Source organism: Candidatus Avelusimicrobium aviculae (genome assembly GCF_949292495.1).
Taxonomy (GTDB): Bacteria; Elusimicrobiota; Elusimicrobia; order Elusimicrobiales; family Elusimicrobiaceae; genus Avelusimicrobium; species Avelusimicrobium aviculae.
On the sequence record NZ_CASEZB010000016.1, the window covers coordinates 1 to 105,559 of the forward strand.

Here is a 105,559-nt window from a genome sequence, read left to right on the forward strand (position 1 = left end):
AGAAAAATGCCCAGATGGAACTTATCGCAGACGGACTTGCAATACGGCTACTTGCAAGTGGGGAGCTTGGGATAAAGAATGTTCCGCCCAGGACTGTTCCAATGCCGCCTACAAAGCCAGCCATAAAGCGGAATGTTGTCCTGGTACTCCTGATACGGATGAGATTTGTTGGAAAAAAACTTATGCATGGGGGCCGAGAACAAGTGTTCCTGTAAATACTACAGTGACTTATAATGCGTATGATGTTCTAACTGCTGGCGCCGAAAGATGTACTTCCAATAAGGCCTTGACATATAAGTCTGTTTATCCAGATATTGTTAACTCTTCTGCTTCTTCTATGGTGCGTTGTCCTGGTAATGATAGTAGTAGTGTAAAAGGTCGAAGTTGTTCTGTAATGTATCTTGGTACCGGAGAACCACAGGATACATACTGTTTCTATAGTTTGGGTTCAGGGTATGAGTATGCCAGTGGTGTTGGTTTCAGGGGGTGTAAACTCATTGAGGAACGCAATGGGGATATTTGTGAATGTACGATTAACGCCTGGCCGGGACATAAATGTGTTCTTGATAAGGTGGAAAAAAACGGCTGGTAATTTCTCACGAGACCTCCTTGCTTTACTATGCAAAGAGGAAACGGCCTCCCCAAAAGGGGGGCCGTTCTCGTTTCAGGGGTGTTTATAGGGCAATAATACTGCGCAGGGGGAGCTGGCCGGAGTGTTTATTTTATTATTTTAAAACCCGGGCTTAAAAAAGCCCGGGTTTAATTGGTTGTTCTTATTTTTTAATCTTCTATATATAAAAGCAAATATCCGTTGGTAAAGTGTACGCCTATTTGCGTTTGAACGGAAAGGTTGCTTAAGGTGCGCCCGGTGCGGCCCAGTTCCAACCGGGCGTTTGCCAGCGGGTATTTAAGCCCTTTTAGGGTGACGTTTTGGCAAGGGGAAACGGGTATCAGGCTTACCCTGGTGCCGGGGCGGACGGTTTTTTGGGCGGGTTTAATAAGGGGGAAAATTTGCCAGCTGTCTGCCGCAAAGCAAATATCCATTTTGTCTAAGTAAGGATATGCGGAAAGGAAATTGCCTATGGAAAAATCCCACCTTCCGCCTGTTCCGCCCACAATGGTGACAGCGGTAAAGTGATTGTCTTGCAGGTAGTCTAAGGCTTTTTCCAAATCCGTGTTATCTTGGCGGGGAATATGCAGCAGTTTTTCTTTAGGCCAGCAGCTTGCGGGTTCCAGGGAATCAAAATCCCCTATAATTTTATCCGGCGTTACGCCCGCCTGCGCGGCTTTTTGCGCGCCGCCGTCCGCCGCCAAAATAAAATCTGCTTTTGCGGCTAATCTTTGTAATAATTCCGGGGACGGGCACTGCCCGTTACCTATAAGTAATGCGCTTAATTGTTTTTTCATTTTTTTGTTGCAAGCATATGATAAATAAAATTATCAGCCCAATGGCCAACCCAATGTAGAACGGGTCCAGCGTTTGGGCCGCGCCGCTTAGGCCCGCTTGCCAGTTATCCGTATTTCCGGCCAGCCAGCGTGGCAGAAAACGCCAAAGGGTCATACCGGCCGCGCTGGACAAAGAAGCCAAAACAAATTGGTTGTCCGATATTTTCCCGGGGAAAATATAGCCCATTAAAATAGGCGCCAGCAAACAGGCGGAAAAATAAGAGCCCAACGTCAGCCAAATCTCTTTAAAACTGCCATGGAATATCCCCGCCATAAAGACAGCCAGCCCGCCCACCACAAACAGCGCAACGCGGTTGGAGAACACCACGTTTTTAAACCGGGTTCTGAGTAAGTCAAAACTCAGCGTGTTGGACGCGATAAATAAGAAAGAATTTAATGTGGACAAAATAATCGCCAAAATCCCCGCCACAAAAAAGCCTTTTAACCCATTGGGCAATAATTGTATGGCGTAAAAAAAGTAGGCTTCTCCCGGCTGGGCTTGCGGCAAAACCGCCCTCGCGTATAAAGAACCCGCCGTAGTGCACAAATCAAAACAAAACCAAATACAGGTGGAAATGATGATTCCTTTTTTTACTACGGAGGGGGACTGGGCGGCAAAACAGCGTTGGTAAAAGCTGGGGTCAATTAAGGCGGAAAGGGCAATAAAGCCCCAAATAAGGGTGTTCATGATTCCATTCCCGCCCGTAATAGAAAAATGGCTTGCCGGCAAATTAGCCTTTAAAAATTCCATTCCGCCAAACGTATGTATGGAAAATAACACCACTAGCAGTACGGAAATGCACATTACAAAAAACTGTACTAGGTCTGAAAACACCACGCTTTTAAACCCGCCCCAAACAGAGTACAAACACGCAAACAGCGTTCCGTAAATCATTCCGCTCAATATGCTTATGCCAAACACCATATTTAAAAACATGCCCAAGCTAAGCGCGTACGCAATAGGGGTGATATAAAAAAACGTAAATACCGCCGCCACTTTGCTTGCCCGTGGGCCAAACATACTTCCCGCCAAATCAGGCAGGGTGAGGGAGTTGTATTTCGCGATTTTTCCCGCAATAAAAAATGCAAAAATCAGATAAGCTATGTACCAAAAAGCCCCTTGGGTTACAAAATTGTAAATGCCGTAATTAAACGTAATTTCGTTTACGCCAAAAATGCCGCCATACCACGTGGCAACCAAAGTGGCTACAAACAGGGGGAGCGTAAGCCGCCGGCCCATTAGCAAATAGTCCAGCGCTTTGTTTCCGCCTTTTTTTAACCGCAAATTCCCGTAGATGGCCACCCCGGCGGTAAGGGCCAAAATGGCAAAAAATACGGCCCAGTCCAAAGCGGAAAGATAGGTGAGGGTGGTCAGTTCGGGTAACATAAGGCTTTGCCTGACTAATAAAAAATGGGGTCCTTTCGGACCCCATTATTTTACCAAATATAATATGCCGGAATAAGCACCAGCATGGAAAGCACAATCAGTATGATTTCCAACTTACAGAACCACTTGACCCATTGGGGGTAAGAAATTCCGGCCAGGGCCAAGGCGCCCATGGTAACCGGAGCGGTGGGGATAATGGGGTTTCCCCAGCCTTCCCCAAACTGGTAGGCCAAAATAACCACTTGGCGCGATACGCCCACCAAATCCCCCAGTGGGATCATAATAGGCATAGTCAGCACCGCTTGGCCGGAGCCGGAAGCAATAAAGAAATTCAGCGCGGTTTGTATCAGGAACATCGCCTGCGGCGCCAGTACAGAAGGCAAAGAACCTATGCCTTTGGTCATGGCGTGCAGGAACGTATCCAAGATGTATCCGTTCGTGGCTACAATTACAATAGAGCGCGCCAACGCCATTAAAATACATACGCTTACCATGGACTGCGCGCCAGCGATAATGGCATCGGTCGCTTGGTTAATGTTTAATTTGCCAAAATAAGCCGAGGCAATGGTAACGCCCAGGAAAACGGCGGCAATTTCCGTCATATACCACTGGTATTTAATGATGCCGAAGAACAACACCCCCATACCCAGCGCAAAAGAGGCCAACACCAATTTGTGCGCGCGGGTTAGGCGGAAGGAGTCGTCCACCACCACGTCATTAATTACTTGTAATTCGGCGCGTTTTTCCAAATCCATTTTGTAGGTTAAGCTTTTGGTGGGGTTTTTGCGTACCCGTTCCCCGTAAATGGTAAAGAACGCCGCCACAACGGAAGTGAATAAAAACCATACCCCTAAGCGCAGCTCCCAGCCGGAATACATAGGCAGTTCGGCAATGGTTTGGGCGATACCCACCGTAAACGGGTTTACAAACGCGGAGGAAAACCCCGTAAACGCCCCGATAAACGGGATGGACATCCCCACCACGGTATCATATCCCAAAGAAATAGCTAGGGGGATAAAGATGGGGATAAAGATAAGCGTTTCCTCTTCCATCCCAAACAAAGCCCCGCACAGCGAGAACATAAACATACAGGAAGGAATAAAAAATTTCCTGTATTGGGGGTGGGTGGAAAAGAAATAACTGATTTTTTTAATGACCGTATTGATGGCGCCGGTACGGTCTATCACGGTAAACAAGGCGCCTACCACCAAAATAAAGGCAATGATTTCCGCGCATTGGGTAAACCCTTCCACCGGGGCTTTTAATACGCTTATACCTTGCGGGGCGGGGGCCACTTTATGGTAGGAACCGGCCTCCACGTATGTTTTACCGTCTACTTCCACGCGGGTGTATTGGCCGGTGGGTACAATCCAAGTTAATGCCGCCACAAGCAGCATAATGGCAAATACCAGGAAGTATGTGTTGCACAGCAGTTTTTTCATTTTTTTCTTTGTTTTCCTCTTTTTAGTACGGGTTAAGGTACTTCTTTTTCTATAAAAAATATCCCGCCGGCTCAAACAAGGGTTTCCCCAAAAAATTGCGGCGGGATATCAAAATTATTGCCACTTCATTAAATACGGCGGCACTAAGAATATAAAAGACAACACGTACATTAACAGCAAAAGCGGCAACATCCATTTTAGCCATTTGCCATACGCGATGCGCGCAAAACCGATGGCGGCAATGGTTACCGGGTCCGTAGGTATTACCATGTTCAGCCAGCTTCCGCCCAGTTGGAAAGCTAGTACCATCGTTTGGCGGGTAATGCCGATTAAGTCCGCCAGCGGCGCCAAAATGGGCATGGTCAGCACGGCTTTGCCGGATCCGGAGGGGATAAAAAAGTCTATCACCGTTTGCAGCATCATGGCGGCCCAGGAGGCGCACACCGGGTGCAAATGTTTAATGCCGGAAGACATCCAGTTTAGCATGGTGTCTAAGATATGTCCGTTATTGGCAATAATTACGATGGCTTGCGCGAAGCAAAGCAGTACGGCAATTTCCGCCATGCCGCGTACCCCGTCAAAGAACGCATCATTAAACTGGCTCATTTTCATGCGGCCCAAAATACCGCATAAGAAACCCACTCCCAGGAACAGGGCGGCAATTTCGGTAATATACCAGCCGGAAGCTTCCAAATGGAGCATTTGCATTAAATCAATGCCCCACATGCCTTTAATAAAAGAGCATATCTGCGGTTTTAATACGCCGATAATTAACCCCACCATGCCCAGCCCAAAAGCCAACAACACCCATTTTTGGCGGCGGGTAATGTGGGTTTCTTCTTTGTTTAGTTTCAGCTCTTTGCGTTTTTCTATGTCAAACTCATAAGTTAGGCTGGCCTGCGGGTTTTTGCGTATTTTGCGCGCGTAGAAAGAAAGCCAGGTAATTACCACGCAGGTGCAGATGGCCCAAATAATTAAGCGGTATCCCAAACCGGAATACAGCGGCACTTGGGCGATGCCCTGCGCGATGCCTACGGTAAACGGGTTGGTGAAAGCAGCGGCAAAACCTACTCCCGCGCCGATAAACGGAATGGCGGTCCCCAAGGCGGAGTCATACCCTAAAGAAAGCGCCAGCGGGATAAAAATAGGAATAAAAATTAAGGCTTCTTCGCACATGCCAAAGGTGGCGCCGCATAAAGAGAAAGTGATAATCCCAAGCGGGATGAAAAGAAAGCGCAAATTCGGCCGGCGCTGGAAAAACGCGCTGGCCGCCTGAATACCCGCCGCAATGGCGCCTGTTTTTTCTACTACCGAAAGCACCCCGCCTATAAACAGCAAAAACACGATGACTTCCGCCGTGTTGGAAAAACCTTGCACGGGGGCTTTTAATACGTCAAATAAACCTTGGGGGTTTGCGGGGACGGAATGGTATGTCCCGGCCACCACTATTTGGCGCCCGTCCACTTCCATTTTGTCATAGGCCCCGCTGGGAACTATCCACGTCATAACGGCTACCACGCCGACAATTGCCAAAATAATGGCAAAGGTATTCAGTTTGATTTTGGACAGAATTCTAGACATTTCTTTTCTGTGTTAACCTCAATTTTTATATATAAAATAACAATTAAATATTTTACAAAATAACCCTGTATAAACGCTTAAAAATTTTGCCTTTTTAAGGGCTTTTCTGCCGGGGTTGCGTTTATTTTATATACTTAAATATATGTTGTATATTGTGCCTACCCCCATTGGGAACCTGCAAGATATTACTTTGCGCGCTTTGGACGTGCTAAAAAATTGCGACGCCGTACTGTGTGAAGATACCCGCCGTACGCAGGTTTTGCTTTCCCATTTTTCTATTTCCAAACCGCTTTTTAGATACAATGAAAATGACGATTTTTCCATCCGCCGCTGCGTGGAGCATTTGCAGGCCGGGAAAAATTGCGCCTTAGTGTCTGACTGCGGCACCCCCTGTATTTCCGATCCGGGCTGGAAACTGGTTAAAGAAGCGTTGGCTGTGGGAGTAAAAGTAACTTCTCTTCCGGGCCCCAGCGCGGTGGCATGCGCGCTGGCGGGGGCCGGCATAACGGGCGGGGCCTTTACTTTTTTGGGCTTTTTGCCGCGCAAGCCGGGGCGTGCCGCCAAATTGATTTCCACCGCCTATGGCGTAGGCAACCCGGTGGTGATTTATGAGTCCCCTTACCGCGTGGTGAAAATGCTGGGCCTTATTGCCAAGACGCTGGGTCCGCAGACGCCCGTTATTTTGGCGCGGGAATTGAGCAAAGTGTATGAGGAATGGCTGAGGGGAACCTCCGCCGAGTTGGAAGAGAATTTAGCCAAAAAAAATAAAGTGCAGGGGGAATTTGTAATGATTATAGACCGCCCCCATAAGGAACAGCCCGATGACAACGCAGATTTTTAACGTACGGGAAATGACCAGCGATTTAATAACCCGGGCCGCCCGGGAGATTACCGCCGGGGCGGTGGCGGTGTTCCCAACGGACACCGTATACGGCATAGGCACCAATGCGTTTAATGAGAAATCCATTTCCCGTCTGTATGAAATTAAAAACCGCCCGCCCGTAAGCGCGTTGCAAATATTAACGGGTACGGTGCGGCAGGCCCAAGAAGTGGTACAATGGGAGGAACCTGCTAAAAAATTGGCCCAAGCTTTTTGGCCCGGGGCGTTAACCATTATTTTACCGCCCAGCCCCAAAGGGGAAGCGTTGCTGCGCGGGTTTGCGGCGTTGGGGCTGCGGGTTCCGGGCAATGAGTTTTTGGTGAGTTTGCTTTCCTGTATGGGGGCGCCTATGGCTTCCACCAGCGCTAATTTGCACGGCCAGCCCACGCTTACGCGGGAAGAGGATTTATTAAACACGTTTGACGGGAAAACAGATTTTATTTTTTTGGGGGGGACGCTGTCCCCCGTAGCTTCCAGCGTTATTACGTTGGCTGAAAAGAAACCCCGCCTGCTGCGCGAAGCGGCGGTGTCCCGGAGCGCTTTGGAAGAAGTACTTGGGGAAAAGATAGATTAGGGAGTATTATGAATACATTTGAAATGTTTGTTTCCTATTCTTTGTTGGTGGCCTCTACGCTGTCTTTATTTACGTATTGGATTACCAAAAAGTTTATTTTAAAGAAAATGAACCGCACCATTATGAAGGCGGAACATAACTATCAGCAGCAAATAGCCAGTATGCAGCAGCAGCTTTCCGGCAAAGTGGGCATATTGGAAGGCATGGTGGAAAAATTGCGTCTTTCCAACCAGGAACTAAGCCGCTTAAATGAAATACGCAGCAAATTTATGTCTATCGTGGCGCATGATTTGCGCCAGCCGCTCTCTTCCATTCAGGGGTTTACCTCGGTGCTGATGATGGATAACCCGCAAGGCGGGGGAAATAACGACCAAATTGCCCTGAACAATATTATTAAAGCCACGGACAATATGAACCTGCTGATGGCGGACCTGATGGATATTTCCATGATTGAGTCCGGCAAGTTTAAAATGGATTTTAAAAATTTTATTTTTAACGCGTTAATTGCCGATGTGGTTGCCTTGCAAACGGTCAATGCGCAGAAGAAAGGCATCTTTTTGGTAACCTATGATTATCCTACTGACATTTGTGTCTACGCGGACCGGTTCCGCATTTCCCAGGCCATTAACAACTTGTTGGGCAATTCCATAAAATTTGCCCCGCAGGGGGGGCGCGTGGAAGTGCGCTATTTTGTGTTGGGGGATAAACTGCGCTTTTGCGTCTCAGACAACGGGCCTGGTATTTCCCACGGGGAAAAGAGCAAAATCTTTCAAAAATTCCATCAAGCCGATAATGACCGCAACGTAAAAAAACAAGGCTGGGGGCTGGGGCTGTCCATCGCCCAGGAAATTATTAATGCCCATAACGGCATTATCGGGGTGGAAAGCGCCGGCTTGGGGCAGGGAGCCTTTTTTTGGTTTGAAGTACCGCTGTCTCCGGGCGGAAAAGTAGGGGGCAAGACTCCCTGTGAGGAAGCGCAAGCCAACGCTTAGTTGTTTTTACTGTTAAAATAAAACCGCCGTGTTTGCACACGGCGGTTTTTTAACAGCCTATACCCCGGATTCTGTCAGCCCTTGCGGGCCGGGATAGCCATTACTCTAAGCGGCCTACTTGGTCACGAACGCGGGCAGCGTGTGGACCGGCTTGGCCTTGCTCCGTGCGGGGTTTACCGTGCCGTTTGCGTTGCCGCAAACGCGGTGGGCTCTTACCCCACCTTTTCACCCTTACCCTTGCGGGCGGTTTGTTTTCTGTTGCACTTTCCGTCCAACGGGGTGATATGGCCCCGTCGTCCCGTCCTTTCGGGCGGCGCACTGCCTTGTGGAGTCCGGAAGTTCCTCCCCCTAAGCCTAAAACGGCCGGGAGCGGCTATCTGGGCTGTTGTAAATAGTTTCGGCTTTTTTTATAAAAAAGCAAGCGCTGTTTCTTAAGGTGAAAAGCGCGCAAGGGGCCGTTAAAAACCGTCAAACAAATCTAATTGTTGAGGCCCTTTTTTGGGTTTGGACGCTTTTTTCTGCCCCGTTTTTCCGGTTTTAGGCTGTGCCGTTTTGATTGCGGCGGACTGCCGGGCTGGCGCAGTCGGGGCGGAATTGATTTTGGTTTTTGGTGTATTTGTTGGCGCGGGCGGGCAGCCCACATCGCACTTAGCGTCCATGGCTTTGTTGGCCAAAGCGTCCGCTTCTTTATTTTGTTCGCGCGGGACATGTTGAATATGCACCGCTTTGAAATTTTCGGTAATTTGGCGGATTTGGTCAATCAGCTCTTTTAAATTTTGGTTCTTGATTTTATATTCTCCTAAGTATTGCTTCACTAAAAGTAAAGAGTCCGAGCGGATATCCAATTCCGTGGCGCCCAGCAGCAGGCAGGCTTGCGCCGCGCGTTTAAGGGCGGTAAATTCGGCATGATTATTGGTGCAATGCGCCAAAAAATGCCCTTCCTGGGCCAGTAATTTTCCTTCCGGATTTTTGATAACGTAGGCCGAAGCCCCCGGACCGGGGTTTCCGCGGCTTCCGCCGTCTATGTTTATCTTTACTTTCATATAGTTATTTTAGCAAATATCCCGTTTGTTCCGCGCGCCGCTGTGTAAAAAACAAGCCGGAGGGCTGGATATTTCGTATAATAAAAAAGTTATTTTATAAATGAAAGAGAGAAAAATAAATGTTTAAATTCAAAAAGAGAAAACTGCTTAAACTGCGGCTTAAATGGGGACTTTTGCCCGCGGTGATCGCCGCTATCATAGCGGGGATTGTGTGCGGGTTGTTCTTCCCGGATTGGCTGACCCGCTTTTTTATAACCATTAACGGTATTTTTGGCAACTTCTTAGGTTTTATTATTCCTTTGTTAATTATTGGTTTAGTGGCGCCCGGCATTGCCGAACTGGGCCGCAGCGCCGGCAAACTGTTGTTTATTACCACGGCGCTTGCGTATGGGTTTACGCTGTTTTCCGGTTTTTTCAGCTATGCGGTGGCGGACCTTACTTACCCCAGCTTAATTACGGCCGCGGACAGAATGACCTCTTTTGGGGAGGCGGTGGCGTTAAAAGCTTATTTTTCTATCCCCATGCCTCCTATGATGGACGTGATGGCCGCTTTGGTATTGGCTTTTACGCTGGGGCTGGGCATGGCTTCTATTCCCGGCACGCGTTTAAAAGGCGCTTTACAGGATTTTAGGGACATTATAGACCGGGTGATCGTATCCGTTATCATACCCGTACTGCCTTTGTATATTTTTGGCATTTTCTTAAACATGACGGTAGGCGGCCAAGTGGCCACGGTGCTGGGCGTGTTTGCCAAGATTATTGTGCTTATTTTTGGCATTACGGTGGTTATGTTGTTTTTGCAATTTTTATTGGCGGGTATTATCGCCGGGAAAAACCCTTTCTTTATGCTTAAAACCATGATGGTTTCTTATATGACGGCTTTGGGCACGCAGTCTTCCGCCGCCACGATACCGGTCAATTTAAAACAAGTGGAAAAGCTGGGGGTTAAAAAGGAAATCGCCGGTTTTGTGGTGCCGCTGTGCGCCACGATTCACTTGTCTGGCAGCACCATGAAAATCGTCGCTTGTTCCATGGCTATTTTCTTAATGACGGGCCAGCCTCTCCACTTTGCCCAATATGCGGGATTTATTTTTATGCTGGGCATTACCATGGTGGCCGCGCCCGGCGTGCCCGGCGGGGCCATTATGGCGGCGTTGGGTATTTTGCAGAGCATGCTGGGTTTTGGCGAGGCCGAACTGGGCCTGATGATTGCCTTGTATATTGCCATGGACTCTTTTGGCACGGCTTGCAATGTAACGGGGGACGGGGCCATAGCGGTGATTGTGGATAAACTCTATTCCCGCCGCCCGGTGCAGCCGGTTGCCTTGCCGGCGCAGGAGGAACCCTCCCAGCCCAGCAACCCGCAAGGGATACGCATAGGCTAATGTTTTTAAATAAACGGTAAAACCCCGGCTGTTGCGCAGCCGGGGTTTTATTTTTGGGGGTGGTGTTTATACTAAACCTTGGTCTATCATGGCGTCCGCCACTTTTTTAAAGCCAAAAATATTGGCCCCGGCCATGTAATCGCCGGGCATGCCGTATTGGGCGGCGGCTTCCAAACAGTTGGAGTGGATGCTGTTCATAATGCGGCGGAGGTATTGGTCCACCTCTTCGCGCGTCCAGTACACGCGCATGCTGTTTTGGGTCATCTCCAGCCCGGATACGGCCACCCCGCCCGCATTAGCCGCTTTTCCGGGAGAGTACAGCATTTTATTCTCTTTGATAATGTCTATTGCCTCTGGTGTGCAAGGCATGTTGGAACCTTCACACACGCCTTTGCAGCCGTTTAAAGCCAGGGTTTTGGCATCTTCGGCCTGCAGTTCGTTTTCGCAGGCCGTGGGGAAGGCCAAATCACAGGGGATGTCCCATGTCTTTTTGCCGGGGCGGAAATGCGCCGCTTTAAATTTTTGCCCGTATTCTTTTAAACTGCCGCGGCGCACAAATACCAAATCTTTTAAGAAAGCCAGTTTTTCTTCGTTTACGCCATCCGGGTCGTACACACTGCCGTCATAATCCATAAAGCCCACCACTTTGGCGCCCAGCTGGGTGAGTTTTTCCATGGCGTAAATGCCCACATTGCCCGTGCCGGAAATAATGCAGGTTTTTTTCTCTAAACTGTCGCCTTTGTTTTGCAGCATGTTCTGGGCAAAATAGGCCACGCCGTAACCGGTGGCCTCCGGGCGAAGCAAGCTGCCGCCCCAGTTGGGTTTTTTGCCGGTGAAAGCGCCGGTAAAGTCATTGGTTAATTTTTTATATTGGCCAAACATATAGCCTATTTCCCGGGCGCCGCAGCCCAGGTCCCCGGCGGGGATATCGGTATGGTAGCCGATGTGGTGGTACAGCTCGTTAATAAAAGAATGGCAAAAGCGCATTACTTCGCTGTCTGACTTGCCGCGGGTGTCAAAATCACTGCCGCCTTTGCCTCCTCCTAAGGGAAGCGTTGTTAAACTGTTTTTAAAAACCTGTTCAAAGCCTAAAAATTTTAGTACGTCTTGGTTTACCGTGCTGTGAAAGCGCATCCCGCCTTTATACGGACCCAGCGCACTGTTATACTGCACGCGAAAACCGCGGTTTACGTGGATTTCACCTTTGTCATCTTGCCAAGGCACGCGGAAAATAATAATGCGTTCCGGCTCGGTGATTCGTTCCAAAATGCGTTCTTTAATATATAGGGGGTGCTGCTGTAAAACGGGGGTAAGGCTGGAAACCACTTCTTTAACGGCTTGGTGAAAAACTTTTTGTGCCGGGTCTTTTTTAGCAACGTATTCCAAAAACTCGGCGGCATAGGTTTTGCTGTCCATAGTTCCCTCCTGTTTGGTGATACTTTTATTATAACACCATTTTACTTTTGTGCAAGCGGTTGCCGAGGGGGTGTTTTTTATGATATAACAAAAGTTAGAAAGGCTAAATATTGGGGGCGTTATGGCGCGTAAACTTTCGTCTAATATGGAAGATTATTTAGAGGCTATTTCTCTGGCGGCTGATGAAAACGGCCGCGCCCGCATTACCGATATACGCGATATGCTGGGCGTAAAAACCCCCAGCGTAACCGGAGCGGTAAACGCGCTTGCCAAAGAAGGGTATTTGACGCATGAGCCGTATCAGGGCGTGGAACTTACCGCCAAAGGCCGCCGCGCCGCTGAGGACGTAAAAAAACGCCACGCCATTTTAAGCCGGTTTTTAACGCAAGTTATCGGCGTAAGCCCCAAAACGGCCGATATTGACGCCTGCAAAATGGAACATACCGTAAGCCGTGAAACCTTGGAAAAACTGCACGATTATCTGCATAAACAAACCGGGAAGAAATAACATTTCCGGCACGTGTTTTCCTCTCTCAATATTTCGTATAATGAAAATATATCCTTAATCAACGGGAGTGTACTCTCATGGCAAAAAACAATAAAAATAAATATTCCCATACCGTGCTGCTGCCGCAGACTGAATTCCCTATGCGCGCGGGCCTGGCGCAGAAAGAACCTAAAATCTTAGAGTTTTGGCAAGAAATGAATCTTTATGAAGCCATGCTTAAAAAGAATGAAGCCGGCGAACATTTTATTCTGCACGACGGGCCGCCCTACGCCAACGGGAAAATCCACATCGGTCATGCAATGGACAAAACCATTAAGGATATTATTTTAAAAAGCCGCGCGATGACCGGGCACTATACGCCCTATGTCCCGGGGTGGGACTGCCATGGCCTGCCCATTGAACAAGCCTTATTAAAAGAGCTTAAACAAGACAAGAAACATATTACGGACGTGCCCTCTTTCCGTAAAAAGGCGCGTGAATTTGCTTCCAAATTTATTGATATCCAACGCCAAGATTTTAAACGCCTAGGCGTACAGGGGGATTGGGGCAACCCATACCTTACCATGGCCCCGCGCTATGAAGGCATTACCATCGGCGTGTTTTTGGATTTGATTGAAAAAGGGTATATCTATAAAGGCCAAAAAACCATTACCTGGTGTTCCCATTGCGAAACGGCCCTGGCGGACGCGGAAACCGAATATAAAGACGTGGAATCCACCTCTATTTATTTACGTTTTAAATTAGCCCATCCTACCGCTGAAGTTTTTGGCGATTTGGACTTTTCCAAACCCGTTTCTTTAGGTATTTGGACCACCACCCCGTGGACGATTCCCTCCAACATGGCGGCCGCCGTGTCCAATACGGAAGATTACGCCATTTTAAAAGACGCCCACACCGGGGAGTATTATGTGGTGGCTGAAAAGCTGGCCGAAGAATTTATTAAAAACACCGGGCTGGAAGCCGCTCAAGTAGGCAAAGTGCCCGGGGAAAAATTAGTGGGCCTTAAATATATTCACCCGCTTAACGGTAAAGAAAACCCCGTTATTTGGACGGACTTTGTAACCATGGACGCCGGGGTGGGTATTGTGCATATTGCCCCCGGCCACGGGGAGGACGACTTCCGCGCCGGAAAACAATGGGGGCTGGACGTATTCTGCCCGGTGGACGAAAAGGGCTGCTATACCAAAGAAGCGGGCGTGTTTGAGGGCATGCACGTTTTTGACGCCAACCCCTTAATGGTTAAAAAATTGGAAGAGCTGGGTTCTTTAATTAAAGAACAGAAAATCACCCACAGCTATCCGCACTGCTGGCGCTGCCACAACCCCATTATTTTCCGCGCTACGGAACAATGGTTTATGAGCATTGACAAAGACGGCCTGCGTGAAAAATTGCAAGCCGGCTTAAAGGACGTAAAATTTTACCCCGCCGGCGGGGAAGAACGCATGCGCGCCATGATTGGGCTTCGGCCGGATTGGTGTTTGTCCCGCCAGCGTTTCTGGGGTACTCCGGTAACCATTTTGTATTGTAAGAAATGCGGCAAAGCGCAAATCAACCATGAGCTGTTCTCTTTTATCAAAGAGCGCGCCATGAAAGAAGGGTCCGATTTTTGGTTTATTGACCCCGTGGAAAAGTTGGTCCCGCAGGGCTATAGCTGTGAATGCGGTTCTCACGAGTTTCGCAAAGAAACGGATATTTTGGACGTTTGGCTGGACTCCGGCGTTTCCTGGGCGGCCGTGTTAAAAGACCGCGGGTTGGATTTCCCGGCGGATGTGTATTCCGAAGGGTCTGACCAGCACCGCGGCTGGTTCCAAAGTTCTTATATTCCTTCTTTTACGCTGGAGGGAGTGCCTCCGTTTAAAACCATTGTCACGCACGGCATGGTGCTGGACCAGCAAGGCCGCCCCATGCACAAATCCTTGGGCAACAGCGTAGCGCCGGAAGACGTAATCAGCAAATTCGGCGCGGATATTTTACGCCTGTGGGTGGCTTTTGCGGACTATCAGGAAGACGTGCGCATTTCTGATGAAATTTTAGGCGGCCCGGTGGATACTTACCGCAAATTGCGCAACACAATCCGCTATGCGCTGGGCAATTTGTTTGATTATGAACCCGCCAAACACGCGGTGGCCGCGGCCGATTTGACGGAAATGGACCAATACATGCTGGGCCGGCTGGACGCGTTAATCCAAGAAGTGCATAAAGGGTATGACACCTTTAACTTTCGCCATGCCATGCGCAGCATAGCCAATTTCTGTATTTTGGATTTGTCTTCTTTTATGTTGGACGCTTCCAAAGACCGTTTATATACGCTGGGGGCTTCTTCACACTCCCGCCGCAGCGCGCAAACCACGCTGGCGGAAATTGTAAAAGCCTTGTTGCAGTTAATGGCGCCGGTGCTTTCTTTTACGGCGGAAGAAGCGTGGCAGGTGCTGCGCTCTATCCCGGCCGGGAAGGACTTGCCGGAAAGTATTTTCCTTTCCAATATGCCGCGTAATGCCTCTATGGTGCCGGATGTGAAACTGGAAGAAAAATGGAACAAAATCCGTGATATACGTGATTTGGTGCAAAAAGAACTGGAAGACGCCCGCCAAAAAGGCGTGATAGGGGCTTCGTTAGAAGCGAAGGTTATTTTTAAAACCGATAACCCGGACATGAAAGCGTTCTTGGAAGAAACCCAAAACCTGTGGCCGGAGATTGCCATTGTGTCCGCGGTGGAAGTAAAAGACGGCGCCGGTGAACTGAATATAGAAGCCGTACACGCCCCGGGAGAAAAATGCCCCCGTTGCTGGCAGTGGAAAGAAGATGTTGGCGCAAACCCCAAACACGCGGATTTGTGCGCCCGCTGCGCGGCTGTATTGGAAAAAGAAGGCTTAACCGTAGAGCAAGAGGAGACGGCTGGTGTCTAACGCTTGGGCCCGCTTAAAAACTTGGTTGGCGCGCAACAAAGCGGTATGGATGTGCGGCGCGCTGATTGTGGCGGCGGACCGGGCCAGTAAAAACTGGGCGTTAAGTTATTTGCAGGATAAAGATGTCAATTTTTTTGAGTATTTCCGCCTGCATTATGTGGAAAACACCGGCATGGCTTTTGGCTTAATGCAAAACGGCAATTTGCTTTTGATATGGATTATGCTGGCCGTTTTGGCTTATTTGGCGTACAGCTGGAAAGAAATTGCCTCCGCCGGGGCTTTAGCCAAATGGGGGGCATTGTTTATATTTGCCGGTGCGGTGGGCAATCTTTATGATAGAATAAAGTTAGGTTTTGTGGTAGATTTTTTGGATTTTCGGGTGTGGCCGGTATTTAATATAGCAGACTCTTTTATCACGGTTGGCGGGGTGTTTTTAGCGGTGTCTTTACTCTTTTTGCATCCCGGGGAGGAAAAATGAAAAAGTGTTTACTTCTTGCCATTTCATTACTCATGCTGGCAGCTTGTTCTTCTAAGGAGCAGCGTCTCTTTCAGCAGGCTCAGCTGGCTACGGATAAGGGGGACTTTCCCAAAGCTATCCGCTTATATACAACTCTTCTCAAACAAGATCCTGATAATATTGCCGCCCACACCAACCGGGGTATTTTATTGGAACGCCTTCCCGCCAAAACCAGCAAAGAACGCCGCAAAAACCAAGAAATGGCCCAGCAAGATTATGAGGCCGCCATTAAAGGGGCTCCCAATGTGCCCGAAGCATACAATAATTTAGGGGCGCTATTGTTAGATATGGGGCGTTATGCGGACGCGGTTTATTATTTGCAGCGCGCCACCAATATCCGGCCCAACTATTTTTTGGCTTGGATGAATTTAGGCGTTGCTTATTACCAACAGGGTAAAGTGGCGGAATCTTTAGGCAGCTTTGCCCGCGCTTATAATATCCGGCAGGACTATCCCAACCTGTTTTTAAACCGGGGATTGGCTTATTTCTCTATGGGAGATTATGAAGCCGCTTTAGATGATTATACGGAGCTGCTTCGTTTAAAAGGGCCTGACGCGCGCGCTTTGTTGGAACGCGGACGCGCTTTCATGAAACTTAAATATTATGCCAACGCCATGGAAGATTTCCAACAGGCGGTGGGGTTACAGCCTTCTTATGCCTTGGCTTACTATTATATGGCCGAGCTTCTATTCTTGCAAGGGGAAACGGATCAAGCGTTAGGCATGCTTTCCAGGACCAAAGAATTAGCCAGCCGCTATGTTCCCGCTTATGAGCTGATGGGGGATATGCTGGCGCTGGAAGACCCGCCCTCCGCCGTGGCCAACTATTTAGTGGCCCGCAAGCTGGACCCGGCCAATGCCGCCAAATACAATTATAAAATGAAAATGATGAGTACCGAAGCCGGACGTAAAAACGTGGTGGCGCGGCGCTTTTTAGCTGAATAAAAGGAAAAAATGTCTGCTACCGTAACTAATTTTGCCGTGCGTACCGCCGCGTTTGATTTTGCGGCGCGTGCGTATACATACCGTTTGGTTTTGGCTTTTGTTTTTACTTGTTTTATTTTGTTTTCCGTTGTGTTTGACCATTCCCGCACCGGTATATTTATCTTATCTCTTAGCGTATATTTGTTTTGTACGGACCTTTTCCACCGCGCCGCATTAAAAGATTTGGCTTGCGGGCGTTTGTCTTTTGCCCTTATGGTCAGTTTATCTGTAACGGCGGCGTTTGTATATTCCATATTAAAAACATTTGTTTCGGCTCCGCTTTTTGGTTTGCCCGGTGATTTGTATTTGGAAGGGGCTCTTTTGGCTGTTTTGGCTTTATGGGTGATGCGCCGGGAAGTCCAGCGGAGGGAACAAACCAAAGTATTTATTAAGAAATTGGATGATTTTCTTCCCAAAGCCGCGCGCCTGTGCCGAGGCCGCCGCACGTTTAAAGTTTTTGCGCATGAACTAGCCCCCGGGGATATTATTTTGGTTAAGCCGGGGGAGCGCATCCCTTGCGACGGGGTGGTGGCCAAAGGAGCAAGCGCCGTAGATGAAAGCATCATTACGGGGAATATGCTTCCTACCGCCAAAAAGAAAGGAAGCGTTATTTTTGCCGGAACGCTAAACAAGGCCGATGAAATTTATATAGAAGTAACCGGGCTGTTGGCTACTTCGGTGGTGATGGATATTATCAACGCCATTAAAAACAGTGAGATTAACCGCGCCCCCGGTGTTTGCTTTTTGGACCGCGCCGCCAAATTTTACCTTCCTTTGGGCATTCTCTATGCCGGAGGGGTTTTTTTATGGCTGCTGCATGCAAGCGGGTATCAAAACGTATTTTATTATTCTGGCGCGTTTTGGCTTTCTTTAGCGCTGGTCTGCACTCCGGCGTTTGTGTTTGCCGCCTGGCTGGGCCATTCCTTTGCCTATGCGGGGGCCGCGGCGCATAAAATTATTTTGCAAAATGTAGACGCGTTAGACCATTTGGCCGAGTCCGACACGTTGTTCTTTGATAAAACCGGCACCCTTACGCATGGGGAATTGCGGGTGGAAGGCGTTTTTGCGGAAACAGCCTCCCAGCTCAAACAAATGTTGGAAAGCGTATCTTCCGCCGAGCAAATGGTAGACGGGCCTTTTGCCAAAGCGGTCAATCTATATGCTAAGGAACACAATATTAAGCTGCGTAAAGTAATTTCTTTTGACGTCTTGCCAGGGTTGGGGGTAGTGGCCAACTGCGGGCGGGATAAAATTGTATGCGGCCGGGAAACTTGGCTTAGGGAAATGGGGATAGAAACACAGGTGGAGATGTTCTCCGGAGATAAACCGCTTATTTGCGTGGCTAAAAACGGTAAATTTTTGGGGCATTTAACCCTGTCCGATACGCTTCGCCCCGGCGCGGCGGACGCGGTGCGCTTTTTACAGCAGAAAGACAAAGAACTCGTGCTTATATCAGGTGATAATGAATTATCAGTTTCGTCTATTGCCAAACAAGTGGGTATTGAAAAGATGAGCTATAACGTGCTTCCCAAAACCAAGGCGGAAATCATTAATAATATGCGTGCCGCCGGGCATAAGGTGGTAATGGTGGGGGACGGTTTTAACGATATTATCGCGCTGTTGCGTTCAGACGCCAGCATTGTGTTCTTTTCCGGGCGCAATTTATACAATAACTGGGTGGATATTATTATTAAGCGTAATGACTTGTACTCATTGCCTGATTTATTTAAAATAAATAAAAAGTTGAAGCGGGTTATACACGGCAACTTTTTCCTTTCTTTTTTGTTCGGGGCGGGATTGGCCTTTTACGTATTGTTTGGCGTGAGAGGCAGCTTGCCTTGGTATACCGTGCCCGGCGGGTTAGCGCTGGGGCTGGGTATCGTTTTCTTAAATTCAGCGAGGTTACTTAGAATAAGATGACACAGGATATTGATTTTGGTTATACTTCCGACCACGCCCGCAAAAACGCGGATGCCGTTCTGCCGGATATACAATGCTGGCCCAACCAATATAAACGGGACTACGACATTAAAATAGAACTGCCGGAGTTTACTTCCGTTTGCCCTAAAACGGGCCTGCCGGATTTTGGCGTGATTACGATTGAGTATGTTCCGGATGAATTGTGTTTGGAGCTAAAGTCCCTTAAATATTATTTGCTTGAATACCGCGATATGGGCATTTTTATGGAAAATATCGCCAATAAAATTTTGGACGACGTGGTAAAAGCTTGCCGTCCTAAAAAAGCGACGGTAACGGGTACGTTTACCCCGCGCGGCGGGCTGCGCTCCGTCATTGTCGCCAAGTATGAGAAAAAATAAATGGCTAAAAAACCTCTTTTAGCGCTGCTTACATTAGCGCTTACCTTGGCGGCAGGCGCCGGGGCGGTATATGTGTTGTTCCCGTCAGACAGCGGGGAGGCTCCTTTGCTGGAAGAAGCCGCGGAGCAACTGCCCCCGCAGAAGCCAGCCGAACAGGAGGCTCCTCTCAGCGCCAGTATTTCTACCGCTAATTTAGAAAAAGCTTCTTTGGCGGAAGGGGTGGAAGAAGCAGACCCTGAGGAAACAGAATTGCAAAGCGCCGCTGATTTGCCGTCTCAGCTTTCTAAGATTAAGGTAGAGGGAATGGTGGGCATTGCTCCCCGGCAGGAAGAAAACAAGGAAGCTTTAAATCAAGAGGAAAAACAGCCTCTGCCCATTGCCTTGAAAGATATTCAGGACTTATCAAAAGCTGTTGTTAACTTACAGCCGGAGGACAGTCAAGAGGGGGGAAATGACTCCTCTTCCGAATCATTGACTGACACCCCTACCGGCATAACCATGCTGGAGGCCCCGGTAAAAGTGCGCCTAATAAAAAACACGGCGGAGTATAAAGCATTTAAAACCATCGCCCGCGGAAAATACCCCGAAGTGGATTTTAATAAACAGATGTTGGTGGTGTTAGAGTCTGACAGTAATTTGCCGGATAAAGTTTTTGAAATTCAAACCATAGAAGAAAAAGACGGTAAAATATTGGTTTCTTACCGTGTGAATATTTTTGGGTTGGAAGACAAGCTAAACACGCACAGCGTTAAATCTATTGATAAAACGGCTCTTCCGATAGAATTAAAACAAGTTTTATAATAATATTGTCTTTTTTGTATAAAACACCCCGGGTAAGAAATTTACCCGGGGCGTTTTTAGCAAAAAGCGGGGCTATTTAAGCAAGTTTTCAGAAGGTTTAAAACGTACTTTTTGTTTGGCTGGCACTTGCACTTTTTCCCCGGTTTTAGGGTTACGGCGCGTAACGGGGCGGGCCGTTTTTAAGTGAAAAGAGCCAAAATTACTGATAACCACTTTGCCGTCTCTTTTTAGGCCGTGTTTGATGATTTCAAACACTTTGTCTACAGAGGTTTTCGCTTGTTTTTTGTCTAATACATGACGGGTAAGGTGGCGGATAACATCATCTTTATTCATAATTCTATTTTTCCTTATTTACTTATTTGTTTCCACGGTTTATAAAACCCATGGCGTGCAACAGCACGTGCGGTTTTTCCCCTTTGCATACAATTTGCCAAATGGCGTCTATAATAGGGGTTTCTAAATGGTTTTTGCGGGCGATGTCATACACGCTTTGCACGGTATTTACGCCCTCGGCAATAGTGCCTACTTCTTTCTTGGCTTCTTCTAAGGATAAGCCCGATCCTAACTTCTCTCCCAGTCTGCGGTTGCGGGAAATGGCGGACATGCCGGTAAGGATAGCGTCCCCAAACCCGGCCAGGCTGTATACGGTGTTGGCGGCGCCCCCTTGGCTGACGGTAATATCGTTCATTTCAGCCAGGGCTTGGGTAATAAGGGCCGCTTTTGCGTTTGCTCCGTCCCCAATGCCGTCAATCACCCCGCAGCCAATAGCCAGCACGTTTTTAATCCCGCCGCCGTATTCCACGCCGCGGCGGTCTTGCGCCGGGACCACAATAATCGGGTCTGCGTTGAATACCTCGGCGATTTGGGCGGTAAGCTGGGGGTCTTTTCCGGCCAGCATGATTTTGGTGGGAACCCCTTGGGCTACTTCCAACGCAAAGCTGGGCCCGCTGAAGGCTAAGGCTTTGCCTTGTATTTGGGGGAGTTCTTCTTCCACAATTTCGCAGATGGTTTTAAATGTTTTGTCTTCTATGCCTTTGGAGGCGCTTACCACCGGCACCGCTTTTCCCGCCAAAAGCGGTTTTAGCTGTTCCCGGCAGAAAGAGCGGATAGCCTTGGAGGAAATAACAAAAACAATTAAATCGGTGTCTTTTACGGCTTGGGCCACATCCCCGGTAAGGCGGATGTTGTCATGCAGTTTAAAATTCGGAATGTTGGGATGCGTACCGCTGGTTTTAAGTACGTTTAAAAGCGGTTCGGAATATTCCCACAGAGAAACATGATAGCCTTTTTTTGCTAAATGCTGGGCGATGACGCTGCCCCAAATGCCAGCCCCAAAAACGGTAATATTATTTATTTTCATTGTCTTGTCTCTTTTTGGCACCGTCTTCAAATTTTAATTCTTTATGGGCCAGCAGGCGTTTGATGTTGGGTACGTGTTTATAAATAACCAGCAGGGCAATGGCCGTTACCATGATGTTGACGGACATGGGGTGTTTTCCGATTAGAAAGCTGGCTATGGGCAGTACGACGCACGCAAAAATGGAACCTATGGAAATACGCCCCCATAAGGCCACGCAAATGACAAATACGCCAAAAGCGATGGCGGTGGGGATAGGCAGCAACGCGGCAAATACGCCGGCGGAAGTGGCTACGCCCTTGCCGCCGCGGAATTTAAGGTAAATGGTCCACATATGCCCCAAAATGGCAATAGTGCCGCAGGCAATGGCAACCCAGTATTTATGCGGGCTGTCCGCGCACAAGTATAAAGCGGCGGAAACCGGTATGAATCCTTTTAACGCGTCCACCAAAAACGTACTTACGCCGGCCCATTTCCCTACGGTGCGGTATACATTGGCCGCCCCGGGGTTGCCGGAACCGTGCTCCCGGATATCAATACCCATTACTTTTTTTGCAATCAGGTAGCCGGTAGGCACCGCTCCCAAAAAATAACTGACTAAAATCAAAACGATAACGGTAGTTGTCATATATTCCATTATATTAAATTTTGATACAGGGTTTTTGTGTGGCTTTTTCTGTGTTTTTTATATAAACTACTATATATGAAATATTTTACTTATTTTTTAGCCGTTTTGGGGTGTCTTCCTGTTTTTGCCTACGGGGAAGAGACGGAAAAGACCCCTCAGATTAACGCAGACGCTTTTTTGGCCCAGAAAGGCTTTACCGTATGGGCCGATGAACGCACGCCGGACGGGCAGGTGGAGGCCGCGCATTGCCAGGCGGTGCGTTTAACGCGGGATTGGTACATTACCGCCGCCCACTGTGTGTATGATTTTTGCGGCGCAAACCGTTCCTGCGTGGTGCAGTTTGATTTGGCCCAATCGCCGGACCCATTGCTTGCCCAGGCCCGGGTGCATAGTAATTCTTCTCTTCGCAATGTGTTTATTTTTCCCGGGTATAATCCCGCTCAAAACCGAAACAGCAGTTTTGATGTGGCGCTGATTCGCTTTGCCCCAGGGAAAGACGGCTACCTATTTATGGATTTGGATAAAGAAAAAGAACTTTCCCGCGCGGAGTTTGAGAAGAAACTTCCCTTTTATCCGGAAACCCAAGCCCAGTGGAACGCCCCCGCCCCGCGTTTATTAACGTTTGACGCGGCCGTTTCCGCACGCATTACGCCGCCCATAGCCGTTCCCCGGGCGGAAAAAGGGCATATTTCTTGGGTATATAATACGGGAGGGCAGGCCTTTTTTGTGAGCGAACTGCAGCACTGTGTTTCCACCGCGTTTGGCGTGCAGAAAGGAAACAGCGGCGGCGGCGTGTTTACGGCGGAGGGGGATTTGATTGGAATTGTGTCTATGAGTTTCCAAAACAAAAACGGGGCGATGCCCTTTAAAGACGCGGACGGCAAACCCCTGCCCACCATCCAAAACGCGGATTCTTATTTTGTATTTACCGGTTTTAGCAGCGGGGTGCTTGCTTTTATACGCAGCCACGTGCCCCAAGTCCGCTTTACCGGGGCGGTGCCGCGGGCTGCCCAGCTGACCAACCAAAAGTTTAACCGCATTATTTCCGCCTTGGACGCGGCCATGCAGGCAAGCTAAGCCAAGCGGTGTTTTAAACTTTCAAAATTACCCTCTGTGGCCATAAAGGTTAGTATCAGGCCGCGGGGGGTTTCTTTTCGGTTAATCACGAGGGCTTTTTCGTAAAACACGCCCAGGTGTTGCAGCTGCTCCGTCCGCAGGGTGAGGGTGCGCACTTTCCATTTATAAGAGGCGGCTTGCTCCACCCGCCTGAGCAGGGCGGTCAGGTTGGCTTCTTCCAGCGCGCTTACAAAAACGGCTTGCGGGTGTTGGGCGCGCAACAGTTCCAAACGCCCGGGGGATAGGAGGTCTGTTTTATTAAAAACGGGGATAAGGGGGATGTTTTCGGCCTTTAAATCCGTAATAATTTGCAGTACGGTGGCTTCTTGCTCCCGGCGGTTGGGGGAGGACGCGTCCTGCACGTGCAGAATGACGTCCGCAAAAGCGGTTTCTTCCAGCGTGGCCCTAAACGAAGTAACCAAACTGTGCGGCAGTTTTTGTATAAACCCCACCGTATCCGTAAACAGCATTTCCCCGCCGCTTGGCATATGCACGCGGCGGGTGGTGGGGTCTAGTGTGGCAAAAAGTTTGTCATCGGCATATACGCTTTGGTTTTGGGTAAGCGCGTTTAACAAGGTGCTTTTGCCCGCGTTGGTATAACCCACCAGCGCAATTTGCGGCAAGGGAACCTGGGATCTTCTTTGCCGGCGCAGGCTGCGGCCGGCTTTTACTGCTTCTATTTCTTTTTCCAGGCGGCTGATACGCAGGCGCAGGCGGCGGCGGTCATATTCCAATTTGCGTTCCCCGGGGCCGCGCATACCAATGCCGCCTTTTTGCTGCATCATAGCGGCCCCCCGGCCGGACAGGCGGGGCAAGAGGTATTTTAATTGGGCCAGTTCCACTTGCAGTTTCCCTTCCTGGGTGCGGGCGCGCTGGGCAAAAATGTCTAAGATAAGGCGGGTGCGGTCCAGCACTTTGGCGGGGAGAATTTCTTCCAAATTATTCTGTTGGGCGGGAGAGATCTCATCGTCAAAAATGACGCCGTCCGCCTTTAGCGTCGTTGTCTGGAGGGCGATTTCTTGCAGTTTTCCTTTTCCTATCAGCGTGGCGGCGTTAAACGCTTCCACCCGTACGCGGTACATATATACTACTTCCGCCCCGGCGGTGTGGGCCAGGCGGCGCAGTTCTTGCAGGGTTTTTTCGTTTTGCCGCTGGGTTTTCAGGCAGGCGCTTACCAAAATGACGCGTTCCATAATTCTATTTTATAAAAGTTTTAATGCCGGCTAAATGAAAGGATTTGGGCGCACAGCGCAGGCAAAGAAAAATCTTTAGGGTCTTGTAAATGTAGTTTTAACGCCTGGGTATAACGGTTGAACCAAGTGCGCTGGCGTTTGGCGTACTGGCGGGTGAGCTGGGCAATTTGTTCTATGGCCTGCCGGCGGGTTAACTGCCCCCGTAAAAAAGCCGCGGCCTGCGGATAGCCCAAACTTTTCAGGGCGGGTGCGTCCGCCGCAACGCCTTGGTTTAAAAGGGTTTGGGTTTCGGCGCACATGGGGTCAAAAATGGCTTCCGTGCGGGCTTGTATGCGGGCGTCTAGGGCCGGTTTATCCCAATTTAAATAGACAAATGCGCTTTTTTCCGGGTCCGGCAGGGTGTGAAAAAGGCCGCTTTTTAATTGGCTGGCGGGCCGGCCCGTAAGCAGGCATAATTCCAAGGCGCGCATGGTGCGCTGTACGTTTCCTGTGGGAATAGATTTGGCGGAAACGGGGTCTTTTTGGGCCAAGGCCGCGTGCAGGCCTTCTTTGCCTTTGTCTTTCAGCAGGGCGGTTAATTGGGCCCGGGTTTGCGGGGTGGAGGGGGGAAGTGTATCCATGCCCACAAAATAAGCGTGCAGGTACATTCCCGTCCCTCCGGCAAAAATAAGCGGGCGTCCCGGATGTTGAACGGCAATTTCCCGCGCGCTCTCTGCAAAGGCGCCCGCGTTAAAAACGTCTGTTACGGGCAAAAAATCCACTAAATAATATGGTAAGCCTTCCACAAAGTACACACCGTTTTGCCACACGCCTTGCGGTTTGGCTGTCCCGGCGGTTAAATGGGTGTATACCTGGCGGGAATCGGCGGAAATAATAATTCCGTTTGTCTGCCGGGCCAGTTCCAGCGCCAGTTCTGTTTTGCCGGAGGCGGTAGGGCCGCAAATAACAATGGGTTTCATAACTTATATTTTAGTAAATTTGCCCCAGGCAAACCCGGAGATAATAAAAACCGGGGCCTTTTTAGACCCCGGTTTTGGCATTTATTATTTGCGTAAGAGTTAGTTTTCAAACAAGCTTTCGTCTTTTTGTATTTTATTGCAAATGCGCCAGCATTTGCAGGTGGAAACGCATACATCCGGCAGTTTTAACAAGATGCGGGTGTCGCAGTCATTAAAATCATCCGCCATTTCGCTGATGGCTTTGGCGTCTTTTTCTTTAATGTTGGTAAATTCTATACCGATGGTGTATACATTTTCCCGCTGTTTTACCCAAGCCATCTTGGCGCCGATTTCCATTTTTTCCGTTCCCGGCAGCTGCAGACTGATGGAAAATTTATCCGCCAGCGGCGCGCCCAAGAAACTAATCATGCGCATGCCGGAGGCGGACAAGTCCGCCAAAATGGCTACTAGGCTGGTTTCTTTTCCGTCTTGGGTTTTATAAAAAAGGTTGACGGGTTCAATTAAATTGCTGATGACGGGCATGCGGGGGTGCCGTCTTTTTTCAGGGATATTTTTTTTAGTCATACTTACTCCTTGGCAAATAATAAAGTGCCGTCTGCACGGGCTATCTCAACGTCAACTATACTGCCTATTGTATAATTTTTGGAGGTTTTTACCCAAAAATTATTGGAAGAGCGCCCTTTATTTTCTTCTTCCATCAGCACTTGCTGGCGCGTGCCTATTTGCGCCGTATAGGCGCGGGCGCTTAAATCTCTCACTTTATTTAACAAAATATCCAGCCGTTGTTCCAGTGTCTCTTCCGCCAAAAGGGTCATTTGGGCGGCGGGGGTGCCGGCGCGGGGGGAATATTTAAAACAATAGGCGGCAAAAAATTGGGCTTGGTCCACCAAAGAAAGAGTTTGTTGGAAATCCTCTTCGGTTTCAGTCGGGAAGCCGACGATAATATCCGTGGAAACCGTCATCTGGCAGTCCGCCAAGGCGGCCAGTTTTTCAAGCAGTATTTCCCGCGTGTAGCCGCGTTTCATTTCCCGTAATACTTTGCTGGAGCCGCTTTGTATCGGCAAGTGAATATGCTTGGCGATTTTGGGGTTATGGCGTACGGCGGCCAAAAAATCCGGCGTGATATAGGCCGGGTGGGGGCTCATAAAACGCACCCGCTCCACGCCGGGCACTTCGCTCACGCGGTTTAGCAAATCGGCAAAAGAGGAGGCTCCGTCTTTATAAGCGTTTACGGTTTGTCCCAAAAGCATAATTTCTTTAGCCCCTTGGGCGGCCTTTTGGCGCACTTCCTGCAAAATATGCGGGGAGGACAGGCATTTTACCGGCCCGCGTACATAGGGAACAATGCAATAAGAGCACCTAAAATCACATCCCCGCATAATGGTTACGTATCCGGTAAGCCCTTCTTGCGCGGGAGAAAGGGTTTCCTGCGCGGGGGGAAACAGGCTGCTTTTGTCTAATAGAGTGGGAAAGGCATCTATACTTTTGGCTCCCGCCACTATATCTAAGAAAGGAAATTCTTTTTTCAGCTTTTCCCCCAGCCGCTGGGCCGCGCAGCCGGCAAAGATAATCACGCGGCCGGGCTTTTGCTGTTTCCATTTGGCCAGGCGCCCTAAGAAAGAAACGGCGCGGTGTTCCGCGTGCTCGCGCACGGTGCAGGTGTTTACTAAAATAACATCGGCCTCCTCCGGCGTTTGGGCAAGCTGGGCCCCCCGCGCGTGCAGGTGGGAGAACATTTCTTGGGAGTCTGCCAAATTCATTTGGCAACCGAAGGTTTGCAGGAATACTTTCATACGTATATAAAAAATAAAAGGCGGCCCTAAAGACCGCCTTTTGGCTTGCAAGAATTTAGAACTTATCGCTCAGGTTTTTAATGGCCTGCAAGATAGGCTGCGTAAGGTGTATTTTGATTACGCGGCGGCCTTTTTCTTCCAGCGCTTGGAAGTCACCCAAAGCCTGCGCGGCGCACAGTTGGCCAAAAGTATAGTGCTGGCCGGGGATTTGGATGTCATTTTCCGCGTCGGCGGATAAGATGATAAACACGCCGTTGTTGCCGTCCCCTTTGTGCAGCTGGCCGGTGGAGTGCAAGTAGCGCGGGCCGTAACCAAACAACACGGCGCGTTTGGTGCGGGTGAGGATTTTATCGCGCAGGGCCAACAGCGCTTTGGCTGCTTCTTCGGACGGATACACATAGGCCAGCAGGGCAATATAGTCGTTGCTTTCCAAGAGGGAGTAGACGTCCTGGGCCAAGGTATCAAATTTTACTTCTTTTTCAATATCTTTAGCCACCATGAAAGGTTTGTTAAGTTCTTCGTCTGAAATTTCTTTCTTTTCCAGTTTGCCCAAAATTTGCTTGGTCAGTGTTTTGGCGGCTTGCACGTTGGGTTGGTCAAACGGGTCAATAGCCATAATGGCGCCGGCGGCGGCGGTGGCGATTTCCCACAGCAGAAACTGGGCTCCCAGTTCATACTCTTCTTCCATAGAGATGGTCATTACCGGGTAGCTGCGTTCTTCCAAATCATCCATAATGGCGCTGACGCGTTTATCGTCTTCAGACCCATTGGAAATGTGTACAAATACGCGGTCTTCGCGGTAGTCAAAGTTTTTAAACAGTCCTTCGCCTACCACCGGAACAATGCCTTTGCCTTCTTTACCGGTGGATTCCGCCACCAGCTGTTCGGCCCATAAGCCAAAAGAGGCCAGTTCTTTGGGGGTGATAATGGTCAGCTTGTCTTTGCTGTGGTTGGCAAAGCTGGCGCCCATTAAAGCCCCTAATTTAACGGCGGCGTTGGTCTTAAAATCAGCCTCCGGGCCAAAGCCTTGGGCTTCTTTTTGGGCGATTTTAAGCAGTTTTACAATATCAACGCCCATTAACGCGGCCGGCACCATGCCAAACATGGACAGCGCGGAAAAACGCCCGCCGATATCGGCCGGGTTTAAGAAAATTTTGCGAAATTTATTCTTTTTAGCCAAAGTTTCCAAGCCGGTGCCCGGGTCTGTAATGGCGCAGAAGTTCTGCCCCGGGTCTTTTACGCCGGCTTTTTTCACTTCTTCATGGAAATAAGCGTATTGGGAAGAGGGCTCTACCGTGCCGCCGGATTTGCTGGCAAAAATGAACAGGGTTTGGGCCGGGTCAATATGGGTTCTGGCGGCGTGCACCCAGTCCGCATTGGTGGTATCTAACACGATCAGTTCCGGGTAACCGGCTTGTTTGCCAAATACGGTGCGGATTACTTCCGGCGCGAGCGAAGAACCGCCCATTCCCATTACCACCACATATTTAAAATTTTGTTTTACATCGGCCGCAAAAGCTAAAATGTCATCCACGCGTTCCAGCGTCCAGTCATACACTTTTTGCCAACCCAAGAATTTTACGATAAATTCCTTGTGTTCTTTGTCCTGCTTCCAAAGGGTGGGATCTTTAGCCCAAAATTTGGTGTTAAATTCCAACCCTTCCAGTTTAATCAGGCCTTCGCGAATGATGCCTTCGGCCAGGGGAGTTTCGTGTGTGTTCATAATACTTGTATTCCTTTTTTAAAGACCTTGCGGCCTTATTTAAAATTTTGCTTTTCCGCTTGGAGTACTTTCTCCAGGCGCTCTTCGTGGCGGGTTCCCGCCAAAAAAGAAGCATTTAAAAATTGTTCCAACACGTTCTGCGCCGTGCTGGGGCCTATTACCCGCGCCCCCAGGCACAGAACGTTTAAATTGTCGTGCTGTACGCCTTGCGCTGCGGAGTAGGCGTCATGGCAGACGCTGGCGCGTATGCCTTTTATTTTGTTTGCGCTTACGCACATGCCTATTCCGCTTCCGCAGATAAGCACGGCCCGGTCCGCCTTGTTTTGGACCACCAAACCGGCGGCTTTAAAAGCGTAGTCCGGGTAATCTACCCGTTGGGCGCTGTTGGTGCCGCAGTCCAGCACTTCGTGCCCCATTTCTTTTATTTTTTCCACTACCGTTTCTTTTAACGGGAAACCGGCATGGTCACATCCTACGGCTATTTTCATAATACTCCGTTAAAAAGCTTGGTCTACCAGGTCGCACACGCTGTGGCCCAGAAAGATATGGCATTCCTGCACGCGCGGCGTATTGGGCCATTTGACAACCAAAGGCAGGTCTACAATGTCTTTAATGGTGCCCCCGTCTTTACCCAGCAGGGCGGCGGTAAAGCAGCCTTTTTGCTTGGCTAAAGCCAACGCCAAATACACATTGCGGCTGTTGCCGGAGGTGGAAATGCCGATTACCACGTCCCCCGGTTTGGCAAAGCCGTCTATTTGGCGGGAAAATACCACATCATAAGAGTAATCATTCCCCACGGCGGTCAGGGTAGAAGTATTGGTATTTAAGGCCAGAGCCGGCATGGAAGGGCGTTCTTTTTTAAAGCGGCCCACAAATTCCGCGGCGATGTGCTGCGCGTCTCCCGCGCTGCCGCCGTTGCCCATTAAAATCACTTTCCCGCCGTTTTTAAAACATTTAATGATTTGGTCGGCCAGGTCTTGCGTTTGTTGGGCTAAATTTTCCTTTACGTAAGTAAGGGCTTGTATCAGTTCGTCGGCTTCTTTTTGAATAAACATAAAAACCTCTTTAAAGTATTAAATTTTCTCTAAGCTTTCGCTTTTTATCCAGCCTTGTATGCCTTGGGATTTTACGATTACTTCTTCCCAATGATTGCGGCTGTCTTTTAGTATAACCAAATGGCCGTGGGTTAAATTGGCGCTGGCCGGGAAGTTTGTCCCCGGGCCGCTGCGCAGCTCTGCCGTGGGGCTGGCTACTACCGCCAAAACCTGCATTTCCTGCCCCCGCCGCAGATACAGCCACCCGCCGCAGATGATAAGCGCCGCCAGCAGGGCCCAAACCGTTTTTCCAAAACGGCGGTTTATTATCCATATGCACAGCAGTAAGGAAAAGGCCCCCAAGCACAGCATTGCCAGGCCTTTTAATTCGTTATAGGATAATAAAAAGAACAATTTGTGCAATACTTCCGGCATTCCACCCGGAACTAAATGTTCCCCGGCGCTTTCCATCGCCAAGTTTAAATTGTGGCGGATGTCCCCGTCCCGCGGGGCTAAGCGGAACGCCCTGTAATAATTGGCTACGGCCAAACCCATACTGCCCATTTTAAAATAGCAGTTACCTATATTGTAGTAAACATAGGGGTTGTTTGGGGCGTTTTTTAATTCATCTTCATACAAATTCAGCGCGGCGGAAAACTTGCCCTGGCTGTAATATTGTTCCGCCTGGGAGGCCTCTTCTTGGGCAAAAGATCCTGCGGCAAGCGCCGCCAACAAACCTAGAACAGCAAAAAGTTTTTTCATAAGCGGCCCTCCGAATCTAAATGTTTTAGCAGGTTAAGCGCTTGGGCGGCTAATGCGCGGGTGTCCGCCGCGGCTAAGTTTTCCGGAGCGAAGCGGGCGGCGTCCAGCCGTTGCCATAAAGCGGCAAACGCTTTTAATGTGTCCGGGTGGACACCTTTTTGTTTTAATATTTCTAATACTTCGCGCAGTTTATTGCTGCCCATGTTAATGTGAAAACGTTTTAATAGAAATTCTTCCACCGCGGCGGCTACTTGTTCTTCCACACACGCTTTTTTTAATTGGTTGCGTGCGGTTAAAATGGGGGCTTTGCTCTTAAGGGAATCTTTCCCCAGCCATATCGCAAGCCGGCATATAACAGGTAAGAAAATGAATATCCACGCCAGCCAGGTTAATGCCCCTACGGACACCAACCAGCCCACTTCTCCCGGATATGGGTCTGTTTTTATATAGCGGATGTCTTTACCCAGCTGTCTAAACCCGCCGGAAGTATTGCCTCCCGTAAAGCTGACGGCGTTATCCGCCTTGGTAGAGGGGGTAACCTCCACGGATATGGGTTTGGTGGTCAACGTCACATAGCGTTTGGTTTTCGGGTTAAAATAGGACCAAGCCAACGCCGGTATGGTGTACGAACCGGATGCCGTAGGCACCAGCACCGTTTTAAACGTTTTGGTGCTTTGCGTCCCCCGGCCCAGGGGTAGGGTGACGGAGTCTGACGCCACGTCATACACCCGAAACCCGTTTATTTGCGGTATTTTTAAATCAGAGGTGGGTTTTAAATTACCCGGTCCTTTGACCGTAACGGTTAAATTAATGCTTTCCCCGGCTTCCACCTGGGTTCTGTCCGCCTGGGCTTGGAGGGTGAAATCCGTTCCCACCGCGCCATAAAAGCTGGCGGGGCGCCCGGCGGTGGGGGTGGCTTGTATGTTTAAGGTAATGGGGTTGCTTTTTACGAGTTGTTGGGGCTCCGCCGCCAAACCGCCAAAAAGACGGTCAAAGGCGGAAAAGACGTCATTGCTGCCGGGTTGGAATTGCACCATAGCCGGCCCGATAACCGCCTTGCCCGCCTGTACGCCGGACAGCGCGTAGCGGTTTTCTATATAGCGAAACATTTTTCCTTGTAGGATTTGGCTCCCTTCCGTGTTTTGTTTAAGGGGTTCCATGAAAATATTGTTTACCGTGGGGGGAGTGTAAGGCGGCTGCCCCGCGAAAGGACGGGAATAATAAAAGCGCACAATGAGTTCCACCTGTTGGTTTACGTAAGGGGACGTATTGTTGACGGCGGCCGTCATAAAGAAACTCTTATCCCCATTTTGCTCCGCCAGGGTGTCCGTGGAAGCGAGCGCTTGCGGAATGGTGTTTTGCGTACGGGAAGAGACGGCGGAGTCATAATTGCCGCCCGTGCCGGAAGAAGACGCTTGCTGGACGGCCCCTCCTTTGCTGCGGCCGGCAGGCACGCGCCGGTAAATGTTTACTTGTATGGGTTGGGTGGTGTATACTTGGCCGTTATAGGTAAAGCGTATGGCTCCAATAGTAGCTTGCGTGGGAAAACGCGGCAGCATAACATAGCGGAAAACGGTGGAAGTCTGCCCGTTGATGTTCATGGAAGACACTTCTCTGGAATATACGTTAAAAGCCGGCAGGCTGGGCAGCTGGGGCATGACGACATTGCCCGACGCACCGGTAATTTGTACGGTCAGCGTCAGTTCGTCATCTAGGGACAGGTTTGTTTTGTCTACGCTGGCCGTCATGGTTACTTGGGCATGGGCAGCCAGCGCCGCCGCCGCAAAAGCCAGTGTAAGTAAAAAGTTACGTATACGCATACAATTACCAATCCTTTTCTATGCCGGAATCTTCCAACCCGCCCGGGGTGGCGTAAGAGGGGCGGTATTCATTTTCTTTGGCCATTTGGGCCACCCGCTGGGCTTCTTCTTTACTCATTTGGGAAGAATTTGCCTGATTTTGCTGTTTTTGTTGTTGCTGTTGTTGATCTTGTTGATTGTCCTGCCCGCCCTGATTGTTTTGGTTTTGGTTGTTGTCCCCTTTATCGTTTTGGTTATTGTTAGAGGAGTCTTGCTGGTTTTTTTCTTTCTGTTCCAGCACAATTTGTAAATTATGTATGGCTTCTTTATCCTGCGGGTTTTGTAAAATGGCTTTGCGGTACGCCGCGATGGCGGCGTCCAAATCTTGCGCGCGGTAAAACGCGTTGCCTAAATTAAATTGGGCGTCTTGTTTGCGTTCCCCCGGTTTTTGGGAGGCGTTTTCCCACGCTTCTTGGGCTTCTTTGTATTCTTGTAAACGGTAGTGGGCCGCGCCGATATTAAAAAGCGCTTCTTGGTTATAGGGGTCCTGGGACAGCGCTTTTTGATAAGAAGTCAATGCCTGCCCGAATTTTTGTTCTTTGTAAAGGCGGCTTCCTTTAGACAAATCCCCCTTTACCCCGGCCATGGCGGCGGGGCATAAACAAAAAATAAAGAAAACAGATAGCGCTTTTTTCATCTTCTTTTATTGTACCTTTTTTGACCCGGCATCTGCGGCGGCTTTGCCGGCCGGCCAAAGCAACCATAAACAAAACAGCAAAATAGCTATACCCAGCGGGATTTGATAGCGGTCTTTATAACGCGCATGGGCGCCTGACGAAGAATAGCTTCGGTCCAAATCCTTCAGGTTCGCTTCCACTTTGGAAGCCACCTGGGCGGGTGTAGTATAGTGGATATAGGCTCCGTTGGTTGCCTGAGCCAACTCCAAAAGGGATTTTTCATCTAATTTGCTGACGACGGTATTTCCGTTTTTGTCTTTTTTATATTCTAATACTTTGCCCGATCCGTCCACCCGCTGCGGTATCAGCTCCCCTTCTTGGGTACCAATCCCTACCGCAATAACGCGGAGGCCGTTTTCTATTGCGATTTTAATGGCTTTTTTAAGCTGGTCCGGTTCATGGTCTTCCCCGTCCGTAAGCAGGATAAGGGCTTTTTGCCCCGGGTATTTAGACAGCATGTGGGCTGCCAAGTCTACCGGCGCGGCTAAAGCGGTTCCGGGCACCGGCAGCATATCCGGCTTTAAATTGGAAAGAAAATATTTAAGAGCTGCCTCATCGGTGGTAATAGGGCACTGGATATAAGCCTTGGTGGTAAAAGCGATAATGCCTATGCGTTCATCTTTCAAGTTGGAAATGAGCATGGACAGCATGTTTTTAGCGTTAGCTAATCGGTCTGGCTGTAAGTCCCGCGCTTTCATGGAGGAGGACACATCCACCGCTATCACGGTTTGCGCGAATTTCCCTTCCGCCTGCATTACTTCCGTCCCCCACTGAGGCCGCGCCAAAGCGGTAAAAAGAAAAAACAAACCGGTAAAAAAGAAAATGGCGTTTAATTTATGGTTTAGGCGCAGCCCGCCCGTCAGCTTGGCATAAGCCTGGGGGCCAAAAAAAGCGTTGATGGCGCGGTTTTTTAATTTATTTCCGGCCAGCCATATGGCGCCCGCCGCTAAAGCGGCAAGTAAAAAGTATATAAAAAATATAGGTTTTCCAAATAATTCCATATTAGGGTACCCTTATTAAAAATAATTTTTCCAACACCAGCCCCGCAGCCAACAAGATAAGGCCGGCTAAAACAAACGGCAGATAAAAATCACTCTGGTTGGTGCGGATGTTATAGGTAAAAGTGGTTTTTTCCAATTCATTTATTTTATCGTAAATATTGGCCAGTTCCATTTCGTTTTTGGCGCGGTAAAACTGCCCGTTGGCCGTTTTGGCCATTTCCATCAGTAGGCCTTCGTTAATTTCTTCTTCCTGGCTGGAATATACGCCGCTGCCCGGCGGGCTGGCGGTGGCAATAGTATAGAGCTTTATGCCGTAGGAAGCGGCCGCCTGGGCGGCCAGGCGGGGGTCTATCGTTCCGGCGTTGGAGTCTCCGTCCGTCAGTAAAATGATAATTTTGCTTTTTGCCTGGCTGTCTTTTAAATGGGATATGGCTACCCCCACCGCGTCCCCAATGGCTGTATAGGTGGGGTCAATAATGCCCAAATAAAGCGCGTTTAACAGCTCCCGCACGGCGTCATGGTCCAGCGTAAGGGGGGCTTGCAGCATAGCATAACGGGAGAATACCACCAAGCCCAGGCGGTCATTAACGCGCTTTTGGATAAAGCTATCCGCCGTGCGCTGGGCGGCGGCAAAACGGTTGGGGTAAAAGTCCTGCCGCTGCATAGAGGCGGAAACGTCCATCACCAGCATAATATCCACCCCTTGTGTTGGGGGAATGGTGGTGTGGCGCAACAGCACCGGGCGCGCCAAGGCCAGCACAAACAAGACGAGCGCCCCCGTATATAAGGTAACGGGAAGCCACTGGGTAAGCAGGGCGCGCAGAGAAGCTTGTTGTATGGTTTGCTGAGTGCGGGAATAAAGCACATGCGGGGTGAAAGATTTTTTCCAAATACTTTTGGCGGCCAGCACGCCTGCCGGCAAAATAAGCAATACCAGCGCCCAGGGATTTGCAAAAGCGGCTTTTGTCCCCAGCAGGCGCTGGATGATTAACGCCGCCAGCAACAGCGTGGTGAGGGTGCCAAATGTCCATATCAAAGCGGAAAAAACCTTTTCCGGCAGGTTAATGAATAAAGAAGATAACAGCACCAGTATTAATAAAACGCAGGATATTAAAAAAAGTGTCATCATTTGGCGGCCTCCTGCCGGGTAGAGGGGGTTTTTACTAATTCCTGGCTTTTGGGGGTAGTGGAATCAATAAGCAAACGCAGAATGTCTATATCCCGGTTGCGGTATTCTTCCGGCGGGACGGCGCGTGCAAATTTTACCAAATCGCTGGAGCTTAAAAATACGCGCAATTTGGGTAACAGCGGCGCCATCAGTTCCTGCCCGCTGTTTTTAATGCGGCGCAGCATTTCGGCTGAAGTGTCTGCCGTGGTGTCTATATTAAAACGGCGCAGCAGGTATTCACGCAGAATATCCGTAAGCGTTAGATAAAATATTTTGTATTCGTGGCGTTCCCAGAGGCCGCTTTGTATAAGGGCTTCCAATTTGGAAAGAGCCACCTCTTCGCAAGGGCGGTTGTCTTGGGGGGCTCCCAAGGCGCGGGCGGCGGCTTGTTTGCGTTGCCAATAATACCAGGCCGCATAGACGGCACCGGCTGCTACTAATAAGATAAGCAACCACTTGAACCAGGCAAAGGGGAAATGCGGGTCCCGTATTTCCCGGAAGTTATTGTCTTTGAACGTTTCTGCTTTGGAAACGTTTATTTTGGTTTCTTCTGTGGAAATGGAGTTGACTGTTTCTCCGTCTGCGTTTTTAAGTAAAAATGTAAGCGGGGTTAATTTGGCTTCCTTTAACTCAAAGGGGTAAGCCGTAATGGTATAGGTAAACGTGCCGGGGGAGTCGGGCATGCCTTGTATAGAGGAAAACTCAAAATCTTTAGGCAGGTTTTCTTCATCCAGTTCTACTTTATAGCCGGGCGCGTGCGAAAAAGAATAAGAAAGAGTAATGGGCTTAGCAAATACGGCCGAAGAAGGCACTTGCTCCTGCGTAAAAGCAATAGGCGGCTTATTGCCGGTGGCGGTTTGCCGCGCCCGGGGTTGAGCGGGAGCCTGCCCGCGGGGAGCGGGCGCCTGCTGGGCGTAAAGCGGCAAGGAGCATGCACAAATAAAAAAGATTAAAAAACGTTTCATATTACCTCTTTAATTTTTTGGCGCGGCGTTTGAAAAACGCGATAACCGGGTCCGCCGCCGGTTGGGCCGTATCTACGGATATGGCCTCTATCTTAAGCGGGTTAAAAAGTTGTTTTAAGGCGTAATCTCTTTGTTGCGCGTCTTGTTGTAAATGCGCAGCGGCCGCGTGGGAGAGGGTCAGCATGCCCTCGGCCCCGGTTTCCGGGTCCTGCACGGCTAAACAGGCGGACAGGGCGGGAAGGGTTTTTTCTCTTCGGTCTGAAATCACTACGGGAATTAAGTCAAACTTTTTGGCGGCCAGGCGGAACGGTTTTTCAAACTGTTCAATGGGGGCCATAAAATCTGACAGCAAAACCAATATGCCTTGGCGGCGGATTACTTTGGTAAGCGTTTTTAAGGCCAGGGCGATATCCGTCCCTTTAGAGGAAGGCTCAAACGCCAGTAATTCCCTGATTAAGCGCAAAATGTGTTTTTTGCCTTTTTTGGGGGGAACAAACAATTCTATTTTGTCAGAAAACAGCAACAGGCCCACCTTGTCATTATTGGTCATGGCGCTGAACGCAAACAAAGCGGCCAATTCCGCGGCGGTTTCTTGTTTTAATTTATCCCAAGAGCCAAAACGCTGGGAGGCGGAAACGTCACAGGCGATGATAAGCGTCAGCTCACGCGTTTCATTGTATTTTTTTACAAAAGGCACGCCGGTTCGGGCGGTTACGTTCCAGTCTATGGAGCGTATATCATCCCCGGGGATATATTCGCGCACTTCGGCAAATTCTATCCCTTGGCCCTTAAATACGCTTAAATATTCGCCGGAAAAAGTTTCTGAGACCAATTTCCCGGTTTGTATTTCAATTTGGCGTACTTTTTTTAAAATTTCCGCGGTATCCATACGGCTTACCCCCGGCGCGCGGTTACGGTACGTCCACGGCGTCAAAGATTTGTTTGACGATTTGGTCAGAGGTTACGTTCTCGGCCTCGGCTTCGTAGGTTAACAATACGCGGTGGCGCAGTACGTCCAGGCCGATGGCTTTGATGTCTTCCGGCGTTACATAGCCGCGTCCGTTTAAGAAAGCGTATGCCTTGGCGGCTTGCGTTAAGAAGATGGTGGCACGCGGGCTGGCTCCGTAAGCAATAAAAGAGGCCAGCTTTTCCAGGCCGGCGGCCTTCGGGTCGCGCGTGGCAAAGACCAGGCTGACGATATAATTTTTAATTTTTTCATCCACGTAAATGCCGTCCGTCACCTGGCGGGCTTTTAAAATCATTTCCGGGGTGACCTGGGTGTTTATTTGCGGCTGTTGGTGGGTGGACATCCTTTCCAAAATTTGTTTTTCCTCTTCCCGGGTGGGGTAAGTAACCAGCACTTTAAGCATAAAGCGGTCCACCTGCGCTTCCGGCAGGGGGTAAGTGCCTTCCTGTTCCACCGGGTTTTGGGTGGCTAACACCATAAAGGGGGAAGGGAGGGCGTAGGTCTTTTCCCCAATGGTTACTTGGCGTTCCTGCATGGCTTCCAACAGGGCGCTTTGCACTTTGGCGGGGGAACGGTTAATTTCGTCCGCCAGTACAAAGTTGGAAAATACCGGCCCGCGTTTGGGGTAGAATACGCCTTCTTTCGGGTTGAAAATGAGAGTACCGGTAATGTCGGCGGGTAACAAATCCGGCGTGAACTGAATGCGCTGAAATTGGGCGTGTATGGCTTGGGACAGGGTTTTTACGGCCAATGTTTTTGCCAAGCCGGGCACGCCTTCTATCAAGATATGACCGTCGGCCAGCAAGGCCACCAGCATTTTTTCCAGCAGGTCTTCCTGTCCTACGATGACTTTGCTTACTTCCCGTTTTAAATCCTGCAGGAAAAGGCTTTCCGCCTGTACTTGTTTGTTTAAAGTGTTTATATCCATACAACCCCCTTTTACGCGGTGTATGCCAAAAGGCATTTCCTACCTATATTATAAATAAAGCCGGAAAAGAAAATAAAGCCTTTTTTGGGTTATTTGGCGCAAGCGGCGGTGCGTTTTTGTTTTGCGGTTAATTTTTTTAGCCGCTTGTCCGCGGCGCGTTCTGTTAACCACTTTTTAAACGTCCAGAAACCGGCAAGCAGGAAAATCACCTCAAACAGCGGCAGACAGTGTATTACCCAAGGGCCTTTTTGCAAAATGGAGGATTTAGAAACAACGAACCCCCCATACATGCAGAGCGGAATAATTCCCAACAAAGCATAAAGAAGGGTACTAAGAAGCAAGTCTGTTCTCCAGTCAGGCATGTACTCCAGCATCAGGCCATATTTACGGTAATTATTTAATTGTTTTTCTAAAAATGCGGCATAAAGCGTGTCTTTAGCGGAGGGGTTTTCTTCAGTCTGCGTGTGTATTGCGCAGGAGCGGCATTTTTTAGCGGCGGATATCAGGCGGCGCAGCCCCGCAAAGCCGGTATAATGGGCAATGGTGTACGTTTCATTTTGCGTTTGAAAAATTAAGGTAGCCTTTCTTATAAAAGGAATTGTTATATTTTTGAGCGAGAGCAGTTTTGGCTGTACATTTAGGGTGAAAAGGGTGTCTTTGTAGGAACAGGCGACGTTCCCCGCGTTATTAGGGGTTTTTAAAAGGAGGTCATGCTCGTAAAACGACAGCTGGCTAAAGGGCCGCGCGGAGAGGTGTTTTTGGCGTTTTCGGATAAAGTCTAATACGCTAAACCCTATTATGCCGGCCAATACCCAAGGGAGACTGTAATAAAAGAAAGCCCCCGCCGGCAGATGCAGCATGCTTTTTTTAAATTCCGCCCATACCTGCGCCCAGGAAAGGGGGCGCGTGTCCCCGATGAAGGCTATCCACAGTATCAGTAGCATGTATACCCAAGCAAACAACAGGACCTTAACCCCTAAAATAAAATAAGAATAGGGAAATTTGACAGTAACTATAAACGGATAGTTGAGGGCGGGGAATTTAGCCATTATTTTTGTTTTGCTTTTTCCAGTTTTTTGGCGGTGTAAGCTTCTGTAATGTATTTTTTAAAACAGGCAAAGCAGACCAAAAGTATAACCGCAAATATTGCAGTCATTACCAAAACCAAGAACGGATAAGGGGAATAGTTTATGATTAGCAAAAACATGTTCCCCAGCAAAAACCCCAAACAAGCGGTTATAATGCCCAGCCATAAAAACCCGTTGCGGGTTTTGGGAAATACGGTAAGCATAAGGCCGTAACAGAGGTAGTTTGTAAGTTGTTCTTCTAAAAAGCGGATATAGTCTTTCTCGTCTTGGGTGGAGGGGGAGCCCCCATCGGCTGGGCGGGCTTTGGCGAGGCAAGAGCGGAATTTCTTTCCTTCGTTTAGCATTTGGCGTATAAAAGGCAGGCCCTCATAATGTTGGGCGCAAAAATCCCCGTCCGGGGAGGAAAAAGACAGCTTTACCCCGTTTATATTGCGTATAGGCTGGTGGTATTTATTATAGGTAATGGTGATAAGGGCGGTAAGGGAGAAGTCCGTCTGTTCGTAGGGCAAAAAAACCGAGGGGCGGGAAAGGTTTTGCCCCAGTACAACACCTTTTTCTTCAAACGAGAGACTGGTTATGCGGGGTTGGGTGGCATATGCACGGCGTTTTTTGAAAAAATTCCAAACAAACGTTGCCGCCATAAACAGCAAGGCCCAAGGGAAAATATTTAATAAGATAAAGTAAAACAAACTGTCTTCGCGCGTATCTTGCAAAACGCTTTGCCAAATTCCTTTTAAAACGGAGTCACTGCCGGATGTTAACCACAGCACGCCCGCAATCAAAATACATATGTAGAAGACCAGGGCAGTGTATGCCTTTGGCCAGGAGAGGGGTTCTATTTTTATTTTCATAGCTTATAGTCTAGCAAAAATAATATATACTTAAAAAAATAAATATTGGCAGCTTGTTGAAGGGGTTTTTTAACATGGCAAAGTGCTGTTTGTTTCTATCTTTTATTTTCTTAAGCGTGCACCCTTTCGCGCAAACGTTCAGGGCGGATAGGGAATTGGTTTTAAAGTGCAATTCCTGCCGCGCGGAGTTGTATGAAAAAATGCCAAATCCGCCCTATTTGGCGGTTTACCAAAAAGAAAACAAGACGCTGGTGGTGTTGGCCGCTAAACATGGCGCGGTTTCTATTCCAGCCGTACAGTATGCGTTTGATGTTTATACCCCGCAAATCGTATTAGCGGAACGGGAACCAGGGGAGGAATTTGGCCCGTGTTCTTCTTATGAAGACGGCTATACTGCGGCGCTGGCTGGCAAACACAAAGTGCCGCTTGTGCGGGCGGACGTTACTTTGGAGCAACAATGGCAGTTTGCCCAAACGCAAGGTTTCTCCTACGAAGATTGGCAAATGCTGTGGATTATACGGGAAGCCTATTACCGGGCCCGGGAAACCGAGGAACCTTTTACCGCCCGGCAAGCGGTTCATTCCTATGCCAAGAGGGACCACCACCCCGCTTGGGGTACGCTGTTTACGCCGCGGCGCCTGGAAAAGTATTTCAGCGGACATTATAAGCAGGAGTTTAACCGGACTGATTTTATTAAATTATTTCAGGATTTAATGAACGTATATCCAGAACAATGGGTTACCCAAACCCCGTTTTACCGTTTAGAAAAAGCCACCTCGCATGCCCGCAGCCTGTTTATGCTGGAGAATATCGCCGCTGCGCTTAACCGATATGATGTGGTGTTTATAGAAATGGGCGCAGGGCACTACTTGGATTTAGTTCCGGCTTTGCAAGAAATGTTAGGTACTCCCGAAATAACGGCCAGCGCTCAGCTTCCACCTCAGCAATTATGGAAAGACTGCCGGATAGACGCATTGGAAGAAATTATATTGGTAAAATAGCAACCCAATGGCTCCAAGCAATTAAAGGTGGGGATTGGTTGAGGTGAAAAAGCTGTAAATTTAAAAATTATTCCGGCAGGAATCTAACCGCAAGAGTAATAAAAAAGGCACTTTATTAGAAGTGCCTTTTTAAACGCGCTAAAGATAGAAGAACCCGTGATCTTAATAATATTGCAAAGAAGGGGCAAATCCGCTCACTATCTCCTATAAGCAACTGGGGCAGCTGCTCACGGGGCCTTATGGGTGGGCTGTTCCTAAGGCGGGCGGCGCTTATCGGTAATTGTGTATAAATAATTGTACAATAAAGTATCTTATGAATTTGCCTCAAGAATTTACTGATTATACTTCCCGATTATTTGGCGCCGCGCGTTGGAAGCGTTTTGTTCAGTCGTTTTTGCAGGAAACGCCCGTAAGCGTGCGGATAAACCCGTGGAAGTCGGCGGAAAACCCCTTCCCAAACGCCGATCCGGTGCCATGGTGCCGGCAGGGTTTTTGGCTTAAAGAGAGGCGGCGTTTTACGGTTGACCCGCTCTTTCACGCGGGGGTGTATTATGTGCAGGAGGCCGCTTCGTTATTTTTGGATTATGTCTTGCGGCAGGTGGTTACTGCTCCCGTCAGCGCGCTGGATTTGTGCGCCGCGCCGGGGGGAAAATCCACCCTTATGCGCGCCGCCTTGCCGCAGGGCTCTGTGCTGGTTAGCAACGAGATTGACCGCCGCCGCGCCAATATCCTATTGGAAAACATCTTAAAACAAGGGCACCCGGATGTATTGGTTACGCATAATGCGCCAAAAGATTTTGCCAAAACAAACCTACTATTTGACGTTATTTTGACGGATGCGCCGTGTTCGGGCGAGGGTCTTTTCCGGCGGGAACCTGATGCCGTCAACGAGTGGAGCCCGCAAAATGTGCATTTCTGCGCGCAGCGCCAGCGGCAAATTTTGAGTGATATCTGGCCGTGCTTAAAGGACGGCGGCTTATTGATTTACAGCACCTGCACCTTTAATACGCACGAAAACGAGGAAACCGTCCGTTGGATTGCCGAAGAACTGGGGGCGGATATTTTGTCTGTGCCCGTTTTTTCTGATTGGCAAATTACGGGCAGTTTGCTGGCGCATTGGCAGCAGCCTGTATATCGTTTTATTCCGGGCACTACCCGGAGCGAGGGGCTTTTTATGGCCATTCTTCGCAAACGAGAGGGGGAGAATACGTTTTCCACGTTGCCGTCCTCTTTGCGGGCACAAGTGAAAAAATACCCCTTATTGCATGTGCTTTCTGACGGAATTCCTCAGCCAGAAGCTAAGGGGCGGGAACAAATTCCCTCAGCGGCGCAGGCGCTTTCGCTGGCCGCGCAGGAGGCGGAATTTCCACGGGCGGAGCTCTCCTTAGAAGAGGCTTTGCGCTATTTACACAGAGAAACACTTAAGTTGCCCGGCAACACGCCGCGCGGCTTTGTGCTAGTGACGTATCACGGGCATCCGCTTGGCTTTGTAAAAAACTTGGGAAACCGGGCCAACAATCTCTATCCCAAACCTTGGGCTATCCGCAATTTGTAGAAAGCATAATAAATTGGGCAAACGGGGCCGTAAATTTTGAAAAGAAGGAACAAATCGGACGGGCTGAATAATAAACGGAAGATCCTTGCCTGTTAGAGAAACGCCCATACAAGGCTTTTTCCGCCCCACTAAATACTCTAAAACCAAAATAAAACAGACAGGTTTTACGGCGATGAATGAAGCGCAAAGCCCACAAGAAGGCATTTCATTAGAAAGGTCTTTTAACTGATTGGACTGGAAGTGTGGAATGGGTATTTCTATTAGAAGGTGGGTGCTCTTTTCTTGTTTATCAGGAAAAATACAATGAACCCCTGCTCTGATAGAGGGGAAGGGTTTGAGTTGTTTGAATTTGATAGAATAGAGGCTACCAAAGTATATGAATAGCAAAAATTTGAAAAGGAATTTATAAAAGAAAAATGAAAAAGAACCCCGCAAATTTTGTGAAAGATTCATCTATTCTGCTGGCGGCCGGAATAGGCGTTGGAAGCGTGTTGGGGCTGTACTTGTTTCTGGTGATTTCTAAGCTTATTATGGTTTTTGGGCTGTCTGGCTCTTATTTTGATGGATTGACATCTGTTGAAATCATGCGGGCGTTTGGGGTATCTTTTACTTACGATGCATATGTCATTGCCTGCTTTTTGCTTCCGTTGATTGTATTGCTCTTCATCCCAATTAAGGGGAAATGGTTCTTGAAAACGGTAGCCACTTTTATTGTGTTTGTTTTGTGCGCTTTATTCTTTTTTACCGTTGGAGACATTTTGTTTTTTAGCCTTTTCTTTACTCATCTGCGCACGGAACCCATTACGGCGTTGGCGCATATCCCTTTTATTCTTTCTATGTCTTTTTTGACTTATTGGTATATTACTATCCCTTTGATTGGGATAATTGGCTGTTTGATGTATTTCCTATATAAGCTCATTGATAAATATTACCAGCCCCCCTTATATCAGTGGAGAGCGTGCAGTATAAGACTGGGAATTATTCTTTTGATAGGTTTTAGCATTATTTTTGGAATTAAAGGGAAGCTGTCTTTTCATGGCAGAAGCTTAAGTTTTATGCCAGCCCAGCAGCTATTAAATCCTAAAATGACGGACATTGCCTTAAATGGGGTTTTTTCTGCTTGGAGTAGTTTGCGCCATTATCAAAAGCGGGAGTTGTTTTTCCCGGAAGAAGAAGCGGTTTCTTTTGTGAAACAGCGCGTTCTTTTGCCGCAGGACACCCCTTTAGACAGCCAGTATCCGCTGTGGCGTACGGGGCCCAAGCAGCAGCGTAAATTAAATGCGGTAATTATTTTGTTGGAAAGTTGGGATAAAAAATATTTAAATGCCCGGCCGGATATTACTCCCTTTTTTCACCGTATTAAAGAAAAATCCTTATATTATGACCACTTTTATTCTTCCGGCTCACGGAGTTTATTGGGGGTCACTTCGGCTTTTTTTACCATTCCTTATGTGGCGGGCCTTCCTTATTTAAATACAGGTTTGGAAAGTTATAACTTTTCACGCTGGGCGGAAACGCTGCGGCAAGCCGGCTGGCATACTTTATTTTTGCAGAGTGATTATCGTTTGTCAGAAAAAGCCGCCAATTGGACAAAGTACTTGGGTTTTGAAAAATTTTATGGGAAGGAAGATATCCCCGTATTAGCGGATTATCCCTCTTTTAATAAAGGATTTGATAAAGACGCCGCCGCTTTCTTTTTCCAGCAGCTTCATCAAATTGCAAAGCCCTTTTTTGCCGTATTTTATACTTCTTCTACCCACTCCCCGTATACGGCGGTTTTGTCGCGGCAGCATATGCCTTTCCCAAACCCTCAAAACCAATATGAACAATATTATAACCGGTTAAATTATGCAGACGCGGCCTTGGAAGAATTTTTTGAAAAAGCCCAAAAAGAAGATTGGTTTTCCGATACGGTTTTCTTTATTTTCCCAGATCACCGCGCTATTTTCAGCGCAACCCCTTTGGCAGAAACAGAAACGCCTTATGATTCTTTTCTATTAGTGTATGCTCCCGGGTTGCTCCCGCCCGGAAATCAAGACAGCGTGGTGGCTACGCCGGAAGATGTATTGCCCTCCGTATTTGATTTGATAGGGGCGCCTATCTCGTTTGCTTCGGCTGGGAGCAGTCTTTTTGACAGCAACCGGACGGACGAAAAATTTGTTTATGCTGAGAACGGAGATATTTATGTTTTTAGCCCCCTGGGGGGTACTTCTTTTACTTTACAGGAATTGAAAAATAATCCTCTTGCTGATTGGCCTGCCCAGGCAAAAAATGCCGTTTTGTTTAATGAGGGTTTATATCACATTATTAAGCAGAACCGTATCTCCCCTAAACAGTAATCGTATAACTACATAGGGCTGGGTAGAGAAATTTTTATCATAGGGGTGTACCTGGGATTTGGCGGTAAAAAAGCTCCCTTTTACAAAAAAGGCACTTTTAATGAAGTGCCTTTTTGTTTTTCTGCCAGAAGAAATAGTACTTTAAAGCTATTTCAATCCTTTTTTCATGAATAGCTGGGTATTGGATTTCTTGTAATGGGAAATTTGGTACAGCAAGTAATCCGTACCTGGTACCGCCATAGGGCCGCTTAATTTGGCTCCGCATTTTTCTGCAGGCAGGGAGATAAAAATTTCATCTTTCCCTGTGGAAATATGGTGGGCGCGGATGACTTCGCACCAGACGGGTTTTGCGGGGTCTTGCGGATCATTCGTTTCATAATAAAACACATCGCCCTGGCAGAACACATATTCCGGCGGGCCGAAATATTCGGGTGTGATTTCTTTGGCTAACTTCAGTTTTTTAGTCTTTTTAAGTTTATCATCATGCCATACTGCATCATAAGGGGCTACGTAATCGCAGCCGTCGCAGTCAGCGGGTTTACGGCTGCCTGTCAAGGTAATATATTGGGTTTTTTCTTTATTGCAATAAAAGGTTAACGGGGGGGGTCTTTTTGGGTTGATATTGATAAGGTGCCAATTTGTTTTCTGCAAACTGGTCGGGATATCCGTTCCATACGCCCTGCACCAAAGCAAGAGCCGGCTTGTCAGGGGAAAATTTAATTAAATTTCCGCCATTTTCTATATACAAATCACCTTCGGGCGTGTTATAGAAAGCAATTCCTTCCGAGGCATATGTAAAATCTTCCGCAACGAGCAAGCTTCCGTCCGGCTGCGCTAGCCCCTGTGAGTAAACGGCCATTTGGCTCATCACAAAAGCGTTTTCTCCAGGGCGTTTCTCTTCTTTAGTATCTGTAATGTCCGTATCCTGTGCATATAAGACGCAGGATATGAGGAGTAAAATGGGTAAATATAAAAGTTTGTTTATTTTTTTGTTGGTAATAGGAGAATATAACTAATTTTTTTGGCCTATTTGCTCTAATTAAGTGTTCCTGCGAGCCAAAGCCACCACAGGGTTGCCACGATAAATTCCAATGCCAGATAAATGCCCCACTTGCTTAGCAAAGGTTTTTCTTTATGCAATAACCACCAACAAAATCCACACCCAAGCGAGAGCGGCAAATAAGTCCACAAGTACAAAGAAACATCATCTGTTTTCCCGTCCGGAAAAATCCACATGGCAAGGCATCCAATTAGTGGCATTATCCCTGCGAACATCGTCGTCCAACAACCCAGAGCCCGCCAAGTCTGCTTTTTCCCATGACAAAGCCATAGTGCATACCCAACATAAGCAATAGCGCTCAAATCGTACAGTACAACAGCCGTCCACCAACGCCAAGTTTCATCAGGCGTATGATATTGGGTAATCATATCAGACGTACCGTTGGCGGCCAAGTACAATGTGCCTAGAGCCACCAGATAAAACAAGGCGAAGCGGATGATTTTGCACATAATAAAGGCTCCGTTAGAGCCTTTATTATACCATTTACTTTTTATATTTTACGATAAGAGGAGCGGCTTTCTGGTTTTTTCCCCGATATTTTTCTATAAAATTACAAAACTCCACATCCTTGTCTGGCAGGTCAATACATCCCTTGCTGCCAGGGGTTGTTCCGCCATGAATAAAAAAACCGCTTCTTCCGCTTTCTTCCTTTTGTTTTGGGGTTTGGTTTATATTTGTCCGATAATTTCCCCATGCAAATTCTCCTCCGGGGTATGCACCAAACTTTTTCCCAAAGAGCCAACCCGACCCCACCACTCCTATTATCTTGTCTAGTGGGGTAGGTCTGTCAATTTTTTGCGGACTGATAATATATTCCCCTTCGGGAACAGGCCCTTGGTCTTTTTCTTGTTGGCGTTGAGGTGAGTAGTCAAAAAAACCGTTTTGTGGTTTGCCGGAAACAGCGGGTAATCTTTGCGTTATTTTGACTCCGTTTTTGTCTTGGGCGATTGTGGTTAAATAGTTGCCGTCAAAGGTGATGGATTTGATTTCTTGTTTTGTTTCCCTTTCCGATAAATCATAGGGAACAACCCGTTTTGGTTTGCCGTTTATGATGAGGAATACATCATCTTGAGGATTGTGAGTTTTATCCATATTTTCTCCCTGTATTTTTAGTATAGTGCAAAGGGGGGGAAGATTTGATAATACAAAAGCGCAGGGCTATGTTTAGGGGGTGTATTGTGGTGTTGTTATTGCGAGTGGAAATAGTAGCGGAAAATATAATATAAATTAATTATACAAAAAAATGAAGACTGTGTCAAGTTTAACAGAAAGCAGAAGTAAGAAGCTATAGATGGTACAATCGCGATTCTGCATTTTCAACAAGCAGAGAAAAAGGGGAAATTTTTGAGGTCTTTGATTTACAAAAAAGTGCTCTGTGTGCAGATAGGAACTAGTATTCACAAAACACTGAGGATCATTTTGGAGGATGGAACAAAAAAGACACCTTGTAACAGGTGTCTTTTTAAATGGACGGATACGGCGTGCGGACTGCCAAAGGCGGTAAGAGGGGGAAAGTCAAATCCCTGTTTATCAGGCAAAATACAGGGAAAAACCGTAAAATTTGCCCTTTGTATGTGGGCGGGAAAGTGAGTGCCCCGCTTATTTTATACGGAGGATTTGCCTTTGCATATACATTCCCTATCCCCTGGAACAGGGAAAAACAGGGATTAAAATACTTTTATTAAATTTTGTTTGTGCGTATATCCCTGTAAATTATTTTGCAAAACGGGATACCAGTTGCCTTGTTTTTCCCCGGGCCAGACCCAAACATAGGTATCGTTTTTCATTTCTCCGACCACTTCTCCGTTGGGTTCCTTGCGCACGTTGGCGGGTCCGTCTACACGGTAGAGAACGGGTTCGCTTCTGGGGCGGTATGGGCGGGCAATACTCCCTTTTGCTATAAAATCCACGGATATATCCCATTCAGGCGTATATTTTTGGCGGTTGACGGCAAAATATGGGCCGCCGTAAAAGGCCTCGCCGTCAAAGCAGCCCACGCTTTTAAGCGGGCTTTCCACTAGCAGGTTAAAATTTTCTATGGAGCCTTGCCAGTTGTTGGCGGTAGTGAGAATGTATTCCACATAATCTTGGGCGTCTAAGTGCTGCCAGGAATAGGTGCGTTCTTTTTTCGGTATAAATACGAAATCCTGATATTTTTGGCTATCTTCATCTATACACTTAGAAAAAGGCGTACCTACATTTGTAGTCATTGCCGTGGGAACATACGTATGCCGGACAGAAACGGTTTTTCCTGCCGGGAATGTTTGCTGCCAAGAGTAAGAAAGTTGTTTCTGCCACGCGTCTGTCATTTCCCAGGCTTGCACTTCTCCTCTGACTGGGTCTAGAATCCAACCGTATTTTAAGATGTTTTTATCAATAAAAGGCTGTCGTTCTTTCGGCTGCAACATTTCAACCCGGCGGGCTAATTCCGCTTCAGAGATGATTTCTTCCTCTGTATAAAAGAGGACGGGGACAAGGGCTGTAATGTCTGTTTCACCGCTTAGAATAGTCCAATTTTTTTCATATTTTACAGGCTTGTCATTGACCCATAATTTAAACTCATAATCATGGGCAAGGTCGCCTTGCGGGAAAGTCTCTACGGCTGGCATTTGGGGCAGGGGGAAGAAAACTTGGGTAGTAATATCTTTGTCCGTGGTGTTTTCAAACAGATAATTTACTTCTATCTGCCCGGGGCGAATATAGAGTGCCTCGGTTTTCATTTTAATGCCGTCTTGTTTTTCAAACACTACTCCTCCCGTGGGCAACACAGTGCCAGAAGTGTCGTTGGCACGGGCGGACATGCAGAAAAGGCAAATGAGCAGAATGAACAATAATTTCTTCATTTTTTAGTATTTTTTTGAATAAAAGTTTGGTATTCTTTGACGGCTTTTTCCGTTTGTGTCGGCGTTAGTTTGGGGCGCACCACAAGCTGGCTTTTGCGGGGGGAGCCTTCGGAATCCTGCAAATAAAAAATCCAATTTGTACCCGGTATTCCAATGGGGTTATAGGGATAGAGGGCGGATTTCTCTTTTGTCTCGTACGGGGTGGCGGCATAAGCCCCGCGGGTGTGGTTTTGTAAATCACAAAAGAAGATGCCGCGCCGGGCTTTATTTCTTCCCGGCCAGGGGAAATCGTCAAAGCCGTCATAATAGAGTATATTTTCGTCGCAATAAGCAAATTGGCCGGGTGGAAAATCTATCACCGGGACGGGGCATTCTTCGCGGGCAAACGTATGTTGTTTCCCGTCCTTATGCCAGATGATTTTGTAAAATACGTCATTTTCTTCTCCGGGGGCGCCCTTTTTGATTTGCTCTATAAATTCTACCGAGGAATTTTCCCCGCACGGAAGCGAAAAATTCTTTCCGTCTAAATGCGGGACGGCAAATTCTGCTAAAAATTGTTTCTCAAATTCTTTGTAATTATCTTGCCACAATTGAAAACTTTCCAAGATAGGCAGGGGGGCTGCCGGGATAAGATGAAAATAAAGAGTCCCGGACCAATTAAAATATAAATTATTTTCTCTTATAAAGTAATCCGTCCATTCATTGTTATAGGTAAATTCTCCTAATACATAGGCCCCGTTCTCATCTGGTTTAGGCATATTAAACATTCGGAAGCGGGAATAAACGACAGCTTCTGTGTCTTTGGGGGTATCCTCCTGATTGGTGGGCAGGGGATCGGCCTGCCCACTTACCCAACATATACTAAGCAAAAATAACGCAAATAAATGTTTCATCTTTTTATTATACATTTATTCTTTTTCCTTTTCTTTTTTAGGGCCCGTGTATTCATAGTAATCCATATGGGGTTCCCGCGGCGTGCTAAACTGTTCACTTAAAGAGCCTCCTTCGGTTATTTGTTTAGTGTCTGTATTATATCCATCTACCGAAGGTACTTCTCCTCCCCATTTGCCGGAGCGCTTCATCCCTGCTTTGGGGTTTAGCAGTACGATATGCCCATGTTCGGCATTATTGGGATTGTGATAAGTGGCCACCACCGTGCCGCCGGCTTCGGCGCGGCGTTGGGCTTCTTGGTGGTCTAATTTACCGGTAGAATGGCCCAGCGCATCTACTTTTTTAGGCAGTTTTTCCCAGCCGGAACCTTTTTTATCCATATCTTCAATCATTTGGTTTGCGTTTTTGTCGGGTTCCATATAGATACCTTGCTGAAGAAGTCTGTTGCGGGCATAGATGTTGCAGTAAGGTTTTTGCTCTGGGTTCTTTTGAGGGTCTTGTTTGTCGTCTAATTCTTTTTGGCTTTTATTTAAAATGGTATCCCATTGGGCGGGAGAAATATCTTGTTTGGATAGCTTACCGTCTTGAATATCCTGGTCTATTTCCTGCCAGCTTTTTTGGTCGTCTTGCCATTTTTTCAAATAGGAAGCATACTCATCGGGATTTTCACGTTTATACCGGCTGATTTCTTTACCAACGGCAATAGGCGTTTTGGGGTAGTTTTCCTTAGCGGTCTGTTCGTCGGCAATATCCCAGAACCGCTTTGCGGGGGACCGGGTGCCGGGCAGTTGGGAATGCCTGCCTGCTTGTAAATCTTGTTCAGAAGGCTTTTCTCCTACTTGGAGTTTTTGGGGGGAAGAACTGCCCCCCAGTTCTTGTTGAATCTTTTCCCGTTCTTTAGAATAATCTTTTTTGCCGTACATACGGGTGGAAAAACTGTCTTGAAGGGCTTGCTGGCGTTCTAAATATTCTATTTCTTGAAGACGTCTTTCCGATATATTTTGGCGCAGCGGATGAAGGGTTTTGTTTTGATTTGGCATATAATTAGTCCTGAGGTGAGATAATACGTCAAAACGGAAGGCGCAGATACAGAGGTAACAGAAAGCCCCTTGGGCAGAAGAAGGGACGGCGCCAAACGGCCCGCCTGAAAGCGGGCTATGCTGTAAAGAAAAACTAAAAAGGATTGTACGGCAGGAAATATCTATAAATATATTATAGTATAAAATAGTTATAAAAGTCAAGTTTTTATAAAGGTAAGGGATGAAGTAGGCAATAGAAAAAATGAGTTGGTATGATATAGACAAATATAAAATAATAATAGGATTCTGAATAATTTTTTTGAATAGTTGAGAAGGCGATGAGGGCTATTCCCCCGTTAGAGAAAAAGCCCGGAAAAGGTCCTTTTTGTTGTATCTCTAAAAGCTCTCTGGGACGGGAATGTATAAAAATGGTGGGGAATTTCCGACGGGAGCCGGGCCATAAGGGTAACAAAAAAGACACTTCGTAAGAAGTGCCTTTCTAAATGGTCGGGGCGGCGGGATTCGAACCCACGACCTCACGGTCCCGAACCGTGCGCGCTACCATCTGCGCTACGCCCCGTATAATAATTTTAAATGGTCGGGAAGGCGGGACTCGAACCCGCGATCTCTCGCACCCCAAGCGAGCGCTCTACCTCTGAGCCACTCCCCGAAATAAAGGTGGTTTCTTTCAACCACCTTTATATTTTATCATTCTTTTATTAAATCTTCCAGCGTTTCTTTAATTTCCGTCAGAAACTTAATATCTGTATGAGGCTGCGGGGCTTTATTTGATATATTTGGCAACTGATATTTGCCTAATTGCTTTTTTGCCCCTTCTAAGGTAAGTTTATGTTTGTAGATTAAGTCTTTTATTTTTAGGATAGTGTAAACGTCTTCTTTGGTATATCGGCGGTGGCCGCTTTCTTTGCGTATGGGTTTAATAAGGCCAAATTCCGCTTCCCAGTAGCGCACGGAGTATTCCGGCACACCAGTAATGCGTTTTACATCTCCTATAGAAAAATAATCTTTTTGTTCCAGTTCTTCCAGTCCCATATTCTTATTATATCAATTTGTGCTTTTGTTTGACTTTCATTGGTCACGCTCTTTAGAATAAAAATATTGGGGATTAGTTAATATAAATACTTGTTTGTTGGAGAAGATAATAAAGTTTGTAAGGCCTCCGCTCCGTTAGAAAATAAAATATGTTTGGCTTTTGGTGGGGGTATGAAACATAAAGCGGTTTTATATACGTGTTATTTCTTTTAGTGATACAAAATAGACGGAAGGCCGACAAGGCCTTTGGATATATTTATAAAATGATCTTTGCCGGAATTTTAACAAAATAAAAAGCCGCAGCAGATATCAAATTCCGTTGCGGCTAATATTTGTTTATTGATACTTATTTGGCTTTGTGTTTTACGGGTTCGCCGTAGTAAGCTTTTAAGTACAGTTCTTTAATTTCGCTGATTAACGGATAGCGGGCGTTTCCGCCGGTGCACTGGTCGTCAAAGGCCAGTTCGGAAAGTTTATCCAAGTTATCCAAGAATTCCTTTTCCGGTATGCCGTATTCTTTGATAGAGCGGGGGATATTGAGTTTGTGTTTCAAATCTTCCACCATATCAATCAGTTTTTGCACTTTGGCGTCTTTGTCATCACCCAAGTTGTTGTGGGGGAGCAAAAAGTCCACAATCTTGCCGTAGCGTCCCTTTACAAACGGGTATTTATACTGCGGGAACAAGCCCTGTTTGGTGGGTTTATCCGTGGCGTTGAACTCAATTACGTAAGAGAGCAGCAGCGCGTTGGCCAACCCGTGCGGAACGTGGTACATGGCCCCCAGTTTGTGCGCCATGGAGTGGGAAAGCCCCAAGAAGGCGTTGGCAAACGCCATACCGGCAATGGTGGCGGCGTAGTGCATTTTCTCACGCGCGTTGATGTCTTTGGCGCCTAAGGTGTAGGATTTTTCCAAATATTTAAACACTAAGCGCATGGCTTCTAAGGCTTGGCCGTCCGTAAAGTTGGTGGCGTATACGGAGGTGTAGGCTTCAATGGCGTGGGTGAGTACGTCCAAGCCGGAGAAAGCCGTCAAGCTTTTAGGCATACCCAGCACAAATTCCGGGTCAATAATGGCCATATCCGGGGTTAAGGCATAATCCGTAATGGCGTATTTGGTGCCGGTTTTTTCATCGGTGATGATGGTGAACGGGGTCACTTCAGAACCGGTACCGGAGGTGGTGGGGATAGCCACCATAGTAGCTTTCTTGCCAAGCGGCGGGGCCGCGTAAATGCGTTTGCGGATATCCATAAAGCGCATGGCGATGTCTTCAAAGCTGGTGTCCGGGTTTTCATACATTAACCACACCATTTTGCCTTCGTCAATGGCGCTGCCGCCGCCTAGGGCGATGATTAAATCCGGCTGCCAGGAATTGGCAATAGCCAACGCTTCTTCCACGTTGGTGATGTTCGGGTCCGGCAATACGTTGGAAAACACGCGGAATTTGATGTTCTGGCTTTCCAAAACGTCCGCCACGGCGCGCACATGGCCCAGCTGTTCCATGGTTTTATCGGTAATGATGTAGGCGCGCTGTTTGTCTTTTAATTCCGCCATAGCTTGGGAGAGTGCGCCGCGTTTAAAATAAATTTTGGAAGGTACTTTATACCAGTACATATTTTCGCGGCGTTCCGCCACGGATTTTACGTTCATAAGGTGTTTTACTCCAATGTTTTCGCTGACAGAGTTCCCACCCCAAGAGCCGCAGCCCAAGGTAAGGGAGGGGGCCAATTTAAAGTTATACACGTCCCCAATAGCGCCCTGGGAAGAAGGAATGTTAATAAGCGTGCGGGCGGTGGGCATATCTTTAAACATATCAATATGCTCTTCATTGGCTTCATCCGTATACAAGACGGAGGTGTGTCCGGCGCCTCCGTACAGGATTAAATCCCGTGCCAAGTCTACGGCGTGTTTAAAATCTTTGGCGCGGTAAAAGCCCAGCACGGGGGAAAGTTTTTCCCGGGCGAAGACTTCTTCGTCATTTACGGCGGCGGCTTCCGCAATTAAAATTTTGGTTCCGGCGGGTACTTTAATCCCGGCCATTTGGGCGATTTTTTCCGCGCTTTGGCCCACAATGGCGGAGTTTAATTTCCCGTTGACCACAATGGTTTCAGCCAATTTTTTGCGGTCTTTACCGGTTACAAAATGGCATCCGCGGGCGATAAATTCCTGTTTTACTTCATCGTATACGGCATCTTCCACCACTACGGATTGTTCACTGGCGCAAATCATGCCGTTGTCAAAGGTTTTGCTCATGATAATGGAGCTGACGGCCATTTTAATATTGGCGGTGGCATCAATAACGGCCGGGGTGTTGCCCGCCCCTACGCCGATAGCCGGCTTACCGGAAGAGTAGGCCGCTTTTACCATGCCCGGGCCGCCGGTAGCCAAAATTAAATTGATGTGCGGGTGGTGCATTAGCGCGTTAGAAAGCGCCATGGTGGGGTTTTCTATCCAGCCGATAATGCCTTCCGGCGCGCCGGCCGCTACGGCCGCTTCCAACACCAGGCGGGCGGCTTCAATGGTGCATTTTTTGGCCCGCGGATGGGGGGAAAATACAATCCCGTTGCGGGTTTTAAGCGCCAATAAGCTTTTAAAAATGGCGGTGGAAGTGGGGTTGGTGGTAGGGATTACGCCCGCTATTACGCCGATAGGTTCGGCCACTTGGCGGTAGCCAAAAGCGTCATCGTCAGACAGTACCCCGCAGGTTTTGGTGTCTTTATATTGGTTGTAAATGTATTCAGAGGCAAATTGGTTTTTAATCACTTTATCTTCCATTACCCCCATGCCGGTTTCTTCCACGGCCATTTTAGATAACGGAATGCGGTGCTGCGCGGCGGCGATGGCCGCGGCCCGGAAAATTTTATCTACTTGTTCTTGCGTGTAAGTTGCGTAAATGCGCTGGGCCGCTTTCACTTTGTCTACGATTTTGTCCAGCATGGACAATTCTTCGGCTGTGGCTTGGGCCGGCGCGGTTTGTTTCTTTTCCGCCATAATTTGGTTTCTCCTTGTGAAAATATCCTGTTTTATACTTTACTGGATATTTTTATATCTATATTTTATATATTGCTATAAATATTGTCAATATTGTATATACAATATATTTTTAAGAACTTGACAAATTAAGCCTTAAAAAATATATTATAGATATTGTAATATCCACAAAAAATGTTTTTTCTCAGAGGAAATATGGGCTTTTTTCATCATAAAAAAGAAATCAGCGTACAAACTATCCGCCGTTTGCCCCAGTATTTGCGTATTTTTTATAATTTGCACGGGTACGGGAGGGAGTTGGTGTCTTCCACCGCGTTGGCGCAGGAAACACAGCTTTTGCCTATTGTAATTAAGAAAGATTTGCAGGCTGTGGGGGCCCCCAGCAAATTGCGCGCCGGTTTTAAAGTGGCCGGAACCATAGCCGCCATAGAAAAGTTTTTAGGCTGGGACAATTTAAACAAAGCCTTTATGGTGGGGGTGGGGCATTTGGGGTCCGCCCTGCTTGGCTTTCAGGGATTTAAAAACCACGGGCTGGAAATTGTGGCCGCCTTTGACACCCACCCGGAAAAAGTTTCCGCCGAGGTAAACGGCGTACACGTTTATCATACGGCCCAGCTGGCTACGGTGATAGAAAAATTAAACTTAAAAATAGCCATACTTACCGTGCCCGCTTCCGCCGCGCAGGGCATAACGGATACCTTGGTTAACGCGGGCATAAAAGCAATTTGGAACTTTGCCCCCGTAAACCTAACCGTTCCGCCGGATGTGGTGGTGCAGAAAGAAGATATTTCCTCCGGCTTGGCGGAACTTTGCGCCAAGCTGAAACGTTAAATAGTATCCGTATTTAAATAAAACCCCCGGCTTTACTAGGCCGGGGTTTTTTGTAGATGTCATAAACTTTTTGATAGGTGTATTAATGATGGGGCGCCGGGTCAAACAGGCGGCCGGTTAGTATGGTTTTAAACAGGTTAAACTGCTTGTCAAAAAGCACCACGTCAGCCGTTTGGCCGGGGGCTAAGGAGCCTCTGCCCGCCAAGCCCAGCAAACGCGCCGGCACGGCCCCAGCGCAGGCAACCGCCTGCGGCAGGCTAAAGCCAAAACGGGTTAAGTTTTCCACTCCTTTTAGCATGGTTAAGGCAGAACCCGCTATCACTTTATCCGTTTTGCGCCGCCATACGCCGCCTTCCAGCACCACTTCTTCCCCGTTGGCGGTAAAGGGCCCTTGGGGTCGGCCGGTGGGTTTTAACGCGTCGGTTACCAAAGCGATGTTTTGGGGCGGTTTCACGCGGCCCAAAAAGCCCACTATGTCCGGGTGTACGTGTACGCCGTCCGCAATGATTTCGCAGGATATTTCCGGGTGCATAAGCACCGCTCCCGCCGCGCCCGGGGCCCTATGGGTAAACGGACTCATGGCGTTAAACAAGTGGGTGGTGTGGGTAACGCCTTGGCGCGCGCCTTGTAAAAATTCCTCATACGTGGCGTTGGTATGCCCCGCCTGCATAAGAATATGGTGTTCTTTGCAAAAAGAGATAATGGGTTCCAGCCCGGGCAGTTCCGGCGCTAAGGTGATATTGGCAATATGCCCCTGGGCCGCTTCGTACAATTTAGGCAACAAGTCCGGGCGCGGGGGGAGAATATCCTGGGGTTTCATAACGCCCGGTTTGGCGGGGGAGATAAAAGGCCCCTCCAGGTGAAAGCCGATGAGTTTTGCCCCTTTTTCTTTTCCAAACGCGCCTGCCGTGGCGGATAATATACGCAGCATTTGCTCGGGCGTACCGCAATACAGCGTGGGGCAAAAAGCGCCCACGCCGCAGGTCCCTAACGCCAAAGACATTTCAAGCAAATCTTCTTCCCGGGCGGTTTCCGGCCCGAAACCGGCGTATCCGTGTATGTGTGTGTCTATAAAAGCGGGGGCGGCGTAAGCGCCGCAGGCGTCCAGTATTTGGGCGTCCGCCGGGAGTTCTTCCACCTGGCTGTTAGGCAGCAGGGCGGATATATACCCGTTTTCCACCACCAAAGTATGCTGGGGTTTTATTTCACTGTCCGTCACGGCGGACACATTGAGTATAAAAAGTTTGTTCATTTTACAGTTCCAGGCAGTAGATGGCGGCCTCGGGGTTTTTGGTTTGCAGATCATCAAAATATTTTTTCAGGTCTTTGGGCAGTAAAGAAGCCGCTTGCGCGTCCATCAGCAACATGGCGTTGGGGTGCAGTTTTAAAGCTGTAAGCGGGCAGGAAACGGTCGGTTCGCTTTGGGTAAAGGTGCTTACAGCCTGCGCTTTTTGTTTGCCTACGGCTAAAATCAGTATTTCCTGCGCGTCCAACAGGGTTCCCAGCCCAATGGTAAGCGCATGGGTGGGCACTTTGTCTAAACGGTGTCCAAAAAAGCGGGCGTTGGCTTCCCGGGTGTCTTGGGTTAATTCCACTTTGCGGGTGCGGGAGGTAAAGGGGGAGCCCGGTTCGTTAAAGGCCAAATGTCCGTTTCTGCCCACGCCCCCTACAAAAAGCTGGATACCGCCCGCTTGGCGGATAGCCGCTTCATAGGCGGCGCATTCGGCTTGCGGGTCTGTGGCCATGCCGTCTAAAATATGGCGGTTTTGCGGGGCGATGTTGACGCCGGAAAATAAATGCCTTTGCATATAGCTGTGGTAGCTTTGCGGGTGGGCCGGAAGCAGGTTGGCGTATTCATCCATATTAAACGTAACGAAAGGGGAAAAATCCAGCGCGCCCGTTTGGTAAAACAAACGCAAATTGGCGTACATATCCGTTACGGTGCCTCCGGTGGGAAGCCCTAGGGTAAACGGCTCTTGCGGGTGTGCGGATAAAAAACTTTCGGCCGTTTGTTTTATGTAAGCGGCGGCCCATAAACCCAAGTTGATGTTTGCAAGAGCCAGTTTCATAGTTAACCTCTTTTGACGTATTGTCTTATTTCATCGGCCAGCAAGTCCGCCTCCGGGCCGATGACGACCTGCACGCTTCCCCCGGCGGCTTTTACTACGCCGCGCGCGCCTAATTGTTTTAAAGCGGATTCATTTGCTTGGGAAGGGTCCGCCAGTTCCAGGCGCAGGCGGGTGGCGCAGGCGTCTATGGTTTTTAAATTGTCTTTCCCGCCTAAGGCGGCCACGTATTTCGCCGCCCGGCTGTTTTGCGGCAAAGGGGCGTTGTTTGGGGTTTCCGGTTGGGCGTTTGAGGGAGCGTCAGCGGCGGGGGGAGTATCTTCCCGTCCGGGGGTTTTTAAATCCCATTTGCGTATGGCCCACACAAAAAGCAGATAATATACCACGCCGTAAGCCAGGCCTACCGGCAGCAAATACCAGCCGTTGGTGCCCAGCCCGTATCCTAAAATATAATCAAACAGGCCGGCGGAAAACGTAAAACCCAGTTTTACGTTTAACATGTTCATGATTACTAAAGAGGCTCCCGTCAGCACCGCGTGCAAAACGTATAACGGGAAAGCCAAAAACATGAAAGAAAATTCTATCGGTTCCGTAATGCCGGTTAAAAAAGAAGTCAGCGCCATGGACAGCAGCAACCCGGCAATGGCTTTTTTGCGTGCGGTGTCCGCCGTGCGTATCATAGCCAGGCACGCGGCGGGCAGGCCAAACATCATAATGGGAAAGAACCCCGCCATAAACGCCCCGGCGGCAGGGTCTCCCGCAAAGAAGCGGGTCAAATCCCCCTGCACCACGCTTTGCACTCCGTTTTGCAGAGCGGTAAATTCCCCAAATTGAAACCATACCAAATTGTTAATAATGTGATGCAGACCCAGCGGGATAAGCAAGCGGTTGGCCGTGCCGTAAAAGAACAGGCCGATATTGCCGGACTGTATCGTCCAATCCCCAAAGGCGGAAATGGCTTTACCGATAGGCGGCCAAATAAAATAAGCCGCGCAGGCGATTAACAAACAAGCCCCCCCGGTAATGATAGGCACAAAACGTTTCCCTCCAAAAAAAGCCAAATAAGAAGGAAGCTGTACATTTCTGTATTTGTTATACAGCAGGCCGGCGGTAACGCCGGCAATAATACCGCCCAGCACGCCCATGTCGCAGGAAGGATCCAGCACTTTTAAGGCGGAGGTTTGTATCACATAGCCCACATAAGCGGCCAAGGCGGCGGCGCCGTGGTTTTCATGCGCAAAGCCGATGGCTACGCCCAACGCGAAAATAACGGGTAAATTGCTGAAGACGGCGTTCCCGGCGGCGGCCAGGAAAGCGATATCCAGCAAATCCGGCTGTCCCAAGCGAAGCAAAAGCCCCGCCACCGGCAGTACGGCGATAGGAAGCATAAGGGCTTTGCCCAATTGTACCAGGCCGCGCCCGGCGGGAGCTAAAAAGCGTTTGATGGCGGTCATAGTTGTTTTCTCTCCTAAATGTGAAAAGTTTTATGTACAAATGCACGCACTTGTTTTGCGTTTTTTAAAGACAGGGCCTGCTGGGCCGCTTGCGCGCAGAATTCTTCGTCCAGCGCGCGCACGATGGATTTTATTTTTCCCACCGCCTGGGCCGATACGGCCAGTTCGGTTACGCCTAGCCCCACAAGCAGGGGAACGGCTTGGCTGTCTCCCGCCATGGCGCCGCAAACGGCTACGGGCTTGTGGTGCTTTTTGCCCGCGCGGCCCGTGGCGGCGATTAAATGCAGTATGGCCGGGTTTAAATGGTCCGCCCGGGCGGCTAAAGAGGGGTGTCCCCGGTCTATCGCCAAGGTATATTGGGTTAAGTCGTTCGTGCCGATGGAAAAGAAATCCACTTCTTCGGCAAATTGTTCGGCCAGTAAAGCGGCGGAGGGAACTTCCACCATAATCCCTATTTCTAATGGGGCCTCTATGCCCAGGTTTTGTTGTTCTTCTTTAATTAAACGGCGCATAAGGGCGGCTTCTTCTATAAAAGAAATCATGGGCAGCATAATGCGCACCACACCCGCCGGTTTTACCCGCAGCATGGCGCGTATTTGCGCGCGGAAAAGGGACTCGTTAAGCTCATAGGTGCGTACCCCGCGCAGCCCCAGTACGGGGTTTTGCTCTTTGGGCAGGCGGACAAATTCCACCGGTTTGTCCCCACCAATATCCAGCGTGCGCAGGGTGACGGGGCGCCCGTGCATGGCGTTGACAATTTGCTGGTAACAGGCCAGTTGGGTTTCTTCCGATGGGGGAGTTGTTGTGCCTTGTAAAAATAAAAATTCCGTGCGTACCAGCCCCAGGGTATCCGCGCCGTTTTGGTAAGCGTAAAGGGCTTCTTTTTCATTGCTGACGTTGCCGCCCACCAAAATACGCAGTCCGTTTTTAGTGAGGGCAGGGCCTTGGCCGGAGGCTTTCAGTTCGGCCTCTTTGCGCGCGCTTTCCGTAAATTTAGCATTTAGACGTTCTTCATCTTGGGCGGAAGGATTTATAAACAAAAGGCCTTCAGCCGCGTCAAGATAGGTTTTACTGCCGGAGGGAACGTTTAAAACGGCGTCCCCGGCGGCCACCAACGTGGGTATGCCCATATTGCGCAGCATAATGGCGCTGTGCGCCGTGGGAGAGCCTTGCGCCAGCACCACGCCGCGAACATGGGCGTCAAAAAAACTTAAATCAGACGGGAGCAAATCCTCCGCAAACACAATGCACCCGTCCGGAAAAGCGGGGGGGGTTTCTTCTTTGCCGCTTATTTTTAACAAAACGCGTTTGCGCAGGTCTTTTAAATCGGCGATGCGTTCCATTAAAAAGCGGTTTTGGGTTTTTTTCAGCAAATCAATGCTGGCGCGTATGGCTTCGTTAAAAGCGAAAGAGGCGGTTTTCCCCTGGGAGATGACTTCTTTGGAACGGGCCAGCAAAAAAGGGTCTTTTAATAAAAACAAGTGGGCGGATAAAATCTCTTTGGCGGCGTTGCTGGGGGACCTAGCTGCCTCCTCTTGTAATTCTTTTTCCAGCGCGGCTAAAGTGGTTTGAAAAATTTCTTCTTGCTGCGGGATATTGTTTGCCGTTTCTTCAAAGGGTATTTCCCCGGCGGTAAACTTCCAAGCCGTTCCGTGCGCCAGCCCCGCGCAGGCACACAGCGCTTTTAAGGTAACAGGAACGGAAAAATCCACCGAGGCGGGTTGGCTGGCGGCTTGGTTTATTTTGGTTTCATTTTCCCCCAAGCCTTCTTTTAAAGCGGTGGTTAGTTTTTCCAGCGCGTGGCGGGCGCGGCTTTCATCGGGAGTATGGGCCTGCAGTAGGATGGTTTCTCCCGGCTCTAAAGCCAGGCCCATGATTTCCATAATGCTTTTGGCGTTGGCTTTTTCATTTCCTTTTACAAGGTAAAGGGAAAAATCAAACTGGGCGGCCAGTTTGGCAAGCACGGCCGCCGGGCGCGCGTGCAGGCCGTTGGGGTTTACGATGCAAATTTTTTCACTAAGAAAAACCGGCGCGTCGTCTTGTGCGTTTTGCGGCGAGTGCTGCGGCTGCGTCTCGCCGGCGGAGGCTATTTTTTGTCCTTTTTGCGCCCGCCCGGAAGCTAATACCGCTACCGGAGCATCCTGCGGCGCGGTAACGGCGCAGATAATCCAAGCGCAAGGGGCCGATTTTTTTAGAAAATCCAAATCAAAGGTTAACAACGGTTGGCCTGGGCTTACTTCTTGCCCTTGTTTTACCAAAAGGGTAAAACCTTTTCCTTTTAAAGAAACCGTTTCCACCCCGATATGGACTAATAACTCAAAACCATTTTGGGTAATGACCAAAGCGTGTTTGTTGGGGTTAATGTTGGTGATAATACCGCCGCAGGGGGCAAAAACTTCCCCTTTAGCGGGGTCTATGGCGAAACCGTTGCCCAGCATATGCTGGCTGAATACGGGGTCCGGCACTTGTTCCAGCGGAAAGATGGAACCGTCCGCCGGGGAGAAAAGTTCCAAAACGGATGACATGAAAACTCCTTAAACAGTTTCCTCTATTATAGTATATTCTGAAGCTATTTCAAGAGAGGCGTCCATAAAAAACCCCGCTGTAAAAGCGGGGTTTTGAAGAAACATAATTTTTAATCTACCCGTAACAGTTCCGAGCGGCTGTTTGCCCCAAACTGCGGCGCATACATAGACTGTATTTTAGCCGCCGGTACGCGGTATTCCCCGGCCGATGTGGGGCGCAGGGTGTAGGTAAACTCCACCGTACCCGCAGGCAGCCAATTAATGTAGAAATTGGTGGCCGCGTCTTTATACTCTTGATACATAATAAGCGGGTTGGCCGTCCAGCCGGAAAGCAGGGCATCGTTTTCAAACCCGGTGGGTTTGGGGTCAGACAAGAGGACGTACTCAAAAGCGCTGTCCGTGGTTACGGTCAGGTGTACTTCCACCTCGTCTGCGGGTTTAACGGGGGTTAAATCTTCCAGACGGCGCAGTTTGGCTACGCCGTCCTGCGTGTATTTTAAGAAATATTCCCTCGTTACATTTATGACCCCTTTGGGAGACTGTTTTGCTTTTGCCGTAGTGTATACCACGGATAAAGAGGCAAAATCCTCCGCTCCTCCTTGTTTGGCAATGTCTGCCTTGTAGAAAGAGGGGTCTATATCCCCGCGGCGCACGTAACGCGGGTCTTCCGTCCAGTCAAACGGTTTAAAGGATAGGTTTTCCTCTACGGAACCCCATTTTACGCTGTAGTTGGTTTCTTGATTCATTAAGCCTTTTTTGGATAGATAGTTCAGCAGCGTAAATACCGCTTGGGATGCCGCGCGCGGGGACCCCCACTCATTAGCCTGGCGGTTAAACAACAGCCAGCGCACCATGGGGGCGATTTGTTCTGCCTCCGGGCGGATATCCAATAAGGTTTGCAGGGTAACGGTTTGGGTGGATAAAGTATCGTTATACCAAATCCAGCTTTGGGCTTCCGGCGCGAAATAGGCTCCGGTGAGTTCGTTTTCCTGCAGTTGGTCCAACACCATATTTAAGTATTTTTGGGCTTTGGTGTCGTCCTGCAAACGGTGGAAAATATTGGCCGCGTAAATTTGCCCCAAGGGCGTCATAAAGCGGGAGTATTCTTCCGCGTATTGCGCCCAGCCGCGTATGTCTTTTTGGGCGGCTTGCACTTCTTGCCATTGCGCCGGGAAAGCGCTTAACACGTAAGCCGCGTACAGGGTGTGGGCCACGTCCGCCCCCGATGGGGTTTTTACCTCTCCCAAGCGGCGTGATACGGAGGTCTGGGCAAAAGCGTACGCTTTTTTAGCCATATCCTGCGGAATGTCCGCCCCATAAGCCAAGGCTTGGGCAAACATATCCAGCGCAAACAACGTTAAGTATTCGTCATCCCGGCCGCCGGGCAGCCAAGAGAAAGCCCCGTTTGCGTTTTGGTATTTTTTCAGCGCGGTTAAAGTTTTGGTTTGCTGGCGGCGCAGGGTTTCCGGCTCAAACAGGCTGACGAGATCCCCTTCCTGCGCTTGGCGCCCTTGGGAAATGGTAAGCCACGGGGTCTGGCTGAGTAACTCCAGGCGCAGCGGGTCTTGCGCGTCCCACACCGGGGTGACGGTGCCTCTCGCCGGCAGGCGGGAAACGGCTTGTTTCATTTCCGGGTACTGTTCATAGAAGCGGTTAACAACCGCCAGCGGAACGTATTGGTTAAGCAGGCTGACAAGGTCTTCATGTTTATTTACCAGTAAGTTCGGCACGCTGTTAAACACGGACAGCGCCAAGCTGGGGTTGATTTGCAAAACGGCGGTTTGAGGCTGGGCGTCCTGTACGGATTTCATTTCCGTAAGCTGCAGGGTGTTGTTGCCTTCTTTTAAAACCGCGTTGGCGGTGGCAAGCAGGCGTTCACGCCCGGGCAGTACGGCAATGGATTTAGATTCCGCGTCCGATTCTTTCACGTAGCGGGCGGTGGCGGTAATATCGGTAATTTCCGTGCCCTCCGGCACGGTAATATCCCACGATACAAAAGCCGTTTCTCCCGCGCCTACGCTTACTTCTTTTTGCGCTTTTTTAATGCCAAAGGCTTTGGCCGCGTCTACCCCGTTTTGCCGCAGGGCCAGTTCCACTTGGGCGCTGATTTTTTTGCCGGATAAGTTGGTTACCGCCGCTTGCAGGGTGGTTTTGTCCCCTTCGCGCAAAAAGCGCGGCAGCTGCAGGCGGACCATAAAATCTTTGCGGGTAACGGTTTGGGCGGTAAAGGAACCCAAATCAACCGATCGGGTAAGCACAAAACCCAAAATGTTCCATTCACTAAGCGCCTGCGGCATAGTAAAAGATATTTGCGCTTTGCCGTTTTTCACCGGTACGGTGGGGCTAAAGAAAGCGGTTTCCCTAAAGTCCGTACGTACGGCGGAGGAGGGCGTTTCCTCTTCGGCGGAGGGAACTGCGGTTGCGGTATCCCGGGCCATGGCGCTTTCTTCCGCCGTGGCGACGGCTGCGTCCGCCTGGGCAAAAGCCAGCGCGGGCGCGGCCTTGGGCATTATCCCTCCGGCTACGGCGCGGGACGTATTCATCACGGCGGATTTATACATCCGAAACACCGGGTTTAAATTCAACTGCGGCAGCGGCAGCGGATAATTATCCGCAAAAGGCTGTTTAAAGCGGGCATCCGGACCGGAAGCCGCCGTAACCGGCGCTTTAAACAAGCTGTTGGTAAAATTACCCATAGGGCGCTGCTCTGGAAATAAATTGTTTAGCGTGAGGCGCGTTTCCGGCTTGGCGTAATAATCCAAGGCTTTGTCATACACGGTAATGCTGGCTTGCCCTTCTACCGGCGTTCCGGTAACGTCTTTAGCGCTTAACGTCCAGTTTACGCGTTCCCCGGGCAGTACGGACGGAGCCCCCTGCCAAGTGAGGCTTAATTTTTTGTTGTCGTAGGGTACATCGGCAAACGCGCTGTTTTGGAATGCTTTATAGTCAGACGCGCCAAACCAGTGCACGCCAAACCCGCCCCGGTACTCGTTTTCCACAGGAACGGTTAAGATGTTTACCCCTTTGCTGGCGAGCTGTGTGTTTACTAAGAAATCTTTGCCGGCGTAAATTTCCACTTGTTTGGGGCCGTTGAGCTGCCCCGCGCCAATTAAAAATTTGGCATAAGCGCCGGGGTGGTATTCTTCATGCTGGGCAATGGCTACGCTGGGAAGAGCCAGGGAGGATTCTTCCTCCGCCACCAGGAAAATCAACTTTAAGTCCGCCGCTTTGGGGCTGGAAAGCGTTAAGCGGTAAATGCCTTCCGGCAGGGGGGGCATTTCCAGCGTGGCTTGGGTTTCTTGGCGCAGGTCCAGCTCCTGCGTGAAAGCTTGTTCTTCTTCTTTGTTATTGGTAAATACGCGGTCTAACAAGCTGCCGTCGTCCGGCGCGATGGGGGAGTTTAAATCCTCTTCATTTAATTTATTTTCAAGCCGGGCGGCTTTCACGGTCACTTTGCCGGAAACGGGGTTGCCGTTGATGTCCGTTAGTTTGATTTGGGCCAAAGAAGCCGGGGTCTTGGCGTCATAGAAACCTTGGGTAAACTGCACGTCAAAGAAGTGGGGTCTGTCAGACGCTTTGTATGTTTCTTGGGCTTCTATTACGCGTCCGCTTTCGTCATACACTTGTGCTTTGACGGTGTAGCGGGAAGGCTGGGCCGCGTCTTTTCCGGGCTGGGGGGTAAAGGTGATTTTAAAGGCTCCTTTTTCATCCGTTTGGGTAGAACCGGAAGCGATGAATTCTTCCTGCGCAAAGAAATAGGCGCGCGGCATCCACCAAAAGAACGGCGGTATAAAATCCGTGCGGTATATGGTGTATTTTACCTGGGCTTTTTGAAGCGGCGCTCCAAAATAATAATTGGCGCTGGCGGTTACCTCGGCCGTTTTGCCGTATTCAAAAGCGTTTTCAGGCTGGTTGAAAGTAATTTCGTAATCCGGCCGTTTGTAATCTTCCACCTTAAAATAAGCGTAAGTGCGGTAGGTGCCTTTGCCGGCGTTTAAGGTGGCCTGCAGCGTAAAGTTGCCAAGCAGGGTTTGGCCGGGCAGCGTAAACGCGCCGGCGGCGGTGCCCATGTCGTTCAAATCCAAAGAGGAGGTGTAAATTTTGGCGTAGTTCGCGTCCCGTATTTCCACTTGTACGCTGCGGCCGGTAAGGGTGCGCAGGCCGCGTACCACGTTTTCAAACGCGTTAACGGAAAACTGCACTTTTTGGCCGGGGCGGTAGATGGCGCGGTCCGTCTGGGCAAATAAGCGCACGGGGTCTTCTTGGTTAAAATGGAAATACACCGCCGAAGACGTAAAAGCCGTATCTTTTCCTTTTACCGCCAAGGGGTTTATAAAATAGGAACTGTTGCCTCGGGTGGAGTTTACCGTTACTTTTTGGGCCATTTTAAACAGGCCGTTAGCGTCCGTATAGCCTTGTTTGCGGGTGCCTTTCCATTCCGTAAACATATCTAAGGACGCGCCTTCCACGGGCTGGCCGGTTTTTAGATTTACCGCGTATACACGGAAGATATTGGGCGTATACGTATTGGCTTTGGCGTTTAACAAAGAGGTGTATTTATCGGGATTATCCTCTATGGCGGAGGTTACAAACAAGGCCAAATCCGTTACATTTAAAACGGTTGCCGCTACGGGGGCCGTGTCCGGGTTAAAGGTTTCTTCCCGCGCGGCGGCTATTACGTAGAAGCCGGAAGAAAGTTCCGGCAGTTTTAAATCCGTTTCTTTAAAAGCGTGTTTGGCGGGATATTCCACCTTGCCGGAAAGCGATTTAAGCGGAGTTTGCTGGGATAAAATATCACGCAGGGCGGTATCGCTAAGTGTGGTTAAGTGGTTCCAAGAGTTTAATGTCCGGTTCCAGCGGGTTTGTCCGTATTTTTGCAGCTGGGCGCGGGTAACGGGGTAAATGCGTACAAAAATCTGTTCTATATTGCGCGCGGTGGCTTTTAAGGTCAAATCCTGCGGGTTTTGGTTCATGACCGGGGAAGACAATATTAAAGATGGGGCTTGTATTTCCGCAGCCAGGTTTGCGCAGGCTTTAGAGTAGTAATTATCGTCTAACTTTTGGGCGGCAAAATTACATGCGGATACGGCTTTTTCATATTCTTCGGCCTGTTCATACAAGCGGGCGGAACGGTAAGCCGCGTAGGCTTTGCCATAGGTGGCTTTTTCCGGCGCCACAAAACCTTTTATGCGCCCGAACCAGCCGCGTTTGGCCGGTTTAAAGCCGGAAATTTCATCCAGCTTGTCCGCGGCGGTAAGCGCCGCCTGTTTGTTGTCTTTAAAACTAAAAGACTGCGGGTAATCAAAAGGGAGGGTAATTAATTCCGTACGCCAAAAAAGTTTGGCGTTTTGGCGGTTTTTGCCGTCTAATTCCGCCCCGGTTTTGAGAAGGGAAGCTATTTGGCTTACGGTGGAGGCGTTATCTTCTTGCTCGGCAAAAGGCTGGGCCAAAAAATCTTCCGCCTTGGCTAACGGGGCCGGACGGGCGGAAGAGGAAAGGGATTCTTTCCATTTGTTTAAAACAAAATCAAACAAAGTGGGAATGCGTTTTGTATCGGTGTCTTTTACGGATAAAATAAGCGTTTCCTGTTCTATGGGGGCGTTGGCCAGCGTTTCACGCAGGGACCAAAGGGTTTTGTAATCTTTGGTAAGGGATTCTTCCCACTGGGAGGCGGTCCACTTTTCTAAATTGCCGGAGGCGTTTTCCTCTTCAGAGGCGGGAAGCAAGGGGGAATATGTGTTTTTTACGCGTTCACCGGTTTGGATGCGGTAAAGCAGAAAGCGGGCTTTCCATAAAGGCTGGGCGGGAAGTTCGTAGCCATATACCGTTTTGGCGGCTTGGGCGTATTGGCCCAGCATATACTGGCAGGCCGCAATGCGCAGCTGGATTTTGTAACGTTGCGCGTCGGACGAAGCGTTGGGGAGTTCTTCTTGGTAACTTTTTAACGCTTGGGCAAAAAGGCCTTCTTCAAAAGCGTCATCTGCGGCGTTGGGAGCGGCCCAAAGCGCGGCGGACAGTAAAAGCCCGGCAAATAAAAATACTAATTTTTTCATGAAGTTATCCTCCCTTACTTTTCCAAAACGATATATAGACAGAAAAATCTCTTTTCCCTAATGGAATAAAAAGAGATTTTTCCGAATATTTAAAAATATGGCGCGCGGCGCACTACATCTTTTCCGGTGCGCTTACGCCGATAAATTCCAAGCCTTTTTTAATGCGTTCCGCCACACGTTGGCAAATAAACAAGCGCGAACCGGTTACTTCGGGGTTTTGCTCGTCCAATACGCGGCAGGTATCATAAAAAGCGTGGAATAAGCCCGCCAATTCCGTTAAATAGGTGGTTAAATGGTGGGGGCTTAAATCCCGTATGCAGTTGCGCAGCACTTCTTTAAACCACACCAGTTTCAGCAAGAGCGCCCGCTCCTGCGGGGCCAGCGGCACGCGGATTTGGGTCATTTTAATGTTCTTTTCCTGCGCCGCGCGGAAAATGGAGTGTATGCGCGCGTGTACATACTGTACGTAAAAAACGGGGTTTTCGTTGGATTGGGTTTTGGCTAAATCCAAGTCAAACAGCATGTGGGCGTTGGGGGTGCGGCTGGCGAAGAAAAACCGGCAGACGTCCGTCCCTACGTCGTTCATCAATTCGCGCAGGGTAACAAAATGCCCCGCCCGTTTGGACATTTTTACCTGTTCGCCTTTTTCGGTTAAGTGGACCAGTTGGTGAATAATGGGCACAAAGGAACTCTCTTTATGGCCCAAGGCGTGCACCGCCGCTTTCATGCGGGGCACATAACCGTGGTGGTCCGCTCCTAAAATGTCAATCAGTTCGTCGTAGCCGCGGTCGTATTTATTTTTATGGTAGGCGATGTCGGCCATAAAATACGTGGGGCGGCCGTCTTTGCGTACCAAAACGCGGTCTTTATCGTCCTGTGCTTCATCGTCCTTGGTGGAACCGAACCAAATGGCGCCTTCTTTTTCATAGGTGTAGCCTTTTTCGGTCAGGTATTGCAAGGCTTTTTGCGGGGCGCGGTCTTCATGAAGGTCAGACTCGCGGAACCAGCGGGTAAAATCTACGTGAAAATCTTTCATGTCCTGCTGCTGGGTTTTAATTAAGGTTTCCATTGCCCAGCGGCCGTAGTCTTCTTCTTTCAAATCCGCCGGCATTTGTTTAACCAGGTCTATAATATAGGAACCGTGGTAGCCGTTTTCCGGCGGTTCTTTGCCTTCTTTGCGCGCTTTGACGGAGGCCGCCAACAGCTCGGCTTGGTTTCCGGCGTCATTTACATAATATTCGCTGTCACAACAATAACCAAGGGCCCGGTGGATTTTTACCAAACTGTCCCCCAAGCTGGCGCCGCGCCCGCTGGCTACATGCAAGGGGCCGGTGGGGTTGGCGGACACAAATTCAATTAAAATGCGGTGTTTGCAGTCTTCCGCCTCGCGGGATTTGATGCGGCGGTCTATGGCGGATTTAATAATAAAAGAATCATCCAGCGTGATGTTGATAAACCCGGGGGCAACGGCTTGCGCGTCCGTTACGGCGTTGGTCTCGCGGATTACTTTACAGGCTTCTTTGGCAATTTCCAGCGGGCTTTTGCGCAAAATTTTAGCGCAGGCCATAGCCCACGAAAGGGAAATATCCGCCCCCGTATGGGCGGGCGCCGGGGCAAATTCCACACTGGGCAAATCATGCCCCTGGAAATAAGGCGCGCTGGTCAATTTTAAATTAATTTCGTTTTTTAAATTATCTAGCATAGTTATTTTTTCAGGGTTTTTTTAGCGGTTTTTTTGGTTGCCGTCTTTTTAACGGCCGTTTTTTTAACGGCCGGCTTTTTAGAGGAAGTTTTTTTGGCCGCGGCTTTTTTTGCAGCCGGTTTTTTGGCGGCTGTTTTCTTGGCGGCCGGTTTTTTAGCGGCGGCTTTTTTGGGTTTTAAAGTATAGTCTATTTCTTTACCAAAGCTAAAAATTTTGTCCAAGGCGTAAAAATCCCGGGCTTCGGGTGTCATAATGTGCACCAAGAAAGAACCGTAATCGCTCACGCGCCAGATGGGGCTGTCCACCCCGTCGCGGTTGGTTTTGTAAACGCCTTCTTGTTTTAACTTGGTGCTGATTTCTTCTTCCACAGCTTCCAAGTGGGGTTTTGAGGTGGCGGTGGCGATTAATATGTAATCGCACAAAGAAGACAATCCCTCCAAATCAATCACTTTAATGTTTTCCGCTTTTTTGCTGTCGGCATAACGGGCCGCCAGGCATACTGTTTCTTTAGGGTTCATTTTCCACCTCGTCTATATATAAAAGTAGTCTAGCATTTTTTTATAGTGTTGGGACTATGGCATTTCAAAGTCTTTGCCTAGAATGATGCGGGTGTCGCAAATGGCATTGCCGCGCGGTTCGGAGCGTATTTCCTGCCGGCAGCCTATGGCTGTGCTTAATTGTTTTACCTGCATCAGGCGGCCGCTGTAATCCACAATGCGGGTTTGTTCCAGGTAACCGCCGGGGTAATTATCATATTGCAAAACGTCCACGCGCAGGAGGCCTTTTTCGTTCTGGTCCCGCAGAAATTGGGTCAAAGCCCGGGCCAGCCCTCTTTTGCCGGAAGCGTTAAGCACTTCCACCACAATGGGGCGGTCTTCCACCGCCAGGGGGGCGCGGTCTTCCACTTGGGGGAGCGCCTCGTTTTTGGCGGCGGCTTTTTTTCTGGCGCGGGGGGTGTCTATTTGCAGGGTAAAATCGTTCATTTCCAGTTTGGAAAGTTCCATCCCCAAGAGTACCGCGTCCGCCAGGTTTAAATTGGTACGTTTGGAAAAACGCGCCCGCAAATAATCCAGCGGCAGGGCGGCTAAAGGCAGCGGTGCGTATCGCCACGTTTCCAGCGTGTTTTTAAAATTGTCCCAAACGGTTTCGGGCTTGGTTTGCAAAGGGGTGTAATAGACAAAAGGGGCGTTTTCCGGCAAGCCGAAGGTTTGTGCCGTGGGGGTTTTGCAATTTTTGCAGGGGATTTCCCTCACCCAGGCTTTTTCTTGGTGTGGGTTGTATCTGATTAAAGTGGTGGGAGAGGTCATCACCGCTAAATAGAGGTCTTCATTTTTTCGTGAGGCCATCAGCTTGGCAAACGGGGAAGAAAACTGGCTCCAAGCGGCTAAGCCCGTTATAACCAGCAGCGCGGCCAGCAGCCAGCGGGGGGCTATTTTTCTTGTTTGATAAGATGGTTCCATAAGTCAATCCCCAGCGGGCAAAGCCATTTTTGAGAGTCTATGGTAAAAAGCAGTTTGCGGTTAGCCGCGTACAGCAGGGCTTTGTCCAAATCTTGCAGGGCCATGTTACGTATCACAAAAGCGTCTTTATATTTACGGTCCTTAGAGGATATATCCGCCACAAACAGAATTTTAGACAGCGTACTCATATGCAAACTGCCCAGGGTATGTTCCGCCACGGCGTTTAGAATTTCTTTGTCTTTTACTCCAAACAAATGCCGGGCCAGCCATTTGGAAGCGTAACTGTGAAGCAAGCTGGGCTCCAGCGCGCAAATATCCTCAAAAAACGGGGTTTTGATATGGTGTTCTTTACAAAAATAAATTAATTCCCGCGCGCCCATGCCTTTGCCGGCGTCATGCAAGATGCCGGCTTTTACGGCGCTTTCCACGTTTACGTTATAAATATCGCTTAGTACGGCGGCCAGTTCCGCCACGCTTTTGGAATGAATGTAGCGGTTGGTTTTTAAGTGGGTTTTCAGCCAGTCGTGTATTTTAAGGCCGTAGAGGCGGTGTTTTTCTATTAACGGGTGCAGGGCGGCAGGCACAGTGGGGGGAATTTCCCCGCTGGCTAAAATATGCGCCCGTACCCGGGTGGAAGAAAGCTTGGGGAAGAACCCCGGCAAAAAAATGTGCTTAAAGCGGGCGGGGTTTTCGTTATAGCCTTTGCGTTTGCCCGCTATCACGGTGGCGTTGTTAAAAATAATTTGCGGGTCTTTCCAGTTATGTAAATCGTTTAGGCAATCGGTGCCCACCAGTAAATAAATTTCCGGGTTTTTATAGTGTTTTTTTAAATATTCAATTAATTGGCAGGTATACGTTTTGCCGCCGCGTTTTAGTTCGTAATCGTCAAAAATAATGTTTTTAGTTATCCCCGCAAAGGCTTTTTTGAGCATTTGCATGCGCAGGGTAAACGGCGTGGGGGTTTTTGCTTTAAAAGGGGAGTGGTACGCCGGCACAATGTGCGACACATCCGGCCGGATAATTTTTACGGCTTTTTTAAAAAGCGCTACATGTCCTTGGTGAACGGGGTCAAAACTGCCCCCGAAAACGAGTACTTTCATACCAAATCCTTTGTTAAAACGCCGGCTGTTTCTTTGCCTTGCAAAAAACCCCGCTCTATAAAAGAATATTCCCACCGCCCGTATCTGCCGGCCAAATAAACGCCGTTTTCTTTTAACAGGGTTTGGGCTTGCGCAACGGCTGGCGTGCGCTGCGGACGGTAAACAACATAGGCGAAAGGTATTTTTTGCCAAAAGGAGAATAAAACGTCCTTCTCTTCTATTATACCTTTTTGGGCAAGGCGGCTCAAAACCAGCTTTTGCGTTTGCGGGGTTGGCGGGCAATGGGAGGGCAGTTCTATATAGAAAGAAGAATTTCCCTCCGGCGCCAAATACGGTGAAAAGGAGCTTTGCACCCCCACGCGAAAGAAAGGGTCCTTCTCATCTGGGAAATACGCCCAGTGAAAGGCGTTAAAGGGCTTTTTTGCGGCAATGTTTAATACGTTTATCCCGGTGCAGTGCAGGCGGCTGGCCAGGGATTGCAAAGCGGGCTGGCGGGTCATCTCTAACAATTTGGGCAGGGCGATGGTGCTGACCAGGCGCTTAAAGGAAATGGGCTCATTATTTATCCAGGCGGTGCGGGCCGTTAAATCCACCCGGGTGACGGAAGCGTTTAACCGCAGGTTTTTAACGCGGCTTGCCAGGGCGTCTGTTAACGCTTGGCAGCCGCCTTTTAGCGGATAATAAAAATAAGCATTATAGCCCAGCCCTTTTTGTTCCCGCGCTTCTGCCTGCATTTGCTGTAATTTGGGACGGGGAATAAATTGAGAACACCACTCCGCCGTCATTTCCGCCGGGTCTGTTCCCCACAATTTAGTATTGTAAGGACGTAAAAAATGCGTGTATATTCCTTCCCCAAAAGAGGCAAGGCACCATTCTTTAAATGTGGCGGGGTGCGGGATATGCGGGGCCTTTTGGGCTTGTTCCAAACATTCTTTCCTAAGTGTGGGGGGCAAATAACCTAAATGCGCCTGAAAAGGAAAGGGTATTTGCACCCCTTGGGTATAAATGACAGCGCGGCGCTGAAGGCGGCGGAGATTACTTCCTAAAAGTTCTTTAAAGGTTTGTAAAGCGTACGGGTCATGCAGGTGAAGCAGGTGCCCGCTTTGGTCAAAGGTAAAGCCTTCCCGCTGTTCGCTTTTGCACAGGCCGCCGGGGACAGCGTCCTGCTCTATTAGCAGGTAATCTGTATCTCCTTGGTGTTCCAGGTGAAACGCGGTGCTCAGCCCGGTTACCCCCGCCCCTAGAATCAGCGTGCGGACATGCATTATTTTCTCCCTATGTGAAGCAAAAATAAGGTGGCGGACAGGAAGTAAATGACGCTAAATATCACCACCGCGGCCGCCGCTTTGGCGTGGCTGTGGGTAAGGGCAAAGGCCAGCAGATTATTAAATACGGCCAGCACCATGTAAACCGTTAAAATATTGCGCTGAGACATTTTTAACCCGCGTTTTAAACGCAGAACGATATGGTCATCGCTTCCCTTTAAGGGGTTTTTCCCTTGCAGTACGCGGGCAAACATAACAAAAAGCGTATCAAACAGCGGTATGGCTAAAATAAAAAAAGGAGCCAAAAAACCGGCGTTGGTGCGCTGGGTGTATTGGGTGCCCATACACAGGGCGGCCAGCATAAAACCCAGCAGCATGCTGCCGCTGTCTCCCAGAAATGTTTTGCGTTTACGGGAAAAATTGTACGGCCAAAACCCGGCGCACGCCCCTAGTAATGCCGCGGCGGCAAAGTTTACGTATATCCATTCCGAAGGCAAGGAAATCAGCGCCAACCCCGCCGCGCTTATGGCCGCTTGGCTTACGCAAAGCCCGTCTGAAATATCCAATAAATTAAACGCGTTGGTAATGCCTATTACCCAAAAGAAAGTAAGAATACAGTTTAGCCACGGGCAGTCAAATAAATAAATTTGCACCCCGTAGCACATCAGCAGTATGGCGGCGGCTCCTTGGGCTAATAATTTTACCCAGGAGCGGATACCTTGGGGTTTGTTTAAATCGTCGGCCACACCGGCTAGAAATACCAGCCCCGCCCCAAGCAGTACCCCGCGCAGGGCGTGTAACGTACCGCTGGGGAAAGAGGTGGTTAACCGTATAAATACTAAACTGGCCGACAGCCCCAGCATAACGGCAATGCCACCCAACACGGGTACGGGCGTGGCGTGTTTTTTAAGTCCGCCGGGCGCGTCCATAAAATACGAGGACAGCCAGCGGTGAAGCAAGGGCAAGCTGGCCGATGTCACCGCCAGAGAAATACAAGCGCACAAGGTGTATAGGACAAAAGAATTCATAATATTTATAATATCATTATAGGGGGACCTTGTGTATGAGAAAACAAATCATTTTATTGTTGTCTTTAGGCTTGTTGGGGGCGTGCGCCTCAGTTGGTGTGAAGCAAATCCCGGCCGCTGCCCGCGGGCATAAGCGGGTGGATTATTTTTCCGCCGGACAGGAACGGGTGGCTTTTAAAGTGGTTGCCCAGCTGGAAGACGGTTATTTAAGCGGCGTCTTGCGTATTAAAAAGATAGGAGCGCAGGATTATGACGTGCTGTTAATGGGGGACGGCGCTTACAAATATTTGGAAGCGGTGGTTTCCCCGTCCGGCGTGGCCTATAAATACATTTTTAAAGACGCGGATACTTCTCTGGCGCGCGGGCGCGTAAACCAGTTTTTGCGTTTGCTGCTGGCGGACCCGGGTTCTTTTGTGTCTTACCGCGTAAAAGACGGTATGGAAGAAATTACCTATAAAAACCAGGACGCAAAAACCCGCCTTGTTTACCCGCAGGGGGCCAGTTTCCCTTCCCAGGCGGTTTCTTCCGCCCTGCTTAACAGCGCGGAAATAAACTATGAACAGTACACCCCGTACGGGACGGAAGGAAACTTGGAAATTCCGCATTTACTGATTTATAGAGATGGGAATATTACGCTGGATTTGGAATTAATCAGCATGAAATAACCTTCTGTTTACCATAAAAACCGCGCCGCCCTGTGAAAGGCGGCGCGGTTTTTGTTTGGGAAAATGTTACTTTACAATCAGCCACATCAGCCCGGGGTACACGGTTAGCAAAACGATTTTAAGGCCCAGTATCTGCCCGTAAGGCATACGCCCTTGCGCGCAATATACGCAGCATGCCACGGCGGCGCAGCAAAGGGCAATTCCCGCCAATTTTTTATATTCGTAGCGTATGGGGTATACTTTTTGGGTAAAAGCGAACAAAGCGCCCGCCATAGCCGCGTAACTTAAGGCCACCGCCCAACCGGCCCCCATAATGCCTATGTGCGGCACCAAGGTTAAATTGGTGGTAATGCTTACGGCGGCACCTAAAAGGGTAATCCACATCAGTACGCGTGTTTTTTTGGTAATAACCGGCCCCACCATAAAGTTAATGTATACGCCGTAGAAAAAATAGCCCGTCAGTACCAAGGGGATAACGCTTAGCCCCTCCCAATACGCCGGGCTGATTAAATGGAAAGAGCCAAACAGATTGCTTTGTATAATGTCCGGCATCAGTAAAGAAAGCCCCAGCAAAAACCAGGTTCCCAGCGCGCAAAAATAGCTAAGTACGCGGGAAAAGGTGTCTTTGGCGTCGTCATCCTTGGCGTGCGCCAGGAAAAAGGGCCTCCAGGCTTGGTCAAACATAGACACCAAAAGCATCATAAATACGCCAATTTTAAAATTGGCCTGGTAAATACCCACCTGCTGAGTGCCCGCCAAATGGATTAAAATAGGCTTGTCTATCACGCTGACCAACATGCTGGCCAGCCCGGCGGGCACAAACGGCCAGGCAAAGCGGATTAATTGGGAGCGGAGGGTTTTGTCCACCGTTAAAAAAGGGCCTTGTTTGAGTTCGCTGTATACTACCGGGGAGAGGAGCAGCAAAGAGGCCAAAGAACCAAAAATATTCGCCCATAAAATAGAGGCTATCCCTTTTTGCAACACGGCTATAAACACAATGTTTCCCAATACGTTTACGATAATGGAGGCCGTCCTTACCCCGGCAAAATACCAGGCCCGGCGTTCCAGGCGCAGTTTGGTAAAGGGAATCATGTTTAAAACGTCTAAATACAACACCCAAACGGACAGGCGCACAATGTAGGCGTACTCTTGCCCAATGCCTATCAGCCGGGCCAGCGGCGCGGCAAACAGCCACATCAGCGCGGCCAAGAAGAATCCGTTTACCGCTACGCCGTAAAAACAATGCAGAAATACTTTGTGTTTATCTTTTTGTTCGCTGGCAAAACGCAGGTAGCTTTGGTCCAACCCAAATAGGAAGATGATGTTTAACAGGGCGATGACGGCAAACATCGTGGCGATAATGCCGTACTGCCCCGGTACCAAATAATACGTGTAAAACGGGACCAAACAAAAATTCAGCAGTCTGGCCAGCACAGTGGAAGTGCCGTATACCAGGGTTTCTTTACCTAAACGTTTAATGTCTTTAGCCATACGCAAAAAAGCCCGCGCCACGCAGAGGGCGCGGGCTTGGAAAGTACTATATTTTTGCCAGTAAAATTTCCAGCAGTTTTTTGAATTTGCCCTCTATCTTTTTGGTTTCGGTAAGGGTTTCCTCGTGGGAAAGCGGATGCTTGGCGATTCCGCAGCCCATGTTGCTTACCCAGGCCAGACCCAATACTTCAATGCCGCACTGGCGCGCGGTAAGCACTTCCGGCACGACGGACATGCCCACCACGTCCGCACCCAGCTTTTTAAACATTTTTATTTCGGACGGGGTTTCAAAATTGGGCCCGGTAGCCGCCAGGTAAACGCCTTCCGCCGCGTTGATTTTTAATTTTTTGGCCGCCGCCAGGGCAATTTTGCGCAAGGGCTGGGCATAGGCGTAAGTTAAATCAAAAAACATGGGGCCGAAAGCCGGGTCATAATTGCCGATAAGCGGGTTATTGCACATAAAGTTGATATGGTCTTTCAGCACGCATAAAGAACCGGGTTTTAATTTTAAATTTAAAGAACCCACCGCGGCCGATACCAGCAGTTTTTCCACACCCAGCATTTTCATGGCGCGTACGGAAAGGGCAATGTCTTTCATCGGGTGTCCTTCATAGTAGTGAAAACGGCCCTGCATAATCATAATGTTGTTGCCTTTGTATACGCCAAAAATCAGGTTGCCGCTGTGGCCGGGTACGGTGCTTTTTAAGAAGCCGGGGATATCGGAATATTTAATGGTGATGACTTTTTCCATCTGCGGAATGGAGCCCGCCAAGCCCGAACCGGTAATAAGGGCGATTTTGGGTTTAAAGTTTTTGGTCTTGCGGTTTACAAACGAAACAATTTTTTTAACCTGTTCCAATTGGGTCATACGGGCCTCCGTTTATATAGTCATGCGCGGGGGGAAGAACGCGTTTTCTATATGCGTTAGTTCCCCTCCGGTAATGCATATTACGTCAAATCTAATACTATCAAATTTTAAGGATTTTTCCTTTATAAACTCAGCCGCCGTTAAGGAAATTTTATGTTGTTTTGCGCGCGTTACCGCCGCCAAGGGGCCGCCAAAAGCTTGGCCGGCGCGTTGTTTTACTTCCACAAACACCAGTGTGTCTTTGCGCCGGGCCACTAAGTCCAGCTCTCCGTTTTTGCAGGAAAAATTTTGGGCTAAAATGCGGTAGCCTTGTTTTTGCAAGTATAAGCGGGCTTGTTCTTCCCCGTTTTTACCCAAGGTGTTCATGGCAAAAGCACCGGCTGGCAGAGTTTTTGCACCGGGCTGAAAGAACGGCGGTGCTGGGGGCAGGGGCCTTTTTGGCGCAAAGCGGCCAAATGCTGGGCGGTGCCGTACCCTTTATGTCCGCCAAAGCCGTAACCGGGGTAGAGTGTGTCCAATATAGACATGTAATTATCCCGCGTTTCTTTGGCGATAATGCTGGCGGCGGCGATACTGAGGGATTTGGCATCCCCGTCCACCACCGGCATTTGTTTAATGGAAAGGCCTTTTGCCGGATAGGGACCGTCAATCAAAGCAAACGCGTTGGGAATAGACAAAAACTTGGCGCACGCGCGGCGCATGGCCAAAAAAGTGGCCTGTAAAATGTTTAGGCGGTCAATTTCTTCGGCCGAGGCAAAACCAATGCCGTACAAGACCCCCAGGCGGTCAAAACGCTGCAAAATTTCTTGCCGTTTTTTTGCGGAGAGTTTTTTGCTGTCGTTTACGTCGTCAAAGTAAGAAACGATGCCGGACGGAATCAAACAAGCGCAGGCCACCACCGGGCCGGCCAAAGGGCCGCGGCCGGCTTCGTCCACCCCTATCAGGGCGTCCGTCCCTTTTTGGATAGAAATTTCCTGGTCAAAGGCTTGTAAATAGCTTTTTGTCATAGGCGTTAAAAAATATTTCCGTAAACAACATTTGTATTCTTTTCCCGTGTTAAAATATAAGCGGGGGCCAGTACCATTTTTTCGTATAAATCATAATGTTTCCCTCCAAAATACGGCCGCGTAGCACCCGGCCATATGGGGATAGATACGTTAAAGAGCATACGGTCTTTAAAATGTTTTCCGTTTGGCATTTCCACATCTATGTGGCGGACCTCGTTTAAATGGATATGCAGCTTGTTTACAGAAGCATATTCATGCGGGGTAACGCGTATCCATACTTGTTTGTCTTTATTATACAAAGCTATTTGGCGGCTGGTTTTGTCCAATATAACGGTAATATCATCGGCAGAGCCGTCTTTATTAAGCAGTTGTTTGTAAAGCTCCGTAATGTAAGAAATGTCATAGCTGTAAAAGGAAAGAGGAATTTTTTCCCTTCCTATGTAAATTTGCGTGTTTGCGGTAATGTGGCGTATGGCAAAATCCGGCGGCAGGGCGGATACTTTTTGTTCATAGGCAAAAATAAGGTCTTCCGGGTTAAAGTTTAAATCATTGGCGCGCGATACGTTTTTTAAATAACGCAGGCGCAAACGTTCCGCCTTAAGACGCAGGCCGGAATTTAACAAGCCTTGTTTTTGGGAGAATAACTCTTGCATGCGCAACATGACATCTTTTTCCAAGGATTTAAAACCTGTTTGGGCTACGCGGTCTATAAACTCGTACATATGCTGTGTAAGGGTTTTTAAATGCTGTTTATAATAAACAATGGCAAACAGACGGAAATATTCCGGGTTGGCGTCTTCCCCGCGTTTTTGGCGCATTTTGCGCATGTCATATAAGGCGGCCACTACGTCGTCCGGGTGGCGTTCTACAATATTTGTTAACGCGTCTTTTAAGTTAAAATTGGGATTGGCAAAGAGCGTTTTCTCTTGTTGTTTGCGGCGGAGTTCTTTCCTAAGCTGGCGGTTTTCTTTAGAATTCTTTTTTACAATGCGTTCCTTTACGCGCAGGCCAAATTGCTCGGAAAGTTGGTTCAGTTCCAAGGCTTCTTGTCTTTTGCGCAAGCTTTCGGCGCGCCTTTGTTGCAGAGACATTTGTTCTTTGGCGGCGCGCGCGGTGGCCCGTTCAGAGAGAGTATTCCCTTTCATGCGCTGCATCAGCCGTTGGGCTTTGGGCTGGGCCGAAAGCAGGCACGGGTTTAAAATAAAAACACAAGCAAGAAGCGTGATTAATATTCTCATAGCCATATCCTATTGTATTTTATTTGTTGGCGCCAGGGCCAAAGGGCCTATAAAAAATCTATGTATTATATTATGCTACTTCTATTTAAAATGAATTAGAAAATTTTTCCGTAAATTACATTAGCGTTTGGGTCATTTAGAAATTTTTGTGCCGGACGTGTAACAAACCAATCTTTTAGCGCAACCCGCGGGTTGTTGCTTATGTTTTCTATGGGGAAAGCAATATTTAATAATATGTTTTCCAGCACGGTTTTCCCATCAATATTTATAAAAGAAACGGGCTCCCAATACTGCATATGCAGGTGCAGGCGGTGTGGAATATGGTATTCATGCCGGGAGACCCGCAGCTGACGGGTATTATCCAGAGAAGATAACAGTAAGGATTGGGAAGATTTTTCCCAAATAACCTGAAACGGCTCAGCGTAGTTTCCGTTTGTGATTAAAAAGCGGTAAAGATCGGGCAAATATTCCAACCCGGCGCTAAAACCGGCTATATGCCAGGGAGTTCCTTCCAATATAAAAATAGAAATTTCATTTCTTGCCTCTAATGGAAGAAATCCCCCGGGTTCCACATTTATTTCACAGCTGTATATCAAATCTTGCGGGCGGAAGGACGCTGCGGAAAAACGGGCCAGTTCCGGCAAATAGATTACCCGTACAAACGGGGGTTGTTCTTGTTGCCATATTTGAGAAAGAAAAGCCGCTTTGTTGCGGGCAAGTTCTTCAAGCCGCAAAGCAACCGCTTGTTGTAAGGCGGGGTTTTTCAATGCGTTTATTTGCGCAAAAAAGGCGGACATGGCGGGAGTAATTCTCCCAAAATGGCGTTCATAATAAAGCGTGATAAAGCGTTCAAAAAAATCCCCGTAACCATATTTGTTTTGGTAGGATTGCAGCTTTAACAAAGTTTTCTGCATGTTGGGGGCATTTAGTTTTAATAAATCGGCCGCCAATTTTTGCCTTTTATCAGGGGAAAGGTGAAGGGCGGCATTTGTGTAAAGCGGGTTTTTCGCCCGCGTTAACGCGGTTTGTATGGAGGAGGCAACTTGTTTTTGTTTTTTCAGGGTGCAAGAAAAGGCTTTTGCCGCGCGTTTAGGCTGCGCGTGCAGCAAGGGGCCGGAGGCTGCGGCAACAAACAGAAAACTAAATATCAGCGCACACTTCATAAATATATAACGCGGGATGCGTCCTCCGTTTACCAGCAAACAGTATTAATATACAGACTGGTACGCAATATATACATTGGGCATTTTAGCCAATGTTTTTAAAGTTTGGTTAAAGAAAATATCTTCTAATTCCTCTGGAGTCAAATCTTCCCTTGATTTCAGCGGCAAGGTAACATTTATAATCATATGGTCAATATGCATTTGGTCTTTTGCCGTTTTAAAATGTATTTGTTTTAACCGGTTAATATGCAAATGCAAATTTTTAGGGTTAGCAAATTCATGTTGGGAAATGCGAATCCATTTTGTTTTGTGTTCGTTAAAAACAAACATGACTCTGTTTATCTTATCCACGGCAACAAATAAAGGTTGCCCTGTGTATTTTTTATATAACAAAATTTTATACAGCTGGGGGAGATAGCTTAAATCTTCCTGAAAATATAATATGCGTGTGTTTGTGCCGTTAATGCGCGCGTAAGAAGAGGGGGAAATGTGGTCCATGGTTACGTCTGACCGGCTGGGCTGCATGGTGCGTTCATAAGACAGGACAATTCGCTTCGGATTAAATTGTTTGGGGTTTGCTATGTTTAATATCGGCAGCCATTGAAGTCTCCAATTGCCTTTGGTGCCGTCGGGCTGTTCTTCTAAAATGGACATGAACCGGTTTTTATGGCTAAATAAAAATTGCATACGCGCCGTGGCAAGGGTTTGTATGTGTTTATCCCCCCGGAGAGAAATGTTTCTTAAGGCATCGTAGAAAGAGGGTGCCAGCGGCCCAAAAACTTTCCGGTAATACGCGGCGGAAAACAGATGAAAAAAATCCTGCGCGCCGTATTTCGTTTCCAAACGGAACAAGTCTATCAGGGCGCTGTTCATATTGTGGTGGCGTTGAACAATTTTATCTATTAGCCTGCTTTTGTTGATGTCTCTACTGGAAGGCGTACTGCCGGCCAGATGTTTGGGTTTTAATTTAACCCATAAATCTAACTCATCACCGTCTGGGCGGAATCTAGGGAGGGGCGGTTTAACCTGTATGCGGTTTACATGGCGGGTGACGGACGGGACAAACTCTTCCTCTGCGGCAGTAATGGCGCGTGCCGCGCTACGGGCTGCGCTTGAGGCGCTGGCGGCTTCCTTTTCCGCCGCGCGCAAAGTGGACTGGAGCCATTTTCCGTTTTGGGCCCAAGCCATATTGGCTGCAAGCATGAAACACGCAAGTAAGCAGGTTATTTTTCTCATACTTACAGCATAGCGTACTGGGAAAGAAGAGGAAAGGGCCCTTAGGCCCAAAAGGAACTAGGTCTTTTTACCTATTATTTATTTAAACGCGCGAGTCCCCGCCGGCAGAACAGAGGATGAATACAACAAAAACCCCCGGCGTTTTACTAGTATTCGCCGGGGGTTTTGAATCGGAGTAGGTCAAACCTGTTGGTTGCCTATTTAGCCTCTTCCGTGGCTGCGGCGGCCGTTTCTTGTTGCGCTTCTTCAGCCGTAGCAGTGGGTTTTTTAAGTTCCTGCAAGCGGGCAGCTTTGCCGGAGAGTTTCTTTAAGTAGTTCAGTTTGGCTCTTCTTACTTTGCCTACTTTGAGTACTTCAATGCTGTCCACGCGGGGGGAATGAATGGGGAAAATACGTTCCACACCCACGCCAAAGGAGATTTTGCGCACGGTGAAAGTTTCGCTGATGCCGCTGCCTTTGCGGGCAACGACGACTCCGTCAAAAGCCTGCAGTCTTTCGTTGTCGCCTTCTACTACTTTCACTTTTACTCTCACGGTATCACCCGCTTTAAAGACCGGAATATTGGTCTTGAGATTGTGTTTAATTTGATTAATGTTCATAAAACAACTTCCTCCGAATTCGGTTATTTCTTAGTTGACGTCTTTTTCTTTTTGACCGTATCCTGCTTTGGAGAGGCTTTGCAAAGCAAATCCGGTCTTAATTTTTTGGTTAAAGCTAATGCTTGTTCGTGCTTCCACTTTTCAATTTCTTTGTGGTTGCCGCCCAACAGCACCGCCGGTACCCGCTTTCCGCGCCATACTTCCGGCCGCGTGTATTGCGGGGCTTCCAGCAAATTTTCTTCAAACGACTCTGACGACGTTACGCCGTCCTTTTTAAAAGTTCCGGGCCGCAAGCGGGTTACAGCGTCTATCATAGCGCAAGTGGCCAGTTCCCCGCCGGTAAGGATAAAATCCCCCAGCGATACTTCCAAATCCACCTCGGGGTAAATGCGGGCGTCTATCCCTTCGTAATGCCCGCACACAAAAATCAGGTGGCGTTTCTTGGCTAATTTCTTGGCCAACTGCTGGCTGAATGTCTGCCCCCGCGGGCTGGTTAATATAACGACAGAGGTCTTCTTTCTTACCTTTTTTATCGCCTGGTGGAGCGGTTCCGCCATCATCAGCATTCCCGGCCCTCCTCCGTAAGGCCTGTCGTCTATGGTTTTATGTTTGTCTGTGGTAAAGTCCCGGGGGTTTACAAACCCAAGCTTTAAGATTCCCGCTTTTCTGGCCCGCCCCACGATGCTTGCGCCCAGGGCTTGGTCTATCATTTCCGGAAACGCGGTAATCACGTCCACTTTCAACATTAGTCTTCCAGTTTCAAGGTGACTTTTTTATTTTGTTTCGCGGCGGCAGCGCTAAGCACCGTGCGCACGGCTTTAATAATGCAGCCGTCTTTGCCGATTACTTTGCCTTTGTCTGCCGCGTCCACCTTGGTGGTCAGGTAGATTTTGTTATCTTCCTCGGTTTCTTCCACCACTACGTTTTCAGGAGTGGAAGAAAGGGATTTAAGAAGAAGAGTCGCCAATTCTTTCATACGGTTTCCCCGTTATTTGGCGGCCGCGTTGCTTTTTTTAATCAAGTTGGCTACGGTTTTAGACGGAATAGCGCCCACTTTCATCCAATATTCCACACGGGGCATATTGAGCTTTACTTGGGCGTTAGCGTCCGGGTTGCACGGGTGATATTGACCCAACACTTCTTTGGCTTCGCTGCCTACGGCTGATTTCTTTTCGATAGCAACAACTCTATACTGAGGCTGGGATTTTTTACCCACCCGCTGTAATCTGATTACTACTGCCATTATGACTTCTCCTTTGTTTTTACCCCTTTTGGGGTGATGTTAAATGTCCGCTGCCGCCTGTCTGATTTGCTTGAGGGCCAATACAGGGTCCGCGGCTTTAAAAATAGCGTTGCCGGCTACCAAGGCGTCCGCCCCGGCTTGCACGGCTAAGGGCGCGGTTTCTTTGTTTATTCCGCCGTCTACTTCCAGCCAGATTTTCCGGCCGCTTTGGCGGATTACCTCCCGCACGCCTTGTATTTGTTTGGGGCTTTGGGGCAGAAACGCCTGCCCGCCAAAACCCGGGTATACCGTCATTACAAGAACTAAATCCAACAAATCCATATACGGGGCCAATGTTTGCGGGTCTGTATCCGGTTTAATGGATATGCCTGCCCCAATGCCCAGCTTTTTTATTTGCATCAGCGCGGTGCGTATATCGTCGCCCGCTTCTATGTGAACCGTTAATAAAGAGGCTCCCGCTTTGGCAAACGCCTCTATAAAACGGGCCGGATACTGCACCATTAAATGCACGTCCAGCGGCAAAACGGTTCTGCCGTTTAAACTGCTCACTAAAGCCGGGCCAAAACTTAAATTGGGTACAAAATGCCCGTCCATAATGTCTACATGCAGCCAATTTGCCCCGGCTTCTTCCACTTTGCGCACGTCTTGCTCCAAACGGAACAAATCCGCCGAAAGTATGGAAGGCGCAATAGATATTTTACCATTTGCGCAAGGCATTTTGGAAGAGGGCATTTATTGTATTTCTCTTTCTCTTACTAAAATTCCGTCCACGTTAATGCGCACCGTGGCTTTGCCGGAATAAGGCAATTCCAAGTCTATTTTGCTGCCGGGCTGCTGCATCTCGTTCATCATTTCACGTTCGCCCAAGTCGTCAATCAGCAATACGCGCACATGGCTGGCGTTTTTGCCTTGGGGCATTTCATAATGCAGGTGGTAGACTTTTTCATCATCTTGCACCTGGCGGCGGCTGACTGTAATTTCCAGCGAAGATCCGGGAGACATTTGGCTGTCCCCTTCCGGCGTTTGGCTGGCAATGGTGCCGTTGGGGAAGAGGGAGTCTTCGTCCTCTTTGATAATTAAATCAATATTTTGCGCGCTGGCCCACAGGGTGGCCTCGGCCAGTTTTTTGTTCTTAAAGTTAGGCACTAAAATGACGCTGGCGGGCGGTTCCCCGTTGGAGATGACCAAATCTATCTGTTCGCCTTTTTCCACCATGCTGTCCGCCTTTAAAGATTGGGAAATAATAAGCCCTTTGTCGTGCGTGAGCGAATAGGCGTTTTCCACCTTGTTTACCACCAGACCCGCTTGGCGCACGGCCAGTTGGGCGGCGCGCAAATTGCTGCCCACCACGTTGGGAACGAAAGCCATTTCGTCCCCCTGGCTTACCCATACGCGTATCACGCGGCCTTCGCGCACGGTGGTGCCGGCTTGCGGCAATTGGCGCAGCACGGAACCGGAAGGTACGTCCTGCGCAAACTCCACCCCGGCTTGTTTAAGGGCCAAATTGCTGGCCGCCAGCGTGTTTAAAGCGGAGGAGACGGTTTTTTTGGTAATGTCCGGCACGGATACTTCTTTACGCGTATGCACCAATGCGCCGAACACCCAGTCTATAGATATAAAAATAAGTACCAGGAAAAATAATACGATAACGCCGGTTACAATCCAAAATTTGCGGTTTAAGCGGCGGGGAGATTTAAAAAAGTCTTCAAAAGATTGTTCTTTAGAGGTTGCCATTTAATTAAACACCTTGTCTGCCGCCTTTAGCGCATGCCCCATGGCGTAATCATACGCGGGCATGGCTTTCTTGCCGGCGGGCAGTACTGTGGTCAGCCATACACTGCCTTCTTTACATTGTACTAAAATACCCTTTTGCTTTTCAACGCAAAGCACGGTGCCGGGGGCGGCTTTTTCTGCGGTGTTTGGCAGCGCCGTTTGTATGATTTGCAAAGGCTCCTGTTTGCCTTTTAGCGTGATGAGCACTTTGGGCTTTGGGCCGCAGGCCAGCCCGCGCGCTTTATTGTGAAAATCTACCGCGTTTAACTGCGTAAAAGAAAGAAGCGCTTCTTCTTTGCTAATCATGGGGGCGGTGGTGGGGGTGCCTGTTTGGGGGGTGCGGATTAATTTCCCTGCCTGCACGCCTTGCAAAGTTTCTTTTAAGGCCTCCACTCCCAGCGGGATCAGCTTTTCAAATAAGGTTTGGGCGTTATCCTGCGGGTCAATGGGGCAGGATTTTTGCAGGTAAATCGGGCCGTCGTCCATTCCTTCCTGTATCCAAAAAGTGCTTACGCCCGTTTGGGTGTAGCCTTGGATTAACGCCTGCTGTACGGGGGCCGCCCCGCGCAGATGCGGCAAAAGAGAAAAGTGTACGTTAATTAAGCCGTACTTGGGCAAGGCTAAAAAATTAGGGCGGAAAATTTTCCCGTATGCTACCACTACGCCTAAATCAAAGGGGATTTTAGCTAAATCTTCATAATGGTTTTTTAAAATTTCGGGGGAAAGCACGGGCAGGCCCAGTTCTAAGGCGCGCTTTTTAACCGGGCAGGGGGTAATGACCATGCCGCGCCCGCGGGGTTTATCCGCCTGGGTGACTGCCAGCTGTACGTCCGTCATCTGGTGCAATAATTCCAAATATGGCACGGCAATGTCCGGCGTGCCGAAAAAAACGGTTTTTAATTTTTCCATAACCTATTTATTTTATCAAATTGGAAAGACGGATACGTAACGCGCCATGAACCGGGGAAAGGGCTATTTTTGGTAGGGTTCAGTCCATAAGTTTAATTTGCGGGCCAGTTTCAAATAAATCAGCCGTAAACGGTGTTTAGCCCCCAAAGGCCGGCGGGCGGTTTGGTATTTGGCAAAAAAATGCACTAAAAACGGGATGGACGCGAAGAAAGTTAACATATCGGCTGCCGGCTGGGTGGCTTCCACCCCGCGCAGGCCAAAGTAACGGGGAAGGATAAAAATCAACGGCAGGAACATAATTCCTTGGCGGCAGCTGGCTAAAAACGCCGCGCTTTTGGCTTGCCCCAGCATTTGCAGCAGCTGGTTTACATAGGTGGAGTATGCCAAAAAAGGCAAAGCGGCGCAGAAAAAGTACAAAGTTTGTACGCCGATGATCACCACGTCTTCGTTCCCGGTGCGAAACGCCGCTATGACCGGGCGCGCCCATACGGCTAGGGCAATGGCGGCAACGGTGCATATAATGGTTCCGGCGCGTGTGGTTACCCAAAAAGCCTGGCGTACGCGGTCGTAGAGTTTCGCCCCGTGGTTGTAACCTGCCACCGGCTGCATGGCCTGCCCGATACCCAATACAATGCCGCGCATGGCCAAATAAATTTTGGTGGCAATGCTTACGGCCGCCACCGCCGCGTCCCCAAACGGGGCGGCCTTAATGTTTAACAGTGCCATAGCCAGCGAGGCAAACCCCTGCCTTAACGTGGTGGGGGAGCCCAGGCGGATTAAATTCCAATAATCCTTCCAATTGCGGCTGACCAGCTTGTAAGACAGCGTGGTTACGCTCTTTTTGCGAAGGAAAAAAGAAAGCAAAATGCACAGGCTGATGCTTTGGCAGATAAGCACCGCGATGGCGGCCCCGGCAATGCCCATATCCAATGTATAAATAAAAATGGGGGCTATGGCGATGTTTAATAAAGCGCCGGTGCTTAGCCCTATCATGGAAAATACGGCTTTTCCTTCCGCTCTCAAAGTGGTATTGAGCACAAATGCCGAGCACATAACGGGTGCGGCAATTAAAATATAGTGCCCGTAGGCGCAAGCGTAGGGAAGAATGGTTTCCGTGCCTCCCAACCAGCGCATTAAATAATTTACGTTTATTTCCCCAAAAAACAAAATGCACAATCCGATAAACGCCCCAAAGAAGAAAGCCGAAGATACGTATTTGGACGCTGTTTTGGGGTCTCTTCTGCCCAGGCAGCGGCTGACCAGGCTGGAAGCCCCCATGCCCACCCCCATGCCCAGCGCCTGAATTAAAGACATTAAAGAAAACACCACCCCTACTGCCCCGGCCGCGCTTTCCCCCAAGTGGGCTACGTAGAAAGTATCCGTAATATTGTAAACGGCGGAAACCAGCATGCTGATAACGGTGGGAACCGAAAGCCGCGCCACCAGTTTGCCTATGGGGGTTTGGGTCATGATTAAAAATTGTTTTTCTTCCCGGGATAATACGGGATGTGCAAGGGTTTGGCTCATAAATATATCATAGCAAAAGCGTTGGCGGGTTAGGGCGCGCAGCATAGGTGAAAAAGAGGGGTTCCCGGAGTGGGATGGGTGCGGCTTGGGAAGGCAAAAAATAACCCGTTTCTTTTTAGAAACGGGTATATGACGAAAAACGGAGAGGGAGGGATTTGAACCCTCGAAACCTTGCGGTTTACAGGTTTTCGAGACCTGCTGTTTCAACCACTCACACACCTCTCCCAAAGCGGTTATTTACTGTATTATAGCAAAATTGACACATACCCCAAAACAAAGCCCCCTGCGGGCAGGGGGCCGGATAAAAGGGGAAAACCGTTTTTAATTCTTTTCCCACTTGGCGGACATTTCATCCTGTTTTTTCAAAAATTTTACCGCTTCGTCTTCAAACCATTTCATGTCTTTGTGTCCGCCGGTTTGCCCTAAATAACTGCGCGCGCTGGCCGGAGCGAAGTTAGTCAGGCGCTGGCTCATGCGCCAGGGGACGGTGCGGTCCTCCAAATTAAACCCAATAAGCATAGGCGGGCGGATTTGCCCTATTTTGCGGGTATTGTCAAAACGTTTGTTGATCAACGCCGGAGATAAAACCGCCGAAGTAAACTTCAGCATAAATAATTCCGGCCGGTAATTGCGCGACAAAATATAATAGGCCATTTCCGGCGTATTGGTAAACGGGCTTTGCAGCACAATGGCGCGGAAGTTCATGTCCGGGTGGTTATCCGCCACTTGCAAGGCTACCGCGCACCCCAGCGAATAGCCCCACAAAATAATTTCCCGGGCGGAAACGTCTTTATTAATCAGCAGGTAGCGCAGCGCGCTTTCCCCGTCTTCATACATTTTTGCTTCAGAAGGGGAGCCCGGCGTTTTGCCGTAGCCGCGGTAATCAAACAACAAAATACCGTATCCGTACTTGGAATATATTTTTGCAAAATCTTGGAAATGGGTTACGTTGTAGCGGTTCCCGTGGAAAAATAAAATAACCGGTTTGCCCGCTTTGGGCGGCAGATATAAACCGTTTAGCGCGTGGCCAAACTGAACGGGAATATTCACTTCCCTTAAGGAAGGGTCCACGGGTTGCAAATCCCGGGAAGGGGCGAAAATAAACTGGTTGCTTAAGCTGTTAATAAAAACAGCCCAGCCCAGTAAAATAATACCCAATATAATTAAGGGAAGATGTTTCTTCATAACCCTTTTATTATACCGTAAATCCGCGCCAAAAAGTCAAATTTATTTTTTAAAGGCGGGTGTTTTTTGCGTTCTGTGGTTGTTTGTTTTGGGGGCAAAAGTACCGGGGGAAAGAAAGTTAACGGCGGCTTTTTCCATCCAGGCAAATTGCTCATGTTCCCCACGGGGAGAGAAATAACGCCGTGCGCCGCGGGGCGCTTTATCCGCCAAAGCGCAGCTCATCTGCCAGGGGATTACAATGTCTTGGCGTGAATAGGCAATAAGCAAAGGCGCTTTAATGCGGCGTATTTTGCCTAAATTATCAAATTTTTTATTAAAAAATATGGGTGAAAAGATAGCGGATACCCACTTTTGAAGCCAGTTGCCGTGGCGGTAACGCCTCAGCAAGATATAAGAAGCCATATGCGCCGTATTGGTAAACGGGCTTTGCAAAATAACGGCTTTTAGGGGAAGAATATTAAAATCTACCGCCGTCTGCACGGCCGGGCCGTTGCCTAAGGAATAGCCCCACACCACAATTTTTTGCGCGGGGATCATCTTTTCTTTTAATAAATAGCCCAGTGCGGCCGCCCCGTCCTGATACATATGGGCTTCCGTTAAGCGGCCTTTGCTTTTGCCGTAGCCGCGGTAATCGAACAGTAAAATGCCGTAGCCGTATTTGGCGTACGTTTTGGCAAAGTCTTCAAAATACGTTACATTCCCGGCTTTTCCGTGAAAGAAAAGCAACGTTTCTTTATTTTCTTTGGCGGGCAGATAAAGGGCGTGCAAAGGGCTGCCGTCCTGGGTATTAAACGTTGCCTGTTCCCAGGGCAGGCGCAGGGGCCATTCTTTGCGTACGGGGCGGAAAATAAAACGGTTGGCCGTCCAATTAATTATGACGGCTGCGAATAATAGGATAAAAACGGCAAGAATAAACATCATGTAAAGCACCTTTATATACATATTATACCAGTTTTGGGCGGAGGCGGGGCGGGGGTAATTTAGTATAATCAAAATATGAATACAAAACGCGTGTTGGACGGCCTTTTGCAACAAAAACTTTTAACCTTGCCGGCTTATCAACGGCTTCTAGCTGAACTGTGCCCGCAAAACGAGCGGGCTTGGTTTTCTGCCCGCTTGTTGCTGGCGGGGGTTGGGTTTGTGCTGGCGGGTGTGATTTGTTTTTTTGCGGCCAACTGGCAGCATTTGGGCCAAGCGCTTAAACTGGCCTTGCCTTTGGCGGGCCTTTTGGCGTGCGGCTTAGGCGCGTGGTATAAAGGCGTGCAAAACGCCGCCGGGCAGGCGTTTGGTTTTGGCGCGGGGGTTTTTATAGGCGTGTTTTTAGCCGTGTTTGGGCAGGTGTACCAAACGGGGGCGTTTGTTTACCAGCTGTTTGGGCCGTGGTGTTTGTTATTGGTGCCATTGGCGGTTTTGCTTCGTAATAAATGGTTTTGGCTGATGACGGTTTATGTAGGGGCCGTGTATTGGATAAGTAAAAATTTTTCTTGGTTTGCCCCCAGCTGGCCGCTGTGGTATGGGGTTAACGGGTTGTTTATAGCGGCGTGGGCGCTTGCGGAAGTATTTGTGCGGCAGAACGGGCGTGTTTTCTGCCGGTTTTTATGGGTGCCGTTTAGTGTGTTTAATTTGTATTTTGCTTTGATGGAAAGAGTGTATTTTTCTAAAGAGTGGACTTTTTTGATTTTTGCCCTGGTATTTGCTGCTGCGGCTTTGCTGTATGCCTGGTACAAAAAAGACATTGTGCTTTGGGCTTGGAACGCTTTTATGTTGGCGGGCCTTGGCAGCCTATGGGTGATTACATTGGACGGGGTATTCTTGTGTTTTTGGATTAGCACTGCTTTTTTTGCTTTAGCCGGCGGGGCGGTGGCGTGGGCTTGGCCGCGCATGCGGGAGGATAAAAACAATGAATAGTGAACGGATATTACAACAAGTGCAGGCTTCTCTGCGCCCGCAGGCCAAGGCTTTTTTGCAGGAAAAGCAACAAACGCCGGAACTTTCTCTTTTGCTTAGAGCCCTTTTGTTTGTAGGTGCTTTGTGCGGGGCCGTTTTACTGATAAGCGCAAGCAGCTTGCACATCTTTTTTACACATTTTTGGCCGCGCGGCGTGATATTTTTAGTTGCGGGGTGGATTTTGCTTCACCGCTGGCGCGATGACGGCGGCGGCAGAGGCTTATTTTTGCGCCAGCTGGGCGGTTTGCTGGCTTTGGGCGGGCAAATCCTGATAGGGCTGGAGCTGGAGAGTTGGTTGAGATATAAATATTTGTGGTTGGGGATAACGGTGCTGGCCGGCGTGTCTTATCCGCTGTTTCGCTCTTCTTTCAACCGGTTTTTTTGGTGTGCCTTGGCTGTCAGCCTGTGCTGTTATAAATTAATTGACGGTGGAGACCTGGGGGTAACCGCCTGCGGACTGATTGGCCTAGGGCTGTTTGCGGCGGCTGCGGGAATATTTATTAAACGTTTGTTTTCCTTTTATCCGCTGGCGTATGCCCTTTTGTGGGGTTGCGCCTGGGTGGGAGGGTTAGAGGCTGCAGCCCATTGGCAGATACACACTTTAAATGGGGTGAATATGGTGCTTGCGGTATTGGTGGGGGGGTACTTATATAAAGCTTTGTGCGGTAAAAAACAGCGTTGGCTTGGGGTAGCGGTTGGAGCGGTGTGCGCGCTTGTGTTAAATTGGCCCAGCGTATTGGCACTGGCCGCCATGTATTTAGGGTACCGCTTGCGGGAAAATGTATTGGAGTGGGTTTGTATAGCGGGGCTTGCAGGGGGGCTTGTGGTGTTTTATTTTTCTTTGGATATTTCTTTAACCTACAAATCCTTATTTTTAATTGGGCCCGGTTTACTCATGTTATGGGCTAGGAGCGCGTATGCGAAATAAAGGGGTGCTTATTTATTGTGTCTTGTTGTGCGCAGCGTTTGGCGGGTGGATTATAAAAACAGAGCAGGATATCAAACAGGCCCCCAGTGTTTATTTTAAAATAGTCCCGGTTGACCCGCGCGCTTTGCTGAGCGGGGATTATATGGAACTGTCTTTTAATTTTGAGAACGTTGCCCGTGCGGATTTTCAGCCGGGGCAAAGCAGCAAAGACTTAATTTTGTTTATAGATGAGCGCGGTGTGGCGGGCGTAAATGAAATTCCTGCCGCCAAAACGCTTACTTTGCATTTTAACGGAACGCGTTTTAACGTACCCCACCAGTTTTATTTTGAAGAGGGAACCGGTGAAACGTATGAGAAAGCCTCTTACGCCAAAATGAAAGTGCTCCCCGGCGGGCGGTTGGCTGTTGCCGCTTTGACGGACGAACAATTTAACGAATTATAAGGAGTTTTTATTATGAGTGAAAGTTGCAACCATGACTGCGCTTCCTGCAGCCAAAACTGCGCGGACCGAAAGCCCGAAAGTTTCCGCGTGGCGCCGCACCCCATGAGCCGCATCCAGCGCGTGATTGGCGTGATGAGCGGCAAAGGCGGCGTGGGCAAAAGTTTTGTTACCGCCTTGCTAGCCAGCGAAATGAAACGCCGCGGGCACACTGTGGGCGTTTTGGACGCGGACATTACCGGCCCGTCTATCCCCAAACTTTTTGGGGTAAAAGGCCCGGCCGAGGGGGACCAAAACGGCATTTATCCCGTTACGTCAGACAGCGGGATAGACATTATGTCTTTAAACCTGCTTTTGGACAAAGAAACGGACCCTGTTATCTGGCGCGGCGCGTTGATTACCGGCACGGTGACCCAGTTTTGGAAAGACGTTATTTGGGCGGACGAGGAATATTTGTTTATAGATATGCCTCCGGGAACGGGGGACGTTACTTTAACGGTGTTTCAAAGCCTGCCGCTTAGCGGCATTGTGGTGGTGGGCACCCCGCAGGATTTGGTGAAAATGATTGTTTCCAAAGCCGTCAAAATGGCGCAGATGATGAACGTGCCCGTTTTGGGGTTTGTGGAAAATATGAGCTATTTAAAATGCCCGGACTGCGGCAAACAAATAGATTTGTTCGGTCCGTCCCGCTCGCGGGAAGTGGCCCAAGCGTTTGGGATAGACACCGCGCTTCGCCTGCCGCTGGACCCGGTGCGCGCCGCCGCGTGCGACGAAGGCCGCGTGGAGTGTATACGGGAAGACGCCTTGGAACCGCTTATTAAAAAGCTGGAAGCCTTGCCCCAAAAAGCCGGTTAATGTTTTTTTATGGGTTTTTCCCGCTCAATTAATGATAGAATAAGCGTAGAGGGTAAATATGACTTTGCAATTAAGTAAACTAGCTTCACTGATAGGGGATTCCCCTACTTTAAAAATAAACGCGCAGGCCCGCGCGTTAAAAGCCGCGGGGGAACCGCTGATTCATTTAGGCGGGGGGGAACCCACTTATCCCGCCCCGGAAGCGGCGGTAAAAGCCATAGAGGCTAAGGCCGCTTCCCGCAAGATAAAATATTCCCCGTCCACAGGTACGCCGGAACTTAAAAAAGCGGTGCTTTCTTACACGTTTGCGCATTACGGCCGCCAGTATGAAATGGCGGACGTGATTATTTGCGGCGGGGCCAAACAGGCTTTGTTTAACTTTCTGCTGGCGGCGGTGGACCCCGGGGACGAAGTGATTTTCCCGGCCCCGTACTGGGTAAGCTACCCGGAAATGGTGCGCTTGGCGGGGGGAAAACCGGTAATCGTATCCCCGCAGCAAGGGCTTAGCGTAACCGCGCAGGAAATGAAAGCGGCCGTTACCCCTAAAACCAAAGCCATTATCATCAACAGCCCGTGCAACCCTTCCGGCCAGATTTTTCCGGAAGATTTTGTGCGGGAAATGGTGCAATTTGCCGAGCGGGAAAATATTTTCCTGGTGATGGACGATATTTACCACCAGCTGGTGTTTGACGGCGCCCAAGTGCCTAACCCTTGCGCCTACGCGCAAAAAGGGGAAAACCTGGTTATTATTAACGGGGTTTCCAAGCTTTACGGCTTAACGGGGCTTAGAATAGGCTGGGCGGTGTGCGCCAATAAAGAATTAATTAAAGCCATGGGCAAAATGCAGGCGCAAAGCACGTCTTGCAACAGTGATTTGTCCGAAGCGGCCGCGGCGGCGGCCTTAACCGCCGGCCAAGACTGCGTGCGCGATATGTGCGCCGTGCTGGAAGAAAACCGCAACGCCCTGTTGGCGGAGCTGGCGGCTATCCCGCACGTAAAAGTGGTTAAACCGCAAGGCACTTTTTATTCTTTTGCAGATTTTAGTTATTATAATGCGGACTCTCAGGCCTTGGCCCAGTATCTGCTGGAAAAAGCGCTTGTGGCCGTAGTGCCCGGAAAACCTTTTGGATTAGAAGGGCATCTGCGCATCAGTTTCTGCGCGGACCGCGCCAGCGTGGTGGAAGGAATCCGCCGCATACGCTGGGCGTTGGATAAAACCGCTCCGAACGAAATTAAAATCGAGGATAAATTAGTAAAGAGGGACTAACATGAACAGAAAAAACGCCACGCCGGATTTTTTTAAACCGGATTACGGTTTGGAACATGCCGGCATTAAAACCAACAAAACCGTGTATTGGAACTATTCCACACCGGCTTTGTACCAAGAAGCTGTGGAACGGCAGGAAGCCAACATTGTTGCCGGCGGGCCGTTGTGCGTAAGCACCGGTAAACATACCGGCCGCAGCCCCAATGACCGCTTTTTCGTGGAAACGAAAGATATTGAGGGGAAACTTTTTTACAATAAAAGCAACAAAGGCATTAAGCCGGAATTTTATGAGAAAATTTTCGCCAAAGTACAGGCTTATGTAGCCGATAAAGAGCTGTTCGCGCGTGACGCGTATGTAGGCTCCAGCGAAGCTTCCCGCTTAAAAGTGCGCGCCATTACGGAATGCGCCTGGACGAACTTATTTATCAAAAATATGTTCATTGAACCGGCCAAAGAAGAATTGAAATCTTTCGTGCCGGAATTTACGCTTATCTGCCTGCCCAAAATGAAGGTGGACCCCGCTACTGACGGCACCGCCTCTGAAACCGCCATTTTGATTAACTTTGAAAAGAAAATGGTGTTGGTAATCGGCAGTGAATACGGCGGCGAAAACAAAAAAGCCTTGTTTACGGTAATGAACTACCTGCTGCCGCAGAAAGGCATTATGACCATGCACTGCTCCGCCAATGTGGGCTCTAAGAATGACAGCGCCATTTTCTTTGGTCTGTCCGGCACGGGCAAAACCACTTTGTCTGCGGACGTATCCCGCGGCTTAATCGGCGACGACGAACACGGCTGGGACGCGGAAGGCGTTTTTAACTTTGAAGGCGGCTGCTACGCCAAGGTAATTAAGCTGAGCCAAGAAGCGGAACCGCAAATCTACTCCACCACCCACCGTTTTGGCACCGTGTTGGAAAACGTAGTGTTTGACCCGCAAACCGGCAAGCTGGATTTGGATGACGATTCCCTTACCGAAAACACCCGCGCCTGCTACCCTCTTAACTTTATCAGCAACGCGGTGGAAAGCGAACGGGCAGACCATCCCAAAAACATCATTTTCTTAACCTGTGACGCGTTTGGCGTAATGCCGCCTATTTCCAAACTCAGCCCGGACCAAGCCCTTTACCACTTTATCAGCGGTTATACCGCCAAAGTGGCCGGCACGGAAAAAGGCGTAAAAGAACCCACCAGCACGTTCTCCACCTGCTTTGGCGGGCCGTTTATGCCGTTGCATCCGTCCGTGTACGCGGAACTGTTAAAAAAGAAAATTAAAGAGCATAATGTGGACTGCTGGCTGGTAAACACCGGCTGGACGGGCGGTCCTTACGGCGTAGGCAAGCGCATCAGCATTAAATATACGCGCGCACTGCTCAACGCCGCTTTGGACGGCAAACTGGCCAAAGTGCATTTTATTACGGACCCGGTTTTCGGTTTCCAAATCCCGACGGAGTGCGAAGGCGTTCCTTCCGAGATTTTGAACCCGGCCAACCTGTGGGCCGATAAAGCCGCCTATATGGAAAAATATCAGGCGTTGGCCAAGTCTTTCATTGAAAACTTTAAAAAATACGAGGACGGCTGCTCCGCCGAAGTGCTGGCCGCCGCTCCCAAAGTGTTGGCGGAAGCCCACAAATAAAATAAAGTTTTTAATAGCCGGGCCCCTTTGCGGGAAATATCCCTTACAAAGGGGCTCTAAATATACTAGAATTTATAAAACAGATTAAAGCAGTACGGTACCCCGTACCAAGAAACAGGAGAGTAACACTATGGCAAAAGCAAATGCAAAATTTATGGCACCTTTAACCCCCAGCGCTGAATTGGCCGTTATCGTAGGCTCCGCCGCTCTGCCCCGCACCGAAGTTGTAAAAAAGATGTGGGACTATATTAAAAAGAACGGCTTGCAGGACGCCAAAAATAAACGCATGATCAACGCTGATGACAAATTGGCCGCCATTTTTGAAGGCAAAAAACAAATCAGCATGTTTGATATGAGCAAATACATTTCCAAACACTTGTCCAAATAAGTAGTTGGAAGTAGATTTGAAAATAAAACCCGCTCCCAGGAGCGGGTTTTTTGTGTTTATATTATTTGTTGTATGCAGGCGGCAGGAGGGGATATAGGCCTTTTTTTCGGGTTTAAATAGGCCTTATGGCCCTGGCGAAGCCCGGTCAAAAACCGCTATATTAAATATAATTAGGAACTATTGTTTGGAGGAAACCTGATGAAAAAAGCCCTTATTTTTTGTTTACCTTTTGTATTTTCCGGTTTGGCTTTGGCGCAAAGCGTTCCCCAGGAGCAAGAAGTTAGCCGTGCCGTTTCGCGTGCGGTGAAACGCGCTTCCCAAGCCGTGTGCAAAACGGAAAAATGCTTTAAAAGCGCGGTGGAAGCAAATAACTACCGCCTGGTGGAAAATACGTTAAAACGTTATGCCGGTACGGAATTAGGGGCCGATTTTATTCATATGCGTTTTGACGTAAACGGCGCGCAGGTTTTGTTGCCGGAATATTTGGTGGCCAATGGTAAAATTTCCCAGGCCCGTGAGTTGTTTGATTATTATTACCTGCATTGCAGCCGTTTTGATTACCATTCCCAAGAAGATGACGGCGTGGACAATTTGCTTGAAAAATTGGTTTTTGCCAAAGGCAACCCGGCCCGTATGGGTTTTGCTAAGGATTTATTAAACAAATATACCACGGTGGCCGTTTCCAACCGTACGCTGCAGTATGCGGTAACCCAGGCCAAAGATGCCGATGGCTATGCTTATGTGGAACTGCTGCTTACCAAAGCCGTCGGCGGGATTAATACCTCCCAGCGTGACCGCCTTAGCTACCGCACCCCCTATGCCTTGGGCACGCATTGGAATATGCGTGATGTGATGTCCAATGAATTTAAGTTTGAAAAAAACCCCGAAAAGATAAAATGGCTTAAAAAAACACAGCAATTATTAGTTAAACACAATGCCTATTAAGCTTGGGCTCTGATTTAACCCCCCGGATATCCGGGGGGTTTTTATTTGTTTAAATGTTTCTTGCGGCAAATTGTTACAATATACAATATGAAACATACTCTTCCCAATGAAGGCATGCGCCGTTTGTTAAACGGTTACCGGGATTTTTTTAACGGCAACCCGGCCCGCAAAGGCTTTTGCGCCATTCACGCCGAGCAGGTTGCCACCAAACAAAACCCGCATTCCATGATTATCAGTTGTTTTGACAGCCGCGTCTGCCCCGAGGCTATTTTTAATACGCACGACGGGCACGTCTGCATTCACCGCAATATGCTAAACCAAGTGTGCGAGCGGGACGAATCCATGATTGCTTCCCTGCGTTTTGCGCTGGACGCGCTGAAAGTGCAAAATATTGTTATTTTAGGCCATAGCGATTGCAACGCCGTGCAAAAACTGCGCCACTTGGAGGAGCTTACCCCCCAAATCCGCTCTTGGTTGGAACGCAGCCATACTTCCTACCGTGGCAACACGGTGGATGAGGCCGTAAAAAACAATGTGTTGGATCAGCTGGCCCATTTGCGCCAAATCCCGTTTGTGGCGCAGGCCGTGCAAGAGGGGAAAGTAAATTTGGAGGGGTTGTTCTTTCGTATTCATGACGGCGGGCTGGAACGCTTTGACCCGGCGCAAAACGTTTGGTATACGGTAGAAACGGAGGAAGAAAATGCCTGAGGATTTTTCCGCTTTTTATGAGGCCGTCACGCGTATTGCGGGCGGGGAAGAGAATATCGCTTCCTTGGGGGCGTGTATGACGCGCCTGCGCTTTACGCTTAAAAAACAAGACGGGTTGGATTTGCAATCCTTTAAACAAGTGCCGGGCGTGTTGGGGTATGTGCAGGCGCAGGGGCAGCATCAGTTGGTGGTGGGGGCTTCTAAGGCGGGGAAAATACTGCAATATTTTCAAAGCCGCCATGCCTTTGCCCCGCTTGGGGAAGAAAATAAACGGGAGCTGTCCGCCGGGGAAGTAAAAGCCGCCGTGCGTCAAAAATACGCCAGCCGCATCGGCCGCGTGTGCGCGCGGATTGGCAATATATTCGTGCCGTTGATACCGGCCTACATCGGCTGCGGTCTTCTGTTGGGGATTGGCAATATTTTGGCCGAAACCGTATTAAAAGAAAGCCCCAATGCCGTGGGTTTGATGCAGGTGCTGGGCAACGGAATCTTTTTTTATTTAAACGCCATTGTGGGTTATAACGCCGCGCGCGAGTTTGGCGGCACGCCTTCTTTGGGGGCGGCGCTGGCGGGGGTATTAAATATCCCTTCTTTGGCGGGCATTACGCTTTTTGGCATGCAGCTAATACCCGGCAAAGGCGGCGTGATTGCCGTGCTGGTGGTTTGCTGGGCGGCTTCATACGTGGAAAAATTTTTCCGCTCCCGCATAAAAGGCAGTATGGAGTTGTTTATCACCCCTACGCTTACCATTTTATTGGTGGGGGTGGTGTCTTTGGCGCTCATACAGCCGGCGGCCGGGTGGTTTTCGGATAAACTGGCTTTGTGGACGCAGCAAGCGTTAAAAAACGGCGGCTGGTTTACGGGAGCATTGCTCGGCGGGGGGTTTTTGCCGCTGGTTATGTTGGGGGTGCATCAAAGTTTGGTTCCCTTGCACCAGCAGCTGGTGGATACGCTGGGCAATAACCCCTTGTTTCCCGTTTTGTGTATGGCGGGCGCGGGGCAGGTGGGGGCCGGGTTAGCCGTATTGTTAAAAACCCGCAACGAACGCTTAAAAACCGTGGCCAAAAACGCACTGCCCGTAGGACTTTTGGGAATAGGAGAGCCGCTTATTTATGGGGTTACTCTTCCTTTGTTTAAGCCTTTTTTGGCGGCGTGCATTGGCGCGTCCGCGGGCGGGGCCGTAACGGCGGCTTTGCATGTAACGGCGGCTATTCCGTTTGGCGTGTCCGGGGTGGTGATGTTTTTGGCTTTATCTAACCTGCACAGCGTGGTTTTTTACGGGGTGGGTTTTATTACAGCCGTTGCGTGCGGGTTTTGTGCCGCTTGGAAGCTGGGATTTGAAGACCCGCAAGAATAACTTTTTACTTTGCCAGTTTGTTTGCCGGGCCCGTTTTAAAACGGGCCCGGTCTTTTTATAAACTTTCGCTAATTTTTTGGCGTACGCTTAGAGGAAAACACGTGCCTAAAATCCGCTTTTCCCTGAATGTTTTCCTGGCGGCAAAAAGCGTTTATTTCTTCCTGCAGTTTGCGCCAGTAGGATATATCTTCCTGTTCATAAATGGAATTGTATAAGTCTAATAAATGGGCAAAGTGCCGGGCGATAAACTGCATGACTCTCTTTTGATAAGCGGGGCGTATGTTTAAGGCGTCAAAGTGGTAGCGGTCCGTATACGGGCGGGTAAGGCGGATGATTTCTTTCCAGTCCGTTATCTGTGGGAATATGGGCGCGATTACCACCGCCGTGGAAAGACCGTTTTCCTTTAATGTTTTCAGCGCGTTTATTTTTTCTTCCACCGTGGCGGCGCCGGGTTCGGCCAGCTGGCGGAAGCTGTCTTTAGAAGAAGAAAAGGAGAAAGCCCCCTCAAAGGAGGGAAGTTGTTTAAACAGGTCTATGTCGCGCACAATGAGCGGGGATTTGGTAAGCACCTGTACATGCGCTTGGCAGAACACCAGTTGTTCCATTAATTTGCGGGTGATGCGGAACTGTTTTTCATACGGGTTATAGGCGTCTGTAACGGAGCTGAGCATTACATACGTATGAAACAGCATATACGGCCTTAACGGAACCGGGCAGCGGCGGACGTCTAAAAATTCTCCCCAGGGTTCCGGATGGGCGGTAAATTTTTTCATGTATTCCGCATAGCAATAAATGCATTTATGCGGACAGCCTACATAGGGGTTAATGCTGTAATCCACCCCCGGCAGCTTGGATTTAGACAGATATGTTTTAATATTTACTTCACCCACTATCATATTCAGCCAGTATACTATATTGCCCCGGCTTCTAAAATAATTACTTTATATAGTTTGTGTATCAAAATAGTTTTTATTATAATGAATTTTTGAGGGGCTGTTTAGGAGGGCCTATGCATACGTCTTTAATTGTATTACTGGTGCTGGCTTTTGCGGCTTTTATTGTGTGGAAAAATTTGGACAGGCGCACTCCCGCGCAAAAACAGGCTGAGTTTGACCGTCTGCAGACATTGGCGCAGGAGGGCCAGGAAGACGCCCAGTATAAACTGCTTATGCTTTATTACGATGAGAAAGACACTCAATTTCACCCCCTGGCTTTTAAATGGGCGCTGGTTGTAGCACAAAAAGGGGAGGACCCGGGCGTCATGCTTCAGGTAGGGGAAATGTACGAAAACGGGGAAGGCACTTTCAAGAGCTTACAGGACGCGCTTACTTGGTATGAAAGGGCTTTATCGGCGGATACGGCTTTGGGGGCACAATCCCCCTTGTCTAAAGACGGGCATTTATACTTGGAACAGCGCATCTTTTCTTTAAGGCAGCAGTTAACACCATCTAACAAATAATTAAAACCCCGGGCGTTTCTCCCCGGGGTTTTTCATTAAAACAAAAAGGCGGCCGGTTATAGAGGCCGTTTTTGGGTTACACAATTTGGTTTTGGGGAGTTTTATCCTCCCACTTTAAAATATTTTCAAAAACAATTTGCGCCCGCTGGGCCAGCGCTTCCTGCGTGTAAAAACCGATATGCGGGGTAAGCATCGTATTAGGGGTGTTCAGCAAGGGGTATGCGGGGGGGAGCGGCGGTTCTTGGTCAAATACGTCTATGCCGGCCCCGGCCAGCCGTCTGTTTTGCAGGGCCAGCCGCAGGGCGTTTTGGTCCACCAGCGGGCCGCGGGCGGTGTTAATGAGCAGGGCGGAAGGCTTCATAAGGGCCAGTTCCTTTTCCCCAATTAAATTTTTTGTTTCAGGGGTCAGCGGTACGTGTAGAGATAGTATATCCGCCTCTTGCAGCAGCTGGTTAAGCGGCATATACGTTACGCCTTGGCGAATCAGCCGGGGGCGCGGCGTGCGGCTGCATGCAATCACCCGGCACCCAAAGGCTTTTGCCAGTTGGGCCGTATGACCGCCGATGGCGCCTGTTCCCACAATGGCAAATGTTTTTCCGTAAAGTTCCCGGCCCAATAGGCCGCTTTTGTCTTGCCCGGCCCGAACGGCCCGGTCCGCCTTTGCGCCATGGCGCAGCAGCGCCAGCGCTAAGGAAATAGCCAGCTCCGCCGCCGCGTGGGTGGAATACCCCGCCGCGTTGCATACGCTGATGCCGCGCGATTGGGCGTAAGACGTATCCACATGGTCTACCCCGGTAAACGCCACGCTGATTAATTTTAATTGCGGGCAGGCTTGCAAAACTTCTTTTTTTAAAGGCTGGTTGGCTATGACCAGCACGTCCGCTTCCTGCGCGCGGGATATTTGCTCCCGCGCGGTTTGCGATCGGGTGGAATAAAAAGTAATTTGATGCCCGCGCTTTTTTAGCGGCAAGGTGATATTTTCTAAATTTTCGGGTGTTACGCCCAAGGGTTCCAAGACGACGATTTTCATGCGGTTATTGATAATATTTCCTTAACGTTTTTTGGATATTGTTTTGGTTGTTTTTAATGCGTATGGCGCTAAAGAACACCGCGCCCGACACATTGGGATATTGTTTTAATGCCGCCAGTTGTTTGTCCAGCTCCGTTAAATCTTTCCATTCCGTGCCGTGTTTATAAGCGGCAATGCCGATATAGAGTTTCACGTTCGGGTTGCGTTTTACCTCTTGGCTCCACCATTTTAAAAGCACGCCGTACGGTGCCGCCCGGTGCCCAAAATGCCAATATAACTGCGGGACGATGTAGTCTATCCAGCCTTGTTCTATCCACAGGCGGGAATCGGCATACAAGCCGTCATCATAGGCGGAAAAAGCCCGCGTGGGGGAACCGGTAGGGTCTTTGCTTTTGTTGCGCCACACGCCAAAAGGGCTTATGCCGATGGGCATCTCCGGTTTGACGGCTTTAATGCTTTGGTGCAGGTCCCGCACAAAAGCGTTTACATTTTCTCTCCGCCAAGCCGCCAAGCTTTTGCCTTGGCCGGTTTGTTTGTATTGGGTTGAGTCGGGAAACGGGACATTTTTGCCTTTTTGCTTGACGGGGTAAGGATAAAAATAATCGTCTAAGTGGATGCCGTCCAAATCATAATTCTGGGCGGCTTGGGTGATGACGGCTATGGCGTGTTTTCTAACGGCGGCAATGGCGGGATTATAGTATTTTTTGCCGCCGTATGTAATAATCCATTCCGGGTGTTTTTTGGCCGGGTGGTTGGCCGATAAGACGGCTTTGGGGTTATTTTGTACGCGGAAAGGGTTGAACCAAGCGTGTATGGCAAGTCCGCGTTTATGCGCTTCTTCCACCATAAACGCCAGCGGGTCATATTTCGGGTTGGGGGCTTGGCCTTGTTTGCCGGTCAGGTAATAGCTCCAGGGTTCCAAATCGGAAGGCCAAAAGGTATCGGCTGTGGGGCGCACTTGCACCATAACGGTGTTAAAATTCAGCTTTTTTATAAGGTCCAGCATGTCGGTAAATTCTTTGCGCTGCTGTTGGGCGGAAAGGCCGGGCTTGGAGGGCCAATCCGTATTTTCCACGCTGGCTATCCACACGCCGCGCATTTCTTTGGGAAGGGGCATTGCCTTATAGCGGGTTTGTTCCTCTTCCAATACGGAAGGAGTCAAACCCGCGGCGCTTTTTGTCTGTTTGCGTGATTGCAAAGACCGGGGCTGTGTGGCCGTTAGTTGTATTTGGTCCGTTAACGGGGCGCTTTGGCGGGCGGAAGGCACCGCGCAGGCGCATAATAAAAAACAGGATATCAATAAAAGGAAATAGTTTTTCATATATGTAGTTTATCAATTTGTAAGCATGCAAATAAATATGCCTCTCTGCCGCGTGGGGAGCATGGAGCATAAAAAGCCCCGCTTGGGGCGGGGCGTAAACATCATAACACGCGTTTTAAATCACCGGTTGGCTTTAGTTCCCCCAATAGGGTTTTTGCGGCGGCGTTTAATGTTTGCGGGGTGGGGCCGTATAAAGCCAAAGCGGTTTTGGCTTGCGGATAAAACGCGAAATCATACGGGCTTAACAGAGAGATAAAAACGGCGTTGGGGTACTGTTGCAATAATTTTTGCAAAATAAATTGTTGGGTTGGGTCCGGCCTGCCGTACTTTTGGTAAGAGCCTAAAATAAGCGTTTGGCTGTTTTTGGCGCAGCGCTGGGCTGTTTTTAAATCTTTTTTAGACGGGGACAACGGCAAATACACGCTGCGTGTTTCATGCCCCGCTTGGCGGAAGGGAATTTTTAAAGACGCCAGCATATACTGCAGGCTGGGTTCCGTAAACAGCACAAAACAAACGGGGCCTTTGGGCAGGGGGGTAATTTCTCCCTTTACCAAACTGACGCCTTGCCGGGCGGCTTCTTGTTCGGTTTCATCAAAATCAATGCGTTCTATTTTTACTTTTTTATCCAATAGCCCGGTTTTTTTCTTTAAATCCAAAATGCGCGCGGCGCTTTTACGCATTTGCCCGGCGGAAAGAGTGCCGCCGTATTGCTGTTTGATGTAAGGAATGACTTCCTGCGGCAGGGTCTTGCCGATAAGCGTCATGTCCGCCCCGGCGGCGTAAGCTTCGGCCGCGGCTTGGGCTATGCCGTTTTTGCGTTTGGCTCCTTCCATATCCAGGCTGTCCGTGGCGATAACGCCTTTAAAACCCATTTTGTTTCTTAATAAATCCGTTAATATTTTATGGGAGAATGTGGCCGGAAGTTCTTTATCCAGTGCCGGGTAAATAACGTGGGAAGACATAATCCCCCAAATACCGGCGTCTATGGCGGCCTGGAAAGGGGCTAGGTGTTTTTCCAATTCCTTAGCGGGCAAATCCATTACGGCGGAGGAAAGGTGCGTGTCGTCTTTCGTGTCCCCATGGCCGGGAAAATGTTTGGCAAAAGCGGCCACTTTATTTTTTTGAAGCCCTTTTACCGCTTGGCGGGCCATTTTTTGTACGTTTTGGCTCTGCGCCCCAAAAGAACGGGTACCGATAATCGGGTTTTTGGGGTTGGTGTTTACGTCTAAATCCGGGCCAAAGTTAATTTGCCCGTCCAAAGAGCGTATTTCCTGCGCGGCGGCGGCAAAAACCCGGCGCGTCGTTTTAGGCTTCTTGGCGGCCCCCAAAAGCATGTTGGAAGGAAGGCGTTTCATCCCCAAAAACAAGGGGGAAATGACGGAGCCCGATTCATAATCAAACGCTATTAAAAGCGGTATTTTGTGGCGGGATTGTTTTTCCCAACGGCGCAAATCCTGTATGGTTTGTACGGTTAAGGCGCGTTTTTGGGCGGGGGGCTGGGTTCCCTCTAACCCGCCTTTAATAAGCACGGTGCCAATTAGGCCGTTTTTAACGGCTTTTTCATAGCGGGCCTGGTCTCCCGCGTCTATACGTACGGTTAAGGTTTGTCCTATTATTTCGTCTTCGGTTAATTCATTAAGGGTAAGCGGCGCCGCGTTGCAAAGGCATGCGGTAAAAAGAAGTAAAAAGGTAATGTGTTTCATATTTCTCCCGGGAATAGTTTCCTGCCTTTTATTATGGAAAGTTTTATACGGTCAGTCAAGGCGCGGTTAAAAGTTTTTTAACCGCGCCTTGACTTGTTTTTTTTTTTTGATACAGTGGGTTTTAACATGCTCCCGTACCCCTGTATGATGAATGAAGCAAAAAGAGATAGAAGGGGCATTTGGGAGAAAGAAG

At 49.0% G+C, this 105,559-nt stretch carries 94 protein-coding genes, 3 tRNA genes, 1 other RNA gene and 2 pseudogenes; 29 read left to right on the forward strand and 71 right to left on the reverse strand.

Annotation, left to right across the window (positions count from 1 at the left end; all coding sequences use genetic code 11):
- Positions 1-592 (forward strand): hypothetical protein (locus ACQY33_RS03405; protein ID WP_428073951.1); only part of this gene is annotated, 592 nt, incomplete at its 5' end.
- A 188-nt stretch (positions 593-780) separates the two neighbouring features.
- Here the strand turns inward: ACQY33_RS03405 and ACQY33_RS03410 are convergent.
- From ACQY33_RS03410 to ACQY33_RS03425, 4 genes are all read right to left on the reverse strand, one after another.
- Positions 781-1,407, reverse strand: coding sequence for a thiamine diphosphokinase (locus ACQY33_RS03410; protein ID WP_428073953.1), 627 nt, complete (start codon positions 1,405-1,407; stop codon positions 781-783).
- Positions 1,373-2,833, reverse strand: coding sequence for a sodium:solute symporter family protein (locus tag ACQY33_RS03415; protein ID WP_428073955.1), 1,461 nt, complete (start codon positions 2,831-2,833; stop codon positions 1,373-1,375). The genes ACQY33_RS03410 and ACQY33_RS03415 overlap by 35 nt, the downstream gene beginning before the upstream one ends.
- 50 nt (positions 2,834-2,883) lie before the next feature.
- Complete coding sequence (locus ACQY33_RS03420; RefSeq protein ID WP_428073957.1) at positions 2,884-4,275, reverse strand: YfcC family protein; 1,392 nt, start codon at positions 4,273-4,275, stop codon at positions 2,884-2,886.
- Positions 4,276-4,389: 114 nt separating this feature from the next.
- Positions 4,390-5,856 (reverse strand): YfcC family protein, encoded by a 1,467-nt coding sequence (locus tag ACQY33_RS03425; RefSeq protein ID WP_428073959.1) that lies wholly within the window; start codon positions 5,854-5,856, stop codon positions 4,390-4,392.
- A gap of 142 nt (positions 5,857-5,998) precedes the next feature.
- Between ACQY33_RS03425 and rsmI the strand changes: the two genes are divergently transcribed.
- From rsmI to ACQY33_RS03440, 3 genes are read left to right on the forward strand one after another with little or no spacing between them, the layout of a single operon-like run.
- Entirely contained in the window at positions 5,999-6,697 is a 699-nt protein-coding gene (gene rsmI, locus ACQY33_RS03430; protein WP_428073961.1) for a 16S rRNA (cytidine(1402)-2'-O)-methyltransferase, read from the forward strand.
- Positions 6,678-7,310, forward strand: coding sequence for an L-threonylcarbamoyladenylate synthase (locus tag ACQY33_RS03435; RefSeq protein WP_428073963.1), 633 nt, complete (start codon positions 6,678-6,680; stop codon positions 7,308-7,310). Before rsmI ends, ACQY33_RS03435 begins: the two co-directional genes overlap by 20 nt.
- An 8-nt stretch (positions 7,311-7,318) precedes the next feature.
- On the forward strand, positions 7,319-8,302 hold the full coding sequence (locus ACQY33_RS03440; RefSeq protein ID WP_428073965.1) for a sensor histidine kinase: 984 nt from the start codon (positions 7,319-7,321) through the stop codon (positions 8,300-8,302).
- Positions 8,303-8,346: 44 nt separating this feature from the next.
- Here the strand turns inward: ACQY33_RS03440 and rnpB are convergent.
- An RNA gene (gene rnpB, locus ACQY33_RS03445) (RNase P RNA component class A) lies at positions 8,347-8,692 on the reverse strand.
- Positions 8,693-8,760: 68 nt separating this feature from the next.
- On the reverse strand, positions 8,761-9,345 hold the full coding sequence (locus ACQY33_RS03450) for a ribonuclease HI family protein (protein ID WP_428073967.1): 585 nt from the start codon (positions 9,343-9,345) through the stop codon (positions 8,761-8,763).
- Positions 9,346-9,464: 119 nt separating this feature from the next.
- Between ACQY33_RS03450 and ACQY33_RS03455 the strand changes: the two genes are divergently transcribed.
- Positions 9,465-10,730: a dicarboxylate/amino acid:cation symporter gene (locus ACQY33_RS03455; RefSeq protein WP_428073969.1), complete on the forward strand. Its 1,266-nt coding sequence runs from the start codon at positions 9,465-9,467 to the stop codon at positions 10,728-10,730.
- A 66-nt stretch (positions 10,731-10,796) separates the two neighbouring features.
- Here ACQY33_RS03455 and gdhA read toward each other — a convergent pair whose 3' ends face one another.
- Positions 10,797-12,146, reverse strand: a complete 1,350-nt coding sequence (gdhA, locus tag ACQY33_RS03460; protein ID WP_428073971.1) for an NADP-specific glutamate dehydrogenase — start codon at positions 12,144-12,146, stop codon at positions 10,797-10,799.
- A 121-nt stretch (positions 12,147-12,267) separates the two neighbouring features.
- Between gdhA and ACQY33_RS03465 the strand changes: the two genes are divergently transcribed.
- The 7 genes from ACQY33_RS03465 to ACQY33_RS03495 all read left to right on the forward strand — a co-directional run bounded on the left by ACQY33_RS03465 (position 12,268) and on the right by ACQY33_RS03495 (position 20,179).
- Entirely contained in the window at positions 12,268-12,654 is a 387-nt protein-coding gene (locus ACQY33_RS03465) for a metal-dependent transcriptional regulator (RefSeq protein WP_428073973.1), read from the forward strand.
- A 77-nt stretch (positions 12,655-12,731) separates the two neighbouring features.
- On the forward strand, positions 12,732-15,560 hold the full coding sequence (ileS, locus tag ACQY33_RS03470; protein ID WP_428073975.1) for an isoleucine--tRNA ligase: 2,829 nt from the start codon (positions 12,732-12,734) through the stop codon (positions 15,558-15,560).
- A complete protein-coding gene (gene lspA, locus ACQY33_RS03475; protein WP_428073976.1) occupies positions 15,553-16,038 on the forward strand; it encodes a signal peptidase II in 486 nt (161 codons plus the stop codon). The genes ileS and lspA overlap by 8 nt, the downstream gene beginning before the upstream one ends.
- Positions 16,035-17,021 carry a tetratricopeptide repeat protein gene (locus ACQY33_RS03480; protein WP_428073978.1) on the forward strand — a complete coding sequence of 329 codons (987 nt, stop codon included), beginning with the start codon at positions 16,035-16,037 and terminating at the stop codon, positions 17,019-17,021. Before lspA ends, ACQY33_RS03480 begins: the two co-directional genes overlap by 4 nt.
- A gap of 9 nt (positions 17,022-17,030) precedes the next feature.
- On the forward strand, positions 17,031-18,980 hold the full coding sequence (locus ACQY33_RS03485) for a heavy metal translocating P-type ATPase (protein WP_428073980.1): 1,950 nt from the start codon (positions 17,031-17,033) through the stop codon (positions 18,978-18,980).
- Positions 18,977-19,378: a preQ(1) synthase gene (gene queF / locus ACQY33_RS03490; protein WP_428073982.1), complete on the forward strand. Its 402-nt coding sequence runs from the start codon at positions 18,977-18,979 to the stop codon at positions 19,376-19,378. The genes ACQY33_RS03485 and queF overlap by 4 nt, the downstream gene beginning before the upstream one ends.
- Positions 19,379-20,179 (forward strand): hypothetical protein, encoded by an 801-nt coding sequence (locus ACQY33_RS03495; protein ID WP_428073984.1) that lies wholly within the window; start codon positions 19,379-19,381, stop codon positions 20,177-20,179.
- Between the two features lie 72 nt (positions 20,180-20,251).
- On the opposite strand, the gene ACQY33_RS03500 is transcribed toward ACQY33_RS03495, so the two are convergent.
- From ACQY33_RS03500 to plsY, 3 genes are read right to left on the reverse strand one after another with little or no spacing between them, the layout of a single operon-like run.
- Positions 20,252-20,512 (reverse strand): HU family DNA-binding protein, encoded by a 261-nt coding sequence (locus ACQY33_RS03500; protein WP_428073986.1) that lies wholly within the window; start codon positions 20,510-20,512, stop codon positions 20,252-20,254.
- A 22-nt stretch (positions 20,513-20,534) separates the two neighbouring features.
- Positions 20,535-21,539 (reverse strand): NAD(P)H-dependent glycerol-3-phosphate dehydrogenase, encoded by a 1,005-nt coding sequence (locus ACQY33_RS03505; RefSeq protein ID WP_428073988.1) that lies wholly within the window; start codon positions 21,537-21,539, stop codon positions 20,535-20,537.
- Positions 21,526-22,164 carry a glycerol-3-phosphate 1-O-acyltransferase PlsY gene (gene plsY, locus ACQY33_RS03510; protein ID WP_428073990.1) on the reverse strand — a complete coding sequence of 213 codons (639 nt, stop codon included), beginning with the start codon at positions 22,162-22,164 and terminating at the stop codon, positions 21,526-21,528. Before plsY ends, ACQY33_RS03505 begins: the two co-directional genes overlap by 14 nt.
- Positions 22,165-22,239: 75 nt before the next feature.
- Between plsY and ACQY33_RS03515 the strand changes: the two genes are divergently transcribed.
- Positions 22,240-23,241 (forward strand): trypsin-like peptidase domain-containing protein, encoded by a 1,002-nt coding sequence (locus ACQY33_RS03515; RefSeq protein ID WP_428073992.1) that lies wholly within the window; start codon positions 22,240-22,242, stop codon positions 23,239-23,241.
- Here the strand turns inward: ACQY33_RS03515 and hflX are convergent.
- The 17 genes from hflX to ACQY33_RS03600 form a co-directional block, all read right to left on the reverse strand.
- Positions 23,238-24,473: a GTPase HflX gene (gene hflX / locus ACQY33_RS03520; protein WP_428073994.1), complete on the reverse strand. Its 1,236-nt coding sequence runs from the start codon at positions 24,471-24,473 to the stop codon at positions 23,238-23,240. The two genes, ACQY33_RS03515 and hflX, sit on opposite strands and share 4 nt — an antisense overlap.
- A gap of 20 nt (positions 24,474-24,493) precedes the next feature.
- Positions 24,494-25,432, reverse strand: coding sequence for a tRNA (adenosine(37)-N6)-dimethylallyltransferase MiaA (miaA, locus tag ACQY33_RS03525; RefSeq protein ID WP_428073996.1), 939 nt, complete (start codon positions 25,430-25,432; stop codon positions 24,494-24,496).
- A gap of 99 nt (positions 25,433-25,531) precedes the next feature.
- Positions 25,532-25,996, reverse strand: coding sequence for a PilZ domain-containing protein (locus ACQY33_RS03530; RefSeq protein ID WP_428073998.1), 465 nt, complete (start codon positions 25,994-25,996; stop codon positions 25,532-25,534).
- 2 nt (positions 25,997-25,998) lie between these two features.
- Positions 25,999-27,225, reverse strand: coding sequence for a tRNA (N6-isopentenyl adenosine(37)-C2)-methylthiotransferase MiaB (gene miaB, locus ACQY33_RS03535; protein WP_428074000.1), 1,227 nt, complete (start codon positions 27,223-27,225; stop codon positions 25,999-26,001).
- 55 nt (positions 27,226-27,280) lie between these two features.
- On the reverse strand, positions 27,281-28,948 hold the full coding sequence (locus ACQY33_RS03540; protein ID WP_428074002.1) for a glucose-6-phosphate isomerase: 1,668 nt from the start codon (positions 28,946-28,948) through the stop codon (positions 27,281-27,283).
- 35 nt (positions 28,949-28,983) lie between these two features.
- Positions 28,984-29,436 carry a ribose 5-phosphate isomerase B gene (gene rpiB / locus ACQY33_RS03545; protein WP_428074004.1) on the reverse strand — a complete coding sequence of 151 codons (453 nt, stop codon included), beginning with the start codon at positions 29,434-29,436 and terminating at the stop codon, positions 28,984-28,986.
- A 9-nt stretch (positions 29,437-29,445) separates the two neighbouring features.
- Positions 29,446-30,003 (reverse strand): D-sedoheptulose 7-phosphate isomerase, encoded by a 558-nt coding sequence (locus ACQY33_RS03550; RefSeq protein ID WP_428074006.1) that lies wholly within the window; start codon positions 30,001-30,003, stop codon positions 29,446-29,448.
- 18 nt (positions 30,004-30,021) lie between these two features.
- Complete coding sequence (locus tag ACQY33_RS03555) at positions 30,022-30,744, reverse strand: tetratricopeptide repeat protein (RefSeq protein WP_428074008.1); 723 nt, start codon at positions 30,742-30,744, stop codon at positions 30,022-30,024.
- Positions 30,741-32,564, reverse strand: a complete 1,824-nt coding sequence (locus ACQY33_RS03560) for a BatD family protein (RefSeq protein WP_428074010.1) — start codon at positions 32,562-32,564, stop codon at positions 30,741-30,743. The genes ACQY33_RS03555 and ACQY33_RS03560 overlap by 4 nt, the downstream gene beginning before the upstream one ends.
- A gap of 4 nt (positions 32,565-32,568) precedes the next feature.
- Positions 32,569-33,240: a tetratricopeptide repeat protein gene (locus ACQY33_RS03565; protein ID WP_428074012.1), complete on the reverse strand. Its 672-nt coding sequence runs from the start codon at positions 33,238-33,240 to the stop codon at positions 32,569-32,571.
- Between the two features lie 6 nt (positions 33,241-33,246).
- Positions 33,247-34,281, reverse strand: a complete 1,035-nt coding sequence (locus ACQY33_RS03570; RefSeq protein WP_428074014.1) for a VWA domain-containing protein — start codon at positions 34,279-34,281, stop codon at positions 33,247-33,249.
- A gap of 1 nt (position 34,282) precedes the next feature.
- The gene (locus ACQY33_RS03575; RefSeq protein WP_428074015.1) at positions 34,283-35,410 is read right to left on the reverse strand and encodes a VWA domain-containing protein; all 1,128 of its coding nucleotides are present in this window, start codon (positions 35,408-35,410) and stop codon (positions 34,283-34,285) included.
- Complete coding sequence (locus ACQY33_RS03580) at positions 35,407-36,414, reverse strand: hypothetical protein (protein ID WP_428074017.1); 1,008 nt, start codon at positions 36,412-36,414, stop codon at positions 35,407-35,409. Before ACQY33_RS03580 ends, ACQY33_RS03575 begins: the two co-directional genes overlap by 4 nt.
- A gap of 1 nt (position 36,415) precedes the next feature.
- Entirely contained in the window at positions 36,416-37,303 is an 888-nt protein-coding gene (locus tag ACQY33_RS03585) for a DUF58 domain-containing protein (RefSeq protein WP_428074019.1), read from the reverse strand.
- 22 nt (positions 37,304-37,325) lie between these two features.
- The gene (locus ACQY33_RS03590; protein ID WP_428074021.1) at positions 37,326-38,309 is read right to left on the reverse strand and encodes an AAA family ATPase; all 984 of its coding nucleotides are present in this window, start codon (positions 38,307-38,309) and stop codon (positions 37,326-37,328) included.
- Between the two features lie 89 nt (positions 38,310-38,398).
- Positions 38,399-39,253 carry a hypothetical protein gene (locus ACQY33_RS03595; RefSeq protein WP_428074023.1) on the reverse strand — a complete coding sequence of 285 codons (855 nt, stop codon included), beginning with the start codon at positions 39,251-39,253 and terminating at the stop codon, positions 38,399-38,401.
- Positions 39,254-39,357: 104 nt separating this feature from the next.
- Positions 39,358-40,248 carry a hypothetical protein gene (locus ACQY33_RS03600; protein ID WP_428074025.1) on the reverse strand — a complete coding sequence of 297 codons (891 nt, stop codon included), beginning with the start codon at positions 40,246-40,248 and terminating at the stop codon, positions 39,358-39,360.
- Positions 40,249-40,322: 74 nt separating this feature from the next.
- Between ACQY33_RS03600 and ACQY33_RS03605 the strand changes: the two genes are divergently transcribed.
- The 3 genes from ACQY33_RS03605 to ACQY33_RS03615 all read left to right on the forward strand — a co-directional run bounded on the left by ACQY33_RS03605 (position 40,323) and on the right by ACQY33_RS03615 (position 45,143).
- On the forward strand, positions 40,323-41,249 hold the full coding sequence (locus ACQY33_RS03605) for a hypothetical protein (protein ID WP_428074027.1): 927 nt from the start codon (positions 40,323-40,325) through the stop codon (positions 41,247-41,249).
- A 313-nt stretch (positions 41,250-41,562) separates the two neighbouring features.
- Positions 41,563-42,804 (forward strand): methyltransferase RsmF C-terminal domain-like protein, encoded by a 1,242-nt coding sequence (locus ACQY33_RS03610; protein WP_428074029.1) that lies wholly within the window; start codon positions 41,563-41,565, stop codon positions 42,802-42,804.
- 416 nt (positions 42,805-43,220) lie between these two features.
- Complete coding sequence (locus ACQY33_RS03615; RefSeq protein WP_428074031.1) at positions 43,221-45,143, forward strand: LTA synthase family protein; 1,923 nt, start codon at positions 43,221-43,223, stop codon at positions 45,141-45,143.
- 147 nt (positions 45,144-45,290) lie between these two features.
- Here ACQY33_RS03615 and ACQY33_RS03620 read toward each other — a convergent pair whose 3' ends face one another.
- From ACQY33_RS03620 to adhE, 11 genes are all read right to left on the reverse strand, one after another.
- On the reverse strand, positions 45,291-45,698 hold the full coding sequence (locus ACQY33_RS03620) for a hypothetical protein (protein WP_428074033.1): 408 nt from the start codon (positions 45,696-45,698) through the stop codon (positions 45,291-45,293).
- A gap of 22 nt (positions 45,699-45,720) precedes the next feature.
- The gene (locus ACQY33_RS03625; protein ID WP_428074034.1) at positions 45,721-46,014 is read right to left on the reverse strand and encodes a hypothetical protein; all 294 of its coding nucleotides are present in this window, start codon (positions 46,012-46,014) and stop codon (positions 45,721-45,723) included.
- A 164-nt stretch (positions 46,015-46,178) separates the two neighbouring features.
- Positions 46,179-46,652 (reverse strand): hypothetical protein, encoded by a 474-nt coding sequence (locus tag ACQY33_RS03630; RefSeq protein ID WP_428074036.1) that lies wholly within the window; start codon positions 46,650-46,652, stop codon positions 46,179-46,181.
- Positions 46,653-46,686: 34 nt separating this feature from the next.
- On the reverse strand, positions 46,687-47,295 hold the full coding sequence (locus ACQY33_RS03635) for a L,D-transpeptidase (protein WP_428074038.1): 609 nt from the start codon (positions 47,293-47,295) through the stop codon (positions 46,687-46,689).
- A gap of 575 nt (positions 47,296-47,870) precedes the next feature.
- On the reverse strand, positions 47,871-49,046 hold the full coding sequence (locus ACQY33_RS03640; protein WP_428074040.1) for a DUF4424 family protein: 1,176 nt from the start codon (positions 49,044-49,046) through the stop codon (positions 47,871-47,873).
- The gene (locus ACQY33_RS03645; protein ID WP_428074042.1) at positions 49,043-49,939 is read right to left on the reverse strand and encodes a hypothetical protein; all 897 of its coding nucleotides are present in this window, start codon (positions 49,937-49,939) and stop codon (positions 49,043-49,045) included. The genes ACQY33_RS03640 and ACQY33_RS03645 overlap by 4 nt, the downstream gene beginning before the upstream one ends.
- Before the next feature lie 15 nt (positions 49,940-49,954).
- Positions 49,955-50,977, reverse strand: a complete 1,023-nt coding sequence (locus ACQY33_RS03650) for a hypothetical protein (RefSeq protein ID WP_428074044.1) — start codon at positions 50,975-50,977, stop codon at positions 49,955-49,957.
- Positions 50,978-51,460: 483 nt separating this feature from the next.
- Positions 51,461-51,536 (reverse strand) — tRNA-Pro (locus ACQY33_RS03655).
- Positions 51,537-51,551: 15 nt separating this feature from the next.
- A tRNA-Pro gene (locus ACQY33_RS03660) sits at positions 51,552-51,626 on the reverse strand.
- Positions 51,627-51,664: 38 nt separating this feature from the next.
- Positions 51,665-52,009, reverse strand: a complete 345-nt coding sequence (locus ACQY33_RS03665) for a MerR family transcriptional regulator (RefSeq protein ID WP_428074046.1) — start codon at positions 52,007-52,009, stop codon at positions 51,665-51,667.
- 346 nt (positions 52,010-52,355) lie between these two features.
- Positions 52,356-54,998: a bifunctional acetaldehyde-CoA/alcohol dehydrogenase gene (adhE, locus tag ACQY33_RS03670; RefSeq protein WP_428074048.1), complete on the reverse strand. Its 2,643-nt coding sequence runs from the start codon at positions 54,996-54,998 to the stop codon at positions 52,356-52,358.
- A gap of 195 nt (positions 54,999-55,193) precedes the next feature.
- Here adhE and ACQY33_RS03675 point away from each other — a divergent pair, with 195 nt between their 5' ends.
- A complete protein-coding gene (locus ACQY33_RS03675) occupies positions 55,194-55,829 on the forward strand; it encodes a redox-sensing transcriptional repressor Rex (protein ID WP_428074050.1) in 636 nt (211 codons plus the stop codon).
- An 82-nt stretch (positions 55,830-55,911) separates the two neighbouring features.
- On the opposite strand, the gene nagA is transcribed toward ACQY33_RS03675, so the two are convergent.
- The 11 genes and pseudogenes from nagA to ACQY33_RS03730 all read right to left on the reverse strand — a co-directional run bounded on the left by nagA (position 55,912) and on the right by ACQY33_RS03730 (position 74,482).
- On the reverse strand, positions 55,912-57,081 hold the full coding sequence (nagA, locus tag ACQY33_RS03680; RefSeq protein ID WP_428074052.1) for an N-acetylglucosamine-6-phosphate deacetylase: 1,170 nt from the start codon (positions 57,079-57,081) through the stop codon (positions 55,912-55,914).
- Position 57,082: 1 nt separating this feature from the next.
- Entirely contained in the window at positions 57,083-57,898 is an 816-nt protein-coding gene (gene nagB, locus ACQY33_RS03685; RefSeq protein ID WP_428074054.1) for a glucosamine-6-phosphate deaminase, read from the reverse strand.
- A gap of 5 nt (positions 57,899-57,903) precedes the next feature.
- A pseudogene (gene nagE, locus ACQY33_RS03690) lies at positions 57,904-59,349 on the reverse strand (N-acetylglucosamine-specific PTS transporter subunit IIBC); the annotation flags it as partial.
- 14 nt (positions 59,350-59,363) lie between these two features.
- On the reverse strand, positions 59,364-61,874 hold the full coding sequence (gene ptsP, locus ACQY33_RS03695) for a phosphoenolpyruvate--protein phosphotransferase (protein WP_428074056.1): 2,511 nt from the start codon (positions 61,872-61,874) through the stop codon (positions 59,364-59,366).
- 110 nt (positions 61,875-61,984) lie between these two features.
- Entirely contained in the window at positions 61,985-67,927 is a 5,943-nt protein-coding gene (locus tag ACQY33_RS03700; protein ID WP_428074058.1) for an alpha-2-macroglobulin family protein, read from the reverse strand.
- Between the two features lie 112 nt (positions 67,928-68,039).
- Positions 68,040-69,629, reverse strand: coding sequence for an arginine--tRNA ligase (argS, locus tag ACQY33_RS03705; RefSeq protein WP_428074060.1), 1,590 nt, complete (start codon positions 69,627-69,629; stop codon positions 68,040-68,042).
- Positions 69,630-69,631: 2 nt separating this feature from the next.
- Positions 69,632-70,147, reverse strand: coding sequence for a ribosome silencing factor (gene rsfS, locus ACQY33_RS03710; protein ID WP_428074062.1), 516 nt, complete (start codon positions 70,145-70,147; stop codon positions 69,632-69,634).
- 54 nt (positions 70,148-70,201) lie between these two features.
- Positions 70,202-71,089, reverse strand: coding sequence for a LytR C-terminal domain-containing protein (locus tag ACQY33_RS03715; protein WP_428074064.1), 888 nt, complete (start codon positions 71,087-71,089; stop codon positions 70,202-70,204).
- Positions 71,059-72,189 carry a nicotinate-nucleotide adenylyltransferase gene (locus ACQY33_RS03720; protein WP_428074066.1) on the reverse strand — a complete coding sequence of 377 codons (1,131 nt, stop codon included), beginning with the start codon at positions 72,187-72,189 and terminating at the stop codon, positions 71,059-71,061. The genes ACQY33_RS03715 and ACQY33_RS03720 overlap by 31 nt, the downstream gene beginning before the upstream one ends.
- Positions 72,186-73,454 carry a protoporphyrinogen/coproporphyrinogen oxidase gene (locus tag ACQY33_RS03725; protein ID WP_428074068.1) on the reverse strand — a complete coding sequence of 423 codons (1,269 nt, stop codon included), beginning with the start codon at positions 73,452-73,454 and terminating at the stop codon, positions 72,186-72,188. Before ACQY33_RS03725 ends, ACQY33_RS03720 begins: the two co-directional genes overlap by 4 nt.
- Positions 73,454-74,482 carry an MraY family glycosyltransferase gene (locus ACQY33_RS03730; RefSeq protein WP_428074070.1) on the reverse strand — a complete coding sequence of 343 codons (1,029 nt, stop codon included), beginning with the start codon at positions 74,480-74,482 and terminating at the stop codon, positions 73,454-73,456. Before ACQY33_RS03730 ends, ACQY33_RS03725 begins: the two co-directional genes overlap by 1 nt.
- Before the next feature lie 35 nt (positions 74,483-74,517).
- Here ACQY33_RS03730 and ACQY33_RS03735 point away from each other — a divergent pair, with 35 nt between their 5' ends.
- The gene (locus ACQY33_RS03735) at positions 74,518-75,147 is read left to right on the forward strand and encodes a hypothetical protein (protein WP_428074072.1); all 630 of its coding nucleotides are present in this window, start codon (positions 74,518-74,520) and stop codon (positions 75,145-75,147) included.
- Between the two features lie 66 nt (positions 75,148-75,213).
- On the opposite strand, the gene ACQY33_RS03740 is transcribed toward ACQY33_RS03735, so the two are convergent.
- The 18 genes and pseudogenes from ACQY33_RS03740 to ACQY33_RS03825 form a co-directional block, all read right to left on the reverse strand.
- On the reverse strand, positions 75,214-76,638 hold the full coding sequence (locus ACQY33_RS03740) for a lipopolysaccharide biosynthesis protein (RefSeq protein ID WP_428074074.1): 1,425 nt from the start codon (positions 76,636-76,638) through the stop codon (positions 75,214-75,216).
- 46 nt (positions 76,639-76,684) lie between these two features.
- The gene (locus tag ACQY33_RS03745) at positions 76,685-77,506 is read right to left on the reverse strand and encodes a purine-nucleoside phosphorylase (RefSeq protein ID WP_428074075.1); all 822 of its coding nucleotides are present in this window, start codon (positions 77,504-77,506) and stop codon (positions 76,685-76,687) included.
- Positions 77,507-77,518: 12 nt separating this feature from the next.
- Positions 77,519-77,872 (reverse strand): YraN family protein, encoded by a 354-nt coding sequence (locus tag ACQY33_RS03750; protein WP_428074077.1) that lies wholly within the window; start codon positions 77,870-77,872, stop codon positions 77,519-77,521.
- Positions 77,869-78,513 carry a ribonuclease HII gene (locus ACQY33_RS03755; RefSeq protein ID WP_428074079.1) on the reverse strand — a complete coding sequence of 215 codons (645 nt, stop codon included), beginning with the start codon at positions 78,511-78,513 and terminating at the stop codon, positions 77,869-77,871. The genes ACQY33_RS03750 and ACQY33_RS03755 overlap by 4 nt, the downstream gene beginning before the upstream one ends.
- Before the next feature lie 5 nt (positions 78,514-78,518).
- Positions 78,519-79,751, reverse strand: coding sequence for a hypothetical protein (locus ACQY33_RS03760; protein ID WP_428074081.1), 1,233 nt, complete (start codon positions 79,749-79,751; stop codon positions 78,519-78,521).
- Positions 79,752-79,846: 95 nt separating this feature from the next.
- Positions 79,847-80,914, reverse strand: a complete 1,068-nt coding sequence (locus ACQY33_RS03765; protein ID WP_428074083.1) for a hypothetical protein — start codon at positions 80,912-80,914, stop codon at positions 79,847-79,849.
- Positions 80,915-80,959: 45 nt separating this feature from the next.
- On the reverse strand, positions 80,960-82,150 hold the full coding sequence (locus ACQY33_RS03770) for a hypothetical protein (RefSeq protein WP_428074085.1): 1,191 nt from the start codon (positions 82,148-82,150) through the stop codon (positions 80,960-80,962).
- 263 nt (positions 82,151-82,413) lie between these two features.
- Positions 82,414-82,749 (reverse strand): annotated as a pseudogene (rplS, locus tag ACQY33_RS03775) (50S ribosomal protein L19); the annotation flags it as partial.
- A 23-nt stretch (positions 82,750-82,772) separates the two neighbouring features.
- Positions 82,773-83,492 (reverse strand): tRNA (guanosine(37)-N1)-methyltransferase TrmD, encoded by a 720-nt coding sequence (trmD, locus tag ACQY33_RS03780; RefSeq protein ID WP_428074131.1) that lies wholly within the window; start codon positions 83,490-83,492, stop codon positions 82,773-82,775.
- Between the two features lie 2 nt (positions 83,493-83,494).
- The gene (locus ACQY33_RS03785) at positions 83,495-83,725 is read right to left on the reverse strand and encodes a KH domain-containing protein (protein ID WP_428074087.1); all 231 of its coding nucleotides are present in this window, start codon (positions 83,723-83,725) and stop codon (positions 83,495-83,497) included.
- Between the two features lie 12 nt (positions 83,726-83,737).
- Positions 83,738-83,992 (reverse strand): 30S ribosomal protein S16, encoded by a 255-nt coding sequence (gene rpsP / locus ACQY33_RS03790; RefSeq protein ID WP_428074089.1) that lies wholly within the window; start codon positions 83,990-83,992, stop codon positions 83,738-83,740.
- A 39-nt stretch (positions 83,993-84,031) separates the two neighbouring features.
- Positions 84,032-84,724 carry a ribulose-phosphate 3-epimerase gene (gene rpe, locus ACQY33_RS03795; protein ID WP_428074091.1) on the reverse strand — a complete coding sequence of 231 codons (693 nt, stop codon included), beginning with the start codon at positions 84,722-84,724 and terminating at the stop codon, positions 84,032-84,034.
- Positions 84,725-85,726 (reverse strand): PASTA domain-containing protein, encoded by a 1,002-nt coding sequence (locus ACQY33_RS03800; protein WP_428074093.1) that lies wholly within the window; start codon positions 85,724-85,726, stop codon positions 84,725-84,727.
- Positions 85,727-86,674: a methionyl-tRNA formyltransferase gene (gene fmt, locus ACQY33_RS03805; protein ID WP_428074095.1), complete on the reverse strand. Its 948-nt coding sequence runs from the start codon at positions 86,672-86,674 to the stop codon at positions 85,727-85,729.
- A gap of 63 nt (positions 86,675-86,737) precedes the next feature.
- Complete coding sequence (locus tag ACQY33_RS03810; RefSeq protein ID WP_428074097.1) at positions 86,738-88,201, reverse strand: MATE family efflux transporter; 1,464 nt, start codon at positions 88,199-88,201, stop codon at positions 86,738-86,740.
- 140 nt (positions 88,202-88,341) lie between these two features.
- A tRNA-Ser gene (locus tag ACQY33_RS03815) sits at positions 88,342-88,426 on the reverse strand.
- 96 nt (positions 88,427-88,522) lie between these two features.
- A complete protein-coding gene (locus ACQY33_RS03820; RefSeq protein ID WP_428074099.1) occupies positions 88,523-89,386 on the reverse strand; it encodes an alpha/beta hydrolase in 864 nt (287 codons plus the stop codon).
- A gap of 42 nt (positions 89,387-89,428) precedes the next feature.
- Entirely contained in the window at positions 89,429-90,307 is an 879-nt protein-coding gene (locus ACQY33_RS03825) for an alpha/beta hydrolase (protein WP_428074101.1), read from the reverse strand.
- A gap of 75 nt (positions 90,308-90,382) precedes the next feature.
- Between ACQY33_RS03825 and ACQY33_RS03830 the strand changes: the two genes are divergently transcribed.
- The 10 genes from ACQY33_RS03830 to ACQY33_RS03875 all read left to right on the forward strand — a co-directional run bounded on the left by ACQY33_RS03830 (position 90,383) and on the right by ACQY33_RS03875 (position 99,853).
- Complete coding sequence (locus ACQY33_RS03830) at positions 90,383-91,294, forward strand: DUF2157 domain-containing protein (protein WP_428074103.1); 912 nt, start codon at positions 90,383-90,385, stop codon at positions 91,292-91,294.
- On the forward strand, positions 91,287-92,261 hold the full coding sequence (locus ACQY33_RS03835) for a DUF4401 domain-containing protein (protein WP_428074105.1): 975 nt from the start codon (positions 91,287-91,289) through the stop codon (positions 92,259-92,261). The genes ACQY33_RS03830 and ACQY33_RS03835 overlap by 8 nt, the downstream gene beginning before the upstream one ends.
- On the forward strand, positions 92,251-92,703 hold the full coding sequence (locus ACQY33_RS03840) for a GDYXXLXY domain-containing protein (protein WP_428074107.1): 453 nt from the start codon (positions 92,251-92,253) through the stop codon (positions 92,701-92,703). Before ACQY33_RS03835 ends, ACQY33_RS03840 begins: the two co-directional genes overlap by 11 nt.
- 12 nt (positions 92,704-92,715) lie before the next feature.
- Positions 92,716-93,555 (forward strand): P-loop NTPase, encoded by an 840-nt coding sequence (locus tag ACQY33_RS03845; RefSeq protein ID WP_428074108.1) that lies wholly within the window; start codon positions 92,716-92,718, stop codon positions 93,553-93,555.
- A 58-nt stretch (positions 93,556-93,613) separates the two neighbouring features.
- Positions 93,614-94,822, forward strand: coding sequence for a pyridoxal phosphate-dependent aminotransferase (locus ACQY33_RS03850; protein WP_428074109.1), 1,209 nt, complete (start codon positions 93,614-93,616; stop codon positions 94,820-94,822).
- Position 94,823: 1 nt separating this feature from the next.
- A complete protein-coding gene (locus tag ACQY33_RS03855) occupies positions 94,824-96,455 on the forward strand; it encodes a phosphoenolpyruvate carboxykinase (RefSeq protein WP_428074111.1) in 1,632 nt (543 codons plus the stop codon).
- 130 nt (positions 96,456-96,585) lie between these two features.
- Positions 96,586-96,843 (forward strand): SWIB/MDM2 domain-containing protein, encoded by a 258-nt coding sequence (locus ACQY33_RS03860; RefSeq protein ID WP_428074113.1) that lies wholly within the window; start codon positions 96,586-96,588, stop codon positions 96,841-96,843.
- A 198-nt stretch (positions 96,844-97,041) separates the two neighbouring features.
- A complete protein-coding gene (locus ACQY33_RS03865) occupies positions 97,042-97,788 on the forward strand; it encodes a hypothetical protein (RefSeq protein WP_428074115.1) in 747 nt (248 codons plus the stop codon).
- 87 nt (positions 97,789-97,875) lie between these two features.
- Entirely contained in the window at positions 97,876-98,496 is a 621-nt protein-coding gene (locus ACQY33_RS03870; RefSeq protein ID WP_428074117.1) for a carbonic anhydrase, read from the forward strand.
- The gene (locus ACQY33_RS03875; protein ID WP_428074119.1) at positions 98,489-99,853 is read left to right on the forward strand and encodes a PTS transporter subunit EIIC; all 1,365 of its coding nucleotides are present in this window, start codon (positions 98,489-98,491) and stop codon (positions 99,851-99,853) included. Before ACQY33_RS03870 ends, ACQY33_RS03875 begins: the two co-directional genes overlap by 8 nt.
- Positions 99,854-99,921: 68 nt before the next feature.
- Here the strand turns inward: ACQY33_RS03875 and ACQY33_RS03880 are convergent, their stop codons facing one another.
- Complete coding sequence (locus ACQY33_RS03880) at positions 99,922-100,749, reverse strand: radical SAM protein (RefSeq protein WP_428074121.1); 828 nt, start codon at positions 100,747-100,749, stop codon at positions 99,922-99,924.
- A 113-nt stretch (positions 100,750-100,862) separates the two neighbouring features.
- Here ACQY33_RS03880 and ACQY33_RS03885 point away from each other — a divergent pair, with 113 nt between their 5' ends.
- Positions 100,863-101,312, forward strand: a complete 450-nt coding sequence (locus ACQY33_RS03885) for a hypothetical protein (RefSeq protein WP_428074123.1) — start codon at positions 100,863-100,865, stop codon at positions 101,310-101,312.
- A gap of 76 nt (positions 101,313-101,388) precedes the next feature.
- Here the strand turns inward: ACQY33_RS03885 and ACQY33_RS03890 are convergent, their stop codons facing one another.
- From ACQY33_RS03890 to ACQY33_RS03900, 3 genes are all read right to left on the reverse strand, one after another.
- Positions 101,389-102,342, reverse strand: a complete 954-nt coding sequence (locus tag ACQY33_RS03890) for an NAD(P)-dependent oxidoreductase (RefSeq protein ID WP_428074125.1) — start codon at positions 102,340-102,342, stop codon at positions 101,389-101,391.
- Between the two features lie 4 nt (positions 102,343-102,346).
- A complete protein-coding gene (locus ACQY33_RS03895) occupies positions 102,347-103,663 on the reverse strand; it encodes a glycoside hydrolase family 10 protein (RefSeq protein WP_428074127.1) in 1,317 nt (438 codons plus the stop codon).
- A 101-nt stretch (positions 103,664-103,764) separates the two neighbouring features.
- Entirely contained in the window at positions 103,765-105,366 is a 1,602-nt protein-coding gene (locus ACQY33_RS03900; protein WP_428074129.1) for a glycoside hydrolase family 3 protein, read from the reverse strand.
- Between the last annotated feature and the right edge of the window lie 193 nt (positions 105,367-105,559).

Coding starts and splice junctions, on each gene's coding strand:
- ACQY33_RS03745 (WP_428074075.1), bottom strand. CDS start 77,506: ATGACCCAATTGGAACAGGTTAAAAAAATTGTTTCGTTTGTAAACCGC.
- rpsP (WP_428074089.1), bottom strand. CDS start 83,992: ATGGCAGTAGTAATCAGATTACAGCGGGTGGGTAAAAAATCCCAGCCT.
- ACQY33_RS03785 (WP_428074087.1), bottom strand. CDS start 83,725: ATGAAAGAATTGGCGACTCTTCTTCTTAAATCCCTTTCTTCCACTCCT.
- ACQY33_RS03740 (WP_428074074.1), bottom strand. CDS start 76,638: ATGGCTAAAGACATTAAACGTTTAGGTAAAGAAACCCTGGTATACGGC.
- ACQY33_RS03645 (WP_428074042.1), bottom strand. CDS start 49,939: ATGAAACATTTATTTGCGTTATTTTTGCTTAGTATATGTTGGGTAAGT.
- ACQY33_RS03435 (WP_428073963.1), top strand. CDS start 6,678: ATGACAACGCAGATTTTTAACGTACGGGAAATGACCAGCGATTTAATA.
- hflX (WP_428073994.1), bottom strand. CDS start 24,473: ATGGAACGCGTCATTTTGGTAAGCGCCTGCCTGAAAACCCAGCGGCAA.
- gdhA (WP_428073971.1), bottom strand. CDS start 12,146: ATGGACAGCAAAACCTATGCCGCCGAGTTTTTGGAATACGTTGCTAAA.
- ACQY33_RS03835 (WP_428074105.1), top strand. CDS start 91,287: ATGAATAGTGAACGGATATTACAACAAGTGCAGGCTTCTCTGCGCCCG.
- ACQY33_RS03565 (WP_428074012.1), bottom strand. CDS start 33,240: ATGAAAAAAGCGCTATCTGTTTTCTTTATTTTTTGTTTATGCCCCGCC.
- ACQY33_RS03515 (WP_428073992.1), top strand. CDS start 22,240: ATGAAATATTTTACTTATTTTTTAGCCGTTTTGGGGTGTCTTCCTGTT.
- ACQY33_RS03840 (WP_428074107.1), top strand. CDS start 92,251: ATGCGAAATAAAGGGGTGCTTATTTATTGTGTCTTGTTGTGCGCAGCG.
- rsmI (WP_428073961.1), top strand. CDS start 5,999: ATGTTGTATATTGTGCCTACCCCCATTGGGAACCTGCAAGATATTACT.
- ACQY33_RS03415 (WP_428073955.1), bottom strand. CDS start 2,833: ATGTTACCCGAACTGACCACCCTCACCTATCTTTCCGCTTTGGACTGG.
- ACQY33_RS03720 (WP_428074066.1), bottom strand. CDS start 72,189: ATGAAAGTACTCGTTTTCGGGGGCAGTTTTGACCCCGTTCACCAAGGA.
- rsfS (WP_428074062.1), bottom strand. CDS start 70,147: ATGAACCCTAAAGAAACAGTATGCCTGGCGGCCCGTTATGCCGACAGC.
- ACQY33_RS03735 (WP_428074072.1), top strand. CDS start 74,518: ATGAGAAAACAAATCATTTTATTGTTGTCTTTAGGCTTGTTGGGGGCG.
- ACQY33_RS03885 (WP_428074123.1), top strand. CDS start 100,863: ATGCATACGTCTTTAATTGTATTACTGGTGCTGGCTTTTGCGGCTTTT.
- ACQY33_RS03615 (WP_428074031.1), top strand. CDS start 43,221: ATGAAAAAGAACCCCGCAAATTTTGTGAAAGATTCATCTATTCTGCTG.
- miaB (WP_428074000.1), bottom strand. CDS start 27,225: ATGAAAGTATTCCTGCAAACCTTCGGTTGCCAAATGAATTTGGCAGAC.
- ACQY33_RS03675 (WP_428074050.1), top strand. CDS start 55,194: ATGGGCTTTTTTCATCATAAAAAAGAAATCAGCGTACAAACTATCCGC.
- ACQY33_RS03870 (WP_428074117.1), top strand. CDS start 97,876: ATGAAACATACTCTTCCCAATGAAGGCATGCGCCGTTTGTTAAACGGT.
- ACQY33_RS03485 (WP_428073980.1), top strand. CDS start 17,031: ATGTCTGCTACCGTAACTAATTTTGCCGTGCGTACCGCCGCGTTTGAT.
- ACQY33_RS03630 (WP_428074036.1), bottom strand. CDS start 46,652: ATGTGCAAAATCATCCGCTTCGCCTTGTTTTATCTGGTGGCTCTAGGC.
- nagB (WP_428074054.1), bottom strand. CDS start 57,898: ATGAAACTGGCTCTTGCAAACATCAACTTGGGTTTATGGGCCGCCGCT.
- ACQY33_RS03825 (WP_428074101.1), bottom strand. CDS start 90,307: ATGATGTTTATTCTTGCCGTTTTTATCCTATTATTCGCAGCCGTCATA.
- ACQY33_RS03425 (WP_428073959.1), bottom strand. CDS start 5,856: ATGTCTAGAATTCTGTCCAAAATCAAACTGAATACCTTTGCCATTATT.
- ACQY33_RS03495 (WP_428073984.1), top strand. CDS start 19,379: ATGGCTAAAAAACCTCTTTTAGCGCTGCTTACATTAGCGCTTACCTTG.
- ACQY33_RS03580 (WP_428074017.1), bottom strand. CDS start 36,414: ATGAAACGTTTTTTAATCTTTTTTATTTGTGCATGCTCCTTGCCGCTT.
- ACQY33_RS03810 (WP_428074097.1), bottom strand. CDS start 88,201: ATGAGCCAAACCCTTGCACATCCCGTATTATCCCGGGAAGAAAAACAA.
- ACQY33_RS03880 (WP_428074121.1), bottom strand. CDS start 100,749: ATGATAGTGGGTGAAGTAAATATTAAAACATATCTGTCTAAATCCAAG.
- ACQY33_RS03860 (WP_428074113.1), top strand. CDS start 96,586: ATGGCAAAAGCAAATGCAAAATTTATGGCACCTTTAACCCCCAGCGCT.
- ACQY33_RS03455 (WP_428073969.1), top strand. CDS start 9,465: ATGTTTAAATTCAAAAAGAGAAAACTGCTTAAACTGCGGCTTAAATGG.
- ACQY33_RS03585 (WP_428074019.1), bottom strand. CDS start 37,303: ATGGATACCGCGGAAATTTTAAAAAAAGTACGCCAAATTGAAATACAA.
- ACQY33_RS03540 (WP_428074002.1), bottom strand. CDS start 28,948: ATGAACACACACGAAACTCCCCTGGCCGAAGGCATCATTCGCGAAGGC.
- rpe (WP_428074091.1), bottom strand. CDS start 84,724: ATGCCCTCTTCCAAAATGCCTTGCGCAAATGGTAAAATATCTATTGCG.
- ACQY33_RS03725 (WP_428074068.1), bottom strand. CDS start 73,454: ATGCATGTCCGCACGCTGATTCTAGGGGCGGGGGTAACCGGGCTGAGC.
- plsY (WP_428073990.1), bottom strand. CDS start 22,164: ATGACAACTACCGTTATCGTTTTGATTTTAGTCAGTTATTTTTTGGGA.
- ACQY33_RS03875 (WP_428074119.1), top strand. CDS start 98,489: ATGCCTGAGGATTTTTCCGCTTTTTATGAGGCCGTCACGCGTATTGCG.
- ACQY33_RS03800 (WP_428074093.1), bottom strand. CDS start 85,726: ATGGCAACCTCTAAAGAACAATCTTTTGAAGACTTTTTTAAATCTCCC.
- ACQY33_RS03750 (WP_428074077.1), bottom strand. CDS start 77,872: ATGAACACCTTGGGTAAAAACGGGGAAGAACAAGCCCGCTTATACTTG.
- ACQY33_RS03530 (WP_428073998.1), bottom strand. CDS start 25,996: ATGACTAAAAAAAATATCCCTGAAAAAAGACGGCACCCCCGCATGCCC.
- ACQY33_RS03555 (WP_428074008.1), bottom strand. CDS start 30,744: ATGAAAAAACTTTTTGCTGTTCTAGGTTTGTTGGCGGCGCTTGCCGCA.
- ACQY33_RS03590 (WP_428074021.1), bottom strand. CDS start 38,309: ATGGATATAAACACTTTAAACAAACAAGTACAGGCGGAAAGCCTTTTC.
- ACQY33_RS03570 (WP_428074014.1), bottom strand. CDS start 34,281: ATGGAATTATTTGGAAAACCTATATTTTTTATATACTTTTTACTTGCC.
- rpiB (WP_428074004.1), bottom strand. CDS start 29,436: ATGAAAATAGCCGTAGGATGTGACCATGCCGGTTTCCCGTTAAAAGAA.
- ACQY33_RS03605 (WP_428074027.1), top strand. CDS start 40,323: ATGGCAAAGTGCTGTTTGTTTCTATCTTTTATTTTCTTAAGCGTGCAC.
- fmt (WP_428074095.1), bottom strand. CDS start 86,674: ATGGAAAAATTAAAAACCGTTTTTTTCGGCACGCCGGACATTGCCGTG.
- ACQY33_RS03575 (WP_428074015.1), bottom strand. CDS start 35,410: ATGATGACACTTTTTTTAATATCCTGCGTTTTATTAATACTGGTGCTG.
- ptsP (WP_428074056.1), bottom strand. CDS start 61,874: ATGTCATCCGTTTTGGAACTTTTCTCCCCGGCGGACGGTTCCATCTTT.
- ACQY33_RS03760 (WP_428074081.1), bottom strand. CDS start 79,751: ATGAGAATATTAATCACGCTTCTTGCTTGTGTTTTTATTTTAAACCCG.
- adhE (WP_428074048.1), bottom strand. CDS start 54,998: ATGGCGGAAAAGAAACAAACCGCGCCGGCCCAAGCCACAGCCGAAGAA.
- ACQY33_RS03715 (WP_428074064.1), bottom strand. CDS start 71,089: ATGGAACCATCTTATCAAACAAGAAAAATAGCCCCCCGCTGGCTGCTG.
- argS (WP_428074060.1), bottom strand. CDS start 69,629: ATGCTAGATAATTTAAAAAACGAAATTAATTTAAAATTGACCAGCGCG.
- ACQY33_RS03500 (WP_428073986.1), bottom strand. CDS start 20,512: ATGAATAAAGATGATGTTATCCGCCACCTTACCCGTCATGTATTAGAC.
- ACQY33_RS03820 (WP_428074099.1), bottom strand. CDS start 89,386: ATGAAGAAACATCTTCCCTTAATTATATTGGGTATTATTTTACTGGGC.
- ACQY33_RS03770 (WP_428074085.1), bottom strand. CDS start 82,150: ATGAGAAAAATAACCTGCTTACTTGCGTGTTTCATGCTTGCAGCCAAT.
- ACQY33_RS03610 (WP_428074029.1), top strand. CDS start 41,563: ATGAATTTGCCTCAAGAATTTACTGATTATACTTCCCGATTATTTGGC.
- ACQY33_RS03850 (WP_428074109.1), top strand. CDS start 93,614: ATGACTTTGCAATTAAGTAAACTAGCTTCACTGATAGGGGATTCCCCT.
- queF (WP_428073982.1), top strand. CDS start 18,977: ATGACACAGGATATTGATTTTGGTTATACTTCCGACCACGCCCGCAAA.
- ACQY33_RS03595 (WP_428074023.1), bottom strand. CDS start 39,253: ATGCTACTGATACTGTGGATAGCCTTCATCGGGGACACGCGCCCCCTT.
- miaA (WP_428073996.1), bottom strand. CDS start 25,432: ATGAAACCCATTGTTATTTGCGGCCCTACCGCCTCCGGCAAAACAGAA.
- ACQY33_RS03410 (WP_428073953.1), bottom strand. CDS start 1,407: ATGAAAAAACAATTAAGCGCATTACTTATAGGTAACGGGCAGTGCCCG.
- ACQY33_RS03560 (WP_428074010.1), bottom strand. CDS start 32,564: ATGCGTATACGTAACTTTTTACTTACACTGGCTTTTGCGGCGGCGGCG.
- ACQY33_RS03730 (WP_428074070.1), bottom strand. CDS start 74,482: ATGAATTCTTTTGTCCTATACACCTTGTGCGCTTGTATTTCTCTGGCG.
- ACQY33_RS03505 (WP_428073988.1), bottom strand. CDS start 21,539: ATGAAAATAAATAATATTACCGTTTTTGGGGCTGGCATTTGGGGCAGC.
- ACQY33_RS03600 (WP_428074025.1), bottom strand. CDS start 40,248: ATGAAAATAAAAATAGAACCCCTCTCCTGGCCAAAGGCATACACTGCC.
- ACQY33_RS03440 (WP_428073965.1), top strand. CDS start 7,319: ATGAATACATTTGAAATGTTTGTTTCCTATTCTTTGTTGGTGGCCTCT.
- ACQY33_RS03755 (WP_428074079.1), bottom strand. CDS start 78,513: ATGACAAAAAGCTATTTACAAGCCTTTGACCAGGAAATTTCTATCCAA.
- ACQY33_RS03450 (WP_428073967.1), bottom strand. CDS start 9,345: ATGAAAGTAAAGATAAACATAGACGGCGGAAGCCGCGGAAACCCCGGT.
- ACQY33_RS03550 (WP_428074006.1), bottom strand. CDS start 30,003: ATGTTTATTCAAAAAGAAGCCGACGAACTGATACAAGCCCTTACTTAC.
- ACQY33_RS03665 (WP_428074046.1), bottom strand. CDS start 52,009: ATGGGACTGGAAGAACTGGAACAAAAAGATTATTTTTCTATAGGAGAT.
- ACQY33_RS03890 (WP_428074125.1), bottom strand. CDS start 102,342: ATGAAAATCGTCGTCTTGGAACCCTTGGGCGTAACACCCGAAAATTTA.
- ACQY33_RS03830 (WP_428074103.1), top strand. CDS start 90,383: ATGAATACAAAACGCGTGTTGGACGGCCTTTTGCAACAAAAACTTTTA.
- ACQY33_RS03895 (WP_428074127.1), bottom strand. CDS start 103,663: ATGAAAAACTATTTCCTTTTATTGATATCCTGTTTTTTATTATGCGCC.
- ileS (WP_428073975.1), top strand. CDS start 12,732: ATGGCAAAAAACAATAAAAATAAATATTCCCATACCGTGCTGCTGCCG.
- nagA (WP_428074052.1), bottom strand. CDS start 57,081: ATGAACAAACTTTTTATACTCAATGTGTCCGCCGTGACGGACAGTGAA.
- ACQY33_RS03420 (WP_428073957.1), bottom strand. CDS start 4,275: ATGAAAAAACTGCTGTGCAACACATACTTCCTGGTATTTGCCATTATG.
- ACQY33_RS03700 (WP_428074058.1), bottom strand. CDS start 67,927: ATGAAAAAATTAGTATTTTTATTTGCCGGGCTTTTACTGTCCGCCGCG.
- ACQY33_RS03640 (WP_428074040.1), bottom strand. CDS start 49,046: ATGAAGAAATTATTGTTCATTCTGCTCATTTGCCTTTTCTGCATGTCC.
- ACQY33_RS03480 (WP_428073978.1), top strand. CDS start 16,035: ATGAAAAAGTGTTTACTTCTTGCCATTTCATTACTCATGCTGGCAGCT.
- ACQY33_RS03465 (WP_428073973.1), top strand. CDS start 12,268: ATGGCGCGTAAACTTTCGTCTAATATGGAAGATTATTTAGAGGCTATT.
- ACQY33_RS03865 (WP_428074115.1), top strand. CDS start 97,042: ATGAAAAAAGCCCTTATTTTTTGTTTACCTTTTGTATTTTCCGGTTTG.
- ACQY33_RS03765 (WP_428074083.1), bottom strand. CDS start 80,914: ATGAAGTGTGCGCTGATATTTAGTTTTCTGTTTGTTGCCGCAGCCTCC.
- ACQY33_RS03845 (WP_428074108.1), top strand. CDS start 92,716: ATGAGTGAAAGTTGCAACCATGACTGCGCTTCCTGCAGCCAAAACTGC.
- ACQY33_RS03650 (WP_428074044.1), bottom strand. CDS start 50,977: ATGCCAAATCAAAACAAAACCCTTCATCCGCTGCGCCAAAATATATCG.
- ACQY33_RS03855 (WP_428074111.1), top strand. CDS start 94,824: ATGAACAGAAAAAACGCCACGCCGGATTTTTTTAAACCGGATTACGGT.
- ACQY33_RS03900 (WP_428074129.1), bottom strand. CDS start 105,366: ATGAAACACATTACCTTTTTACTTCTTTTTACCGCATGCCTTTGCAAC.
- ACQY33_RS03635 (WP_428074038.1), bottom strand. CDS start 47,295: ATGGATAAAACTCACAATCCTCAAGATGATGTATTCCTCATCATAAAC.